Source organism: Cycloclasticus sp. PY97N (assembly GCF_002443175.1).
GTDB classification, from domain to species: Bacteria; Pseudomonadota; Gammaproteobacteria; order Methylococcales; family Cycloclasticaceae; genus Cycloclasticus; species Cycloclasticus pugetii.
In genome coordinates, this window is record NZ_CP023664.1 from 2,304,056 (window position 1) to 2,419,398 (window position 115,343).

The window sequence follows — 115,343 nt, forward strand, 5'->3', positions numbered from 1 at the left end:
CAACAGTATCCCTGGTGGTACCTGCGATTTTGACCTGCCAGCTTACCATTTTTGGCTTAATAAGCCATTAAGCGTTCGTCGCGAGCAGATACAAAACTGGACCGCTCATCTCACACCAATTCGACAATCTATCTCGCTATTACTGCAATTTATTCGCTATAGCGCCATGCCGACTGAAAAAATTGCACGTGCTGGTTATTACCAACAAAGCTTAGATACTAACCATCCGGTTCATTTACTTCGGGTTTCTTTAAACCTTTCCTCTGAGTATTTTGCTGAAATCAGTGGTGGTAAGCACCGCTTTACAGTCCGCTTTATGTTGCCCCTTGAAACAGAAAGACCCAGTCAAATAGATGAAGACATTCGTTTTACATTAAGTATCTGCCAACTCTAAAATGAAAACACAAACCGTTAACTGCCCTACTTGCCGCAAAGCCGTGCCTTGGAATGAAACCTCAACCTTTAAACCTTTTTGCAGTGAGCGCTGTAAATTAATTGATTTAGGGGAATGGGCTTCAGAAAAACATGCAATTGCTGGAGAAAAAGCACATCCAGCTGAGGTCGACCAACTGTTCGAACATTAAGCTTTGCCCACGGGCATTGACTGTTACCTGCCAAATGCTCTTATACCAGCCACACCATAAGCACCATTTGACAGCGCTTTATCTAGCGTTTCTGGCCCTACGCCCCCTAGAGCAAAAACAGGTAGCGGCACGGCCTCACTTAACGACTTAAACTGCGGCCAGCCTAAAGGCTTCATGCCTATATGCGTTTGTGTTGCACATACAGGTGATAACACGGCAAATAATACGCCCAGTTCCTTTGCTGCCTTTAGTTCTTGTTCATTATGGCAAGAGGCGGCCAGCAAAACACCTTTCAGTGAACTGGCTTTATTTTTCATAGCTAGCACCTCGTTAGCACTTAAGTGTATCGCCTCAGCATTCATCTCTAATGCATCAGTCATACTGCTATTAATAAATAAACGAACATTGTTATGTTTACAAAGAGCCATCGCTTGCTCAGCTAAGTGTTTAAAGCCACCCTTATTAAGCGACTTTGCTCGCCATTGAATCATCGTATACCCGCCTGATATTAAGGCCTTTAAATTGCTTAACATCTCTTCTTCTCCGCCTATAGACTCATCAACAATTGGATAATACCGAGGTAAATTCAACGCATCGATGATCGCCTTGTTTGCTGCAGGAAATGAGCTTTTGTCTAACGAATCGATCGCAAGCCATTTAATCGGTTGACCTTCCATTCCACATGCCTTGCCTTGAAAGCTTTCAACCAGGTACACCTCAAGCAACACACCTATATCGTTATAATCGTGCTTCACCTGTATAAAGGGAACTGCCGTTAACACCTCTATATTTAACTCTTCTAGTAGCTCCCTTTTTAACGCGTCTTCAGTCTTTTCGCCTTCTTCGACTTTACCACCCGGAAATTCCCACAAGCCACCTTGATGCGCCTTCTTAGAGCGCTTACTAATAAGCACCTCATTGTATTGATTTTTTATAACCCCGACCGCTACCTTTAACATCTGTATATCAATACTATGTCTAATACTTTATGAGCGGTATTCAGCATTTATTTTGACGTAATCGTAAGATAAATCGCAGGTTAATACACGGGATGAACAGTCTCCTTGAGCCAGACAAATACGAACACAAATTTCATCTTGATTCATAACCTTTTGGCCCTGCTCTTCAGTATAGTCAGCTGAACGCTTACCGGCCTTAACAATACAAATATCATTTAAGTAAATTGAAACCGCATCAACATTTATTGTTGCTATGTTCGCTCTACCTACGGCGGCTAGAATCCTCCCCCAATTAGGGTCTGAGGCAAAAAAGGCGGTTTTTACTAATGGTGAATGCGCAACCGTATAAGCCACTTCCTTTGCATCACTTGCTGTATAAGCTTGTTCAACCTGAACGTTTATTAGTTTTGTAGCGCCCTCTCCATCTCTTACAATTGCTTCGGCCAAATAACTACACAGCTGTTTTAATGCTGCTAAAAACACTGGGTACCGTTTATCACTTTGCGTCTCAATCGGCTCTATATCAGCCGCTGCGGTTGCCATTAATACGACAGCATCGTTTGTTGACGTATCACCATCTACCGAAATACTGTTAAAAGACATATCCACAGCCTCCTTCAGCATAACCTCGAGGATTTTTCTGCCAATCGGCATATCAGTCGCAACATAAGATAGCATCGTCGCCATATCTGGCCTTATCATGCCTGAGCCTTTTGCAATGCCCGTTATGGTGACCTCTGTGCCATCCAACTGTAATGTACAAGAGCAGCCTTTTTCACAGGTATCGGTTGTCATAATGGCTGCAGCCGCTTTTTGCCAATGCTGTTCGCTTAAGGTATCTACTGCCGTTTGCAAACCACCTACAAGCTTGTCTACTGGTAACGGTTCGCCAATCACTCCTGTTGAAAACGGTAATACCTGTGTTTCTTTAGCATTCACTTTGCTTGCAAGTTCTGCACAACATGTTTGCGCTGTCAACAAACCTGCGTCGCCCAAACCAGCATTTGCATTGCCTGAATTAATCAGTAGATAACGTGGAAAGTCTTCGGCTAAATGTTTTTTAGCCACTGTAACGGGCGCTGCACAAAATTTATTTTTTGTAAAAACAGCCGCAACCTGTGTTTGCGCAGTCAGTTCAAATAGCGTTAGGTCGTCACGTACAGTTTGTGAAATACCCACTGATGCGGTGCCAATGCGAACACCTGATATTGCTTTTAATTCTAAAGGGACAGTTCCGCCTACAGGCATGATTAAGCTCCTAATAAACAGTTATAGTTATAAAGTTAAGTAGCCCTTAGACTATAAAAAGCCACCTTACTCAAACGAGCGCTTAACGTAGCCTCACAGCTTGCCGTGGCACTGTTTAAATTTCTTGCCAGAACCGCATGGGCAAGGGTCATTCCGGCCAATTTTTTTATCCGAACGTTTAAAAGGCTGTGCCTTGTCGGCTTGCTCATCGTTCTTCTCTTCACCTAAGGCATTTGCATCATCATGCTTGTATTCCATGGTTTGATGAATACGACGTTGCTCATCAACGGCTTGAACATCTTCTTCTGCACGAACTTGGACCTTTGTTACCAACTGAACAACATCTCTTTTTAATGTATCTAATAACGATGTGAAGAGCTCAAAGGCCTCGCGTCTATATTCCTGTTTCGGATCTTTTTGTGCATAACCACGTAGATGAATACCCTGTCTTAAATGTTCCATCGCACCTAAGTGATCCCTCCACAACGAATCTAATGTTTGCAGCATCACCGATTTTTCAAAGTGCCGAAGCACCTCTGCACCTGCTAATATTTCTTTTTTAGCATAGTCATCGCTGATTGTTTTTAGGATTAGCTCGCGCAGACTGTCTTCATGCAAGCTATCATCTGTATCTAATAGCTCTTGAATATTAAGCTTGCAGGAGAACTCATCCTCAAGAGCAGCCTGTAAGCCTGCAATATCCCATTGCTCTTCGATTGATTGTGCTGGAATATACACATCAATTAATTGGTTAACGACATCTTCACGTATAGAAACAATAGTATCGGCAATATCTGATGCCTCCATAATTTCATTACGTTGATCATAAATCACTCGACGTTGATCATTCGCCACATCATCGTATTGAAGAAGTTGCTTACGAATATCGAAGTTATGCCCTTCTACTTTACGTTGAGCATTTTCAATCGCTTTACTCACCCAAGGGTGCTCAATCGACTCACCTTTTTCTAAACCCAGTTTTTGCATCAAACCAGATACACGTTCTGAGGCAAAAATTCGCATTAAGCTGTCTTCTAACGATAAGTAAAAACGACTTGCACCAGGGTCACCTTGACGCCCTGACCGGCCCCTTAGCTGATTATCTATCCGGCGCGATTCATGCCTTTCTGTACCAATCACACGGAGACCACCGGCATCTAGTACTGCCTGATGCTTTTTTTGCCATACTTCAGATGACTCGTCTTCGCTCTTGCCACCCAAAACAATATCGGTCCCCCGTCCGGCCATATTAGTCGCAATAGTGACCGCCCCTAAAGCACCGGCATTGGCAATAATTTGTGCTTCACGTTCATGCTGTTTAGCATTAAGCACCTCATGAGGCACCTTCTTCTTGGTTAGGCTGGACGATATATATTCAGAAACTTCAATAGAGGTTGTACCCACTAATACTGGCTGCTTTCGTTGGTAGCAATCTTCGATATCCTCAATAACCGCTTCGTATTTTTCTTTCGCTGTTAAATAAATAAGATCCCCGGCGTCTTCACGCGCCATCCCACGGTGTGTTGGAATAACAATAACTTCCAAACCATAAATTTGTTGAAACTCAAATGCTTCGGTGTCTGCAGTACCGGTCATTCCCGATAATTTGTCATACATCCTGAAATAATTTTGGAATGTAATAGACGCCATCGTTTGGTTTTCACTTTGAATTTTAACGCCTTCTTTTGCCTCTACTGCTTGATGAAGCCCCTCGCCCCAGCGCCGGCCCGGCATTGTTCTTCCAGTAAACTCATCAACAATAACCACTTGACCATTTTGAATAATGTAATCGACATCTTTGTGATACAGCGCACTAGCTCGTAATGCAGCATATACATGATGCATCAACCCAATATTAGTGGCATCGTATAGGCTTTCATTTTCACTTAATAGGCCGCTACTGGTCAGTAGTTCTTCAATTTTTTCATGGCCTAACTCTGTCAAAAAGACTTGTTTCGACTTCTCATCAACGGTGTACTCACCACCCTCTTGCGACTCAACCTCTTCTGTAAGGTCTTTTACCAACTCGTTAAGCTTGATATATAAATCACTTTTATCATCTGTTGGGCCTGAAATAATCAATGGTGTTCTTGCTTCATCAATTAAGATTGAATCAACCTCATCAACGATCGCGTAATGCAGCTCACGTTGAACCTTGTCTTCGACACCAAATGCCATATTGTCTCGAAGGTAATCAAAGCCAAACTCATTATTAGTGCCGTATGTAATATCTGCTGCATAGGCTTCGCGTCGCTGTTCAGGGCTCATCGAATTGACGATCACCCCCGTTGTCATGCCTAAGAAGGCGAACAACTGCCCCATCCATTGTGAATCACGTTCAGCCAAGTAATCATTCACTGTCACCATATGAACGCCCTTACCGGGCAATGCATTCAAATAAGCTGATAACGTGGCAACCAGTGTTTTACCTTCACCGGTTTTCATTTCGGCGATGTGTCCATCATGAAGCACCATCCCGCCAATTAGCTGCACATCAAAATGACGCATGCCTAAGGCGCGAACACCAGCTTCTCTAACCACTGCAAACGCTTCAACGATTAATGAGTCGAGTGTTTCATCTTGTTCAAGTCGAGCACGAAATTCATCCGTTTTCGCTTTCAACTCAGTGTCACTTAAGGCACTGATTGATGCTTCAATCTCATTAATTTTTTTAACGGTTTTTTGTTTTGCTTTTACCAACCGATCATTACGACTACCAAAAACTTTCTTTACGATATTTGAAATCATTACAAATAAACTTTAGTGTGAAACGAAAAACCAAATGATACCGCATATGGTTCACTGAAACCTGCTTTTTAGGCCCATTCAAGCCCTATTCATAACGCTTTAAATTAGAATGTAAAAGGACGTAGGAGTAAGTACTGCCTTAGCTTGAAGAATACAGGTATTTACGGGGATTCACTTTCTTACCGTTGCGCATTACTTCAAAGTGAACATGTGGCCCGGTAGAATGACCCGTTGACCCCATTTTAGCGATAACATCATTTTGTTTAACGACATCGCCTAATTTGACCACTATTTCCTTATTATGCCCATAGCGGGTGACGTACCCTGAGCCATGGTCAATTTCAATTAAATAACCATAACCGCCTTTTTTCCCCGCGTAGGTCACCAAGCCAGATGCAGCGGCTAAAACACTGGTCCCTGTCTTGCCTGCAATATCGACACCATGGTGAAATTTTTTCTTGCCAGTAAATGGATCTGCTCGGTAACCGTAATACGATGACAACCATCCTTTTGCGACTGGTAACCCTGCTGGGCGAACCTCTTTAGACAACTCTTTATTTGCCGAAAAAACACCCAATAACGTTAATTGTTTTTCGCGTAAAGATAACTGTTTATCGAGTACTTGAATATCATGCAGCAATTGGTTTTCTGTAAAACTTTCTGCTGAGTCCGGCAAACCTGCACTGCCGATGGCTGGTAATTCGTCAAAATTAAATTCTGACGCCGTTAAATTAGCCTTCTTAACAAGGTGCTCACCAACCGCATTCAGCCTCGTCAATTGTGCTTGCATTTGCCCAACTCGTAAGGCAAGGTTATCCAGCGTATTTTGAGTTTTCTCGCGCACTCTTTCCAGCTCTATTCGCTGGGTTAATAACTCTTGAGATACCTTCCCTGATTGTTCGGTTAACCTAACTTCGGTCACCGATGGCATATACCAATAAACTGCTAGTAATAAAACAAAGCTACCAAGTAACCCATAGGTAACTTTTTGCTGGATCGCAGAAAAGTTGATGGTTTTCTTTTTACCTTTTGTTAACAGTATAATTTGCATATTATTTATTTTTTATCTTAACAACATATGTTTAAACAACCTTTCAAAAACAACAAGTCATCCTTGAATGGTTTACAGCATATTCAGCAAAGCTTGCATCAACAAAAAACACTTCTGCGTCTTGTTCAACGATCAATAACTGAAGATTTGGCAGCTCATTGTTTGCATGTCACCGCCAGTAAAAACACGGTAATCTTATTCACCGACTCTTCTGTCTGGGCTTCAAAACTACTGTATCTACGCCAACCTATTCTAAACGCCTTATCAAATTACTTTGGTGAACGGGTTCGTACTTTAAAGGTTAAAGTGCTATCTAAGCACACAGCAAAAACACCGCTTTTGCCTAAATCGCCATCCAGTCATACATTGAAGTGTCTTACAGAAGCCAACGATTCAGAACAGGCAGACTCGTTAACCCATTCCATGAATAAACTCATCAAGACACTACAAAAAAACAAGCTATCTTAGTTTAAACACCCGCAGGTAGTGGTTCTATATATGAAATAGGGAATTGGTCATCTTCTTCAAACGTTACTTCTTCCCAAGCATCCTCTTGAACCAACAACTCTCTTAATAACTTATTATTAAGCTCGTGCCCCGATTTATGGCCATGAAACTCACCAATCAAGCTATGCCCTAGTAAGTATAGGTCACCAATAGCGTCCAAAATTTTGTGTTTCACAAATTCATCTTCGTAACGCAAGCCATCTTCATTTAAGACTCTAAAATCATCGACGACAATGGCATTATCCATGCTTCCACCCAACGCTAAGTTGCGTTGACGTAACATTTCAATATCCTTCATAAAACCAAAGGTACGTGCACGGCTTATCTCTTTAACGAATGAAGTTGAAGAAAAATCAATAATCGCCTCTTGTGTACGCGATTTAAATACTGGGTGATCAAACTCAATACTAAACCCGACCTTAAAGCCTTCAAAAGGGACAAAGCTCGCCCACTTATCGCCATCCTCTACTCGGACTTCTTTTTTGATACGAATATAGCGTTTCGCTGCGTTTTGTTCTTCTATACCAGCCGATTGTAGTAAAAAGACAAACGGGCCTGCACTGCCATCCATGATCGGCACCTCAGCAGCACTTAAATCAATGTAAATATTATCAATACCCAATCCAGCGATGGCCGACAACAAGTGTTCAACAGTAGAGACTCGTACGTCACCTTGTATCAAGGTGGTTGATAATTGTGTGTCACCTACATTTTCTGCTTTTGCTGGAATAACGACTGCTTCGTCAAAATCTATTCTGCGAAAAACAATACCGGCATTGACGCCTGCAGGGCGCAACGTTAAATAAACCTTTTCGCCACTGTGTAAACCAACACCCGTAGCACGAATCACGTTTTTCAGCGTTCGTTGTTTAATCATTTAAAACTCCCAAGCAGATAAATTCAATTTATTTTTATTGTCATTATTGCGGGATATTAACACATTTTGCAATTTAACAATAAGCCATGCATTGCCACGTACTCAGTTATTTTACCGCCCTCAACACATTTCAATATCCAAGGGCGGTTCACGGTCTCAACTAATCGGCTTGCCTTCTTAAAAACGCAGGTATATCCAAATAAGCAGGGTCTAAGGTATTATCTATACCACTGGTTTTTTGATCCGCCATTTCCGCTTTTCCATCACGCATGATTGTTGGAATATCAAAATCCTCTTCCTTCAGGTCAGCCGTTTTAATGGCTTCTCTTTTCACTTGAACAATCGGCGTTGGTTCTTCAGCCACTTTTGCCTTGCCACCTAAACCAGTTGCAACAACAGTTACTCGCATTTCGTCTGACAAATCAGGATCAATAACCGTACCGACAACGACATTCGCATCATCCGATGCAAAATCTCTAATCGCTTGACCGACCTCTTCAAATTCACCTATAGACATATCTAATCCAGCCGTGATATTCACTAAAATACCGCGAGCGCCTTGTACATTGATATCTTCTAACAAGGGGCTGTGAATGGCCGCTTCTGCAGCTTCGCGTGCTCTAGATTCTCCTTTTGCATTACCTGTTCCCATCATCGCATCACCCATTTCTGACATAACAGTTCTAACGTCAGCAAAGTCGACATTAATCAAGCCAGGGCAGGTTATTAATTCTGCAATCCCTTGTACAGCGCCTAGCAAAACATCATTCGCCGCTTTAAAGGCATTTAGCAGACTCATTTCTTTGCCCAGTACGTGCAATAACTTTTCATTCGGAATAGTAATTAATGAATCAACGTGAAGTGCTAATTCCTCTATCCCTTGTTCTGCCAATAACATTCTTTTTTTGCCTTCAAATGGGAAAGGCTTAGTCACTACAGCTACTGTTAAGATACCCATTTCTTTTGCTATTTCGGCCACTATTGGCGCAGCACCTGTCCCTGTTCCACCACCCATTCCTGCTGTGATAAAGACCATATCAGAACCGACGATTACTTCTTGAATTCGCTCTCTATCTTCAATCGCTGCTTGACGGCCCACTTCAGGGTTCGCGCCTGCACCCAAGCCTTTTGTACTATTATTACCTAACTGCAATACCGTTTTAGCTGGTGTGTCTTTTAGAGCTTGCGCATCTGTGTTGGCGCAAATAAATTCCACACCATCTATTGCACTATTAACCATGTGATTCACGGCATTGCCACCGCCACCGCCAACACCAATGACTTTAATTACTGCATTTTGTGTATGTGCATCCATTAATTCAAACATATCAATTCCCCTATCTTGTTAATCTAAATACTAAAGTCTCTATTTATCGTTAAAAATTACCTTGAAACCAGCTCTTCATCTTTTCCCACATAGCTTCAAAACCATTTTTCACCTCTCCACCACTTGCCACACTATTTTGCTGCCCAAACAACAACAACCCAACACTGGTTGCATATATCGGATTACGAACCACCTCGCTTAAACCAGACACATACTGCGGATAACCCAGGCGAACGGGCATGTGGAATACCTCTTCTGCCAATTCAACCAATCCCTCTACCTTTGCACTGCCGCCCGTTAGCACAATCCCTGCGGCAACAATGTCCTCGTAGCCCGAGCGCCTCAGCTCAGCCTGTACAAGCATCATTAATTCCTCATAGCGAGGCTCAATAATTTCAGCCAAATTTCCACGTGAAATTTTTCGTGCCGGCCGATCGCCTATGCTTGGCACATCAATCATTTCGTCCTCTTGAACTAATTGAGTCAGCGCACATGCATATTTCAACTTAATTTCATCGGCATGCTGGGTAGGCGTCCGTAATGCAACAGCGATATCATTAGTAACTTGGTCTCCGGCAATTGGAATAACCGCGGTGTGGCGAATAAAGCCATCACAAAAAACTGCAATATCCGTCGTGCCACCACCAATATCAACCAAACAAACGCCCAGTTCTTTTTCATCATCCGTGAGCACCGAACTGCTCGATGCCAGCTGCTCTAAAATGATATCGCCTACTTCTAAACCACAACGCCTTACACATTTAATAATATTCTGCGCTGCACTCACTGCGCCGGTCACAATATGTACTTTTGCTTCCAGCCTGATGCCCGCCATTCCAACAGGCTCTTTAATGCCCTCTTGTCCATCGATAATGAATTCTTGTGGCATGATGTGAAGAATCTTTTGATCCGCAGGAATAACCACTGCCCTTGCCGCATCAATCACTCTCTCTATGTCTGATGGAATCACTTCGCTTTCTTTAATACCCACCACGCCACTGGAGTTCAAGCTACTGATGTGACTGCCTGCTATCCCCACAAATACTGAGTGAATTTGACACCCCGCCATCAACTCAGCCTCTTCTACAGCGCGTTGAATTGAATGCACTGTAGACTCGAGGTTAACCACCACGCCTTTTTTCAAACCTCGCGAACTATTGGTTCCGATACCGATGACATCAATCGTTCCATCTGGGGTTATTTCCCCCACAATGGCCGCCACTTTAGATGTACCTATATCTAAACCAACAATTAAATTCTTATCACTGTTTTTCTTCATTGTTCTTAGCCTTTAACTGGCTGATCCTTTTTCAATTTTAATGCGGCTATTTGCTCAACCCGGTCAGCAAATTTATAACCGTCTTTCCACTGTACGGACACCCCATTTGGGTAACGCAAATCCACCTTCGCAAGCTGATCTATCAAACTGCCTTCCAGCGATGCCAATAACCTTAATGATTTACCAATTGCCTGTTCAGGCGACTGATGACCCACACTTACTTTTATGCCATTGCTCATTACTGCCGACCAACTACCGTGCTCTGCTAAACTCAATTTGCTGACTTGAATACCCGTGCTTTTTATTGCGTTATTAACTTTTCTATATTCTTCAAGTATCGCCTGACTACTCGTCTCCACGCCTGATAAACTTGGCAATGTTTCTAAGCTTTTATCAAATACCGGTTTAAATACCTCGCCCTGTGTATTCAGCAAGGCCGTTTTATTCCAAATCGCAGCAGGCTTTTGTTCCACCAAGGTCAACACAATAGTATCTGGCCACACACGCCTAATTGTTGCTTTATTCACCCAGGGTAAGGCCGTCGCGTGTTTAACAATTTCACTGCTATTCATCGCGAAATACCCGGTATCAACTAATGCTGATAACGATGTTGAAATATCCTCAGCTGTCACATAATTTAATTCACCACCGATACGCACCTGTTTAATGGGCATCGTGCTTGGTTGCATTAACCAGCTAACGAACTGCCATACAACAATCGCTACTATTAGAGAAAGAACGCTCTTTTTAACCAACACTTCATTTTGCTGAAGCAAATCAATCATCACACTCTTCATGCCCCCTCCTTCGCAAAGCTGGTTTCCAATATCTGCCAAACTAATGTATTAAAATCAATACCTGCCTGTTTTGCGGCCATTGGGACTAAGCTGTGGTCGGTCATTCCAGGTACCGTATTTATTTCTAATAACTGCGGCTTACCTTGTGCATCTAACATTAAATCAACGCGCCCCCAACCTTCACCAGCCAACAACTTAAAGGCTTTAATCGATAAGTGTTGTAAGGCTTGTTCTTGTTCAGCAGTTAACCCACAGGGGCAATGGTATTGAGTTGTTTCTGCCTGATATTTCGCTTCGTAATCATAAAACTCATTGGGGGTTTCCAATCTAATCACTGGCAACGCTTTATCTGCTAGTACAGCCACGGTGTACTCTGCTCCTTCAACCCACTGCTCTGCCATAACATCACAGGTAAATCTCATTGCTTTTTTATACGCTTCACGAAGCTGCTCTATGGTATTTGCTTTTGCCATCCCCAAACTAGAGCCTTCTAGCGCTGGTTTAACCATGACTGGAAAACCTAGCGCAACTACGCATGCGTCTATATCGGATTCTTTTTCTAGCACCATCCATTTTGGTGTTGGAAGCCCAGCACCCAGCCAACAGTTTTTTGTTCTTAACTTATCCATGCCCAATGCAGACCCCAATACACCACTCCCTGTGTAGGGAATGCCAATTAGTTCTAAAGCACCTTGCAATTGGCCATCTTCTCCACCACGCCCGTGCATAATATTAAAAACACGGTCTATACCTTTTTCTTTTAACTGCATGATGTCAGAGGCTGCCGTATCAAACTTAATCGCATCAACCCCCTGTGCTTTAAGGGCTGACAAAACGGCCTCACCACTTAATAATGAAATGTCACGCTCAGCAGCATGCCCACCCATTGCCACAGCAACCTTGCCAAAAGATTTAGCGGATTGAATAGTGCTCATTGCGCCTTTTCCTCACCGATAATACGAACTTCTGTTTCAAGCAAAACACCCTGATTTTTATGCACCTGACCTTTGACATATTCAATGAGACGTTCAATGTCCTTAGCCGTGGCATGACCTGTATTTAATATAAAGTTCGAATGTTTCTCTGATACTTGCGCACCGCCAATTCGATAACCTTTCAAGCCTGTTATTTCAACTAAATGCGCCGCATGATCTCCTTCAGGGTTTTTGAAAACAGATCCACCGCTAGGAACATTTGTAGGTTGTGTTTGTGAACGTTTAGCCAATAACTGACGTATTTTTTCACGACTTTCTTTATTGCCACCTTGAGGAATATCTAAATAACACGCTACAAACCACTCATCATCAGCCAGTGATACTGAGCGATAGCCCACGTCAAAATCATCCGCATCGCGTACTATTAAATCCCCGTGCCGATTCAACAAAACAACCTTACTAACTAACGCCCATGTTTCACCACCAAATGCACCAGCATTCATAGCTAACGCACCACCCATTGTGCCGGGAATACCGGCTAAAAACTCCGCCCCAGACAAGCCTTTTTCTGCAGCTAGTTTAGCCACCAAAGCACACGGCACACCTGCTTCAACTTTAAGCATTCCGTCAGCCAATTGTTCCATCTGTTTTAAACAACCTCGTGTATAAATGACTGAGCCGCGCACGCCACCATCACGAATTAATACATTACTACCCAAACCCAACCAAAGTACTGGCTCGCCAGCTGGTAGCGACTTCAAATATTGTTGTGCGTCCTCTATACCTGCTGGTTTATATAACCGATCTGCAATACCACCCACACGCCATGATGTATAACGAGCCAAGGGCTCCTTCTCCATCAAGCATCCTGTTAATTGGTGAGTATTTTTCATCATCATATTCATAAGCCCCTAGGTCGTTTGCCCAAGGTCGCTTAAATTATTTAACTGTTTTTCTAACTTTGCAGATGCGGCACCAATATCTCCGGCCCCAGAAGTCACCACAATGTCATTGGCTAATAAAACACCATCTAAAACATCGGGGAGTTGCTGAATATCCTTGACGAATACAGGAATAATTTTTCCTCGTTGCCGAATGGCCTTACTCAAGGCTGCCCCATCAGACCCAGCAATTGGTTTTTCACCAGCAGCAAACACGTCAAGTAATACCAATACATCCACCTCATTTAACACATCGACAAAATCTTCGAACATATCGTGTGTTCTAGAGTAACGGTGTGGTTGAAAAACCAAAACCAAGCGCTTGTCTGACCAGCCTTCACGCACAGCTTTAATGGTGGCGATAACTTCACGAGGGTGATGCCCATAGTCATCAACCAATAAAGCTGAACCACCTTCTCGCTTTATTTCGCCATTCACTTGGAAGCGTCGTCCAACACCCTTAAAGTGATTCAGGCCAGATGCAATCGCCTCATCAGATACGCCCAACTCACTGGCCACTGCAATTGCCGCCAGAGCATTTAAAACATTATGTTTACCCGGCATATTCAAGGTTAACGGTAACTGCCCCTTATTACCCAAACGCTTTAAATTAAAATGTGTTCGAAAGCCTTCTTGTTTTACATTCAACGCCTGAAAATCTGCCGCTTGATCAATGCCATAACTCAAAATAGGTTTGCCAATCGATGGCGCCAATTCGCGTATATTCTCATCATCAACACACATCACCGCTAAACCATAAAATGGCAATTGATGTAAAAACGACTGAAAGGCATCTTTCACTTGCTGAAAATCGCCACCGTATGTACTCATATGGTCTTCATCAATATTGGTGACCACTGCAATCATGGGTTGAAGGTGTAAAAATGACGCATCACTTTCATCTGCTTCTGCAACCAAGTAATGGCTTTCACCCAGTTTTGCATTTGACCCTGCACTGTTTAACAAACCACCAATCACAAAGGTAGGGTCCAGTTGCCCCTCTGTCATCAGCACTGCCAATAGACTAGTTGTTGTGGTTTTTCCATGCGTACCGGCAATTGCAATACCAAACCTAAACCGCATCAATTCCGCAAGCATTTCAGCGCGCGGAATAACCGGCACACGTTGCTCTTTCGCAGCAACAACTTCTGCATTGTCTTTTTGAACCGCTGTTGAGGTTACCACTACATCGCAATCGTCTACATTCTCGGCCATGTGCCCGATGTAAATGGTCGCACCTTGGTTCGCTAATCGCTCAGTTACTTTACTATTACGAATATCTGACCCTGATACCTCATAGCCAAGGTTGATCAACACTTCGGCTATGCCACTCATTCCCGCACCACCAATGCCGATAAAATGAATACGCTTAAGTTTGCCAAAACCTAAGTGCGCTGAATAATGTTTATGCGTATTGGGCATCATAAAGCCACCTCCAAACAAGCATTAGCAACTAATTCTGTTGCCTCTGGTTTTGCTAACGACCGTGCTTTTTTACGCATATCTGATAATTGATTTTCATTAGTAAGCAAGGCCTTTAATGTTTCTGACAGGTTCTGTGATGTCAGTGTCGACTGCGGCATCAACACAGCCGCCTCTGCATCTGCTAAGTAGGCTGCATTTTTAGTTTGATGATCATCTATGGCATGCGGCAGTGGTACAAGAATGGAAGGTAAGCCCATTATTGCTAACTCAGAAATGGTCATTGCTCCTGCCCTACAAATCACAATATCAGCCCATTGATATACTTGCTTCATATCCGCAATAAACTCTCGAATATCTGCTGCAACACCCGCCTCACCATATTTTTCTCTGGCAATCTGTATGGTCGCTTTGCCTGCCTGATGAATAACGTTAACGCTTAAACTAGCCTGTAGGCTTTGTAATGCCTCAGGCACCACCTCATTCAATACCGATGCACCCAAGCTACCACCAACGACTAAAATATTTGTGTTTTTCTTTGGCTCACCCACCGAGCTGCCTAACAACTCTTTTCTAACTGGGTTACCTGTAAAGATAGCGCCTGTCTGTTCATCAAAACTATTTGGAAAGGCTTCTAATACCCGCTTAGCCAACTTTTTTAACAAACGATTTGTTGTACCTGGCACCCGGTTTTGTTCATGTATAACCAGCGGCGTTTTGTGTAACCAAGCCATCAAACCACCAGGGCCTGAGGCAAAACCACCCAGCCCTAATATCACATCGGGTTGACGACGACGAATGATGTTAGAGGCCTGATAGCAGGCTTTTAACAACATTATTGGCGCTAGCAATAAGCTCAGCAGACCTTTGCCTCGCAAACCGGATACGCTTAACCAGTCAATTTCAATACCGGCTTCCGGCACTACTGTTGCTTCAATGCCCTTTTTGGTGCCTAACCAGCTAACCATGTGTCCTGCATTCTGTAAGTAATCTGCCACAGCCAAGGCTGGAAAGACGTGCCCACCTGTGCCACCCGCCATAATCATTATGCGTAATGCCATGCCGCGCCCCCTTTCAATTGAGACATGTACTGTTGTTGTGTTTCATGGTAAATACGGCACAACAAACCCACGACCATGCACATTACAATCATGCTACTGCCACCATAGCTCATTAAAGGCAAGGTTAACCCTTTCGTCGGTAACACACCCATATTTACAGCAATATTTACAAACGATTGCAGGCCAATCCAGACACCTAAACCGTAAGCTAATAATGAATAAAATCTTAGGTTTAATCGCTCTGCGGCCTTACCTATTTGAAAAGCACGCCATAGCAATAAACCAAATAACAAAATCACTACACTAGACCCTATAAAACCCAATTCTTCACTGAGAACCGCAAAAATAAAATCGGTATGCGCTTCTGGTAAATAAAACAACTTTTGGATACTACTACCTAGCCCTACCCCAAACCATTCACCACGGCCCATTGCAATAAGCGATTGAACCAGCTGAAATCCCGAACCTAAGTGATCTGCCCAAGGATCCATGAAAGCTGTCACTCGTTCCATTCTGTAAGTTGAAGAGGCAATCGCCAGTACACCTAATACAACTCCCATCAACACAAGGGTCAAAAACTCTATAAGGCGTGCACCCCCTAAAAACATCATGCACATCACACTAAAGCCAATAACAAACGTTGCACCAAAATCAGGCTCAGCCAACAACAAACCGAACACCACACCTAGCGGTAGCATAGGGCGTATTACCCCTTTGATAGACTCGCGGACAACATGAACATGACGCGTTAAAAAACCTGCCATATAAACAATACAAACAAGCTTTACAATTTCTGAGACTTGAAGTCGAGCTACGCCCAAATTAATCCAGCGGTAACTACCATTTACCTTCACGCCGATACCCGGAATAAACACCAAGACCAGTAGGGCGATCGCTACCAAAATTAGGTTAGGCCCACTTTGCTCCCATGCCGATAATGGAACATTAGCCATGACAAACGCCAAGATCAAACCCACAACAATATGTGCCGCCTGACGTGCAGGATAATGCCACATATTGTCGAACACTCTTTCGCCAATGTGTAATGAAGCCGACACCACCATCACATAACCAATGCAAAGCAAACTTATCGCCGCAAATAACATCCAGCCATCTAAATAGTAACGGCCGCGTCTTGCCACTCGTGAAGAATCTCCTACGCTTAACATCGCAGCACTCATCGTTCTAACGCCTCCACAGCCGCCATAAAATGCTCACCACGTTGCTGATAACTTGCAAATTGGTCCAGCGATGCACAAGCAGGCGACAATAATACTGTGTCTCCAGATACTGCATGCTCAGCGGCTAGTTGAACGGCTTTTTCGATATTAGCAACCAATTCACAAGGTATTGACCCAACCGCTTCTTGCTGAAACCTTTTAGCATCACGCCCAAGCAATATAACCAATGAAACATTTGACTGAATACTCTGCTTTAACAAACTAAAGTCAGCGCCTTTTCCATCACCGCCAGCAATTAGAATAATTGGAGCAGGCAAACCATTTAGCGCCGCTAAACAGGCTCCTGGGTTGGTGGCTTTAGAATCATTTATCCATGTAACACCCTTTAACTCAGTCACCCATTGCGTTCGATGACTAAGGCCTGAAAACTCTCTTAATGCTATTTGTTGAGCCGCTACTGGAATCTTTAACGCATCGGCCATCGCCATCGCAGCTAGAGCATTTTGAATATTATGTGTGCCTTTAATTTTTAACTCAGCAACTTGCAAAATAGGCTCACTACCTTTTGACAACCACTCTCCGCCGTCCACCGATAACAGACCATAATGATCACCATTAGGCTGATCCAAACCAAATGAAACACCTTGACGTTCCGATGGTAATGCCAATGCGTTAACCATCTCGTCTTGACGGTTAAAAACCGCTACGCCCTCACCAAAAAAGATTCGTTGTTTCGCATCACAATAAGCCACCACGCTGCGATAACGATCCATATGGTCATCACTAATGTTCAGCAGCGCCGCCACATCAGCTTTAAGCTGAGAGGTTCTTTCAAGCTGAAAACTAGATAGTTCTAAAACATACAAGTCGGCCGTTTTCTCGGTTAACAAATCTAAAGCCGGTGTCCCTAGGTTTCCACCGACTCGAACATCCCATTGAGCTTTTTCAGCCATCTGTCCCAATAAGGTAGTCACGGTACTTTTTCCATTTGAACCAGTAATACCTACAACAGGCGCATCTACACACACCGCGAAAAGGTCTATATCACCAAACACAGGCACACCACGTTCTGATGCTGCTTGAATTTCTTGCTCCTCCAACGTCACCCCAGGACTCACAATAATATGCGTCGCTGCTTCAAAAAAATCATGATCAAAACCGCCAGTAAACACAGCAATATCTCGAAATGATTCTTCAACCACATCTAAACCAGGCGGAGTTTCACGGCTATCAACCACAGCCACTTCAATATGATTTTGTTGCAGGAATCTAATCACCGATAAACCGGTCACGCCCAGACCCACAACAAGTACACGCACGCCATCTTGATCCAAGCCCAAACGGGCTAAACCTAAACGTTGATAGTGAAAATCATTTTGCATCAGTGCTTCCATTATCTTAGTTTTAACGTAGACAACCCGATTAACACCAAAATAACGGTGATAATCCAAAAACGAACAATAATTCTTGGCTCTGGCCAGCCTTTTAACTCGAAATGATGATGAATAGGCGCCATTCTAAAAATGCGCTTACCGGTTAATTTAAACGAGGCCACTTGCAAGATGACCGAAACCGTTTCCATCACAAACACACCGCCCATGATGATTAACACCAATTCTTGGCGTACTAAGACTGCTAAAACGCCCAAGGCAGCCCCTAACGCCAGCGCACCCACATCTCCCATAAAAACCATTGCGGGGTAAGCGTTAAACCATAGGAAGCCCATACCTGCACCCACTATCGCCCCACAGAACACAACCAGTTCACCCGTTCCTTGTAAGCTAGGAATCGCCAAATATTGAGCAAATTGTGCATTCCCAGATAAATACGCAAAAATACCCAACGCACCTGCGACTAAGACTGTCGGCATGATCGCTAGGCCATCCAAACCATCGGTTAAATTAACCGCATTACTGGTGCCAACGATCACAAAATAAGTCAACGGAACAAAGAACCAGCCTAGTTGAAGGCTTACATCTTTAAAAAATGGTACGAACAGTGTCGTTTCAATGGGTGATACCGCTGTGTAATACAAAAATAACGCCGCCGATAAGGCAATCACTGACTGACCTAAATATTTTTTACCCGCCGACAAGCCTTTGGGGTCTTGCAAGGCTACTTTTTTATAATCATCAATAAAGCCTATTACCCCTGTTAACAGGGTAACCAGCAACACGACCCAAACATATCGATTGGAAAGATCAGCCCACAACAAGGTACTCAAACCAACGGCCACTAAAATTAACGTCCCGCCCATTGTTGGCGTGCCCGCTTTTTTAAAATGTGTTTCCGGACCATCATCACGTACCGCCTGACCTATCTTATGAAACGTCAACCTACGAATCATGGTTGGCCCAACAAGAAAGGCGATAAACAACGCCGTTAACGTGCCTAAAATCGAACGCATCGTCAGATAGTGAAACACTCTAAAACCACTGTGGTATTCAGACAGCCAGTCTGCAATCATTAACAACATACGCTGTCCTCTTTAAGTGTTATTTTTTCAACAATAGTTTCTAAACCCTGTGAACGAGAGCCTTTTAGCAAAATCACTGTATCCGCACTCAGCTCATGCTCTAAGTGCACTGCCAACGCGTCTTTAGTAGAAAAGTGAACCGCCTGCCGATTTGGCGACTTACTGTGCTTATTAAACTCATTCACCGCCACTTTCATCTGCTCGCCGACAGCATAAAAACGCTCTACATGACTGGTTTCAATGTCTGCACCTAACTGCCGATGAATCTGCATACTCTCAGTCCCAAGCTCTGCAAAATCACCCAGCACTAACCACACAGGTTGCTTTATATTTTTTAAACAGGCCATGGCTGCTTCAAATGATTTAGGGTTTGCGTTGTAGCAATCATTAATAACAACACTGTTATTAACGCCTTTTAATGATTGCATCCGACCTTTTACCACCATCAGTCGCTCTAACCCTTCTTTAATATCAGTGAGCGACTCGCCTAAACTGATGGCTGCACTGGCCGCCGCAAGTGCATTTAGAACATTATGCGTACCGATAAGGTTTAGCTGAATTTCGACCTGTTCTTGCTGATAATGCAGAACAAAAGTCGTTTTAAATTGACCGTTAAAAATACCCGTTTGTACCGATTCAATATCTGCCCACACATCAGCATTATCAGACCAGCCGAAACGAATAACACGTCTATTCCCAAGTAACGCCAGCCATTGGTCTAACCAAGGCTCTTCTTGATTAAGAATCGCCGTCCCTGTTTCACTAACTCCTGAAACAATTTCACCTTTCGCGTTGGCAACACCCTGAATACTGCCAAACCCCTCTAAGTGCGCTGAGCCAACATTATTTAAAATCGCCACGGTTGGTGCTGCAATATCACATAAATGCGCAATATCACCTGAATGACTTGCGCCCATTTCAATCACTGCAACATCATGTTCGTCGGTTAGCCTTAGTAAAGTGAGCGGCACGCCTATTTGATTATTCAGATTACCTTCTGTTGCTAGCACTTTATTCGAACCGCTTAAAATGCTTGCTAACATTTCTTTTACACTGGTTTTGCCATTACTGCCCGTAATAGCGACCAAGGGGATATCCAGCGCCTTACGTTGTTCTTTTGCGATCTGCGTTAAAGCTAATAAAGTGTCGTCTACTCTCACATATGGCATATCAACACTTATCTCAGCACTAACAATCGCCGCCACTGCACCGTTCTTATTGGCCTGTTCTACAAAATCATTTGCGTCAAAATTTTCACCTTGTAAGGCAACAAAAAGATCACCCTGTTGGATCTTTCTTGTGTCTGTACTAATGGCATTAAAGCTCACGTTTTCACCCACAAGGTGCCCTTTAGTGATAACCGCTGCTTGCTGAAGGCTCATGGTTTGCATCCGTGACCTCCTTCTTCGCTCAACACGCTTACATTTAATGCATCTTTTACCTGTGCAACATCGCTAAAAGCTATTTTTTCATTCTGTATCTGCTGGTATTCTTCGTGCCCTTTACCGGCCACTAAAATAATGTCGTTTTTAGCGGCACTTGCAATGGTTTGCTGTATTGCCTGCCCACGATCAAGCGTAACGGTCAGCTTAGCCACATGACTAATGCCTGCTTTAATCTGCTCAGCGATCGCTTCAGCCGATTCAAAACGTGGGTTGTCATTTGTAATAACAATACTATCGGCTAACTCATCCGCTATGGCCCCCATTAGTGGACGCTTTGCTTCATCCCGATTACCGCCACAGCCAAAAACCAATCTTAAGGTGCCTTTGCAGTGCTGACGCAAGCTTTGCAAAGCAAGCCTTAAGGCATCTGGTGTGTGCGCATAATCAACCACCACTTCGGGCTCAGCCCCTTCAACTAAAACCCGTTGCATACGCCCTTCAACGGCCTTCACCTTTTCAACCTTAGCAACGGCCACACTCAATTCATCACCCATTGCTATTAACACAGCAGCGCTTGCAACAAGGTTATCAATATTGAAAGCACCAAACAGTTCAGAGTGAACTTGAACAGTACACCCATTAAAAGACAACTCGAATGATAAACCCGTTGCTAGCAATCGTTCATTAGAGATAAACAAACAATTTTCAATTGTTGAACAGCAGCTCGACCTTGAGAATGAATACACTTTAACGCTTGATGACAGTGCGTTTTTAATCCGCTCACTAAAGGCATCATCCCGATTTAGAACAACAAAGCTTAATGAAGGACATTTGAATAAGGTTAATTTAGCATCACCATAAGCCTCAAGGGTTTGATGATAATCCAAATGGTCATGTGTTAAATTTGTGAACACAGCGCCCTTAAACGCAACCGCCTTAACCCGCCCTTGATCTAAACCATGCGAAGAAACCTCCATCGCAACGGTTGCAATGCCTTCGTCGCGTAAAGTCGCCAGTTGCCGCTGAACACTCACTGCATCTGGAGTGGTATTGATCGTTTTCTTTAAATCATCAACCTGTCCCCAGCCTAAGGTACCGATGATAGCGGATGAATTTGTCTGTACATTTAATGCCTGAGCAATAAAGTGGCTCACCGAGGTTTTACCATTGGTGCCAGTAATCCCAACCACAGATAAATCCTTCGATGGAAATTGATATAAACGCGCAGCCATGATGCTGATATGCTCACCAAGGTTGGCAAGCTTAAAGAGGGAAATGCTATGTGCTTTTTTTACTTTCTCGGCTAAAAATTCACCCCCTGCTTCAGGGTCATAAATAATCGCAACTGCGCCAGCTTGTATCGCTTGTTCTGCGTACATAAGGCCATGCTGTTGTGAACCAGCGACTGCTATAAATACGTCATCTTTTTGAATATTGCGCGCATCTACACTCAAATTTGCAATACGTATGTCTGAGTCAACCTCCAACAAGCCGTCCAACACGGTTTGCAAAGGCAGCAACGAAGAATTTTGCTTAGCTGGCATCATTGAATACCTCTTTCAAGTGATGCAAACACGGTTGCCTTATCGAGGTTGTCCGGTGCAATATTCATTAAGCGTAACGCCCCAGACATCACTCTGGAAAATACTGGTGCGGCCACTAAACCACCATAGTAATCGCCTGCTTTTGGCTCATCTATCACCACAACCATTACTAATTTTGGGTCGCTAGCTGGCGCCATGCCTGCAAACACACCTAAGTATTTATCTTCTGCGTAGCCACCGGCGATCGCTTTTTTTACAGTGCCTGTTTTACCGGCAACCGAGTAACCGTACACCTTTGCTCTGGGCGCTGTACCCGCTTTAGTAACCACACCGCGCATCATATTCCGCACACTGTTAGCAACTGTTGGACTCATCACCCGTACACTTTCAGCAGCCGCTTCATCAACCACTAACGAAATCGGCTCTAAAACACCTTCATTCGCAATAACCGAATAAGCACGTGCTAATTGCAATGCCGAGGTAGACAAACCATAACCAAATGACAAGGTCGCCGTTTCAATCGGCCGCCACTGCTCATAGCCAACTAGTTTGCCACGAGCTTCTCCCGGAAACCCAAGGCCTGCTGACTGACCAAACCCTAAACTATTCAACATACCCCATAACTTTTCGCCAGGGATGCCCAAGGCAATTTTTGCTGACGCCACATTACTTGACTTAAGTAGTAGCGTTGCTAAATCTATTTCACCGTAATTACGGTGATCCCGCACTTGACTACGTCCCACTCGCATATAACCGGGGTTGGTATCAATCACGGTAGAAGCATCAAAGACACCCGATTCCATGCCTGCCGCAACGGTAAAGGGCTTCATTGTTGAACCGGGTTCGAACAAATCAACAAAGGCTCTGTTACGAACATGACTCGCTTTAATCTTAGAACGATCGTTTGGATTAAAGGCAGGCTGGTTTGCCACTGCTAACAACTGGCCAGTTTCAGCATTCAGCAACACTAATGAACCAGACGTGGCCTTTTGCTGCGCGACGGCCGCCTTTAACTCTCGGTATGCTAAATATTGCAAACGCCGGTCTATCGTTAGCCGAATATCTTGACCGGGAATAGGCGCACGTATGTTATCAACATGCTTTACCATTCTGCGTTTGCCATCACGAAGCACACGCTCGGCACCTGCTGACCCTTTTAATGATTCATCCCAGGCTAATTCAAGGCCCTCTTGCCCTTCATCATCAATATTTGTAAAGCCAACAAGATGTGCTGCCACCTCGCCATCAGGGTAATAGCGCCTATATTCCTTTTGTAAATACACCCCTGGTAATTGCAACTGATCAATCATTGCCGTCACCTGTGGATCCATATGGCGACGCAAATACACAAACCGCCTCGAGGCTACTTTTTTAAGCTTCTTATCAAGTGCGCTAACCTTCAAACCAAGCAGCTTTGCAAACTCTTTCTTTTTAGTGCCCAGCTCCAACTCTTGCGGGTTCACCCAAACAGAACTCACTGGTGCACTAATGGCCAACGCGTGCCCACCTACATCTGTAATTTTTCCACGATAAGCAGGTAATTTGATGTCACGCAAATGAACCGCTTCTCCGCGCTTTTGCAAATAACTATTATTTAATACTTGTAAATCAATTGCCCGATAAATCAGCACGCACATCATCAACATAAAACACGCCAGAATAAATCGGCGACGCCCCGCCAACTCAGGCACAATAACCTTCTGCACAGTGTTATTAGATTGTTGATGTGAATACTTCATTTAACTTTTACGTAAACAATTTGTGCCGACGTAGGCGCCTGTAAATTTAACTTTGTACGAGCTAGTTTTTCTATTCGGTTATTTGATGACCAGGTGTTTTGCTCTAACTGCAAACGATTCCATTCAACGCCCAACCTATCCTGTTCTCGTAATTCTTTTTGTAGCTGATTAAACATTAAACGCGCATCATATTTCACGTACACAACGGCCAATGCCGACACCATCACCAACACCAATAAAATAACTGTAATACCTGCTAGACTTTGATCTGCCATTACAATTTCTCTGCAATACGTAATACAGCGCTGCGACTTCGAACATTACCCGCTACTTCATTCGCAGACGCTTTAATTGCCTTACCCACCACTTTTAACACCGGCTTTTTAGCATCTAACGGCATTGGAAGATGGCGAGGAACGATCTCTCCACGCGACTGCTCACGTATAAACCGTTTCACAATTCTGTCTTCTAACGAATGAAAGCTAATAACGGCTAAGCGGCCGCCTTGTTTCAACATACTCAATGAGCTTGCCAAGGCCTGCTCAAGGTCATCGAGTTCTTTGTTAATTTTAATTCGAATGGCTTGAAAGCTTCTTGTTGCAGGATGTTTGCCGGGTTCTCGCCTTTTCACAACATTTGCAATTAATGCCGCTAATTGAGCCGTTGTTTCAATCGCCGTTTCCTTGCGCTGAAGAACAATTTCTGCTGCAATTTTACGAGCAAACTTTTCCTCGCCATAAACCCTTAGCACTTTGACCAGCTCGCCTTCTTCAACATGAGAAAGCCATTGCGCTGCTGACTCGCCCTGCGTTGAATCCATTCTCATATCTAAAGGCCCATCTTTCATAAAGCTAAAGCCACGTTCTGCAACATCTAACTGAGGGGACGACACACCAAGGTCTAGCAAAATACCATCAACCGCGCCATCCCAATGCCGTTCTTGTGCCAATTGCTCCATCTGTGCAAAACTACTGTGCGCTAATTCAAATCGTTCGTCTTTTAATAAGGCTTGTGCTTGGGGGGAGTTCACAGCATCCATGTCCTTATCAATGGCCAATAAGCGCCCCTGAGGCGACAAGACCTGCAATATTGACCCGCTATGACCACCACGACCAAAGGTTCCATCGATATAAACCCCATCAGTTTGTCGTATCAGCCCCTCTATCGCTTCATCCAATAAGACCGGCTTATGTAATTCACCAGTAGACATCAAAGCGACAAGGTTCCCAGTTCAGGTGAAAGCTCACCGTCTTCTGCACTCTCCTCTTCAAACCATATGTCACGCTTAGTGACCCATGTCTGCTCATTCCAAATTTCGAACTTGTTTCCCTGTCCTATCATGACTGTTTTCTTATCCAGTCCAGCAAATTCTCGTAGGGGTGGCGACACAAGCACTCGGCCCTGCCCATCCAATTCGCATTCGGTTGCGTGCCCAATTAATAAACGCTGCAAACGTCTGGCTTGCTTATTTAGGGTAGGCAATTTAATCAATTTTCGTTCTATATCCTCCCAAACCGGCAAGGGATATAATAAGAGACTATGTTCACGATCAACCGTCATCATCATTTGCCCATCACAAGAGGTTTTCAACTGCGCACGATAACGCGTAGGGATAGACAATCGCCCCTTTGCATCCAACGTCACGTTATTAACCCCTCTAAACAAAACCGGCCCCTTATTTGATTTATTCCCTTTTCTACCACTTTACCCCACTTTTTTGCACTATAAGGATGAAAATACCACTCTGTCAAGTTTCCCATTCCATAAATACTTTCTTTACGAACAAACACTTAGCTAGGGTTTATAGAGGCCATTGGAAAACACATTTAAATAAACAATAAAGACAATAAAAATCATTGGCTTGCATCGCTTTATTAAAGAAAATACTAGAAATTCTTTTGTTAAACCCTTCTGATAAAGAAATATTGCGGAACAAGCAGATGATCGGCAAGCAGTGCCATAAAAACGTAACCTATTGAATAATAATGACATTATTGTTTGGTTTTAATTTCAAAAACGCATGTTCTCATTCACAAAAAAAGCCCCTTCATTTTAAAACCCATTGATACCATCACGTTGCAAGCACATCGCTCTTAAAAACAGCCAGCAAACACACAAATTTGCTAAACCATCTGAAGGGGTTTCTTTTTAGCTATGCACTGGCACTCACCGGTTCTGATATATTAACTATCAACCTATTAAGATTCCCAATACACATTTAATCGCTGCACAACGCTTTACTCAGGAGACCAGATGGAAATTCGCGCCCTTACCTTTTTCACTGAACTGCCAATCAATACCGACAAACAACAGATGGAGCAACAAATTGCACCTCTCGGCAAACAAGCCTTGCAGGTTAAAAAGTTATTTACTGACGCAGGTTTTGCCGTGCAAAGTTTACGCCTAGCCAGCCAACCACTCGAAAAAATTTTCCCCGAAGGCGCCAGCGCTGAGCATTTAGCCTTGTTTGCCAGCCAGTACGAACAAGTTGCCAATCAAGCAGGCTTTAAACATGTAGCCCTAGGGACACTTGGAGCAAGCTTAAGCACTGACGAGGCAAGCACTGAAAACAGCTTAATCAAACAACTTATGGCTGGAATCCCTGCCATCATTGAGGCAACTGATTGGGTATTTACCTCCGTACAATTGGCCGATCAGGCAAATGGACTCAAAACAGACTGCCTGCCACCTGCAGCGCAAGTCGTGGTGGATAACTCAACCATCAAAGAAGACGGTTTTGGTAATTTACGCTATTGCATGGTCGCCAATATGCCAGCATTTAGCCCGTTTTTTCCTGCCGCTTGGCACGATGGAAACAGCTCAACCGCCTTTTCAATGGCTATCGAATCCGCAGATATCCTTGTCGACTTATTAGAAACCTTTGATAATACTGAACAGCGCTGGTTAGCAGAGCCGTCCTTAACAGCCACGTTTAACCACCTCGGAGCAACGCTTGATCAGTTGGGAACCGAAGCTGCCGCGCTCACTAATATAACCTACCGCGGCATTGATATGACGCCATCACCCTATCCAAGCATTCCTCGTTCTTTTGGTCGTATTGTGGAACTGCTCACAAACGAACCTTTTGGTGGCCCCGGCACAATGGCAGCCATTGGTTTAATCAAACAAAGCTTGGATGCCGCTAACTTTAATCGCGCCGGCTACTGTGCGGTCATGCTTTTGCCACTAGAAGATGCAGTGCTCGCACAAAACGCTATCAGTGAGAATTTTAATATCGCAACGCTATTGGCTTGCGCAGCTGTTGGCGGTACCGGCTTGGATGTCATCCCTGTTAGTGGCAATACACCTCAGAAAAAAATTGAGGGGTTAATGCGAGACACAGCGATGTTGTCTCTGTCCTTAAATAAACCTTTAACCGTCCGTTTATTACCCGTGCCTGGGCAACAAGCAGGTGAATTGACTCAGTTCAACTTTGATTACTTTTCTTCAACACGTATTTTTGACCTATAAACATGTTGAAGTTATGAAATAACACTAAATGTTCATAATAAATTTGATCACCGCGCCCATACTCATGACACAGAACAAACCAAAGCACCAAAGAATCACAAACCATGCCCATTGTTTTTGTTTAGGCGATAAATATTTACTTAATAATTTGTCCATTAGCTAACTCTATATATTTTTGCAAGCTAAATGCTCCGCGAATCTCACCTATTTTAAAGCCCATCGCGGTATCGCGAGGGTAGAGCTCCTTGATATGATTTTTAAGTGAGGTCTCTACCGTTATGCCATGGCAACTTAAACACAAGCCCTGCATTGGAATTGCCTTCATATACATTATGCTTGTGCCCTGCTGTTGCCACCATTCCATTTCGGCAAGGTCTTCACCCGCACTTTTCCTGCTTACAAACTCGTCTAAAACCGCCTTTTCTTGTGCTGTGGGCTTGTTGTTTTGATGACGTGTTTTTATCGAGGTACGCCCTATTGCCCAGCCTGTTTCGTCTGCCATTTTTTCTGCAATTTCAGGTGCGCGAAGACTACACACATCGACGGCTTTTTTTAAACCACCTGTTTTAATCGCCGCCTGTAATTCCTGCTTTAATGTTTGTTGAAATTGCTGGGTAATGCCTCTTGCTTCCTCAACATAAGAAAAGACAGGCTCTTGTGCAAAACTGACTGCATAACACAATAAACACGCAACAATTAGCCCGCTTTTAATACATGGCTTTATCATCAGCTTTACCCCTAAATATGTAATAACTATATCCCGTATACACTAGAATAATGGGCAAAAACACCGCGGTTCCAACTAATAAGAATGATTGCGATGTTGAGGCAGCGGCCGCATCCCAAAGGGTAAAACTAAACGGAACAATCCATGGAAACAAGCTGATACCTAGCCCCACATAACCGAGTAAAAATATGAAGATGGTGAGCAAAAACGGACGAATCTCGCGCTCGCTATGTAAGTCTTTCCAAAGTAAAACAAAAGCGCAAAACGTAATAATAGGAACCGGTGCCAGAAAAAACATATTGGGCATAGAAAACCACAACGTCAGAATGCGTTCGTCAATAAATGGCATACACAAACTCACTAAGCCCATTGCCAATGCTACAAAGCCGATAACATATCGCGCCACAGCACGTGCCCAGCGCTGGGTATCATCCTCACATTTCCATATGAGCCATGTTGCGCCAATCAGCGCATAGCCAAACACTAGCGAAATACCTGTTATTACTGCAAACCCATTAGCCCAGTCAAGCGGACCGCCGGCAAAACCTCGCTCAACAACCTCAAAGCCTTGTACAAAATTACCCAAAATTACGCCCTGCATAAACGCAGCCAATAACGAGCCAACGTGGAAAGACACATCCCATAGTTTGCGGTCTCTTCCCTCCGTTTTAAAACGAAATTCAAAGGCGACACCACGAAAAATGAGCCCTATCAGCATTAAAATAACGGGTAAATAAAGTGCCGGCATCACTATCGCATACGCAACTGGAAAAGCCGCAAAAAGACCGCCCCCACCAAGAACAAGCCACGTTTCGTTACCATCCCAAAACGGCGCGATCGAATTCATTATTTTGCTACGGCATTTATCGCTAGGCGCAAATGGAAATAATATGCCACAGCCCAAATCAAAGCCATCCAACAAGACATATATAAAAACAGCTGTTGCGATTAAAGCGCCCCATATTAAAGGTAGGTCTAGCCATGGTGATAAATCAAACATTTTTACCCTCCTTTCCAATGTTGCTGGCTAGATTAGGTGCAACCGCCTCTTGCCCGTGTTCATAATAGCCATTACCCGACTTATCTTGGTTGGGCCCCTTGCCAATTAATTTCAAAATATAATAACTACCCGTGCCAAAAATCAGCGTATAAGCCACAACAAAAATACCTAAGCTCAAGGCCAGTTGTTCTGCGATAACTGGAGAAATACTCTCCGCCGTTCTAACAATGCCATAAACCGTAAAGGGTTGGCGTCCTACCTCCGTTACAAACCAACCAGCTAACAATGCTATAAACCCGCTTGGCATCATTGCCATGCACCATAATTGAAAGGACTTAACATCAAACAAGCGTTTTCTGAAATATAAAATGGCAGCCAAAATACCCGTTAGTATCATTGCCACACCCAAGCCAACCATAACGCGGAAAGACCAAAACACAATAGCCACCGGAGGGCGATCTTCTTTTGCGACCTCTTTCAACCCAGGCACAACCCCCTCTGCAGAACCTGTTAAGATCAAACTAGCGCCGTTAGGAATAGTAATACCATAATCTGTACTTTCGGTTTCTTCATTCGGTATGCCAAAAAGGTACAGCGGTTTATTGCCACCACGCTCCCAGTTTCCCTCCATCGCAGCCACCTTGATAGGCTGATATTCCATTGTGTTTTCACCATGTGCATGGCCTATAAGCAACTGGGTTGGTGCAACAAACACCGCCATCAGCATCGCCATAGAAAACATCACTTTAGCGTGTTCAACATGGATTTTTCGCCATAAATAATAGGCCCCAACCCCGCCTACAACAAAAGCGGTTGTCAGATAGGCTGCTGTTACCATATGAAGAAAACGCACAGGGAAAGATGGGTTAAAAATAACTTCCATCCAATTTGTGGCATACAGCAAACCATCGGCCCTTACTTCAAAACCCTGAGGGGTTTGCATCCAACTATTGGCTGACAAAATCCAAAACGCGGAAACAAGCGTGCCAAAAGCTACAATTAAGGTGGAAACAAAATGCATTTTCTTGCTCACACGGCCCCAACCAAAAAGCATAATGCCAAGAAAAGATGCTTCCAAAAAGAACGCTGTTAGCACTTCGTAGCCTAGAAGCGGCCCAATAACATTGCCAACTTTATCGGAAAAAACAGACCAGTTAGTACCAAACTGATAGGACATCACAACACCCGAGACAACACCCATCCCAAAGCACACCGCAAAAATCTTAATCCACATTTTGTAGATTTCTCTATAAACATTTTTGCCTGTTTTCAGATACAGCCCCTCAACAACAGCAAGCCAACTTGCCAAGCCAATCGTGAATGCCGGAAAAACAATGTGAAAACTAATCGTGAAGGCGAATTGAATACGCGCCAGTAATACAGGGTCAAGCTCAAGTGCTAACATAATATTTATCCTCTATTTTTCCACGGTCACCAGTTGCAATAAACGCTGAACAACATTTATAGAATACCCCCAAGCTTTTCAACGTCGTTCCCATTCTACTGCCATTAAAAACTTTATGCGGCTACCTCATTGTTATGAGCGTTTACGTTTGCGGCCTTATCGTATCACCTTTCATATAGCAACAAGGCTGCTATAGATCAGCTCGTTCAAATTTAAGCACTTAGTTGTCAGACTTATTGACAATAACTAATGAGAATGATTATCATTAACATTCTCATTAGTTAAATTCATTATGGTTAAGGTGTTTTCATGTCTCATTTATTAATAACAAGCGGTCCCGTTGTTTGGTTACTTATTGTCTTTTCTGTTGTCTCGCTAACGGTCACCCTGTTAAAAATTTGGCAGTTTTGGCAATTGAGGGATACTTCAAAATCTTCTATTGGAGAAGCGTTTTCAAACTTTAAGCAAAATAAAGTTGCCCAAGCGATTGTGCTGGTTAATGGCCAGCGTCATTTAAGGTCAACACTGATCGCCCAAGCACTTCAATTATTAGATAGCGGCGTCCTGTCTACAGAAGAAGCAAAAAACGAAATTTTAAGAAAGGCTCGCTTTGCACTAGCCGACCTTGCTAAGTACCTCCGCGTTCTAGAAGTTATTGCCTCACTGGCTCCCTTATTAGGGCTGCTAGGCACTGTTTTAGGCATGGTTGAAGCATTTAAAGCAATGGAAGCGGCGGGAAGCCAAGTTAACCCAGCCATCCTTTCTGGCGGCATCTGGATGGCTCTAATGACCACCGCAATGGGTGTTGCCGTTGCTATTCCGACTTCAATTATTCATAGCTGGTTTGAGCGCAAAATCGAAGTTCAGGCGATACTCATTCAGGATGATTTGGATAGGGTTTTTACAATCCAAGCCGAAAGAAAATCGGTTAAACCGTTACGTGAAGTGGCCCAAGCTTAATGAACCCCTTATTAATTAACCCGCGGCCAAAGAAACAGGTCAGTTTGACAGCGCTAGTCGATGTGGTTTTCATTTTATTGTTTTTCTTTATGTTGACTTCATCCTTTAGCAAAAATAATGGTTTTGATTTGCAATCACCCGTTGCAAGTCACGAGACTACGTTGGAAAAGCCTCAATTAATTGAGCTGCATGAAGATGGTTCACTAACATTGCTTGGTAAAGAATCAACGTTCAAGCTAACAGATTCTACCCTCTTAGAATCACTCAATATTCACAAACCAACGGTCATCTTACCTAACGCCAAAACACAGGTTCAATCAATAGTTTCGGCAATGGAGCGACTCAATAGACTGGGCTTCCAGACATTATCCCTCGGTCAGTCACTTAAGCAAACGGCAAATAAAAATGGTTAACCAGCGCCTAATATCAGCTAAAAGTAGCCAACAGGGTGATAGCAATATGATCCCTATGATCAATATTGTTTTTCTACTGCTCGTGTTTTTTATGATTGCAGGGCATATGCGGGATATCCAAGACCAAGGTATTGAATTGCCTGTTTCAGAAAACGGTGCTCAAGCTGTCGAGAAAACGGTGACTCTACAACTCACTGATAAAAATGAGCTTTACCTTAATGGCGTTAAAACCTCTCTTGAAAAGCTAGACCTACATTTAGACTCTCTCATAGAGGCCAATACGCTGTTAGCGCTTGAAGCTGATAGACGTGTTCAAGCCGTTGACCTTGATAAAACACTTAGCATTTTACGCAAAAAAGGTATTTTTAAAATAACCCTTTATGCGCAAGCTTCGTCGGCCAAATAAATGCGTATTTCAGAATGGTCTTTAGCCTTTTTTGTTTCCATTGCCCTGCATCTAGCGGCGGCAGCTGGCTATATGTTAAGCCCTGTCCCAGAACCAAGTGGAGCTAGCGACTTAGGCGAAAACGGCATTCAAATTGGCTTGGGCATGCAAGGCTCTTATATAGATCAAATTGAAAAGGAAAAAAAGCAAAAACTCGAGAAAAAAACTAAGCCAGAAAAAAAAGTTATAAGCAAACCGGTCACTAAAGCACCAAAAAAAACCAATAAGCCGGTTAAAAAACCGGCGCCTACTGTGGCTGCCGTAACCACAAAAAAACCAACAAAGGATGCCGTATTAGTACAGCACTCTGAACAAAAAAAGCCAGCCCAGCTGAAACAGACAGCAGAACCAGAAGACCCTGAAGTAACAGAAAAACCAGAAGTACCAGAAGAACAAACCAGCAATAGCAAGGAGCAATCAAAGTCTGAAGCACTGGTTCGCGCAAGCGGAAAAGGGGCAGAAGCAAACTCAGGGAACCGCTTAGGTAAAAAGGATTATTTCTCAAGCTTAATCGCTTGGCTAAACCAATATAAAAATTACCCTGCCGCCTTAAAAAAGAAAAAACAAGAAGGCGTCGTCACGCTGAAATTCACTATAAATAAAAAAGGTCAGCTGTTATCCGCTAGTGTTCACAAAAGCTCTGGTTACCCCTTACTGGATAAAGCAGCCCTAGACATCCTAGACAAGGCAAGCCCAATGCCCGCCATCCCAAATTCAATACCACGTGATCAATTAACCCTGATCATTCCCCTTGAATATTCACTTATTACCAACTCAACTTATTAAGGAGCAAATAATGACAGCCCCCGCAAGCAGTAGATCGGCCAAACTCAAGGTGCGAAATAAAACGGCATTTCCATTTCGCAAAACAGCGCTAGCAATTTGTGTACAAACGGTACTACTAGGTGCCACAGCAAACAACGCCATTGCACAAGAAAGCGATGCTATTGTTTTAGATGCATTACAAATTGAAGAGCGAACAATTGATACCAACCCTTACACAGAAAAATCTGCACCGTATAAAGCAAAAATTTCAGCCGATAGTCGGCATGTAAAAGAGTTGGCCGATACGCCTCAAACAATCAGCGTGATTACACAAACAGCCATTCAAGACTCGGGAAAAACAGGCTTACGGGATATTTTAGCTGCCCAGCCCGGTATTACCCTAGGAACTGGTGAAAATGGCAATGCCTTTGGTGACCGTTATATTATTAGAGGACATGAAGCGCGTAGTGATGTTTTTGTGGATGGTTTACGTGACCCAGGAATGACAACTCGTGAAAGCTTTGCCTTAGAACAAGTTGAAATTACCAAAGGACCCAGCTCCACCTTTGCAGGCCGAGGCTCAACAGGCGGCGCCATTAATGGGGTAACCAAACAGGCCAGCACAGAGTACGACTTCAATAAAATATCAGCTGGTTTAGGGACAGACAATTTTGGAGAGCTGACCTTAGATAGCAACCATAAAATTAATGATGATACGGCAGTAAGGCTTAACCTATTGTATAGCGAAAAAGATGTTCCAGATCGCGACCCTGCAGACCAAGAGCGCACAGGTCTTGCCTTATCCGGTAGCCACCAGGCCACTGATAAATTAAAACTGACGGCTGATTATTACTACTTAAATGCAGAAGACTCACCCGACCTAGGTAGTTACCACATTACCGACTCTAAAGTGGCCAATAACATTCCATCGTATGTACAAGACGAAGACTTTCTAGAATCAACCGTTAATGTGGGAACCTTCCGTCTTAATTATGAAATTAACGATGCCTTAAGAATAGAAAACTCAACCCGTTACGGCACGACCGAAAATGGTTATGTAACAACAGGCGCTTTTGGCGCAACAAGGGATATTAGTGACCCCGTTGCCCCGGGCGCAGCCACCATTACTATTGAAAGCAGAGCGCACCAAGGTTGGCAAGATGTCACCTATTTTGCAAACCAATTTAACCTGTTTGTGGATAGGGAACTGGCGGGCAATAAGCATCAATTTGTTTTTGGTGCGGAATACTCTGATATTGGCGTCATTAATGGAACCTATAACGTTACTAATAATGGCGCAACCAATTGTATCGTCGCAAGCCAAGGAGGCGGTTCTCCAAATTATTGCATCTTGGACGGTAATGGCAAAGAGATCAATAACCTTAATGGCTTACTGGAGCGTGACATCACCAAAGCAGCTAAAGACTCCGATTACTCCATAAAAACCATATCATTATCGGCAATGGATACCATTACTTTTAATGATCATTGGTCGCTGTTTTTAGGTATACGAGCCGACCGCTTTGATTACGATAACTCGGTACTGAGCTATGGCGCGACTGTTCCAACTAAATTCTCTTATTCCGACACCCTGTGGAATGGACATATTGGCACTGTTTACAATATCAATAAGCAAGGCAATGTTTACCTAACCTATAGTACCTCTAGCAATATTAACGGTGGAGAATCTGATCTAGGCGGTAATTGTGGTTATGGCGGGCTTTGTGGAAGTGACAACCTGCAAGTTGAAAACAGCAAACCAGAAAAAACAAAAAGTGTTGAACTGGGCACAAAATGGAACGTTTTAAATAACAAGCTCTTGTTAACTGCCGCTATTTTCCGAACTGTAAAAGATGATGTAATGGAAAGTGTTGGCGACGCATACTCTTCTATAGGCACCTTAAACACAGGTAAAAACCAAGTAGAAGGCATTGAGGTTTCCGCCGTAGGTAATATTACCAAGGCATTAAGTGTGCAGTTTGGCGCAACCATGATGGAGTCTGAAATTTTAAAATCTTCTGCCATAGGCCGAGGTGGCGACCTTGTCGATTATAAGAACAAGCCCTTGAGTAACTTTGCAGATGATAGCGTTTACTTGCAGTTGCGTTACCAAGCAACACCTAAGTTTGCCTTTGGTAGTATTGCAACGTATTCCAGTAATATGTTTGTTGGGCAACCCGATAGTCCAGCTGATGATTATGAAATACCGAGCTATACTGTGTATGACATTTTTGCCAGTTATGACATTAACAAAAAACTTAAAGCAAGCTTGAACATAAGCAATATTACAGACGAAGACTACTATTTAGCCGGTTATCGAAATGGTGGCTTCACCTATATTGGCGATGCTCGTAATGCCCAACTCACCTTAGCGTATGAGTTTTAGACATAACAATTAAAGCGTAATAATTTGGTTGCTGGGGCCTAAGGCAACTTAGGCCCCAAGTATTATATTTTGACCACCAACGGCTAGGCGCCCCATGAAAGAAAAACCAACCCGACAAGAAAAACTGACACAAATACCGCCTGATATTGCAGCCGTTAATGATTATGAAAAGCTAGCAAAGCACTTTATATCTCACCCACATTTTGAATATATTGCCGGTGGGTCGGCTAACGAAATTACCTTAAAAAACAATCAAAAAGCATTTGACGATATCGGCCTTTATAACCGAGTTTTACAAGATGTATCTCAAGGTTCAACCGAATTAACGCTATTTGGCGAGCAGTATCGCCACCCTATTTTCTTAGCGCCGGTGGCACATCAACAATTAGCTCACCCAGATGGAGAACTTGCCAGCGCAGCAGCTGCCGAGGCAATGGAAGCCGGTTTTATAGCCAGCACGCTTTCATCTACCACACTAGAGCAAATTGCCAACACAACGCATTATAGAAAGTGGTTTCAACTGTATTTTCAAGACACTAAAGAGTTCACCCTCTCGCTAATTAAGCGCGCAGAAAAAGCCGGCTATAGTGCCCTTGTTGTTACCCTTGATGTACCGATCAATGGCTTAAGAAACCGCGCACAACGGGCAAATTTCACGTTGCCGCAAGATGTCCGCGAAGCAAACCTTGAGGGCAAACCCTCCCCTACACAACGACAATTAAACCGCACACAAAGTATTATTTTCCAAGGCATAATGAAAGATGCACCCACTTGGCAAGACTTACAGTGGTTACAACAACAAACCGACCTACCCATTATTATCAAAGGTATTTTGCACCCGGCTGATGCAGCGTGTGTAAAAGAAATGGGATTTGCAGGGCTTGTTGTTTCTAATCATGGCGGCAGAGCGCTTGATGGTGTCCCCGCTAGCATCACCGCCCTACCCTCTATTCGCCATCGTGTTGGCGCAGAGTTTCCTGTTTTGCTAGACAGTGGTGTGCGCCGTGGAGCAGATATTTTTAAAGCCATTGCATACGGCGCAAATGCCGTACTGATTGGTCGCCCACAAATGTATGCCTTAGCAGTTGCTGGGGCCTTAGGGGTTGCCCATATGTTACGCTTGTTAAGAGAAGAACTAGAAGTAACAATGGCCTTAACTGGCTGTTCAACTCTGCAAGAAATTAATACAGAGTGCACCTTTACCCAGCCTTAATAACGTTTACAACATACAGTTTTATGCTACTTCCTATCAATAATGTACTAGATAAAAAAACCGTTGAACAGTTTCGCACAGCCCTAGATAAAACAACCTGGGAAGATGGCAAAATAACCGCCGGAGGCCAAGCAAAACAAGTTAAGGTTAACCAGCAAATTCAAGATCAGTCAGACCTTGCTATTGAATTAGGCAATCATATTTTAAAAGTCTTAGGGCGACACCCGCAGTTTTTATCCGCCGCGTTACCCAAAAAAATATTCCCACCCAAATTTAATCGTTATAACAACGCCGACCATTATGGGCCCCATGTTGATAACGCCATTATGCACCTGCCCGACCACCAAATAATGCGCACAGACCTTTCTTGCACCTTATTCCTATCTGACCCCAAAGAGTATGACGGTGGTGAACTGGTTATTGAAACAACTTATGGTGCTCAACAAGTAAAACTAGCCGCTGGAGATTTAATTTTATACCCATCAACTAGCTTACATCAGGTTCTAAAGGTTACTAAAGGAGCGAGAGTTTGTTCCTTTTTCTGGTTAGAGAGCATGATACGCGACAACCAGCAACGAGAAATGTTGTACACCCTCGACCAAAGCATTCAAACACTAACCATAGAAAGAGGAGCCGACGACAACGAAGTACGCCACTTAACCGGCATCTATCACAACCTTATCCGCCTATGGGCAAGCAGCTAGCCTTCATTAGCGACAAAACGATCACCTGTACTTGTTATACATACCCATTTCTTCTACTCAATTCAATGCTTAGCTACGCAGGCTAACTAAACCCCCAACTGATCTTCATTCAACGGCCTAAAAACTGCGTAACCTTAGGCGATAAAAATAGTTGTGTTATATTCAGCTATAACAACTCACTATATTACTAGACAACAACCTATTTACGTTTAGCTGCCAATATAAAAATACATGGAAGTATTAGCCACTTATCTCTACTTGATAAGTGGAACTTTGCTTCCGCTTATTAACAGTGTTAAGTAACAAGGAAGAGGTATGAGTAAGAATGTAACAGACAGAGTTATTCTCAAAGAGGTGTACAAAATATACTATTCAGATTTTTGTAACTTTGACAAAGAGAAACCATCTCGTGATACAAAAATATATGTGCCGATTGACTGCGAGTTGATTGCGAGAAATTTAAATTTAGACCCAGAAATTGTCTTTGGTCGTCTTTACTATCACCTAAACCAAAAACATGGGTACAAACAAGAGGATGGGACTCTGATTGCTTTATTTGCGAAACAAATAGGTTCTGATCGCCATGTCGTACAATTCCCTCTACTATCAGCAGTATTGGCAGAGCATGAACAATCTTATTTACGCTTTACCATTCCCCTTTTTTTGTCAATTATTGCGTTAATTTTTTCAATTGCTGCATATTTTAATACTTAACAAAAATATCAAGCACGACGCGCAAAATGTGCGCGCGTCTTATATAAAACGCTAGCCAAATTAAAGCAAAAACATGAAATTTCAAGGTAAAGTTTTAAACTGGAATGATGAGAAGGGTTTTGGTTTTGTCGAGCCAAATGGTGGAGGAAAACGCGCTTTCGTGCATATTAAAGCCTTTAAACCTCGCTCACGTCGGCCCGTTAATGGCGAAGTGATTGTGTACGAATTAGTTCAGGACAATAATAACCGTTATAAAGCTGAAAACATTCAATTTGCTCGTGATGCTAGACACGTAAAGAAAAGAAGCCAAGCAAAAAAAGGCAGTCATTTTGGTGAGATCTTTATAGCGTTTTTTTGCGCTGTGCTATTAACCTCAACTTATTTTGGCAAGCTACCCCTAATTATCACCAGCATTTATATTGTGATGAGCCTTATTACTTTTGCCACATACGCAATTGATAAATCTGCAGCTCAAAAAAACCATTGGAGAATAAAAGAAAGCACGCTGCATCTACTTTCACTAATTGGAGGCTGGCCGGGTGCTTTTTTTGCTCAAAAGAAATTGCGCCACAAGTCGAACAAAAAAGAGTTTAAACGTGTTTATTGGGTCACTATTATTTTGAATTTAAGTGGTTTTTTTTGGATCCATACGGAGAAAGGAATAAACTTCATCAACAATGTGATTCATCCACTATTTAATGGCTAATAAGGGACTCAATAGGACAACAAGGCGCAACATAATTAGGGGATAAAAAGCTTGGGTTTCAATATGTTGGAAGTATTGTCTGCTGCTGCTTTTTAACAGGGAAAAATAGGCTGCCGTTCCCCAATAACCAAAACCGATTGATAACTTAAGAGGCGTAATGATTACCATGAAAAAACTAATCTCATTAACGGAAGCCGAATCTCGTTTGAAAAATGGCGAAATAAAAGACTGGGGTTTAAAAGAAGGCAAGCTTTACCGAGAGTGTACGTTTCCTAATTTTGCACTGGCTTTTGGTTTTATGGCCTCTGCCGCAATAACAGCTGAAGCAATGAACCACCACCCTGAATGGTTTAACGTTTATAACAAAGTTAATATCAGCCTAACGACCCATGATGTTGGCGGTTTAAGCGAACTGGATTTTGAGCTAGCGGGAAAGATGAATAAACTACTCACTAATCTATAAAAACACTCCAAACTGTTGCTGAAGCAGGCGGTAAACAAAAACCTAAATAAATAGGGAAAATACACGGTGAAAGAAATTACCCGAATTAATCATATTGGGTTACGAGTTAAAAACCTGAACGCCTCTAGACAGTTCTACCAGCAACTAGGGTTTGAATTTATCGCTGGCCCTATCGGGCCGGAACCTGTTGCCATTATGGAGCACCCATCTGGTATTAATATAAACTTTATTCTCAACGCAGATTCTGATTGCACAGAAAATGTACTGATGGATATTGCCGCAAAAAATACGGGTTATACTCATGTTGCATTAGAGGTAACGAATATCGAATCTGCACGAAAGACTATAAAAGCACTGGGCATTACCATTACTGAAGAAGTTGAGTTTGAAGACGCACAGTTCTTTTTTATTAGAGACCCTGATAAAAATGTTATTGAGTTTCATCAACCGTCAAACCGTTAACAAATCGCTATTTTGAACAGTTATCAGCTGGGCTAAAATCAAGCTAAAAATGCGACAGAACAATACAGTAGCCACTACCAAAAGGCACCAACAAAGGAACAAATACCATGCAAGATATACATTGCCCTGAATGTAAAAAAGCATTCAAAATTGATGAAGCTGGGTACGCGGATATCGTGAAGCAGGTTCGTGATAGCGAATTTACACAGCAGCTAAATGAGCGCTTAGACATTGCTGAAAAAGAAAAAATTAATGCCGTCGAGCTGGCTAAACAACAAGCAACGAACGATGCGCAAAAAAATTCAGCTGCCAAAGATGCAGAAATACAAGACCTGAAAGCAAGGTTAGAGGCAGGTGATACGTCAAAGCAGCTGGCTGTTTCTGAGGCGGTTAAAGCAGTAGAAAAGGAACGCGATGATTTAGCCAATAGATTAAGGCAAGCCGAGCTAGAAAAAAAAGCCGCGTCTGAGCTGGCAGAGGCAAATCACTCCAATCAGCTACAAAAAACATCTGCGGAGAAAGACAAAGAGATTCAACACCTTAAAGCCGTACTTAGCGCGAAAGAAAGTGAAAAAACAATGTCAGAAATATCCTTAAAGGATAAATACGAAACACGTATTAATGACCTTGAAGACACGATTGAACGCCTTAAAGACATGAAAGCGCGCCTGTCTACCAAAATGGTTGGCGAAACGCTTGAACAACATTGTGAAACAGAGTTTAACCGTATCCGGCCGACTGCTTTCCCAAAATCTTATTTTGAAAAAGACAATGATGCTCGCACTGGCAGCAAAGGCGACTACATTTTCCGCGATAAAGATGAAAATGACATTGAAACTGTCTCCATCATGTTTGAGATGAAGAATGAAAGTGACGAAACGGCAACTAAGAAAAAGAACGAAGATTTTCTCAAAGAACTCGATAAAGACAGACATGAAAAAAATTGTGAGTACGCTGTTCTTGTGTCGCTTTTAGAACCCGATAGTGAACTGTATAACTCGGGCATTGTTGATGTCTCACATCGCTACAAAAAAATGTACGTAATTAGGCCGCAGTTCTTTATTCCGATAATAACGTTGCTACGCAATGCGGCTCAAAATTCACTTAAATACAAACAAGAACTGGCCATTGTAAAAGCCCAAAATGTTGATATTACTCATTTTGAAGAAGAACTTGATGCATTTAAAACAGGCTTTGCGCGAAATTACGATTTAGCATCTAAAAAGTTTAAAACCGCCATTACCGAAATTGATAAAACAATCGACCACCTTCAGAAAACTAAGGATGCCCTTCTTGGCTCAGAAAACAACCTGCGCTTAGCCAACAACAAAGCAGACGACCTAACCGTTAAAAAGTTAACAAAAAAGAATCCCACAATGGCCGCTAAGTTTGAAGCGCTTAGGAAGGATTAGCCAACATGGCCCGCATTATATCGTTTCGTTTAGATGCACGCTGTAGTATGGTCAACTCAGTTCAAACGTGATCAGTCACACACTAAAAATTGGAGAGTTAATATGTTCAGGAAAATTGTCGCCGTAGCCCTTTTTGTTTCGTTTATCGCCATGTCCACCTCGGGGCTTTTGATGTTTGTTATTGAGAAGCCATCTTTTACAATTCAAATGCATCCGGTGCATAAACTGTTTGGCCTAATCATGATACTAGCGGTTCTAGCGCACCTAAGTTTCAATTTTAAATCGATCCTCCATTACATCAAAAATAAATCAGTAGCCGTGTTTGGCGGCCTAATGATTATTTTATTAATCGGGTTATATGGCGTAGTTATTTATAACGAAGTGCCACCAGAAATCGCAATACCTATGGACGAGTTGGCCGCCGAAGCCGAGTCACACGAGTGATTAAGTAGCCTCACAGGTCGCTGCGCTAACACAGTAATGAAAAAGACCCTGCAAAAACCTAAAAGCGTGAACTGAACAACTCACAGCTCGCGCCTTTTATTTACTCTAGGAGAAACGCAATGCAACAAAAACTACCCACATTATTAGTTTTATTCCTTTTTTTGCCCAGTATTGCCTTCGCTCATACGGGCATTGATCAAACAGCGGGGTTTCTACACGGATTAGCGCACCCCATCGGCGGGGCAGATCATCTATTGGCTATGCTAGCAGTGGGAATTTGGGCTACCCAAATAGGCGGCCAAGCCTTATGGCGTGTTACTGGCACCTTTGTCGCTGTTATGCTTTTAGGCGGCTTGCTGGGGCTTACAAATATTCCACTACCATTTGTTGAAGAAGGCATTTTGCTTTCTATTTTGGTTTTAGGCATCTTAATTACGGGCGCCTTTAAACTCCCACTGATGTATAGCTGCTTAGTGGTTGGCGTATTTGCTATTTTTCATGGCTATGCCCATGGTTCAGAAATGCCCACCTCAATGAGCGCTGTATCGTATGCGCTTGGTTTTGCGTTGGCTACCGCCGTACTGCATTCAAGCGGCATAGCCTTAGCCGTACTGATGAAAAAAACAAAGGCACAATTCTTTAGCCGGTTTGCTGGCGGCACAATAGCGCTTTGCGGGGTGTATTTAGCCAGCCAAGCAACTTTCTATTGAAACCACGCTTATAAGCTCTGCCGAATGATGGTGGGAGTTCAGTCTCAGCTGTTAAGTTTAGAATCAAAATAAGGATGTAAAGGAATGGATCCAATATCAGTAATTTTCGCATCGTACCTTGAACTAGTTTCATTTAATGTTACCAATAAAATGACCGACTTATTAGGTACAGAAATCCAAAGCGTTGTTGTAGAACACCAAAATATTCAAGTCCCTTATTCATATCAATTATGGCGTATTGTGCCTAAATCCGTATGTAACACATACAACCTGAACATCGAGGAATTTTCTAGATGCACATTGGCAGCTAAATCACTATTTAATGAAACTTGCTTACATTTACAAAAAGGCAAAAAAGAACATTGGAAATATACAAAAATGAAGAATATGTATTGCAATGCTTCCATGACATTTAAACCAACAATAGCTAATATACGAGAGGCCACTGTAAAAACCCCTCTCCAACTAGCTAGAACTGAATGCAATATTGCTACTGCAGAGTTAATGGGAAATCATAATTCTAAAACCCAAAAGAAAAAAGAAAGCTCCTGCGCTAAGTACCATCATCTTAAACAACAATCAAAAAATCACTAAATGGGCAAGGCTGGTTTCTTTATCGCGTAATCTTATATAAAAAATCTTTGAATGGCTTCTATTACAAAGGTATGAGCGCCGATCATAGGTATTATGAAAGCCCATTTTTTAATTTAAACTAAATACTTACTTGAGCCACCTCACCAAGCATAACAAACCATTACTAAACGCGTAAAACTGCGTAACGTCAGCCTTAAAAAGTTATGCTATATTCAACTGTGATAAAAAAATATATTACTAGCCAACAAGCTGCCCATTTTTGGCTCTTAATATGAATGTACTTGGAAGTACTATCCACCTATCTCCATTTTAATACGTGGAACAATACTTCCGCTTATTAACACTGTTATACGGGCAATCATGGGCGATAAAAAGTTCTGTATCTACTATCATCATCACCAGTGCAAGAAGTAAGGTTGAAGGGAAAAACGGACAAATAATGACCAAGAAGCAGGAATACATAACAACTATCATCACTCTACTTACACGCATTCCACCTTTGGTTGAAGCAAGTAACAAGTTGAATCTAACAGATGTGAATAATTTTTCTGAGGATTTCTATGAACAAATATTAAATCTTGTTTATGGCTACAACTTAAAGAACGCAAACCAGTTTGACCCAAATGCCGCAGCCATAGACCTTAGAGACTTAAACAACAAAATATCTGTTCAGGTAACGTCAACCTCATCGTTAAAGAAAACAAAAACGACGGTGGATAAATTTATTGAACATAAGCTGTTCGAAAAATACGACCGCTTGATTATTTTAAACATTGCCAAAAAGAGCAAACACAAAGACAAGAATATAGGCAATGATCAGTTTTCAATCAACACCGAAAACGATATTTGGGATGTAAATGATATCCTAAAGGATATTAAATATCTCACTGATATTGAAAAAATAAAAGCTATCCGTGACTTTTTGATAAAGGAGTTACAGGATCAGCCTGACTCAACCTTGCCAAACGAAGTTAATACCATTTTGGCAATGATTGAAATGCTAAGTAACGAAAAGCATCCAGACGCAGGAAATGGCTTCATTGAAGACCCCGACCCTGACAACAAAATTCATAGACGTTTCGCTGACCACGCCACATATTTAACCAACCGATACTACGATCTATATATTGAATACGGAAAGGTACTTGACGCCATAAACGAAGAAAGTGACATAGGATCACAAGCACTACGCCGTGCGGGAACATATTTAAAAGGCTATAGCGACGATATTTTAACGAAATCTGATGGTAACCCAAAAGCTGCTTTAGATGAATTAGTGGAATCGTTTAAAAACCACCTATCGAATCTAGGATTCTCATTTGATGCATGCGCAGCTGAATTCTACATTGTGGACCAACTTATAAAATGCAATGTCTTTCCTAACAGGAAGGTGAACAATGGCTAACTTAGTTTCAAAAAATGAAAATTTAGAAAAGTCGGCTCCTGTCATTGGTGCAGAAATTTTGAAACTGCTTAATGCCTCTGAAAGTCGAACGATCAGCATTTTTGATGCCGCACGTTCTCTTAGAAAAAGCAACAAAATTGGAGCCAAAAGCCTTTATTACGGAATATTATTTCTGTATACATTAGACATTATTGAATTTGACGAACCGTATATAATCTCAAATGCTAACGATTAGAAGACTATACAGCGAACCAAGCCTTTTTGAACCGATTGATTTTTTCAATGGGGTCAATCTTATACTTGGCGAGACAACTGACAAATCCGTTAAAACTAACGGAGTTGGAAAGTCTCTGTGCGTTGAATTTATCAACTATGCACTTCTTAAAGATCACGGTAAAAGCCGGGTATCGAAGATACCAAAAAATGATTTACCTGAAGATTTCGAGATTTGCTTAGACTTCGAGATTGACGATAAGAAAATTACTATTCGAAGGAATGTATTCAAAGAAGACTTTCCGCAACTTTACGTCAACGGCAAGCTCAAGCCAGTAGCAACTAAAAGTCAGGTTTTAGAGTATTTAACATCTTTAACTTTCGGATCAATTAGCACAAATGAATCTCCATCATTTCGATCTATTCTTGGCCCCCTAATTAGAGATGAAAAATCAGAATTCAAATCTATCATCAAGTGCTTTGATACAGATAAACGCATACCGCCAGACTATGAGCCGCACCTTTACTTACTAGGGATTAATCCAGCTTCCTATAATCAAGCAAAACAACTAAACAGAGATTTAGAAAAGATAAGAGCAGCCAAATCCAAAGTAAAGGAAAACGTTGAGGCATTAACCGGTAAAAATATTTCAGAGGCAAAAGCAGACCTAAATGATTTGAAAAATCAAGTTGAAAAGACTCAAAAGGATATTGATAGACTTGAAAATACAGAAGGCTACGACATAGTAAAATCTGAAATTATCGCGCTTGAAGATGAAATTGAAGATAAACGTGCGCGTCAAGAAGTTCTAAAATCCGAAATTTCAAAAATACAGTTATTCAAAGGCGATAACTACATAGATGAAGATGAAGTTGCGGATCTATACAATCAATTTAAGGATGGGCTAGGTGACCTAATCAAAAAAGAGTTGTCAGAAGTTAGCGCATTCAAAAAGAAAATTGATGATTTTCAACGCTCACTTATAAATGAAAGAAAAGAAAACGTCACCAAAGAAATCGGCGCACTAGACCAAGAACTGAAGGCACTAGATAATCGCTACAAAGAAAAAGTGACACTATTAGACCAAGAAGGGCTTCTAAAAAGTCTAAAGAAAACAATTGCTATACACCAAAGAAAAATGGAAGACTATTCATCTTTGAACTCTTTCCTTGAAGCATTCAGCAATCACGAACAGGAAAGAAAAGACAAAGATATTGAGAGAAAAAACCAAATTCATTTACTAGATACATATGTTATTGAAGCCAAAGATTCAGTGGAATCTATAGAGTCTTTAATTTTAGAAATGCATGAATATGTCTATGGAAATCAACAATGCTCGTTTGATATAGGGGTCAAAGATAATAAAGAGATCGTAAAATTTGACTTAAGAATTTATGATGATGGAAGCCACAGTATCGATAGAGAAAAGGTGTTTTTTTATGACTATGCACTTTTGACATCACAGAGTACTGAAGACCGACATCCCGGTTTACTAATTCATGACAACATATTCGAAGTTGATCGAGACACCCTCATAAAGAACCTTGATTACATCAACTCTACACTAGGAAGTCTAGCCAATAAGCAATATATATTAACCTTAAACAAGGACATGTTGTCGCCGGAGGATTTGCTAATATTGAAGCTCAAGATAAGCAATCACGTTCGTGCAACTTTTACAAAGAACAAGAGATTCCTAAATATTCATTATCAAGAATCATCATGACTTTTTTGGGAGTTCTGTGACAGGTCACGTATAACAAGCGCAAGCAGTCGGAAAAATTACTCGCTCCGCTTCAAATTTTCCGCTGTTCCGAGCGTTAGGTGTTCAAATGCTCGCAACTAACCCCCCTTAAATTCACTTGGCATGGAGAAATGAAATGGAAAAAATATTTTTAACTGGAGTTTTGTCTATTTTTATCTTTAGTTTTTCTTCTAGCATTTACGCTGATAAATATGTCAAAGGTTATACGAAATCAAATGGCACATATGTTCAAGGGTATTATCGTAGCAGTCCAGATGCCGTAAGATCTAACAATATAAACTCTCAAAGTAATGGTGGAAGCCAAAGAGACGAATACAGCTCTGGGTTAGGTGCAACAAACAAGAAAAATTCGTCGTATAACTATCGTGATAACGACAATGACGGCATTTCAAATCGCTATGATAAAACACCAAATGCTAAATGTTCAGGGTATTACTGCAATTAAAATCACCTAACAAAGTGTCAAGTCGACGCGCGAAAAAATGCGCGAGTCTTATATAAACGTTAAATGTCACAACTTGAATTAGAAATCAGCTGAATATCAGCTATGTAAAGACTTAGGAGTTTGGATTACGGCAAGTGTAGAAGTTGATGTGTCGCTCGGAATAGAACTATCGACTGCTCCATTGGTAACTTTGGTACAGGAGGAAGCAGAAATGAAGAGAAATAGTAATAACAATATTATGAAAAACGTAAAAGGTGGAATCGTGGCGTTACTGGGGTACCTGGTTGGTAGATTCTATTTCGAGCGGGGCACAGGCTTAGATACAAACTGTAGTTCACCTAGGAGCGCGCCATGGGGGTTCGATTCCCCCGCGCCCCACCATTTAACAAGACCATTAAATTCGCTCCCTGCGGTCGCCGGACGCTCACAAGTTCGTGCCGTTTATGGCAGCGTTCTGTGCAATAGAGAGTGCGAATGAAGATTGAAATTTCAGGCCCTTTTTTTAAATGTGAAGAAGATGAAAATATCTTTTTTTCACGCCTATACTCTTTGCCTGGTTATGATATCGTTGTTGGTAAAGGATCATATTTATACTTAACGCTAAAACATGATTCTAAAAATCAAGCTCTTAATCAGGTTCAAGAAATTTGTGATTTCTGGAACACCACATACAAAGTGTTAGATTAGCAGAGCCATAATTCACATTACTGCCAGCCTGTGTACTTGGTCTCAAACACTCACGCAGATTAAGTCTACAATAATTAGTAGAAAGTAATTAAAAATTCATCATGATAGCTCGTTTAGGGTATTTTGGTTTCAACTAAGTTCGGTGGGAAATCAAACTTTAAGGGCAATAATCACATAACAAGGCCAGCCAGCCTCGCCTATGCAAAGATACGCATGGGTTGGACTTCGTTTCATCCGGCCACTGCTGGCGGCATTATGTAACAAATCAAAGGTAGGAAAATGGACTTCACACCAATCATTAATCAAGCGCTCAGTATGCTCTGGTACTTAATCCCCATCGCAATATTTACATCGGTAATAAAAACACCTTGGTTTAAAGGCGTTGCTGGTGAGTTTATAGTCAATGTTGGGGCCAAAATTTTTCTTAATAAAGAGGAATATCATCTTATTAAGAATGTCACTTTGCCAACCGAAGATGGCAGTACGCAAATTGACCATATAATCGTGTCAAAATTTGGTGTCTTCGTTGTTGAAACTAAAAACATGAAAGGTTGGATTTTTGGCAGCCCTAATCAAAAAACATGGACTCAAAAAATCTATAAGCATTCAAACAAATTTCAAAACCCCCTACACCAAAACTACAAACACAGCAAAACCCTGCAATCCTTATTAGGGTTAACTGACACCCAGTTATTCTCAGTTATTGTTTTCGTTGGCGACAGTACATTTAAAACAGATATGCCAGAAAGTGTAACCTATGGCCAAGGTTATATACGCTTCATAAAATCAAAAAAGATACCTGTTTTATCCGATAGCGAAGTGAAAGATGTAACTGAAAAAATAAAAGCAGGTCGGCTAACACCTTCATTTAAAACAAACAGAGAACATGTGAAGCATGTTCAATCAATTGTAGCTGAAAAAGAAAAAGCTCAACATTGCCCCAAATGTGGTGGTGATATGATTTTACGAGAAGTAAAAAAAGGGCAAAAAATGGGTAATAAATTTTGGGGTTGTTCTAAGTTTCCAAAATGTAGGGGCGTTATAAATGTTACCTAACAGGAACGACTTGGAAGACTGCTAGAAAGAAAGCCAACCTATTTCAATGCCGAGCACACGATTCACCTCATACGTTTGGTAGAAGACATAGAGCGGCAGGTATTAGTTTGCAAGACCGCGAGGATTTATTAGGTTATAAATCACATCGTATTACGGCACATTACTTAAAGGCTGAAATTGATAACTTAATAGCAGCGGTTGAGAAGATTGTTCCAGATCGTAAACAAAACCGTATTTTACGTGTGGCATAAGTCGCGTAAAAGTCGCGTAATTTGAAATGAGAGGGCTTGAAATGGTGGTCATGGGTGGACTTGAACCACCGACCCCGGCATTATGAATGCCGTGCTCTAACCAGCTGAGCTACATGACCATACTTTGAAGGCTGTGAATTTTCGTAGTTTCGGCTTATTTTGTCAAGCCAAACAGGCAGATACCTGCGAAGTTTTACACATTAAACCTAAAGTGCGTTACATCTCCGTCTTGCATAATGTAATCTTTACCTTGAACACCCAATTTACCCGCCTCTTTTGCGCCCTGCTCGCCATTGTATTGAACAAAATCTTCGTAGGCGGTAATTTCTGCACGGATAAAGCCTTTTTCAAAATCGGTATGAATAACACCCGCAGCTTGTGGCGCAGTTGCACCTTGTTTAATGGTCCATGCTCTTACTTCTTTCACTCCGGCAGTGAAGTATGTTTGCAAGCCCAACAAGTGATAACCCGCTCTGATTACTCGGTTTAGTCCTGGCTCTTCTAGGCCCATCTCTTCTAAAAATTCTGCACGCTCATCTTCATCTAACTGAATAATTTCAGCTTCCATGGCTGCACAAACGGCAACAATTTCGGCGCCTTGTTTTTGCGCTAATGCTGTCACAGCATCCAAATGCGGATTATTCACAAACCCATCTTCTTGAACGTTGGCTATATATAGCATGGGTTTTAATGTCAGCAATTGCAGGTCTGAAAATGACTTTAACTCGTCTTCACTTAAACCTAATGTTCTTAAAGTAATATCTGAATCCAAATGCGCCAGCGCTTGCTCAATTAAGGCCTTACGTTTTAATTCATCTTTGTTGCCAGACTTCGATGCCTTGGTTGCTTTGGTCAACGCTTTGTCTAACGATGCCATATCTGCTAAGGCTAATTCAGTTTGTATCACTTCAATATCGGCTAAAGGATCAATTTTTCCTGCCACATGAATCACGTCATCGTCTTCAAAACAACGCACTACATGTGCTATAGCATCTGATTCACGAATATTGGCTAAAAACTGATTCCCCAAACCTTCCCCTTTAGAGGCACCTGCAACGAGGCCAGCAATATCCACAAACTCGAATGTTGTCGGTATTACCCGCTCTGGCTTGACGATTTGTGCCAGTTTATCCAAGCGCAAATCAGGCACAGGCACGATACCCGTGTTTGGCTCAATCGTACAAAATGGATAGTTTTCTGCTGCAATGGTTGCTTTCGTCAACGCATTAAAAAGTGTTGATTTACCAACATTTGGTAAGCCAACAATTCCACAATTTAAAGCCATAAGGTCATCTCTTTGAAGTTCTATACAGGCCGCTATTATACGTTAAGCGCCTACAGACTGAAAAACAATCTAAGTGATAATGGCACACACGCCTCTAGTCGCGTAAAATCCCTCTCTTATATTTATTAAATCGACAGGTAAACTCATGAAAAATTACAAAATTGCCATTATGGCGGGTGACGGTATTGGCCCAGAAATTATGCAAGAAGCCGTTAAGGTTTTAAAACTCGTTGAAGAACGCAATGATGTAACATTTGAATTAATGCCCGCTTTATTTGGTGCTTGTGGATATTTTGAAAAAGGTGATGCTTTCCCACAAGAAACCAAAGACATTTGCGATCAAGCCGATGCCATTATTAAAGGCCCTATCGGTTTAAGCCACGAAGAATCAAAAAAAATTCCTATCGACAAACAGCCTGAACGTGGTGCATTGTTACCTATGCGTCGTCGCTACAAAACTTACGCCAATTACCGCCCCGTTTCTCTTCCACAAAGTTTGGCTCACTTTTCTCCGCTAAAACCTGAAATTATTGGTGATGGCATTGACCTCATCATGGTTCGCGAACTGGTCGGCGGCTTATATTTTGGTAACAAGGAAGTTGGCGTTAATGATGACGGTTTACGTTATGTTAAAGAAACGTTGGAGTACGACGAAAACCAAATTCGCCAAATTATGCACCACGCATTCAAATTAGCCAGTGGTCGTAAAAAAGTACTTCACAATATACATAAAAGTAATGTTCTTAAATCATCCGTTTTATGGAATGAGGTGATGGAAGAAGTTGCTACAGAGTACCCAGATGTTAAGGTCATCAATATTTTAGTTGATGCTGCCGCAACTTTGCTTTGCTTAAACCCAACGCAGTTTGATGTGATGGTAATGGAAAACATGTTTGGCGACATTTTAAGTGATCAAGGTGGTGGTATTCTTGGTTCATTAGGCCTAATGCCTTCTGCTTGCCTAGGAGACGAGAAAGCTTACTACGAACCTTCTCATGGTTCTGCGCCGGATATTGCTGGTAAAAACATTGCCAACCCGTATTCTATGATTGGCTCTGTTGCTATGATGCTTGAATATAGTTTTGGCATGGTAGAAGAAGCGAAAAATGTTTGGGCTGCTATGCAAGGCGTTTTTGCTGATGGTTTCTCAACGGCAGACTTATCTAAGCCAGGTAGTGGCGTTAAGATGATTAGCACAGATGCATTCGGTGACAAAGTGGTTGAAAAACTCAAGGCTATGCCAACGGTTTAAATCTTATTTAACACCCAATAAAAAAGGCTTACAGATGTAAGCCTTTTTTATTGCTCGATTATTAATCGTTTACGATTTTTCGTGCAACTGAATATTAATCATTCGAAGCGCCGCAAGAATCGAGGCAAACACTTGGTTAGAATGTACACCCCTTGTTTTACGCATTTTTCGTTCATTCGCCCACGTAATAACACACTCTGTTAGTGCGTTAGTATGCCCGCCCTTAGGTATCCTTACTTCGTAATCTTCTAGCTCTGGCAATACCGCATCGTATTCAACCAATAGCTTATTAATGGCATCAATAAAAGCATCAAAACCACCATTGCCTGTGCCACTTGATTGATATTCAGCACCTTTTATATTCACAGCGATATCGGCAATAGACGATTGATCTAAACGACTGGTAATAGAACAGTCGAGCAAACGGATATGCTTGTAGCTTTCACTCTCTAATACATCGGCAATAATAAAAGGAAGGTCTTCAGTGGTGATCGTCTGTTTTGAATCCCCCAAACGAACAATACGTTCAAGCACTTTCTTTTGGTTTTCTTCCGACAGCTCAATACCCAAACGCTCAAGGTTCTTACTGAGTGATGCTTTACCGCTCATTTTACCTAAGGCATAGCTGCGTATTCTAGAAAAGCGCTCAGGGCTTAGCTTGCTTTCATACAAACCGCCTTTCTTATCGCCATCAGCATGAATACCGGCGGTTTGTGTAAACACATCATCACCAATAATAGGCGCATTAGCCGCTACCCACTTGCCTGAAAAGTTTTCAACCATATTGCTTAAACGCACGATGTTACTTTCATCAATGGACAACTCCATGCCCATTTTATCGCGCAAAACAACGGAAACTTCTGACACAGATGCATTGCCTGCACGTTCACCCAAGCAATTTACTGTGCAATGTATGGCGCTTACACCTGCTTCTACGGCGGCCATAATATTAGCTGTGCCTAGGCCGTAATCATTGTGCGGGTGGAAATCGAATTGTACGTCAGGAAATCGTGTACACATATCTGTTAACGCTGTTCGCACCTCATCAGGTGACATAACACCTAGCGTGTCAGGCAACATAAAATGATCAATACCTGCATCTTTTATGGCCTCCATAAATGCAAACACATACTCCGGACTGTCTGCATAGCCGTTTGACCAGTCTTCTAGGTACACATTAACTTTTAAGCCTTGCTGCAAGGCATAATTAACCGTATTAAGCACTTGTTCAACGTGCTCGTCTAAGGTTTTACCTAACTGCTCTCGGCAATGCTTTTCGCTACCCTTCGTAAGAAGGTTGATCACCTTACCATTGGCATTAACAATCCAATCGACACTACGCTTATGGTCGGCAAAACCCAAGACTTCTACTTTTCCATCAAAGCCTTCAGCTTGCGCCCACTCATTAATATTACGAACTGCTTCTTGCTCGCCCTCGGACACACCAGCAGACGCAACTTCGATGCGGTCTACCCGCAGCGACTCTAATAACGCCTTCGCAATGCTTACTTTTTCAGCAGGCGAAAAGGACACCCCCTGCGTTTGCTCACCATCACGCAAGGTGGTGTCCATAATTTGAATATACCGAGAGCTCATTTTTCCGCTTAACTTAACCGCTTATTAGCTTTTACGCCCAAAGCCAAGGAAGACGCTGCTTATGCTGTTCTTCAAAGGCGCTGATTTTATCTACATGCTTAAGTGTTAGCCCAATATCATCCAAGCCACTTAACATGTTTTCTTTACGAAACGGATCAATCTCAAACGAGAACCCATTGCCACCCGGTGTTGTAACGGTTTGATTTTCTAAATCTACAGTAAAGCTAATCCCTTCGTTTGCGCTAATTTCTGCCATTAACGCATCTAATTGATCAGGCTGTACAACAATCGCTAAGATGCCGTTTTTGAAACAGTTATTGTAAAAAATATCAGCATAGCTTGTTGAGATAATGGTATTAAAACCATAATCTGCAATCGCCCATGGCGCATGTTCACGTGACGAACCACAACCAAAGTTATCGCCTGTTACTAGTATCTTTGCCCCTTCAAACTCAGGCTTATTGAGCTCAAATTCTGGGTTAGGTGTTACACCATCATTCAAATAACGCCAATCATGAAATAGATGTACGCCAAATCCGCTACGCTCTACTTTTTTTAGAAACTGCTTTGGAATAATTTGATCGGTATCAACATTATTACGGTTCATTAATGCCGCAACGCTTTCGTGTTTTGTATATTTTTCCATAGCCTTAACCTAATTTACTGATATCGACAAAGTGACCGGCGGCCGCTGCGGCCGCTGCCATTGCGGGTGACACAAGGTGAGTACGTCCACCTTTGCCTTGGCGCCCTTCAAAGTTACGATTTGATGTTGACGCACAACGTTGGCCGTCTTTAAGCTCATCGCCATTCATCGCCAAACACATTGAACAGCCTGGTTCGCGCCATTCCCAACCAGCCTCTTTAAATATTTTATCAATGCCTTCTTTTTCAGCTTGTACTTTCACGTGGAAAGACCCTGGCACCGCTATCGCTGTTACGCCCTCTGCCACGGTTGTGCCTTTTGCCATTTCAGCGGCATCACGAAAATCTTCGATACGGCCATTAGTACATGAACCAATAAACACATAATCAATGTTGATATCGGTCATTTTGGTTTCTGCTGCCAATCCCATATATTTAAGTGCACTTTCGCAGGCTAAACGCTTGCCCTTATCATCAAAGCTTTCAGGCGTCGGTACTGCACCGTTTACGCCAATAACTTGTTCAGGCGATGTACCCCAAGTGACTTGAGGAGAGATATCTGATGCATTAAGGGTGATAACTTTGTCATATTCTGCACCTTCATCAGTCACCAGTGATTTCCAATACGTTAATGCTTGCTCCCACTGCTCACCCTTAGGTGCAAACTCTTTACCTTCTAAGAAATCAAATGTTTTTTGATCCGGCGCCACCATGCCTGCACGGGCGCCTGCTTCAATAGCCATATTACAAACAGTCATACGGCCTTCCATCGTTAGCGCTTCAATCGCTTCACCGGCATATTCTATGACGTAACCGGTACCACCGGCTGTGCCTGTTACGCCAATAATCGCTAAGGCAATATCTTTTGCAGTACAGTGTTTAGACAACTTACCGTCCACTTTAACCAACATGGTTTTAGATTTTTGCTGTGGCAAGGTTTGCGTTGCCATCACATGTTCTACTTCTGATGTGCCAATACCAAACGCTAATGCGCCAAACGCACCGTGTGTAGCTGTATGACTATCACCACACACTACGACCATTCCAGGATGAACAAAACCATGCTCTGGCACAACAACATGAATCACACCATTATCTGGGCTTTCCATATCGTATAAATTTAGGCCATTCTCTTCGCAGTTCTCTGCCATCGTTTCAATTTGCTTTTTAGCAATTGGGTCAGCAATAGGAAGATCACGATCTTTAGTCGGCACACAATGATCCATTGTCGCCAAAATGCTATGTGGGTTACGCACTGGCCTATTTGCCATGCGAAGGCCTTCAAATGCTTGAGGGCTAGTAACCTCGTGCATTAAGTGCCTGTCTACATATAACAAAGGAGCCTGACCTGGTTCTTGGTGAACAAAGTGGCTTTCCCAAATTTTTTCATACATCGTTTTTTTCATAATTCTTTCCAAGGCTAGTTCTTCAAGCATCTATTCGACAACGAGAAGAAAATGAGAGGCAGCACGCCAAATGAACCGTGTATTTTCGCTAATTTAGTGGTTTTTTGCAATTGGATTAAGCAGATAGCACAAACTTTTACCTAAATACCTTGTTTTCAAGCCCCACTTAATGCACTTAGATACTCTTCGGGCCGCTTTTTTATTACCATAAAACTAAATAGGCAGCCAAACCTATCAACTTTTTCTAGTCACCACTTACTTACATCAGTAAAATCTAATTGAATGTAACAACAAGAATTGCATTGAGTTAACTCTTTACACGTTAAGACCTTCTTTAATCAAACATAATAAAAACTATAGGCAAATACATGACGACTCTTACAGAACAAAACACCAGCAAAAACATCCACATTAAAAATCTCGACATGAACCTACACTATAACGAAGCAGGCAATGGAGACGAAACCGTCATCATGCTTCACGGTGGTGGACCTGGTGCAGCAGGCTGGAGTAACTTTTCTCGAAATATTGATGCTTTTGCAGAAAAGTATCGCACTATTTTATTAGATTGCCCTGGTTTTAATAAATCTGACGCTGTTATTACAGACCTAGCACGCGATGTACTAAACGCACGTGCTATTAAAGGCCTGATGGATGAGTTAGGTATTGAAAAAGCACACTTAATTGGCAACTCAATGGGCGGTGCCAGCGCACTTAGCTTTTCTCTTGAGTTTCCAGAGCGCCTAGACAAAATGGTATTGATGGGTGCTGGTGGTGGTGGCCAAAGCATGTTCTCACCAATGCCATTAGAGGGTATTAAATTATTGGTCGCTTTATACCAAAACCCATCCCTTGAAGCGTTAAAGCGAATGATTGAAGTTTTTGTTTACGATCCTTCATTAATGAGCGACGAACTAATTGAAGGCCGCTTTGAGAATATGATGAGAAAGCCTGAACACCTTGAAAACTTTATGAAAAGCTTTGCCAGTTCTAATATTATTGTCAGCGACTTCACACCCAACCTCGGCAAAATAGCAGCTGAAACATTTATCATTTGGGGTCGTGATGACCGATTCTGCCCTCTTGATCATGGACTTAAATTTTTATGGGGTATTCCTAATGCAGACTTGCACATCCTTAGCAAGTGCGGCCATTGGGCGCAGTGGGAACATGCAGAAAAATTCAACTCATTAACATTAGATTTTTTAGCTCGCTAAAGCAGAAATATTGAACCGCTAGTCATAATGCAGGCGATCAACCGCCAGCTTGAAACCTGCATTAGGCTAGTGCTGTTCAATGCTATACGCTAGAAGAAAACCGATCGGATAAAGCAGGACTATTCCCCACTCGACAGGTTAGACAACACAACAAACCGATCTGCCTTTTGCTAGTAGCGATGAGCGTTTTCGCAACTCAAGTACAGTTGGGCAATAGACAGACGCTGATAATTGCCCCGCAGAACTAGGGATAAACCTTGTTACTCTTAGTAGATAAAAAACGTACCTAGCTTTTTAATATAAAGCGCTAAGGCGTACCACACTCACTTTGGCATTACAGCGTTAGGCAAAACTCTTTTACCTCATTAACGACGGTTTCTTTAGCATCTAAGTGAACATAATGCCCTGCATCGGGCACAACCTTGACTGATAGCTGGCTGGGTATATGTTTTTTTGACAGATCAAGGTTTGGCAAATACCCAAAACCATCCTCTTTGCCAAAAATCTGTAAGACTGGACAGCTTATTTGTTGCAAATACTGCGTGCAATCCTCAGCTTGGTAAGCCTCACTATTCACTCTATTTATCCAATCATAGAACAAAATATCGAGCCCTTCGCCATGGAATTTAAAGAGCTTTTTTCGAAGGTCGCCATTTTCAAACGCTTCCTTAGCTTCTTGTGCACCGGCTAAACATTGATCATGAATAAGCATTTGCGGAACAATCGATACGACAGCACATACAACCTCTGTGTGCAGGCTTGCCGCAACAAGAGATATAACACCGCCATAGCTATGCCCCACTAGAATGACGTTAGTTAAGCCAAAATGCTTAAAAAGATCAAGCAACGGCTCACCCGCCTCCTCTGCACGCGTGTCATACTCTCGAAACTCAGTTAGCGGCTCAGACTGCCCGTGCCCCCAGCGTTCATAAACAATAACGCATAAACCAGTAGCTTGATGCACTTGTTCGGGGAAATCACGCCACATTTCAATAGAGTCTATACCGCCATGCAAAAAAACTAATGTAGGTGCGTTAGCCTGTATATGACCTATTTGTTGCACACGAAGGCGTCGGTTAGCTGCTTGAATAAAGTGTTCTTGTTTCATAGGCTACACGTTTTATTGAATTAGAAGGAAAGCTGTAATTGACTAATAAACGATGGATAATTAAATTTACCGTCTGTGGGGTCATAGTACGCCAGCTCATTAATAAGCCTTAAGTTTTCATCAAACTGCCAAGTGAATATAGCTTGGTAAACACTACCTTGGTTCATACCGCGAGCTAGTTCATCAGTCGATTTCCCTGTTAACGGTCTAAAGAAAGCTGTTCTAGAGGGGTGCTCATTATCGACATGCTGATACTGTAATGCCCATGCCCAGCCCATGTCTTCAGAGTTCAGCAAATAGGCACGGCTAAGGCCTAAAGTTAAAGCACTAGAACTCAGCGCATTTGTATTATCACCTTGTGTATTAACTGCTAAACCACCTGTGGCATCAGATTTAAATTCTGCCCATGACGCCCATAGCCACCAATGGTGCGCTTGAACATCTGCAAATACGCTAAGCCACTCATTATCTAACTCAACCCCGTTAGGCTGAAATTTTGTATCCAACGTGACAGAATCTAATGATGTACTGTAGGCAGCACCAACGCTGTACGCTAACGGCCTGTCTTTAAATTGATATTCATCATCACTGGGGGAAATACCATTTGGGCGGAGCGCAAAGGCGGCTGAAAACAACAAATCGTTATTATCATTATTTAGCGATAAGTCAGGGCTATTAAATAAGCCAAGCGCATAATGTACACGGTTACCAAAATACCCCTTTGAGTTAGTTTCAGGCAGCCCCATATTGCCTTTTCTAATTGTTAACCCACGCGCTCGACCGACAGCCCCGGGTGATAACACCTCGGTAAATTTGCGTTCAACGCTAGCCGATTTATGTGGTCGCCTTGTATAACCGAGTGCAAATTGCTGCCCCACTGTGATACTACCAAGACTGTCATCAAAGTGCTTCAAACTCACCCAAGCATCCAGTAGTTTTTGCGCGTTTGATAAGCCTACCACTTCGTTAGATGCATCATACTGGAAGCGAAAAGCCACATTGTCACTTGCAAAACCCGTAAAACCTAGACGCGCTCGTCTTAATGTAAAACTATTTGTTCCTTGACGGCCATTTTTAGAGGGGACAAAGGTATAGCGTGGCTGCGCTAACCCCCAAAATTTAATATTAGGACTCGCCTTGTTAACATTTTTTTTAGTCGCTACGACTAAATTATTAACAGCCGACTTAACACTGGTTTTTTTAGCCACGGAGGGTTTACTCGCTTGCAATTCGGCTTGTTGAGCATGTTGCTTAATGTCCGCCACATCATGTTCGCTTAGTAAGCCTTTTTTTTGAAGGGCTTCAAGAACCGCATTTGCATAGGCATGAGAAGAATCAGCTAAAGCAGGAAGGCTAACGAACGCCAGCAAAAGGATTGATAATTTTTTTAACATAATCGTTTATAGTTTTTCTTATTATGAGTGATCGGTTTATCCAAACCGAGGTAGTATGTTACACGACTTTTAGTAGCTGTAACTGTAGCTAATATCTAAGGTCGTCTCAGCAATGCCAAACTTAACATCCGTCCCTAAAAATGCTGTGTTCTCAGCGGTTAATTCATTACGAAAGGCGTGCATAACAGCCAATGAGCATTCTGAATGCTCACTGTTTTTATAGCTAAACCCAGCCGTTAAATGTTTAGCTGGCATGGCGGGGGTAATGGGGTTTAGTAACCCAGATCGTCTAGGAATCTGTTCTTCACCCACGTTTGCACCAGCCCGAAGCGTTATTTTGTCATCAAAAATGTAACGAACACCTAATGAATACGCCGTAATACTTTTCCAACCAAACCCAACGCTGTTTTTTGCACCGAGTAGCCTATCTGCGGAGAAACCGATCATAGGGTTCAGCTCCGAAGCCGTGGGCACAGGGTTTGACAACGCCTCAATGTCTTTGTAGTTAATGCGTGTCACATCAAAAGCAATAGACAGTTGTTTTGAAAAATTAATGGCCAAGCCCACACCGTAATTTGAAGGAATATCAAACTCACCATTGTTAGCAAGCAGACCAGAATATTTTTTCATCTTAGTCATTTACATTTTTGGTGCATAGTAGGCGCCAAACTGGTAAGTATCGTTAGATTTATAAAACCACCCTAATTTAATACCCAGTCCGTAGGACACCTCGTCCCCTCTGTTCGTTAGACTGCCTGCGTCTGACGATACGCCTTGAAAGAAGTCTAAACCTTGCGCACTAAATTTCTGAATACCAAATAAAGGAGATACCCCAATATAGTTATTTGGAGACATTTCATACGTGTAGGTGGTGGCGATAATAAGTTGCGCAAAATCCACCCCTAGATGCCCGTCTGTCGTTATGCTTGGAGCCCCTAAAACACGTTCGGCTGTTTCTGTAAACAAGCGTTTTCTATACGCTGTATTAATGCCACCATTACCGTAAACAGTAACACCCAGTGTGCTTTTATCATTTAATCGTTTATTCCAGCCAAAGTTCGGAACAATCCAATAATCGCGCTGACTATCATCCCGTACTAGCTCATCACAAGCCCCGATACCCCGGCAATCAAATTCGGCGTCACGGGGTAAATAGAGAAAACGAGCGCCAATATCTAAACCTTCTACTTGAGACATGCCGGCAGGGTTAACAGCACCTGTTAAAGTGTCTTCAGGAAAGGCAATCGCGGCTCCGGCCATGCCCGTCATTTTGGCACCGTAAGCAATCGCGAAATAGCCATTGATTGCAGATGCAAAATGGCTAAAGGAGAGCAAAAGAACCCCTACTGAAATCTTAGCTTTGTATGTCATAACATTCCCCTAGGAGTGCTGGGTTAATTGAATTGTTACCACACCATTAATTTCATATAATGAAATAATGCAGGCGATAATATACTAGACTATTCTCTTTTTAAGAACAATTATCTTATGGAAAACCTCAATCGAATGATGATTTTCTACCATGTCGTTGACTTGGGCAGTTTTACTGAGGCCGCTAAAGTGTTGAAAATGGCAAAATCGGCGGTTAGTCGACACGTCACCCTCTTGGAAAAACAAGTTGGTGCAAGGTTGTTAAATCGAACAACTCGTCAACTAAACCTAACTGAGGTTGGGCGAATCTACTTTCAAAGCTGCAAGAAAATCGTAGAAGAGACGCAGTACATGCAAAATGAAATCAGTGTGCTGCAAAACCAGCCCGTTGGCTCATTAAAAATTGCCACAACTAATAGCTTAGGGATTCAATATATTACGCCGTTAATTGTCGAGTTTATGCGTTTATACCCCAAATTAAACATTGAACTAATGCTACAAGACCAAGTGATCGACATGGTTGAAGAAAATATAGACGTGTGTGTTCGCGTGGGCTGGTTACAAAACTCTGACCTTGTCGCAACAAAAGTGGCTGATTCACGCTTGGTATTAGCAGCAAGTCCTAGCTATTTGAAGCAATACGGGCCAATAGTTACACCCAAAGACCTTGAAAAACATGCCTGCGTCATTTTTTCCTTATTGCCTAACCCGACTAAATGGACATTTACCCAAAAAAAGCAACAAGAAACCGTGTCGGTCAGTGCCATTATAAAAACTAACAATGCAGGCGCTGTTAAAGCTTTACTGTTACAAGGTGCGGGCGCATCTGTCTTGTCTCACTTTATAGTGGCTGAAGATTTACGAGAAGGACGCTTGGTTGAGTTGCTGCCTAATTATGACTTAGGGTCTGCAGGCGTTTATTTAGTGTATCAAGAGAAGCAATATAAGCAGCTAAAAATACAGTTATTTAATGACTTTATTAAGAAAAATTTAAAATTGGACTGACAATAAAAATGAAATGCATGGTTAGCAATATCTCACACCAAGGATACGATATTGAATTGATTTATAAAGTGGTATAAACACGCCTGAGCGACTGGATATTTAGGCCACTTTACAAGTCTAGAATCACTTTTCCCATGATAGGTGATACTAGGCGATTTTAATTTTTGGTTATTAAAACCAAAAAATAATGAAAACTAAAAGAGGAAATAATGATGTCTATAAATGTAATATTGAATTTACAAGTTAGTACAGAAAACCGTGAAACACTATTAAATACATTCGAAGCTATATTACCGGATACACGCGCTTTTAAAGGTTGCCAAGAGATTGTCGTTACAAGCAATGATGATGACCCTTTAAATATTGTGGTGTTAGAAAAATGGGACTCGCGCGAAGACCACAAAAGTTATATGGCTTGGCGCTCAGAGCGCGGAGATTTAGAAAAACTAGGTACGTTATTAACCGCACCACCAACGACTAAATACCTTACACCGACAACAATATAAGTCCTTATTAATACACCGTATGGGGCTGCTTAGTAGCCCCATACTTTTTGCAAGAAAGACGCATCGAAGTAGTAGCAATCTTTCCTTAGTCGAAAAATACGCTATTTAATTTTCCGACACCCTAGAAGCTATCTTTTATAGACTTATTATTTTCAACAAGCGCAAAGAACTTAGGGTAGCTTGATTTTAATGACGTGATGATGCGTTCATGTGGTAAGTCAGCAAAAAAACCATAATCGGTAAGATATTCCATATGCTTTTTATCTTGTTCATTAAATTCGTGCATAAATGAATCATCTACGCCATTGAACCCCAATGGCTTAACACCAAACCGTGTACACATTTCGATATTAAAAGCAGGCGTTGCTTTAACCCACTTCCCCTCAAGGTAAAGCACACTATATCCGTGCCACATAAAAACATCAGTTTCCAATAAATCCAATAATTTTTGTGTGCTTAAATGGTTTCTTACATCGGAGAAACCAAGCTGAGCTGGAATGCCAACACTTCGAGCGCATGCTGTTAGAAGTACGGCTTTTGGTGAATTTGAAGCCGTTATGATAGAAAACTGCGGGCATGTTCCACATGTTGAACAGCCTGATATAGTTCTCAAGCGAAGCACAGACTTCCTTAAACGTTTAGCTGTATAAATAAACCGCTGACCTGTCGGATTACCTCGACCAAGTTTTAACTATTAGACAGGCTTAATGCACCGTCATGTTACGATTATTTGCATGGGTTAACTGCAACAAAACACCTAGTCAATATGACTTAATCTAATCAACGATATTAAGACTCATGAAAAAAATTATTTATGTTATACCGGGTGTTGCTCTTTGCTGCGGAATGGGTTTCTTAGCAATATTGTTAGCCGCCTATGTTCCGGTAGGTGCTGTTACCTTAGCCATTATACTTGGCCTTATTGTCGGCAACAGTTTACGTATTAATGATCAATTCAAAGCTGGTATTAACTATAGCGAGAAATATTTACTCTCCATTGCTATTGCGCTTTTAGGTGTTCAGCTAAATTTTTCAATTCTAAGTGAATTAGGCTATGCGACCATTTTAATGATCGTGTTTACGATGGGCGTTACTATTTTTTCATCGCTGATATTTGCAAAATGGTTTGGGTTTGATAAACGCTGTGCGTTATTGCTTGGTTTAGGGAATGGCATTTGTGGCAGTTCTGCAGTTGCAGCGACCAAGGATATAGTCGGTGCGAATGAAGAGCAAGTTGGCCTCTCCATTGCCATTGTGAATTTTTTAGGCACCCTTGGCATTTTTCTCCTACCCTTTATTAGCCACTACCTATTAAATTTATCTGAGCTTAACGCAGGTGTATTGATCGGCAACACATTACAAGCTGTAGGGCAAGTTTTAGCTGCCGGGTTTTCAGTAAGTCAAGCAACGGGGGAAGCGGCAACCATCGTTAAAATGGTCAGAATTTTGTTACTTGCCCCAGTAATCCTGATTCTGATCTTCATGTTTTCTCGAGTAAACTTGAAAACGAATGAAGACCTCAAAGTCGCCTATAGAATCCCTCTCTTTGTCGTTGGTTTTTTTGGTTTCTCAGTTATCCAAACCTTTGGCTTACTGAAACAAGAACAAGTTGAGCTAGTCAGCACAATGAGCCACTACGCCCTTATTGTCGCCATGTCAGGCATTGGGTTAAAAATTGCCTTTGATGGAATTATTAAAAATGGCAAAAAAACATTGCTTATAGCAAGTGTTATTTTTGGGTTTCAGATAATAATGAGCTCTAGTTTAATCCTTATTTTCTTTAAATAATGAAGCCCTATATTAGCCTTTAAAATTCAATTAATTCAGCCCTTTAAGGTCGAAAAAGATGGCCTGCTAATTACTATCGTTCAGATCTTAGGTGCCTTTGAACCGCTAAGAAAGTATTTTTTTAACGACTCTACCGAGTGGGTAGCTTAGGCTTATCTGACGGCATTTCTCAACATGCTCATCAGTAACTTAAGTATTTACGAATACCATCTGATTATTCAAACAAGGCAGCTGATACCCCAATGCAATCGCTTGATAGTATTGCCCGCCCGGTCTTGGCAGCGGCATAAAGTCGGTAGAATCGTCGAGCAATAAAAAAGCCCCTTAAATATAAGGGGCTTTAATACCTAAAATGGAGCTGGTGAGAGGATTCGAACCACCGACCGGCTGATTACAAATCAGCTGCTCTACCGACTGAGCTACACCAGCGTTAGGGGCGGTATTCTAATCCAAATAAAAACGTCGGGCAATGATTAACATGCAATTTTACGAATACTAATGTTTTCGCCTACTTTAAAGCCATCTAAATTGTCCAGTATCGGTGATAGACCATCACTTGTTATAAACTTTACGCCATAACGATACTTTTTGCGCCTAATAAGTTCGGCTTCAATCGATTTTTCCGACAAGGCCTTCAGTCTCTTTTCAGCACTGTCTGCCGTTGCAAACAAGCCTAATGAAATAATGCCTTTATTTGGACCGCTGGGCACTAACCACAAATCATCGACTCCGATAGCTTTTAATGTCTCAACATTATGCAATGGACGCTCCCCATCACTACGAGAAGGATAGACAACCCAAAACTCCTCGAGCACTTTTGAGGGCATAACCGACACAGTACTTAAGTGATTACTTAATGTTTGTGATAATTTCTTCGCTTCGCCCTCATCAGCAAAATCACCGGCCACATAACATTCACTGATAGGCTGTTTCGCTTTGCTCTCCAACAAAACTTGTTTTTCAAGCATCGCAGCCACTTCTTCGTCTCCAACCAACACCAGCGTTTCAAGCTCACTTTCTTTATACAAGGGTGCTTGCTGTTGCTCCAGCCGTTTGGTTTCCACCACGGTGGTTCCCCAGAAAAAGTAAACTACATTTAAAAAAACCAACAATAATAATAAACGTTTCACTGGTATGATTTAGTCACTAGCTGTAAACCCTGTAACACAAGGTCTTTTTCCAATCGAACGTCCGGCCATAAGCCTTCCGCTAAAACAGTTGCATGGCCACCCGTTAAAATAGTTGTTATCGGTTGCTGGTGCTTTTCCCCTACATCAACAACTTTTTCTCGTACGAACAGCACCAACATCTGTTCAACACCATACGTAACCGCTTCACTTGTATTTGTTCCAAGCTGACTAGAATTCGGCGTATCACCTATGTTGATTTTATGTGTGTTGCTTAACAGGCTTTTTCTCATTAATTCAGCGCCTGGAACTATAAAACCACCCAAATGTTGGCCGCTCTCTAATAGAAAGTCCATGGTCAGTGCGGTCCCTGTATCTACAACACATAGCATACCGGTATATTTATGGTGTGCCGCAATCATTGCTAACCAACGGTCCACACCTAATTGCGCGGCATCTTGATAGGCATTAACAACCCCACAAGCTTTACGGGTACTTTCTACAAACGTAGGCGTAGGGTAGAGACGTTCTTTAGCCCAAACCTGCAAGTCACGACAAAATGCTTCAGCTGCCACACTAGACACATAAATATTTGCGAGGCGACTCTCTTTTAACGTTGAAAAACCTTCCCTCAACGTAATTTCGTTACTAAACACGCCTTGATTTAACAAACGCCCTCTTTCAACCAACTGCCATTTGAGCGCTGTATTACCACGGTCTATATAAAGTTCAGACATTAATTACTCGCTTAACCTCAGGCTAACCTCACCTGACATGATTTTTTTCGTTCGGCCATCGGGGGTTAACAATAAGAGCTCTCCTGTCTTTGAGATACCACTCGCAACGCCTTCCTCGTATTGCTCACCAGATAAAATTCGAACCGTTTTATCTCGATAACAATCGTAGTTATTCCATTGCTCAACATGTGGCAGTAAACCGGCCTCTTCGTAGCCATGCAGTATACTTAAAACCTCAGCCAGCACATGGGCGGCCAATTTATTTCGCCCCATTTTCTCGCCATACGCATGACACACATCAACCCAAGGCTGGCCAATTTCGCCAGACGACAATTCATTCATTTGATAATTGAGCCCGATGCCGATAATGGCAGTATAACCACCTTGGCTTTCCCCTTGAATTTCTACTAAAATTCCACCCAATTTTTTACCTTCCCATAGAATATCATTTGGCCATTTCAGGCCATGACCACTTAAACCGAGGCTTTTGAGCGCACGACAAACAGCAACCCCGCACGCCAAACTCAGCCCCGATAAGGCCGATATCCCGCCCTTAAAGTTCCACAAAAAAGAAATGTATAGGTTTTGCCCATATGGAGACACCCATGTTCTGCCTAATCGTCCTCGGCCCATTGTCTGCATTTCAGCCATACAAACTGACCCATTGGGTAAAGGCGTTAATTGGTGTTTCTCAACGATGGCTTGGTTAGTCGATGCGCACACATCTAATACATCGAGCTGCTTCAACAAGGCTCTGTGTTCACTAGATAAGCAGGTAAGAATACGTTGTTTATCCAACAACTCTATTGCTAATTTTAAGCGCGTGCCTTTTCCTTTTACAGCATGGAAGTCAAAGCCTGCTGTTTCGAGTGTTTTGAGGTAATTCCAAATGGAAGCACGACTAACATTTAACTCATCGGCTAGCTGCTGCCCAGAAAAAAACTGACCATCTGCCATGCGTTTTATTATCGCTTTATGAATTTCAAGTAGTTCCATTAAAAAGGATTACAGCTTCGTGCAATTTACTGAAGATAGATTTAAAAAATATAGTCTACGTTAGTCGCTTTGCTCACGTATATCATTCATCTGCTTTTTAACGATATGACGAATTAACAAATCCCTATCTTCATCGCCCAGCTGGCTATACTCAACAGCAACCTTGAACTGATCGCTATCTTGCTCACAAGAAACGACCTTTGAGAAAGTTTTTATGCTGGCTAAAGAGGGCGTTAAAATAAACTTTATCTCAACAATATCCCCTATATTCAGCGCATTACTTACCGCAAATGAAACACCCGAGGCACTGATATTAACCGGTTGAATCGTTTTTACAAACAGCTCATCGGTACCCATGATTATATGATGCGCTAATAAATTAATTTTAGCTTCTATAAAAGAAAAGTAACGCGCCACTTCAGGCGACTCTTTTTCTACATGGCGAAAATGTATCCGAGACACTTCATTCATTTTCTCCAACTCATTGGCTAAAGAGGCTGGCTCAACCTCATTCCTTTTAAGACCATCGGCTTTAGTCATTTCGTCGTTAGAAATAACGCGATAACTTATCGCCACTTCATCGTCTATTCTAAAAAAACGTCTACGCTCTTGTCCGGCATCTTGGCTCATTATTGTTTCACCACGTCTAGTATGGGATTACTTAAATCTTGGGGCATTTCACCTTGAATTAAAATAATTTCGACACGCCTATTTAGCGCTCTACCCTCAGGGGTCTCGTTATCAGATAGCGGCACTGTATCTGCATGACCTTCAATGATCAGTCTTTTTTCATCCACCGTTCCATCGGTTAGTAGTGTTTGCGCGACAGTTACGGCACGTGCCGCAGACAGTTCCCAATTAGACCGATACAAGCCCGCCTTAATGGGAATATTATCCGTATGGCCTGCAACAGTCACTGTACCAACACTACCATTAACAACCGCTGTAATTTTATCCATTATGGGTAAAAACTCTGGGTTAAATTCCGCACTACCTGAGGAGAACGAACCATTTTCATGAATTCTAATAACTACCCGGTCAAGGTCGGTTTCCACACTCACCATATTTTGGTCAATTTCTTCGACCATAAACTCTCTAATTTCTTCGGCTAATTTTTCAGCATCCTTAATTTTTTGCTCAGTGGCTTCAACATACTCCGTCACGATTTTCGCTTTTGCCTCAACCTCTTCTTGTTTTTTAGCATCCTCTTTTTTCGTTGTGTCTGAGTCAGACTCTGAGTCTTTGCCTAAAAACTCTCTTTCCGAGTCGGTAGTTTGCTGCCGCACCTCATCTAAAATGGTTGGGTCACCCGCCGCCGGGCTAAAGTGCTGTGCAACCACACTGGTCCCTTTAACTATTTCATAAGCAACCACCTGTCTTTGCACCCCAAACGCATCATTTAAAGAGTCTGCCATTTTCTTAAAGCGGTTTGCATCCATGGTTGCCATTGATAATAACAATACGAAAAAGCACATCAATAATGACATTAAGTCGGCAAAGGTCCCCATCCATGCTGGAAGCCCTTCTTCACATTTTGGACAATTATCATCACTCATGTTGAATCACTGTCTGCATTATTATTCGACCTCTTCAGGCTCACCCACTGACGATCGTTGACTTTCAGGTAAATACGTTTTGAGCAACGTTTCTAAAACACGTGGGTTCATACCTTCTTGAATACTTTGAATGGTTTCTAAAATTAATACTTTATTGAGTCGCTCATTATGGCTAATACCCGCCAATTTAGCCGACATCGGCAATGCAAACGCATTAGCGATAACCGCACCATACAAAGTGGTTAGTAAGGCCACGGCCATTGCCGGACCAATTGCCGCTGGATCAGACATGTTTGCGAGCATTTGCACCAAGCCAACCAAGGTTCCAATCATCCCCATCGCTGGCGCCATATCACCGACCGCCTTCCACATATTCTGACCAACTTCATGGCGACCAATCGCTAAGTCCATATCTCGACCTAATAACTTTTGCACCATCGCTGCGTCATGACCATCTACACAAAGACTCAAGCCTCGTTTGAGGAATTCGTTATCCACCTCTTGATCTTCTAACGCCAACAGTCCATTTTTACGGGCCACATCAGACAGCTCCACTGCCTGCTTGATGAGATCAACAGGGTTATCATTTTTATTCATAAAGGCTTTAATAGCCACTTTAAACGAACTCAAAAATTCCGAGATCGACAACTGCATCAAAGTCACCATGAAGGTGCCAACTACTACGATCAAAACAGACGGCACATCAACAAACATCATGATATCTCCGCCTGTTGCAATGGCGGCAATAATAATGCCCAAACCACCCACAAAACCTATTAACGTCGCTAAATCCAAAACTCTTCCCTTATTTAATTCTCATTTATACCGTCAATAATCGGCAAGGTAACAATGAAACTTTAGCAGATAAAATACGTTTATGGCGAAGCTCTCCCATAAAACAAGCGTGCTCTACGCAAAAACACGCTTATTATCTATTCATCCGTGCCTGTTTGCCCTATCTGCTAAAACTTTTCTCCTTCATAAAGAAAGCAAGCTCCTAAGCAAAAATCCCTTTGAGCATGAAGAAGAAAACAATTGCCAGCACGCCGCCAACCGGCAAGGTAATAATCCAAGACATAAAAATACCACGAACGACACTCATATTAAGTGACGAAATACCGCGCGCCATACCAACACCTAAAACCGCCCCCACCATTGTGTGTGTTGTTGAGATAGGCAAACCCATACCTGAGGCTAACACAACTGTTGAAGCCGCTGAGATAGTACAACAAAACCCACGGCTTGGTGTTAATTCGGTAATCTTCGAGCCAACTGTTTCAATAACCTTACGGCCATACATTGCCAGACCCAATACAATACCAACACCTCCGACTAAGAGTATCCACATTGGTAAGGCCGATTTCTGTGATAACTCACCGGTATCAATAATACTATTAATTGCCGCTAATGGGCCGATAGCATTTGCCACATCATTTGAGCCATGTGCAAAGGCCATTGCACAAGCGGTAATAACCATCAAGGAGCCGAATATTTTTTCGACGTTTGCATAATGGAAATCACGGTCCGCGCTCGCATCAAACTTTACACGACTCACTAAATACTTACCTAATATCGTTGTTAGCACACCAAAACCCAGTGCTACCGCAATCGAGTCTGTCATGGATAAATCTAGTCCCACATGTTTTAAGCCTTTCATAATGGTGACCAATGTGAGCATAAAGCCAACCAAAAAGACATAATAAGGAACATAACGCTTAGCGTTTTCGAACGGTTTTTCTGTATCTAGAATAATCGTTTGAACTGACCTAAATAACATATATGAAATAGCCCCCGCCAATAATGGAGAGGTGACCCAGCTCATCACGATTGTACCGAGCTTGCCCCAGTACACCGCATCCATACTCATACCTACAATCGCAAAGCCGACAATAGAGCCAACAATCGAATGCGTTGTTGAAACTGGCCAGCCTTTAAATGAAGCAACCAGTAACCAAGTTCCCGCTGCCAGTAGCGCTGCGAGCATACCAAAAATCAAAATCTCGGGGGTTGCACCCAAATCGCTAACATCGACAATTCCTTTTCGAATCGTAGAGGTAACCTGCCCACCCGCTAAAATAGCCCCTGAAAATTCAAAAATGGCTGCAATAATAACAGCCTGTTTAATAGTAATCGCTTTAGAGCCAACCGATGTTGCCATCGCATTCGCCACATCATTCGCACCAATGCCCCACGCCATAAATAGGCCGAAAACAATCGCTAATACCAAATAAGTAGTTCCGTAATCCATTGTCCCTTCCCCTTATTTAGCCAACATCAATTGAAAGCGACGACCGACACGCTCAGCATCATCGGCAATATCGGCAATAGATTCTATAATCCGATACATAAACATCACATCTACCGCATATAACTCTTTTTCGACCGCAAACAAATCAGCACGCAAATCAACCTGAATCCGATCCGTAGCCGACTCCAAATTATCTAACTCGGTCAACATATCCTCAACCACATGCACCGCGTGGCCTCTAAAACCCGTTTCTACCAACTCATCTAGCTCATTGACCACTTTCAATGCTTGATGACACGTTTCGACTGTCGCTCTCACCAGCTCAATAGCGCGTTTACTTGCTTGCTCTGGAAACTTAAGTTGGCGACCAACAACAATACCGGCTATATCTCTGGCACGGTTTGCTAATAAGTCTTGCACACGCAATGCATCCAACAAGTCTTGACGTGCAATAGGCATAAATAAGCCCGTCGGCAAATGCTCACGAAGAAAGTGCTTCTTATCATCGGCGTCTTGCTCTAACTCAGCAATTTGGTGATACACTTTTTCTACCGATTCTGTATCCCCTTTGCTCATGAATTCAAACAAATCGACTAATTTAGAAACACATTCGTCAACAAGTGCCATATGTTCCTGTATTGGCGCCACTGGAGAAGTACCAAACAGGCCGGTAATATAGTTTTTAGAAGCCATATTTTTATTAATATTTAATTTAGAAAGAATGTCGGCATTTTGCATCAATCTGACCAGTATTGCCAAAACTATTGTTTCCACATCACAAAAAAAAGCCCAGACATGAATGCCTGGGCTTATAAAACTATTGCGCAAATGCCATTAAGGCACTGCTGATCAAAGCATAACGCTAGAATTTAGCTTTTAGGTCAATTTGCCATATATCTGAATCTAAATCACCGTTTAATTGGCCAACTTCAGAGTCTATATAGGTTGTTCCAACACTGAAATTTTTATCAATCTTGTACGATAACTTCCAGCGATTACCTTCAGAGTCGGTACGTCCACCCGCGAAGTCAGAATCATTAAAAGCGCCGTTTACAGCGTTTAACTCTGTTTCACGATAATCATAACTGGCTTTCCAGCGACCCATTTTAGTTTCAACACCTAACAACCATGCGGTGTCTTCACCATCGTTTAAGCCATCTGCATCACCATTTACAACATACTGGCCATAAACTGTTAGAGGCAAACCGGCATTAATATTAAGTGAACCAAATATTTCTTGCAGACTATATTTTGTTGAATCATTACCGCCGCCACTTGTAAAGGCACCTGCTTTGTTTGCATCGTAATCATAAATACTTCCACCTAACATCGCTTTAGCACCTGCCACATTAAATTTAGCAGTCAATTGTCCATAGCGCATCGTTTGATCTTCGTCAAAGCTATAGCCATCAATATCATCTAAGACAAAGTGACCAACTGACCCTATAATTTCTGCACCCGCCAATTTAGCTGTGTAACGAGCTGCACCACCTTCTGGGTTTACATCACCATCCCATACAAGGCCACCAGATACCTGCTCCCATGGTTGTTTGATCTTACCACCCATCAAATCTAAGCCACTAAGAGGCGTCCAATTAATATACGCCCTATCAAAGTAAACCGTATCATTTTCAAAGCCATCACCTAATGTCTCATTCGTGGAGGTTGCGCCACCATTAGAGGCCATTCTGACACCTGCGGTTACTGTATCAGTCACTTGACCTTCTACGGCTATACGCGCGCGATAGCGCTGACGGTCTTCACGCTTTGAAGAACCATTTGTATCATTACGAAACTCTTGGCGTAATCGTAAATCACCCTTCACTTTAAGCTTACCTGCCCATGCCATTTTCTTAAGCATTTCGTCTGAAGGTTTGTTTTGCTTATTCATCATGTTTGACATAGACAGCTCTGTATACTGATCTTCTGTAATAGCACCATTAGCTTTTAAGATGTCTAATAATTCCTTATCCACCGCAAATGAAGCCGGTGCCAATACAATTGAAGCGCCCAATAATGTCGCTTTAATCGCCACAGATAATTTAGTTTGTTTCATTTTTAATCCCTTGTTATTTAATAAATATCTTTAACTCGGGCGCATATTAAAGGGGCTAAATGACAATGGTGTGACAGCCAGATGACAATTGTTGTTTTTTGCCTTTTCACAACAAAAAGCCCGCCATAAGGCGGGCTTTTAAAACGTAGACAATCATTTAGTTTACAAGTGTTTTTCTAACTCTTTTACTTCAACGTGCCTAACATCTTTGCCTTTAACAAGGTAAATAACGTATTCACAAATATTACAAGCACGATCACCAATGCGCTCTAAAGCTCGTGATGACCATAATAGATCAATTGCTACCGGAATTTTTCTCGGATCTTCCATCATATAAGTGATTTGTTGGCGGACCAAATTTTCATAATCCTTATCCACTTTTTTATCGACTTGAATGACATTAAACGACTCATCAACATCTCGACGTGCGAACGCGTCTAATGCCTTGTTCAGCATGCCTATCACACGGGTCGACATCTGCTCGATGCTATCAAACTGTTCAGGGAAGGCGCCCCGTTTAGAAATATCAATCGCTTGCCTAGCAATACGCTTTGCCTCATCGCCCATTCTTTCTAGATCACTGGTTGTTTTGATAATAGCCATTATCAAACGCAAGTCCGTTGCCGTAGGCTGCCTCATTACGATAATACTGTTGCACATTTCATCAATGTCAACATCAAACGTGTTCACCTTCAAGTCATCCTCGATGACCTCTTCCGCCATTTCTTTATCGCCCGCCAATAGCGCCTTAACCGACTTTTCAATTTGCTGAACCACTAAACCACCCATGTTCAGCACACTGGTCGTCACCTCTTCAACGTCTTCATCGAACTTGTGTGAAATATGTTCCCCTGTAGTCATATTGCCCCCTTAGCCAAATCGACCACTAATGTAGTCTTCAGTTTGCTTTTGTGATGGTTTCATAAAAATGGTTTTTGTTTCATCGTACTCAATCATTTCACCCAAATACATAAACCCTGTGTAATCTGAAATGCGCGCCGCCTGCTGCATATTATGTGTCACGATGCAGATACTATATTGCTCACGAAGAACAGAAATCATTTCCTCAATCGCTAAGGTTGAAATAGGGTCTAACGCACTGGTGGGCTCATCAAACAAAATAACCTCTGGTTTTAATGCAATCGCCCGTGCAATACATAAGCGTTGCTGCTGACCACCACTCAGACCACGTGCATCATGGCCCAATCGGTTTTTCGCCTCATCCCATAAGGCCGCATCACGTAAAGACTGCTCCACCACCTCTTGAAGCTCGGCGCGTTTTTTAACGCCAGAAAGTCTTAAACCATAAGCAATATTCTCAAAAATCGTCATTGGAAACGGTGTTGGTTTTTGAAAAATCATACCGACTCGTTGGCGTAACCGAATCAATTCTGCTTCTTTTTTCAGGTCTAAAATATTTGTGTACGTTTTGCTATCTCCATTCAAAAGGTTAATAACACCGTCATAGCGATGACCAGGGTATAAATCATGAATACGGTTCATACCACGTAGCAAAGTCGATTTGCCACAGCCGCTAGGGCCGATTAACGCGGTTACTTTATTCTTTTCAATTGGCAACGAAATAGCTTTTAGCGATGGTTCACTTGCACCACTATAAGTAAACGTTAAGTCTTTAACTTCCATCATATTCTTCATTAGTTTGCTCTCTTTTTATTGCTAGCATAACGGCCAAGCAAATTAATTATTAATACCATTGCCGTTAACAAAAAGGCCCCTGTCCAGCCTAACTGAATCATTTTATCGTCTGGCATTGTTGCAAGGTTATAGATAGACACTGTTAACGACGGGAATGTGCTCGTTAAGTCTGTTGACCAAAATTCGCTCGAACCACTGGTATAAATCAAAGGTGCCGTTTCCCCCACTACCCGAGCAAAAGCTAACAAAATACCCGTTAAAATACCGGCCTTGGCATAACGCACGACAATGTTCATCGTCACATGGTACTTAGATGCGCCAATGGCGATACCTGCTTCGCGAAGTTCTGTCGGCACAAGGTTTAACATATCGTCTGTTGTCCTAACAATAATAGGTACCATTAAGATAAACAGCGCTAAAACACCGGCCCAACCACTGGTATGCCCCGTAGGCACAACAACAATTGCATAAACAAATGTACCCACAACAATCGAAGGCGCCGACATCATGACATCGCTGAGGTCACGTAAAAACTCTGTACTTTTTGAATTGCCACCATACTCTTGCAAGTAAATACCCGCGAGAATACCCACTGGAATACCGATCAGTGTCGCTATACCAGACATCATTATTTGGCCGACGATTACATTACGTAACCCTCCCTCAATCAGGTCTTTTGTAAACACATCCCAGCTGAGTCCTTGCAAACCTTTTGAGCACAAGGTGAACAAAATCCAGCCTAAAAAAAGTAACCCCACTACTGCGGCCAAGCTGGAGAAGACAATAAACACGCGATTCATCATTAAACGCATTATTTTTTCCTCAAGAAGTAAAATTTAGCGCTCGCTATCACAATAAAGCTTAGGACAAATAATATAAGCGCCAAATAAAATAAGACAGATAAGCTCAACCCACTTGATTCTGCAAAGCTATTTGCCAATACCACTGGGATTGAGTTAGTCGGGTCGGTTACTTTTTTGGCAAATTGATACACGCCCCCAATAACAAAGGCTACTGCCATCGTTTCGCCCAACGCTCGGCCAAATGACAATATTATGGAGCCTATAATGCCCGACCGCGCATAAGGAAAAACAACATCTTTTATAACCTCTAATTTAGTCGCCCCCATCGCATACGCTGACTCTTTCAGCATATCAGGCACGGTCGTTATCGCATCTCGACTTAAAGCCGCCATAAAAGGTATAACCATAATTCCAAGTACCAGCCCCGCAACCAACAATGACACTGTATTTCCACCAAACAGAGCCGCGATGAATGGGCCAAAGTAAAACAGCCCCCACATGCCATAAATGATACTGGGGATAGAAGCCAACAACTCAATCGCTATGCCAACAGGCTTGGCGATTGCAGCAGGCGCGATTTCAGATAGAAAAACAGCAATGCCCATTGCTATAGGCACTGAAAACAACATTGCGATAAGCGTTGAGAAAACCGTACCAACAATAGGGACTAATGCACCATAAACCTCTCTCGAGGTCTTGTCTTCAGAGTCCATATCGTCATCGGTAATAAAATCTTCATCGTCGAAGATAAAATCCTCTTCATCTTCAATAAAGTCATCTTCTAAAGGTTGCTCTTTGTCCGCCTTTAATGACTCTAACTCGGCTAATTGGGCAGGCGACAACTCAAGCTTTTCTTCTTCGCCCCAACGAGATTCAAACAAAAACTTAACCCCAAACTCTTCTATCGCCGGTTTCGCTGACAAATAAAGAACCAGCGTTGTAGCCGCTAAGATAACAAAAACTAAGCTAGCGCTTAATTGAGCAATTTTTCTAAAAAATAATTCCATTACGCCCTCTGGGACAAACAAAAACCTTCTCAACAACCTCTTGAGAAGGCTTTTAAGTTAACTTGTGTTAAAGATTGCGCTTATTTTAAGCCTTTTTCCACCCAGTAGCCTTGGATTTTTTTAATCACTGCATCTGGAAGGGAAACGTAACCGACCGACTCAATGAGCTTGTTCTTTTTGGTTAATGCATAATCAAAGAACTTGATCACTTCTTTTGCATTTTCACCATTTTGAGGAACTAATGCAAACGTTGCTGTCACGACTGGATAGCCTTTTGGTGGGTATGCAATATTGGCATAAAAGTCCTTTTTAGGATCTAAGTCTGCATACACTGCCGCAGCTTCGAATGTTGCTGGCTCTGGCTTAACAAATATACCTTCGCGATTTTCAATAATAGCCATATCTAAACCATTCTTTTTAGCATCCGCGTAATCCACATAACCGATAGAAAACCCGTTATTTTTAATCGCCGTTGCAACTCCAAAGTTACCTTTGCCAGCAATCCGGTTTTTAGTCGGCCATGACACTACTTTCTTAGCACCCATTGTTTCGCGCCATTCTTGGTTCATTTTGCTCAAGTAGTAGGTAAAGGCAAAGGTTGTACCTGATTTATCACTACGGTGAACAAACAAAATATCTTCATTTGGTAAAGCAATACCTGAATTATCAGCCGCTATGATAGGATCATTCCACTTTGTAATTTTGCCTAACATAATGCCAGAAATAGCGGCTTCGCTTAGTTTCATACCGCTGACGCCCTCAACATTATATGCAAAAGTCACCGCACCAATAGCTGTTGGGAATTGAATCAAACTTGCTTTTGCTAAAGAACTTGATTTTAAAGGCTTGTCTGAGCCACCAAAATCAACGTGACGAGCACTCACTTCTTTAATACCCGAACCACTGCCTGTTGGTGTGTAATTGACTTGGTTTTTTGTTTCACCGTAATAAACTTTACTCCACGTTGTATACGCAGGGTAAGCAAAACTTGAGCCCGTGCCTTCAATTTTAGCTGCGTGAGCCGCTGTCCCAATCGTTAGGCTAAGCAGTCCTAGTGCCACTATCTTTTTCATTTTCATATTTTTTCCAATTTAGTTGAATATTTGGCAAAGCGTTTGCTCTACTCTGTGCATCATTTTAGGTTTGGTATGTGGCATTATAATGAACGCAATGTGACAGTTTGATGACAGCCTTATGGGTCTATTCTTTCAGCGGGAAATACACACTGAAAACAACTGCCTTCCCCTTCTTGACTATCGATAACCAGATGCGCCTCATGCCTTTCTAACTCATGTTTTACAATGGCTAACCCTAGGCCTGTCCCAGTTTTATTTTTTATATTATTTTCAGCTACCCGGTAGAAACGCTCTGTTAATCGAGATAAGTGTCTGGCGCCTATTCCTTGACCTGTATCTTTAACAAAAAGCTGCCCCTGACCTTGCTCATTGATTGCCCAGCCGACACGAATCTCACCATTTTCATCAGAGTAATTGATGGCATTACCAACCAAGTTTCTCAACACGGTTAATAAGGAACCTTTACTGCCCTTTAAATTAAGACTCGATGGAACATCAAACACCAATGATTGCTGATGCTCATTTGCCGCTGACTGAAATTCGGACTTAATTTGTTCACATACACTGCGCACATTAACCAAGCTATTGGCTGCCTCGACTTTACCCTCTTCTAGCCGACTTAGCGCTAATAGCTCTTCGATCATGGTTTGCATTTTAATCACTTGCTGATCAACTTTACGTAGCGAAGCACCCACTTGCACATTATCCTCAGCGGTTGAAGCCAACAACATTTCCACATAGCCCTTCATGACCGTTAGCGGCGTTCTTAACTCATGCGATGCATTCGACACAAAGTCTTTTCGCACTTGATTCGTGCGCTCAACCTTAGTGACATCTCGTATCAACAATAAACGTTCATCGTCACCATATGGCAATACCCTTATTTCAATCTTTTCTGCCGACCAGCTGGTGTCTATTACAGGCGCCTCGATCACAATGGCGTCATCGCTCTTGAGATTTTTAAGAAAGTGCGTAAACCGAGGATGCCTTACTAAATGATTAATCAGTTGCCCGGTATCTTCTTTTTTTAAAATAAGTAGCCGGGAGGCTTGCTTATTGAACCACTTAATCTCATTAGACAATGAAAGAATAACCACACCATCTGGAAAAACAGAAATTAACTTTTTAAACCGTTCCAGTTGGTATTTAACACTGTCTTTTTGTGCCAGCCCCTGCATCTTAGATTGATAGATGTCTTCCGAAATTTGACCAAACAAGCCATCTTCAAACGGCAGGTCATGATCACCAGACTTCTTAGACCACCTATATAAACGTTGTAACCGACGATATTGAAAGACAATGTAAGCCAATAAAAAAAGTGCCAACACCTCGACGGGGTAACCGACTAACACACCCAAAACACCAACTGTTAAAAACCACAATAGAAAGGTGTTTCGCTCATAGTTATGATTTATATTCACGCGCTTAAGTTCACCAATTTATAACCAAACCCTCTTACCGTTTGAACCAAGTCTGCACAACCCTGAGCATCTAATATCCGTCTTAAACGCCTAATGTGTACATCAACGGTACGATCTTCTACGTAGACATTATCGCCCCATACATTATCAAGCAGCTGATTGCGAGAGAACACTTTATTGGGGTTTGTAGCAAAGAAAGACAGCAATTTATACTCTGTCGGGCTCATCATCAGGTCCACCTTATTGATAGTGACTCGATGACTCGATGGGTCAATAAACAACGGACCAATTGATATCACCCCTGTTTCATTTTCTGTACTGGTTCGTCGTAAGACCGCTTTCATTCTGGCAATGAGCTCTTGCACAGAAAAAGGCTTGGTTACATAATCGTCTGCGCCTGTTTCCAAGCCCGATACTTTATCTTCTTCCGCGCTGCGTGCCGTCAACAGGATAATCGGGATACGTTTGTTTTCTTCTTGATTCTTTAAAAACTTGATCCAATCTGGCCCACTAATTCCGGGTAACATCCAATCTAACAAGATAATATCGGGCGTCGTATCTCGCAAAGACTCTTGCGCTCTCATTACATCTTTACACCACGTTACTTCAATATTATTCGTTTGAAGAGAAAGTTGTAGCATTTCGCCAATATCCTCATCGTCTTCAACCATCAATACATTCATTGTTTCCATAAAAAAGCCATTTAAGTAAGTGTTTACAGAATACCTAATATTTATGACAACACGGTGACAATTTACAAACTACTTCTAACTTGCTTCGGAGAAAACCCTGTCTCTAATTATTAAAAATAACAGTAACGCACTGAACCACCTTAAGGCGCCTGCGGTTTCTCGACCAGTAAACTTTTTATAATGCCCCGTTATATGAACGTCATACAACTGTCATATTATTGATTGATACTCCCCACCTATGACACATGATGAAAAACTACACTATCAATCGCTTTTAGATATATTAGCAACAGACTCACTGACTCCGCTCTTTCAGCCAATCATTTCGATGAAAGACAATAAAATTTATGGTTACGAAGGCTTAATTCGTGGCCCCTCTGATGGTCCGTTACACTCCCCCATCAACCTTTTTAACGCTGCGGCTAAATATGATCGGCTTGCCGAATTAGATTTACTTTGTCGAAAAGTAAGCATTCAACGGTTTGGCGAACTTAATTTAAATGCCCGGTTATTTATTAACACCATTCCTGAAATTCTCTTACAAAAAGATTATCAGCATGGCCACACATTAAAGTATATAAAAGACTCTAATTTAGATGCTAGCCAAGTGGTTATTGAACTGACTGAGCAATACCCTATTGAAGATTATGACCTGATGGCAAGTGCAACCAAATACTATCAAGATATGGGGTTTTCCATCGCCATCGACGATTTAGGTGCAGGCTATTCAGGCTTAAGAACCTGGTCTGAAATTAAACCCGACTTCGTAAAAATTGACCGTCACTTTTTAAATGACATTCATAACGATATCAACAAGCAAAAATTTGTACAGTCTATTGTAGATATTGCAAAAGGTGTTGACTGTAAAGTAATAGGTGAAGGTATCGAGCTACGCGGTGAGTACCTACAGGCTAATACGATGAATATTGATTATGCACAAGGTTTTTACTTTGCCCGCCCCAATTCCAAACCAACTGAGTTATTGGATTGCTCGTTATTTTCAAGCAGAAAAAATAACTTCAAACCTAAATTTAATATAGAGCGTTCAGATAATACCGCTGCAAAGCTACTTTTTTATGTCAAACCTATTTATACCCATACTAAGTTTTACGACATTGGTGAGCGCTTTCAATCATCACCTGAGCTAACAGCGCTTCCAGTCCTAAATGACGACGCTACTGTTGCAGGCGTTATCTGGCGTACTGAGTTTTTAACTATTTATGCTAGCCGCTATGGAAAAGAATTAAACAGTAAAAAAAATGCTTTATCTTTTTTAGACATTAAGGCGCTAAAGGTAGATATTACTTTATCACTCAATAAAATTAGTCAGCACATCACCAGTCAAAACAACCTCGCACAACATGATGATTTTCTTATTACCTCATCTAACCGCTACAAAGGCATGGGCAAACTTCTTCATTTATTGAAAGAAATAACCGAGATGCAAATCACCTTTGCCCGCCACATGAACCCTCTTAGCAACCTACCTGGCAATGTTCCTATCAGCCAACGAATTAATCACTCCATTGAAACTCAACAAGATATCGTTATTTGTTATTTTGACCTAGATAATTTTAAGCCGTATAACGATACCTATGGGTTTGGCGAGGGCGATAAAGTGCTCCGAAAAACTGCTAAGCTGCTGACAGATTCTGCAGATACAGACATTGACTTTGTAGGGCATGTTGGCGGCGATGACTTCATCATTATTTTTCAAAGCAGCGACTGGCAGCATCGATGCAACTCCACTTTAAATAACTTTAGCGCCCTAACGTCAGAGTTCTACTCTCAAGAACACCTTCTTAACGGAGGAATCTCTGCGTTAGATAGAAATTCTGAGCCGGTGTTTTATCCACTTTTATCAATCTCTATTGGAGCATTAAGGCCGCATGATTTCGGCTTTTTTAGGTCAGAAAATGATCTCGTCTCTATTGCTAGCAACGCAAAATCTGCAGCTAAAAAGATACCCGGCAATAGCCTTTATCAAATCAAGCCTTCAAAACAATTAAGCAACATGTCCGCCTAAATCATGAAAATGTTCTATGACAGGTAGCCACATTATGCTTGCCGACAAAAACACCCAATCTTGAAACTGTTGCCCAACTGGCGAACACCGATCAAACAGGTGCCGCCAGTTAGACTATGATTTAGTGGCCTTTTTAACCACCACTAAACAACATCTCAAAACCTCTTAGCGTTTCTTAAACACCAAAGCATCGTCTTGCACATCTATATCAACCACATCACCAGGCACAAACTTACCCGCCAATAAATCTTGTGCCAGTTCATTTTCTAAGCGTTGTTGTATCGCACGTTTTAAGGGTCTAGCACCATAAACAGGGTCAAAACCGGCTTCACCTAATTTATCCAACGCAGCTTCTGAAACAACCAACTCTATGTCCCTATCTTGTAAACGCTGACGTAAAATATCTACTTGAAGAGTGGTAATAGCACGAATTTGTGTGCGACCCAAGGGGTGAAACACCACAGACTCATCAATACGGTTAATAAATTCCGGTCTAAAGTGTTGCCCGACCACTTCCATCACCGCACTTTTCATCTCATTATAATTAGCCTCACCCGCTAGCTCCTGGATACGATCTGAACCTAAGTTCGAGGTCATCACGATGACTGTATTTCGAAAATCAACCGTGCGGCCTTGCCCGTCTGTTAAACGGCCATCATCCAAGACTTGTAACAAAATATTAAAGACATCCGCATGTGCTTTTTCAACTTCGTCCATCAAGATAACACTGTAGGGTTTACGTCGAACCGCTTCGGTTAAATAGCCCCCTTCTTCATAACCTACATACCCTGGAGGCGCACCAATTAATCTTGCAACCGAATGTTTTTCCATAAATTCAGACATATCAATTCGTACGATTGCTTCTTCAGTATCAAATAAAAACTCAGCTAATGCCTTGCATAACTCTGTTTTACCAACCCCTGTTGGGCCTAAAAATAAAAACGAACCATTAGGGCGATTAGGGTCTGACAGGCCTGCTCGTGAACGACGAATTGCATCGCTGACTGCTTTAACTGCTTCTTCTTGACCAATAACGCGATCACTTAAACCAGCTTCCATTTGCAATAGTTTTTCACGCTCGCCTTCAAGCATTTTGGAAACGGGAATACCCGTCCACTTAGACACAACCTCAGCAATTTCTTCTTCGGTGACTTTGTTTCTCAATAAGGTAAAGTCCTGTTCACCACTGCCTTCCTCAGCCTCTTGAATTGCTTTTTCTAATCGTGGAATTTCGCCATATTGCAACTCTGACATACGTGTTAAATCACCGGCACGCCGAGCCGTTTCCATTTCAAGCTTTACCTTTTCGAGCTCTTCTTTATGCTGGGCACTGCCTTGCATAGCAGCCTTCTCAGACTTCCAGACTTCTTCCAAATCAGCATACTCTTTATCCAACTGGTCAATTTCAGTTTCAAGTAACTGTAATCGTTTTATAGATGCATCATCGGTTTCTTTTTTTAACGCTTCGCGTTCAATTTTCAACTGAATTAAACGCCGCTCTAACCGGTCCATTGATTCAGGCTTGGAGTCCATTTCCATACGAATACGACTCGCTGACTCATCAATTAGGTCAATCGCCTTATCAGGTAATTGTCGATCAGTTATATAACGGTGAGACAATACCGCCGCTGAAACAATAGCTGGGTCGGTTATATCTACGCTATGGTGTACTTCGTATCGTTCTTTTAAACCTCGCAAAATAGCGATGGTATCTTCTACACTGGGCTCATCAACCAATACTTTTTGAAACCGTCGCTCTAATGCGGCATCTTTTTCAATATATTGACGGTATTCATCTAAGGTTGTCGCTCCTACACAATGTAAATCACCGCGTGCTAACGCTGGTTTAAGCATATTTCCGGCATCCATCGCACCGTCACCTTTCCCGGCACCAACCATCGTATGCAACTCATCGATAAACAAGATCACTTGCCCTTCTTGTTTTGACACATCGTTAAGCACTGCTTTTAGGCGCTCTTCAAATTCACCACGGAATTTTGCACCCGCGATAAGGGCGGCCATATCTAGCGACAACAAACGCTTAGATTTCAAATTTTCAGGCACCTCGCCATTAACAATACGTTGCGCTAGCCCTTCTACAATAGCGGTTTTACCTACTCCTGGCTCACCTATCAGCACAGGGTTATTTTTTGTCCGACGTTGCAACACTTGAATAGTGCGTCGAATTTCTTCGTCACGGCCAATCACAGGATCCAATTTTCCTTGCTCTGCACGTTCCGTCAGGTCAATACTGTATTTTTCCAGCGCCTGGCGGTTCTCTTCTGCATTTTGATCATTCACCGCTTCACCACCGCGTATATCATCTATCGCTTTTTCTAAAACACTTTTAGTCGCTCCCGCTTGTTGTAGCGCTTTGCCTGCTGACCCTTTGTCTTCAAGTGCCGCTAAAACAAATAACTCACTTGAAATGTAGGCATCCTGACGCTTTTGTGCCAACTGATCGGTAATATTAAGCAAACGCCCTAAATCATTAGACATTTGCACGTCACCGGCTGCACCTTCAACCGTTGCTATCCGATCAATTGTTTCGCCTAAAGATGAGCGTAGTTGATTTACATTGACGCCTGCCAGTTGTAGTAAATGACGCACGCTAGCACCTTGCTGGTCAAGCATAGCGACCAAGACGTGTGCCGGTTCTATAAACTGATGATCCTTACCCAGTGCTAAACTTTGTGCGTCAGAAAGCGCAACTTGAAACTGACTGGTGAGTTTATCCATTCGCATATTTTAACCCTCATTAATTTAATAACTAATTAATGGGGGATGAAATGAGTGTTTTCAAGCTAGCCCAATAGTGCCAACTTTAGCTTTAGTGAATAAAGCTGTGTAACCAACCAATTAAACCAATACCAAACAGCATCAGTAAAATTTGCTCTACGCCTGCTGCTAGGTTAATTCGTTTATGCAGCGTTGGAATCAAATCTGCCACTGCGATATAGATAAAGCTAGCCGCAGCAAACGCTAAAACATATGGTAAAAGGTGTTCAAAATCTGCTAGCCAGAAATAGGCCAGCAAGCCACCTATTAGCGTTGCGAAGCTAGAAATAACATTGTACAAAATAGCTTTTTTACGGGTAAAGCCACTTTGTAGCAAAATAGCAAAATCACCTATTTCTTGTGGAATCTCATGAGTCGTTACCGCTAATGCCGTCACAACACCTAAATGAATATCTGTCAAAAAGGCCGCTGCAATCAACACCCCATCAACAAAATTGTGAACACTATCACCTACAAGAATCAAACTGCCGGCTGACTGATGACCGTGCGCATGAACATCCACGTGCGTTTCACAATCATCATGGTGACAATGCCGCCACAACACCATTTTTTCCAACGCGAAAAAAAACATCAGGCCGCCCAAAATGGTAATCGATAGGGTGTGAAAATTTTCATGCCCCACTTCTTCTAAGGCGTGTGGAATTAAGCCGACAAAAGAAACACTCAACAATGCACCCGTTGCAAAACTCACACTAAATGGCAACATTCTAGTGATTATCTTTTTAGGTAAAAAAAGAACCAGCGACGCACCTAACACACTTAGCATTCCGCCAAGAATGGTAAACAAAATAATCCAAGTAAATACAGTCATGGGTAATAAGTTAATATTGAAGCCAAATTAACGAAGCCATTCGGCCCGTTGTCGGCTCACGCCGGTATGAAAAAAATTTATCGGGCTGATTATACGTACAATATTCACCACCATAAATTCTTTTTACACCACATTGCAATAAGCTCATTCTTGCCAAAGCATATAAGTCAGCAAGATGATGATCAGCATTCAGCTGCCTAAACCCCTGCTGCATCACCAAGCTTTTGTTAACGAAAGCGTTTTTAACCTCGCTACCCACTTCAAAACAAGCCGGCCCAATGGCTGGACCTAACCAAGCCATTATTTTTTCTGCTGGTGCAAGTTGCTCAACTGCCTGCTCTATGATGCCGGCCAATAAGCCTCGCCACCCAGCATGTACTGCTGCAACGGCTAAGCCGTCTTCCGTACACAATAAGACTGGCAGGCAATCCGCTGTCATCACCGTGCAAACAAACGCATCACTCCTACAAATTGAACCATCTGCTTCTATACAAGGTCCCTTTTGGAGTTGATCCAACTCGACGATAGTTGTGCCATGCACTTGTGATAACCAGACAGGCTTAGCTTGCAAGTTAAGCTCGTCACTTAACAAGGCTCGATTATCAATCACCGCTTGCGCATCATCACCCACATGAGTGGCTAGATTAAATGTTGAACAAGGTCTTTGGCTAACGCCGCCAGAACGACACGTTGTTAACGCTCTGACATTTTTTGGCGCTGGCCAACTCGGTTCAATAAAGCGCATGTGTACTGCCTATTTAACCGGGGTTTCTTTCGCCAATACTTCAACCAAATGGGCCATATCCGCAGGCATCTCGCATTCCCAAGAAATCGGCTCACCAGTGACCGGATGAACCACCCCTAACCTGGCAGCATGTAATGCTTGGCGCTTAAACCCACGTAAAGTATCACTCAATAGTTCACTTGCATTAGCCAAGGGTTTAAAACGTCCACCATATACTTGGTCACCAACGATAGCGTGGTTTATATGACTCATATGAACTCGAATTTGGTGAGTACGCCCTGTTTCAAGGTTCACTTTTAATAAGGTATGTTTTGCAAAGCGTTGCGCAACTCGATAGTGAGTGATGGCCTCTTTGCCCCCCTCTCTAACCGCATACTTTTTACGATCAGTCGGGTGTCGCGCTAAAGGTGCGTCCACTGTGCCACCGGCCGTCATATACCCCCTCACCACAGTTAAGTATTCACGCTCAAAAGCACGTGCCTGCAACTGGTCGACCAATAGCTTATGTGCTGTTAAGGTGCGCGCTACCATTAGCAACCCGCTGGTTTCTTTATCAATTCGATGCACCAAGCCCGCTCGTGGCAAGCCCTCTAGCGCAGGGTCATGATGTAATAGAGCATTTTGTAATGTGCCATCCCAATTACCCGCTGCAGGATGCACGACTAAACCGGCCGGTTTATTTACCACCAGCATTGATTCATCCTCATAAACAATATTAAGCGCGATCGGTTCCGCTTTGATATTTAATGACGTATCGGCAATGGGCGTAATAATAACCGCCTCCCCACCATTAACCTTGTCTCGAGGGCGCAGTGTTTTATTATCGATCAGTATATTGCCGCTGTTCACCCAGCTTTTCAAGCGACTGCGAGAATACTCTGGGCATAACTCAGCTAATGCCTGATCGAGCCGAAGCCCTGCCATTTCAGGTGGGACGATTAATTCTATTTGTTGTTCAGTTTTCAAGCCAATAGGATTGTAATAATTGATGTGCTCCGGCATTATAACCGTTTAGCTCCTTATAACTTGTTATTTCACTCATGACTCTAATGAATCGTCTATCGATTAAAAAAGCTTTCCTTATTCTTATGCTGGCCTCCTTGTCCGCATGCTCCACTATGGATCTTGTTACCCCTATAGATACTCCCGATAAGACGGCCAATTGGTCCGCAGCGGACTTTTATGACGAAGCCAAAAAATCTTTGGATGATGAAAACTACATTAACGCCATTGAGCTATATGAAGGGCTTGAGTCTCGCTACCCCTTTGGCCAATATGCCCAACAAGCACAAATTGACTTAGCCTTCGCTTATTACAAAAATGACGAACCAGAGTCGGCGATTGCAACAGCTAACCGTTTCATTCGCATTCACCCTCGCCATAAAAACGTGGATTACCTGTACTACCTTAAAGGCCTAATTAATTTTAATCGAGGTATCGGTTTTCTAGAGCGCTACTTACCCACTGATAAATCTCAACGTGACCCTGGCGCAGCCATTGAGTCGCTAGATGATTTTGCAACATTGATTAGGCGCTTCCCCAATAGCCAATATGTTGCAGATTCAAAGCAACGTATCATTGCACTTAAATCAAACCTAGCGTTACATGAATTAAATGTCGCCAATTATTATATGAAGCGCAAAGCCTATGTTGCCGCCATTAATCGCGCTAAAAATATCATTGAACAATACCAAAACACCACAGCCGTACCTCGTGCTTTATTATTAATGGTCGACGCCTACCAGCACATTAATATGAACGACCTAGCCGCTGATGCCCAACGTGTTTACGACCTGAACTATCCAAACGGCACTCCACCTTTAGAAAACCCTAAGTACGCGCACGAAAAAACAACCTCTGAAAAAATCTGGGAGTTTTTAGAGTTAGACAAATAAGCTGGCTACTGAACCGAAGGTGCGTTAATCGTCAGAAAAAAGCACCTTATTAAAGCCCGAGGTCATTGGGAATCGGCGCTCGCGACCAAATGCACGTGAGGTGATTTTAACGCCCGGCGGCGCTTGGCGCCGCTTATATTCGTTTTGCTCTACCAGCCGAAGTACTCTATCAACAATTGCTGGTTCATAACCTGCATCCAATATCTCTCGCCTCGACTGGTCACGTTCAACATAACGTTCAAGAATATCATCCAACACGGGGTAAGGTGGCAGGCTATCTTCATCTTTTTGATCCGGCGCCAACTCAGCTGAGGGTGGCCGCTCAATCACTCTGTCAGGAATTACTGGCGATTGTTCATTTCGATATTTAGCCAAGGCATATACCATCATTTTGGGCACATCCTTTATCGGCGCAAAACCACCGGCCATATCACCGTAAAGCGTTGCATAACCAACACTCATCTCGCTTTTATTGCCTGTTGTAAGCAGAATTTTTCGCTTCTTGTTTGAAATCGCCATTAACACGACACCACGGCTACGTGCCTGAATATTTTCTTCAGTCACGTCAGCATTTAGGCCTTCAAACGCAGGTTCTAACATTGCTGAAAAAGCGTTGACCGCAGGTTCAATAGAAATAGTTTGATGCTTAACGCCCAAGGCTTCTGCTTGTTTAATCGCATCTTCATTGCTCATATCGGCCGTATATTTTGATGGCATGAGGACCACTTCGACACTATCACCACCTAATGCATCAGCCGCAACAGCCAATACTAAAGCAGAATCTATACCGCCAGACAGACCCAATACCGCTCCTTTAAAGCCATTTTTTGTTACGTAATCACGCACACCCAAAACCAGCGCTTGATAAATGGATTCCAGTTCAGGCAATTGCGCATCTTGCTTCGCCTCCAAAGTTGAGTTGCGTAATGAGTCCAAATCAATATAGTTTATTGACTCAACAAAAGCTGCTGAGCGCTGCACAACCTTGCCTGCTGCATTCATTACAAAAGACGAACCGTCAAACACCAACTCATCCTGCCCACCCACTTGGTTCAGATAAATAATAGGCAAACCGGTTTCCTTCACTCGTGAACATACTGTACGTTCACGTTTTTCAGCTTTATTAATCTCAAAAGGCGACGCATTCAAATTAAGAATAAGCGTTGCATCAGACTGGCGTAACTGATCACAGACGCTTGATGACCAGATGTCCTCGCACACACTAAGCCCAATTACCTCTGAGCCTAACTTAAATGTACATGCTTGTGCCCCTGCCTGAAAATAACGTTTTTCGTCAAACACACCATAATTCGGCAATTGCTGCTTTCGGTAATTGGCCACTAACTCACCGGCTTGCAAAACAGCAACACTATTAAATAATACGCCTTCGCCTTTTTCTGGGTAGCCAATAACAATGGTTAATAAAGGACACTCTGACGATATCCGTTCAAGCTGTTTTTCAACACCGTTAAGAAAGTCATTTCGAAGCAGCAAGTCTTCTGGTGGATAACCGGTTATCGCTAACTCAGGAAAAACGATTGCAAGGGCCTGCTCGCTCACCGCTTGCTGGCAAAATTCAAGGATACGATTGGCATTGCCTACTAAATCGCCAACAATAGGGTTAAATTGTACTAAGGCTAATTTCATAACAGCTTATTCCTAATTTCTTACTAGCATAAAAAAGGGCTGTATAGTTTACAGCCCTTTTTGCACTACTTTAAATTTTAACGCTCAGTTAGCCTAAAATTTCCTTCATTTTTGCGCCCATCTCAGTGGGTGATTTCACAATGTGAACACCCGCTTCTTCTAAAGCCGCAAACTTCGCTTCAGCGGTACCTTGACCACCAGAAACAATCGCACCAGCATGGCCCATGCGTTTACCCGGAGGCGCTGTAACACCAGCAATATAACCAACAACTGGCTTCGTTACATTGTTTTTGATGTATTCTGCAGCTTCTTCTTCCGCCGTTCCGCCAATTTCACCCACCATGATAATACCCTTGGTATTCTCATCGGCTTCGAAGCGTGAAATAACGTCAATAAAGTTCATCCCATGAATCGGGTCACCACCAATACCTACACAAGTACTTTGACCTAAGCCAGCAGAGGTTGTTTGATGAACAGCTTCATAAGTAAGCGTACCTGAACGTGACACCACACCGATACTACCGGCTTGATGAATAAAGCCAGGCATAATGCCAATCTTACACTCACCTGGAGTAATAACACCTGGGCAGTTAGGGCCAATTAGCACTACGTTTTCATATTGCTCAAGCGATGCCTTCACTTTCAACATATCCAATACAGGAATACCTTCCGTGATACACACGATCACTTCAATACCTGCAGCTGCAGCTTCTAAAATAGCATCCGCAGCGAACGGAGGCGGCACGTAAATCATGGTTGCAGTTGCACTGGTTTCCTTTACCGCATCAGCAACAGTGTTAAAAACAGGTAAATCTAAATGTTTTTCGCCACCACGACCTGGCGTAACCCCACCGACAACTTTTGTTCCGTAGGCAATTGCTTGCTCGGAGTGGAATGTCCCCTGTTTACCTGTAAAACCTTGGCAAATTACTTTTGTGTCTTTATTAATTAAAATACTCATCGTATACCCCTAAATTAAGATGCTGCTTTAACAGCGGCTTTAGCAGCCAAGGTTAAATCATCAGCGGCAATAATATCTAAACCAGAATCTTTCAATAGCTGACGCCCTTGATCGGCATTAGTGCCTTCTAAACGAACCACTACCGGTACGCTAACACCTACCTCTTTAACCGCTTCAATAATACCTTCAGCAATTAAGTTACAACGAACGATGCCGCCAAAAATATTCACTAACACTACTTTTACTTTGTCATCAGACAAAATAAGTTTAAACGCTTCAGCCACACGTTCAGCTGTTGCACCACCACCTACATCTAAGAAGTTAGCGGGGAAACCACCTTCCAATTTAACTAAGTCCATAGTCGCCATCGCTAAACCTGCACCATTCACCATGCAACCAATGCTGCCGTTCAACGTAATATAGTTCAACTCATGTTGTTGTGCTGCATGCTCTTTTTCATCTTCTTGCGACGGATCACGCATGGCAACCATATCGGCGTTACGATAAGCGGCGTTATCATCTAAATTAACTTTTGCATCTAGTGCGACTAAGTCACCATCACCATTAACAATTAGTGGGTTGATTTCAACTTGGCTCGCATCTTTTGCCCAAAAAACGGCTAAAATGCCAGACATGACTTTAAACAGCTGCCCAACTTGTTTACCTTTAAGCCCCATTTTAAAAGCTATATCGCGCGCTTGATACGGCTGTAAGCCAGCAACAGGATCAACGGCGGCTAATAAAATCTTCTCTGGTGTTTCTTCCGCCACTTCTTCAATATCCATACCGCCTGCTTCAGACGCCATAAACATAATTCGTTTAGTGCCACGATCAACCACAGCGCTAATATAAAGCTCGCGATCGATAGGCTTAACTTCCTCGACAATAAGCATTTCGATAGGCAAACCTTCTTCATCGGTTTGTGGCGTCACCAAGCGAGAGCCCAATAGCTTTTTGCTAAACGCTTCTACCTCATCTATCCCTTTACACAATTTAACGCCACCCGCTTTACCACGACCACCTGCGTGAACTTGGGCTTTAACTACCCAACACTCACCGCCTAACTCTTTTGCAACATTGACAGCTTCTTTAACTGAACGTGCTGGCTTACCAACTGGTACGGGTACACCAAACTCAGCAAACACCTGTTTTGCTTGGTATTCATGTAAATTCATTCAAATTCCTCTATGATTAATTTTTGTTAGTCACTTAACCAGTCCATTCTAATAGATTTCACAATTTAATTCAGCCAGACACTTAAATTTACGCCATGCATTCTGCACCGAAACAAAGCGAATTCGTCAAAACATGTCCATTTGGGAGCGGTTTTTACCTGCCTGCTGAACAAGCCTGGCGAACGCTTAAAGTGTTCCATGCCTACCAATTAGTATTGTCTAGTGCATTTTTTACTTTATTTGCCAGTCACACTGGGCCTTCGATTTTTGGCCAAAGCAACCCGGGGCTCTTTCAAGCAGTTAGCCTGACTTATTTTGCACTCACCCTATTTAGCACTGTCTTTATTCGCAAACCGTATATTGCATACACGCGACAAGTACAGTTTAAAATTATTGCCGACATTATCTTCTTAACCTTTCTGATGCATGCTAGTGGCGGCATTACCAGTGGCTTAGGGGTTCTGCTCGCCGTCAGCGTTGCCGCTGGCGGTTTATTGGCTGGCGGGCAATGCACCTTAGTTTTTGCTGCGATCGCCACTTTCGCTGTGCTTGGCGAGCAATTGTATGCTGACCTCACCGGTATTTTTGCAAAAACCGCTTATACCTATGGCGGCGTGCTAAGCGCCTCTTTTTTCACTATTTCAATCCTTGCGTTAGTACTTGCAAAGCGCGTTGAAAAATCGGAGCAAATAGCCCAGCTACAAAGCCGAGAAATTGATGAACTTATTCATTTAAATGATTACATTATTAAACACCTTCAATCTGGCATCATCGTTGTTGACCACCACAATAAAGTACGCCTTGCTAATGATGCTGCCAAGACTCTCATTGAACACCCCATTACTATTGGCGCAGCCTTGTCAGACATATCGCCTGAGTGTTGGCAATTATTTACGCGCTGGTTAAGAGACCCTAACCAAAGCAGTGCCGATATTGCCGCAAGCGCCCACTCACCTCGAACTAAGCTGCGCTTCAGCCAATTACACAACCTTGCTGACAACGCCTACATCATTTTTTTGGATGACCTTTCAACCATTGAGCTACAGGTGCAACAAGAAAAACTCGCTTCGCTGGGTCGACTCACCGCGAGCATTGCACACGAAATTAGAAACCCTCTCGGTGCTATTAGCCATGCCGGCGAGTTATTATCCGAATCCACCTCTATTAAAAAAGAAGACCTACGACTACTCGATATTATCCATAACCATACCAATAGGGTGAACAGTATTGTAAAAAGCATACTCCAACTTTCACGACAAGAAGATAGCCGCATTGAAACTATCAAACTCGACAAGTGGATTGCCGATTTTGATAAAGAGTTTATGGAACAGTTCGGTTTGCAAACCTCCCCTATACAAATCAACATTGCCCAGAACGTTAAAACTATTCAATTTGACAATAACCATTTAAAACAAATTATCGACAACCTTTGTAGCAACGCTCTAAAATATGGCCAACTTGTCGACAAACAACAAATAATTTATATGCAGATAGGCATAAGTCCTATCAATCAACAGGTTTACATCTCAATCACTGATGCAGGTAAAGGCATGGACGAAACCACAGCAGAACAAATTTTTGAGCCCTTTTTTACAACATCCCCTTCAGGAACAGGGCTTGGGCTTTACATCTCCAGTCAACTAGCTGAGCTTAACCATGCTAAATTAAGTTACCAAGCCAACCCCAATGGTGGTAGTTGCTTCACCCTTTTATTTAAACATTCTTAACAGATAATGCCGCAAACACTCGCCCTTATTGTCGACGATGAACCAGACATTTTAGAGTTACTGGAAATCACCCTGTCTCGCATGGGCATCGCCAGTAAACCAGCACACGACCTTAGCGAAGCTAAGCTGCTTTTAAAGACCCACTCTTTTGATATTTGCCTAACCGACCTGCAATTACCAGACGGTAACGGCTTAGAGCTGGTTACGCACGTACAAACACACTACCCCAGCACACCCACCGCTGTTATTACCGCTTTTGGCAGTATGGAAGTTGCTATCAAAGCCCTCAAGCTGGGTGCCTTTGATTTTGTTTCCAAACCGGTTGACTTAAAAAGCTTAAAAAACCTTGTTAGCTCCGCCATAAAAATTAACGATACTGTTGAACCTGTTGATCGAAGAAGTCGCGATCAATTATTGGGAGACTCTGTAATGATGGCTAACGTACGAGCCAAAATTGCAAAGCTTGCTCGCAGCCAAGCACCCATCTATATCAGTGGTGAATCAGGTACCGGTAAAGAATTAGTTGCCAAGCTAATTCATGAAAAAGGCCCTCGGGCTAATCAAGCTTTTGTCCCCATTAACTGCGGCGCCATCCCCCATGAACTGATGGAAAGTGAGTTTTTTGGCCATAAAAAAGGCAGCTTTACCGGCGCTATCGCTGATAAAAAGGGGCTATTCCAACTTGCTCATGGTGGCACTTTATTTTTAGATGAGATCGCCGACCTCCCTCTACACATGCAAGTTAAATTATTACGGGCCATACAAGAAAAGTCCATCCGCCCCATAGGCAGTGATACTGAAACCGTGATCGACACCAGAATTTTGTGTGCCACCCATAAAAACTTAAGCGAACTCGTTGAAAAAGGGAGCTTTCGACAGGATTTATATTACCGGATTAATGTCATCGAACTCCCTTTGCCAGCTTTGCGCGAACGCAAGGAAGACATCCAGCAACTCGCCACTCATATTTTACAAAAATTAAATACCGAACATGGAAATACTACTATAAGCCTTAGTGAAAATGCGCTAAAAGCCCTAACAAAGTACCCCTTCCCTGGCAATGTACGCGAACTAGAAAATATACTCGAACGCGCATTTACCCTATGTGAAAATGGGCTTATTCACCAGGCAGATTTACAGCTGCCCGAAAACCCTCATAACATACCTAACTCAATCAATACCCCAGCGTCATCGCCCAATGCAAGTGACGAATCATCAGACGCACCATTGGAAGATTACCTTGGCACATTGGAAAAAGAAGCCATCGTCAATGCATTAGAAAAAACACGCTGGAACAAAACAGCCGCAGCAAAAGACCTAGGTATTACCTTTCGTGCCTTACGATACCGACTAAAAAAACTAGGCTTAGACACTTAAGCACAAAATGACCTTCAGCGTCACATTGTGACGTAAAACACTTTAGAAAGATGTAGACGAAAAATTAATAAACTATTTTAAACAAACAAAATCAATAGGTTATTAGTATAATTTAATAAATACAGATAAGCGGCACACAAAATGCTTTATACTTTTTGCAATATAAATTTATGACATATTAATAAGGATATCAACATGAAAAACCTACAAACAATAAAACATAACGCTCAAAAGGGCTTCACCCTGATCGAGCTCATGATCGTGGTTGCCATTATCGGTATTTTAGCTGCCTTGGCTATCCCTGCTTACCAAGACTACACTATTAAGTCTCGTGTAGGTGAGGGTGCTTCTCTTTCTGGCGCATTTAAAACAGCGATTGAAATCTATTGGAGTGAAAATGGAACTTTATCAGACACTGGAACCGGTTTAGGTGGAGACACATTGGGGCTCTCTTCTGTTTCCGCACAATATGTCTCGGATATCTCCGTTGAAGCAGGCCCAGTTCTTGAGGTAACATTAAGGGACTCAAGCAAACTAGGCACTGCTGCAGATACTTGTTTCCAATACGTGCCAACACACCCTGATGCAGGACGCAACCTAACATGGAGCGTTGAAGCCAACGCGTGCTCAGGCGGAGCTAGCGGTCCTGTTGCTTCCAAGTACTTACCACGAGACTAACGTTTAAATTTAAAAGCTAAAAAAGGCGGCGTTTATGCCGCCTTTTTTATATTTGCATGCCAAAACAACAAAAACTAAACATCCTTTTTATTTTTACGCTTTTTTGCCTGTTATTTTTTATTTATAAAAATGGCTTAAATGGCCCCTTCATATTTGACGACACATCAAACATCATTTCCAACTCTTTACTTAGGATAGACAATCTATCCTTTTATAGTCTATATAACAGTAGCTTATCAGGCTCTGCTGGCCCGCTAAAACGACCAGTTGCCGTTCTAAGTTTTGCTCTTAATTATTATTTTGCCGGCGGGTACGTTGCATCCATATTTAAGCTAACTAATATCATCATCCACTGCCTTAATGCGCTATTGGTTTATCTTCTGTGCTTTCAGTTATTTAAGCGAATCAACACCACACCTAACACAAACATAGCCTTTTTGTTTGCCAGTGGCGTTAGCCTATTATGGGCGCTGCACCCCATAAACTTAACCAGCGTGCTCTATGTCGTACAACGCATGACATCACTGAGCACCTTATTTAGTCTAGGCTGTATTATTCTCTACCTTTGTGCTCGTAACCGTTGGTTATCTCAAGGCTATACTTGGCGCGTAGGATGCTTATTTTTTGCTAGCTTGACGAGCTTGCTTCTCGCACTATTTAGCAAAGAGAATGCTGTTTTAACCCCCTTGATAATTATATTAATTGAACTGCTTCTCTACTTAAAAGAGAAACCTTGGTCAGTTATTAATCGACTAACTAAACAACAACAAAATTTGGGTTTAGTCGTTATTGGCAGCTTATTTATCGCCACTGTTTGGTGGGCTATTGATTATGCTTCTGGCGGCTTTAACAACCGCCCTTTTACTATGTTAGAGCGCGTTTTAACTGAGTCACGTGTTCTGTGTTTTTATCTTTCACTGATACTCATTCCTCGCATTAATGGCTTTGGTTTATTTCATGATGACATTGCATTGTCAACCTCGTTATTCACTCCGTGGACAACCATCACATCTATCATTTTTATCCTTGGCTTACTGGTCACAGCTTTTTATTATCGAAAAAAGAACCCGTTATTTGCCTTAGGCATTGGATGGTTTTTCATTGGGCATTTATTAGAGTCCACATTTTTTCCTTTAGAAATCGCTCATGAACACCGCAACAATTTACCGTCTATAGGCATCATCATTGCTGTTTTTTCCCTCATTCCTTTGGCCAAACTAGAAACCAAGAAAGTTATTATAAGCATTGTTTTTGTTGCCCTTATCTTAGGCAGCACCACCTGGCTTCGTTCAAAACAATGGGGGAACTATCAGTCATTGGCGTATTATGAAGCAAAACATCATCCAAACTCACCAGCTATACAGGCTTTGCTCAGTAATGCGGCGCACCAGGCTGGCGACATAGAAATTGCCACTGAAGCCATAAAAAAAGCAATGACTCTCGAGCCTAATGAAACCGCTTACGCACTGCATTATCAAAATATTTTAGCCATTCACGATCAGAAAATACCAAACGCCTTACAAGTTGAAACATTAAGACGGCTTGAACACAACAGGCTCACCCCGTCCACACAATTAGCCTTAGACCAAATAGCTGGGTGTTTAAAAAAGGAGGTTTGCGCACCTTTGCGTAAAAATTATCTCGAATGGATAAACGTCGTGATAAAAAAAGCACCCACGCACGCTGTTTACTATTACATGAAAGGTAAGGCCCAACGCGCTAGCGGAGATATATTAGGTGCTCTCAACACCTTTCAGCAAGCCTACGATATTAGCCCTAACTTTCTACACCCTTTATTTGAAATGGCAGATATTTTAATTCGCCTAAACCAACTCGAACATGCGGAGCAAGTTATTGGCTGGATTGACATTGCTAACGAAAAAACTCACCTTCGCAGAGATACTGAGTTAAAACAAATTAAGGATATACTCAATAAGATAAAGAAAGCAAAATCAAGAGAGCAGCCAACTTGATTTTTCGTCCACCTCACAAGACTGACGCTTCTTTTTAATAGCTAGAAAACTATACTAGGTTTATGTTTTAGTAGGCAGCCCTCTCTCGCAGGCCATAAATACTAAAGATAGTGACCCTCTAAAAAAGCGATAACATATTCTCTAGTGCTTTTTTAGCCATTTGCTTGTCATCATCATTGACTTGTATTTGATTAACTACAGTCCCTTCAGCTAAATTTTCCAACACCCATGCTAAGTGCTGAGGGTCTGTTCTAAACATGGTTGAACACATCGCAACGGTTGGAGACATAAAATGAACTTGCTTGCCTTGGTCTTTCACTTCTTCCTTAAGACGATTGACTAGGTTCAGCTCTGTTGCAATCAGCCATTGCGTATTCGCTTTACCTTCACGAACTGTTTTTAAAATAGCTTCGGTTGAGCCAACATAATCGGCTTTCTCACACACTTCAAAATTAGCTTCTGGGTGCGCCACAACAATTGCATTCGGGTTTTTCTTTTTAAAGTCATCAATCTGGTTGTCTTGAAACATTTGATGCACAGAACAAAACCCTTTCCAAAGAATCATCTTTGCATTTTCAATTTGTTCTTTTGTTAAGCCACCCATCGGTTGATTAAAATCCCAGACAACCATTTCTTCAAGTGGGATCCCCATGCGATAACCGGTATTTCTACCCAAGTGCTCATCGGGGAAAAATAATATTTTTTCACGCTTTTCGAAACACCACTCTAATACTTGCTGCGCGTTGGATGATGTACAAACAATGCCCTCATGCTGCCCACAAAAGGCCTTTAAGTCCGCGGCTGAATTAATGTAAGTAACGGGCGTTACTTGCTCATCTGCATTGATCAGAGTATTTAATTCTTTCCAACTACGCTCTACATTGGCACGGTTTGCCATATCTGCCATAGAGCAGCCAGCTGCTAGATCTGGTAACACTGTTATTTGTTCTGGGCGTGACAGTATATCTGACACCTCCGCCATAAAATGTACGCCACAAAACACAATATATTCTGCTTTAGACTCTGCTGCATACTTAGACAGCTTAAGTGAGTCACCACTTACATCGGCGTGTTTAAACACCTCATTACGCTGATAATGGTGGCCTAAAATGACACATCGCTCACCCAGTTTTTCTTTAGCTGCTTGAATGCGTTGATCACATTCTTCGTCGCTCAATAATGAATAATTTTGTATAGCAAGTGCCATCACAGATCCTTATTTTTCTTCAACCACAGGGGGTTTTCTTAAACGAATACCAAGCTCCTTTAACTGAGCATCACTAACCGTCGCCGGTGCAGATGTCAACGGGCACGCAGCTGTTTGTGTTTTAGGGAACGCCATTACGTCACGAATAGTCGATGCACCTGACATCAGCATCACCAAGCGATCTAAACCAAACGCCATACCGCCATGTGGAGGGCACCCATACTTTAAGGCATCCAACAGGAAGCCAAACTTTTCTTGTGATTCCACTGCGTCCATTCCTAGCAAATCAAATACCACTTGCTGCATTTCGGTTTTATGAATACGGATGGAACCACCACCTACTTCTGTGCCGTTCAACACGAGGTCATATGCTCTTGATAACGCTTTTCCCGTGTTTTCTTTCAACTCATCCGCACTGCATGATGGCGCTGTAAACGGGTGGTGTATGGCATTCCAGCGGTTTGATTTTTCATCCCAATCAAACATCGGGAAATCGACAACCCAAACGGGTTTCCAATCGCCTTCCAGTAACCCTTGGTCTTGACCGATTTTATCGCGTAACGCACCCAACGATTCATTAACAACTTTAGTTTTGTCCGCTCCAAAGAAAACAATGTCCCCTGTTTGCGCTTCTGTTCTTTGCATAATGCTTTCAACCACATCATCCGGCAAGAACTTCAAGATGGGAGACTGCAAGCCGTCAATGCCTGCCGCGCGGTCATTCACTTTTATATAGGCCAAACCTTTTGCACCATAAATGCTTACAAACTTGGTATAGCCATCAATATCTTTACGGCTTAACGAACTGCCTCCTGGTACTCGCAACGCGGCAACACGGCCATCTTCGCTATTAGCTGGACCTGAGAATACCTTAAATTCAACAGACGCCATTAAATCACCCACGTCTTTTAGCACTAATGGATTACGTAGGTCTGGACGATCTGTTCCGTAAACATCCATCGCGTCTGCATAAGTGATTTGAGGGAACTGCTGGGGCAATTCAACTTCGATCACTTCATTGAATAAACGGCGGATCATGCCCTCCATTAAACCCATGATTTCAGTTTCATCTAAAAACGAGGTTTCAATGTCCAACTGAGTAAACTCTGGCTGACGATCGGCACGTAAATCTTCATCACGGAAACAACGCACGACTTGATAGTAACGATCCATACCTGCAATCATTAACAGTTGCTTAAATAACTGTGGCGACTGCGGCAATGCAAAGAAGCTATTTTCATGCGTGCGGCTTGGCACTAAATAATCTCGCGCGCCTTCCGGTGTCGCTTTGGTTAAGAACGGTGTTTCAATTTCGTAGAAATTTTCATCTTCCAAGAAACGACGCAAATTTAGCGTCACATCGCGGCGCAAGCGAATTTTTTCCAACATTTCTGGGCGACGTAAATCGATATAACGGTAGCGTAACCTCGTTTCTTCGTTCACATCAATATCGCCATCCACTTGAATAGGCGTTGTTTCTGAACGATTTAGAATTTCTAAATCCAAACCAAGCAATTCGACTTTGCCCGTTCTCATTTTTTCGTTAACCGTGCCTTCTGGGCGAGGACGCACACGGCCTTTTAGCTTCAATACGTATTCACCACGGACACTTTCAGCAATAGCAAATGACTCGGCACGATCCGGGTCAAAGACCACTTGGACTATGCCTTCACGATCACGTAAGTCGATAAAAATAACCCCTCCATGATCTCGGCGACGATGGACCCACCCACAAATATCAACTTCTTGGTCTAAGTGGCTTTCATTAATATCGCCACAATAATGACTACGCATCATCTTTATTTCCTTACCGTTATGTTTTTTTGAGTAGCCTGACAGTTATCACGCTAGATATACCTTTTTCAGAAAAGGCCTGTAATTATTTAGTCTCGCTCGACTTTTTTGATGAGCCTTCTGCTAAATTCTTCTTTTTTCCACTTTTAAAGTCTGTTTCATACCAGCCGTCGCCTTTTAAACGAAAGCCTGAGGCTGACATAAGCTTGCTCAATGCATCTTCCCCACATTCAGGGCACTTTGTTAATGGCGCATCACTTATTTTACGCAATGCTTCACAACGATGCTTACATGCATCGCATTGGTATTCATATATAGGCATATTTCTTTCACTCCAAATACTGATCGGTTGTTCTTGTTATACGCTTGCACTAAACACAACTGGGTATTTTCAATGATTTACGAGGTCTATAGCAAGCAATGTATGTAAAATAAACGCACTTTTATAGCTTCATCGTGCGATTGATACAAATATGACGACTCAACTGACCATTACTAAACCAGACGATTGGCATTTACATTTACGCGACGGCCCCGCCCTCAACACAACGGTTGCTTTTAGTGCCCGGCAATTTCAACGAGCCATTGTGATGCCTAATTTGGCACAACCTATTGTTAGTGCTGAACGAGCCAGTGCTTATCGACAACGAATTTTAGACGCTTTACCAGAAAAAAGCAGCTTTCAACCATTGATGACGATCTACCTCACCAACGACACCTCGATCGAAGACATCAAACAGGCCAGCCAAAGTGACTATATTTTTGCAGCAAAACTATACCCCGCAGGCGCCACCACTAACTCATCTAACGGTGTCGCAGATGTATCTGCACTCTTTCCTGTGTTAGAAGAAATGCAAAAACATGATCTCCCGTTATTGGTCCATGCAGAGGTCACCGATACAGATATTGATATTTTTGACCGGGAAAAAGCCTTTATCGATAAATACCTTACCTCTATCAGAAATACATTTCCTGAGCTACGCATTGTTTTAGAACATGCCACAACGCAGCAGTCCGTTGATTTTGTACTTGAAAACAACTACACCGCCGCCACGTTGACACCACAACACCTCCTTTTCAACCGTAACGACTTATTAGCGGGCGGCATCCGTCCACACAATTACTGCCTACCCATCTTAAAACGTGAAACACATAGGCAAGCATTGATTAAAGCGGCCACCAGTGGCAACCCGAAATTCTTTTTAGGCACCGACAGCGCCCCCCACGCAACAACGGCTAAAGAAAACCAGTGCGGCTGCGCAGGTTGCTTTACTGCTTATGCCGCTATTGAGCTTTATGCAGAGGCCTTTGAGAAAGAAGGCGCTCTAAATAAGCTGGAGGGGTTCAGTAGTTTTTATGGGCCCGATTTTTATCGCTTACCAAGAAACAAACAGACGTTAACACTCAGCAAAGAAAGCTGGCAAGCACCGCCTAGCTATTCTTTTGGCACACAATCGTTAACGCCTTTTCGTCAGGAAACCCCTTTACAGTGGAAAATGAAATAACCTTTAGACTGTAGCTAAAGCAATAAAAAAAGCCCCGTTTAAACGGGGCTTTTTTGTGTACTCTAATTATTCGTCATCGAAAATATCTTCATCATCCAACGGAGGGTTTCCATCGTAAATTAAATAATTACGACGCTGGAAGTGCGCACTCCTTTCAAACTCATATGGGTCTAACGCAGCTTGGTCTGCAATTTTCTTTGCTCTAATCAAATCAGCGCGGGTATCTACACCTTTGAGCACCATCGTCGCCCACCTTGCATCAGAATCATCAATTTGCTGAATAGGGTCAACAAACGTATCTGCATAAATACCTAGCGTGTCACGCAACGTACTTGACCCTAAAATAGGCAGCACAACATATGGCCCTGTGCCTACGCCATAAGCCCCTAATGTTTGCCCAAAATCTTCATTGTTTTTTGGCATCCCCATGTCTGTAGCCATATCAACAAAACCAAGCACACCCACCGTTGTGTTAACGAGCACACGACCACCATCCGACAAGGCTTGATTAAACTTAAGCTGTAGAATGTCATTAACAAATACCACCACGTCATCTAAATTACTAAAGAAGTTCGTAATGCTTTGGTCGACAATATCAGGTGTTACATACTGGTAACCTTTTGCAACAGGCTCAAGAACATATTCATCTGCTTTTTGATTAAACTTGTACACCCCCCTATTCACAAACTCTAAAGGGTCATTTTCTTCTTGTGAGGTTAGCGATGCACAGCCGGACAATAAAGCCGCCATGGCAACAAACATACACACAATTCCTTTTCTAAACCACACCGATAATCTCATGAGAACTCTCTCTTAGTAATTTTTAATGCAACTTTATAAAGCCGCCAAAGGCTGCTTGACTTATTATAGCGAAATATTCCTAAATTGTTAGTCTAGAGAAAATGCTAAATTCTGATGTAAACACAATGGCCAATCGTTTTCGTAGTTATCTACCCGTCATCGTTGACCTTGAAACCGCCGGGTTTAATGCCACAACAGATGCTTTGCTTGAAATGGCAGTTGTCATTCCCGCTATGGACGAATCGGGGCAGCTTATTATTGAATCATCTCATCGTGAGCACATCATCCCCTTTGAAGGCGCTAACCTTGACCCTGCTGCATTAAAGTTCAACGGTATTGACCCGTATCACCCTTTCCGCCTAGCAATTGATGAAAAAGAAGCTCTTAGGAAGTTATTTGCCCCCGTAAGGGCAGCTGTAAAAGCACAACAATGCACCCGTGCTATTTTGGTTGGGCACAACCCTGCTTTTGATATTGGTTTTATGAATGCCGCGGTAGAACGCACACAAATCAAACGAAATCCTTTTCACCCTTTTAGCACATTTGATACGGCTACTTTAGGTGGGCTCGCATACGGCCAAACGGTATTAGCTAAGGCCGCCAAAGCCGCTGGCATGGACTGGGATAGTGAGCAAGCCCACTCGGCGCTATATGACGCCGAGCAAACCGCTATTTTATTTTGTAAGATCGTTAATCAATGGGATGCCTTTGCTAAGCAGCCTTAATTTTATCCAGCATAGTTTTCAGCTCTCCGCTTTCAAACATTTCAATCATAATATCAGCACCTCCGACTAATTCGCCGTTCGCATAAAGCTGAGGGAATGTTGGCCAGCTTGAATATTCTTTCAGGCCTTCGCGTATTTCGTCATCATCAAAAATATTAACGTAAGCAAATTCGACTTCACATGCTTGTAAAATTTGCACCGCCTTACTCGAAAAGCCACACTGTGGGAAATACGGCGTGCCTTTCATATACAATAAAACGGCGTGATTTTTTAGTTGATCTTCTATTCGTTCATTTACAGACATATCGACACCTTTTAAAAACAATTTCTTGAATTATACCCTGAATATTTAGAATAAGTCTAAACTCCATAGCCTCCACCGCCCGGTGTTTTAATTGCCAAGCAGTCACCCACATTAACATCCACGCTAACTTTTGCGGCTAAACGCGTTTCATTTAGCCAGTTTTCACCACACTTTCCTGCCTGCCCACCTAATACCCCCCATGGTTTATGCCTCCTTCGTTCTGTTAACAAAGTAATATGCGCCGGTTTCAAGAACTCTATTTCTCTAATCAACCCATCGCCACCTTTAGTTTTTCCTTCTCCACCCGAACCACTGCGGACCTGATAACGCTTAACCCTCAGAGGGTAATGCATCTCTAAAGACTCAATAGGCGTGTTTAGGGTATTGGTCATGTGTGTTTGCACCGCTGACAAACCATCAAACAGGGCGCCCCCGCCCATTCCACCACCAATCGTTTCATAGTAATTCCAACTAACACCCTCAGCTTTAGCGCCCATTGCCACATTATTCATGCTGCCGTGGCTAGCGGCCGGAAGCTCTTCTGGAACAGCCTGCGCTAACGCGCCGATCACCACATCCACCAATCGCGTGCTGGTTTCCACATTCCCAGCTGCCACGGCAGCAGGCTTTATCGCATTAATGAACGAACCGTGTTCCGCTATTATTTTAATTCGACGATAAACACCAAAGCACGCCGGAGTATTAACTGGCATTAAGCATCTGAAGACGTAGTAAACAGCCGCCGCCACTACTGATAAAGGACAATTGATATTACCTGTCACCTGGCTGGCTGTACCCGCAAAGTTAGCAATAACTTCGCTATTATTAATTGTTAAACTGAGTTTGATCTTGATATCTTTAGCACCTAGACCATCATCATCCATGACATCCTCAAAATGATAAACTCCGACTGGAATACGCTGTAATAATTGCAACATCAAACGATCACCATACTCATTAAGGTGTGTTAATGCCCGCTCATATTTCTCAGCACCCATGTCCTCCACAACAGACAATAATCTTTGCGCCCCTCGCTGGTTTGCACTGATTTGCGCATTAAAGTCTCCAGTGGATTCAATCGTATGACGTAATGCCTGCTTTATTTGTTCAAACTCCGCAGATACTTGGTAACCTCGCATAATCTTTGTCGGTGAAATAACCAACCCCTCTTCATCTAAATGCGTTGCCAATGGCATAGAACCTGGCGTCTCGGCACCTATATCGGCATGATGTGCACGATTAGCAACAAAACCAACTCGCCTCCCATTCATATATACAGGGCATACCAGCGTCACGTCAGGCAAATGCGTTCCACCTAAGTAAGGGTCATTAAGTGCCAGCATATCGCCAGGCTGCCAATCTACCTGCTCAACAATATCTTGCATTGCGTACGCCATACTGCCTAAATGAACGGGAATATGGGCAGCTTGCGCACACAATTGACCTTGCGCATCAAAAATAGCGCATGAAAAATCCAAACGATCTTTTATATTTGGCGAAAAGGCTGCCCTCTGTAAAACGGCCCCCATTTCATCGCAAATAGACTCAATTCGACTTGAAAAGATACTTAACTCAATGGCATCCATAGTTGATTAGTTGCTGATTTTCATATAGAGAATTATAATGATAGATCAACAAAATAGGCAGCCAGATTTGGCTGCCTTTGTTTTTGTACCATAATACAACTTGATAAGGTTCGTTATGCACCACCATATTATGCCAACTTACGCTTCAATGCCGGTTCGCTTTCTCAAAGGCGAAGGAGCTTGGCTGTGGGACGAAAACGGCAATAAATACCTTGATGCTCTATCAGGCATTGCTGTTTGTGGTTTAGGTCATGCTCACCCAGAAGTCGCTAGTGCCATCAGTGATCAAGCCCATACGCTAATGCACACCTCGAACCTTTATTATATTGATAAACAAGAAAAACTGGCTGACAAGCTTTGCGAGCTCACTGGCATGAATGATGTTTTTTTTGCTAATTCAGGTGCAGAAGCTAATGAAGCCGCTATTAAAATAGCCCGTCGCTTTGCTCACAGCAAAAATATCCAAAACCCTATTATCGTTACTATGGATAAAAGCTTTCACGGCCGTACATTAGCGACCCTAACAGCAACTGGTAATTTGGCAATAAAAGAGGGCTTCTCACCGCTTCCTGAGGGCTTTTATCATGCCCCATACAACGACATCAACGCTCTCGACACGCTTTCAAAACAGTTGCCCAATATCGTCGCTGTGCTTGTTGAACCCATCCAAGGTGAAAGTGGGGTTAACATTCCTAGCGCAGACTACCTTAATAAATTAAGTGACTTGTGCGAAAAGAATGACTGGCTACTTATGCTGGATGAAGTGCAAACTGGTGTTGGCCGCACCGGCAGCTTCTTAGCCAGCCAACAAAATGGCATCCAAGCCGACGTTGTTACAATGGCCAAGGCCTTAGGAAATGGCGTACCTATTGGTGCGTGCCTGACGTCTAAAAAAGCCACCGGCTTGCTCACTGCTGGCAGCCATGGCTCAACATTTGGTGGCAACCCACTCGCCTGCGCTGCTGCTTTAAAAGTTATTGAAATTGTAGAACGTGATCAACTCGCCAGCCGCGCCACCCAGCTAGGCACTCAAATGGCTGAAGCATTTAAGTTAAACCTAAAACACTGCGAGCACGTTGTAGAGATTAGGCAAAAAGGGCTAATGATTGGCATTGAGCTATCAACCCCGTGTTTGGACTTGGTCAATAAAGCGCTTGAAAAGAAGTTACTCATTAATGTAGCCGCCGGCAATACAGTGCGATTACTGCCGCCGCTCACTATTAGCGATGATGAAGCCGCACAAATAACCACATTGGTTAGCGACTTGATTATTGCCCACTAACCCATTCTTTCTGTAAAGTATCTATTATGGTGAAACCACGTCATTTTATTACCCTGAACGATTTAAGCGCCGACGAGTTACGCTCAATCATCCAGCGCGCTATCGAATTAAAAAAAATGCGTGTTGATGGCATTATTCATGAGCCCTTAAAGAATAAAGTTCTCGCGATGATTTTTGAAAAATCATCAACCCGCACTCGCATCTCATTTGAAACCGGCATGACGCAGTTCGGTGGTAGCGCATTATTTTTGTCCCCTCGCGACACACAACTAGGACGAGGCGAGCCCATTGCAGATTCTGCGCGTGTAATTTCCCGCATGGTAGACGGTATCATGTTACGTACCAACAACCACGAAACCGTGACTACATTTGCAAGCAACTCCAAAGTGCCTGTGATCAATGGCTTAACCGATCGTTTCCACCCTTGTCAGTTATTGGCCGATTTACAAACCTGGTTTGAATTACGTGGCGATATCAAAGGGAAACGTGTGTGCTGGGTTGGTGATGGAAACAATATGTGCCAATCATATATGAATGCGGCAAAATTACTCGACTTCCAACTCACTATTGCCTGCCCGGTCGGTTACGAACCAGAGCAAGCCTTACTTTCCGCCACGGCTAGTCATGTAGAACTTTTTCAAGATGCTAAACTAGCCGCCCGTGACGCTGACCTTGTTGTCACCGATGTTTGGGCCAGCATGGGGCAAGAAGAAGAGCAAAAAGTACGCGAGCAAGCCTTCAAAGAGTATCAAGTTAATTCAGCACTGATGTCTGTTGCCAAGCCTGATGCTTTATTTATGCATTGTTTACCTGCTCACCGTGGCGAAGAGGTTAGCCCAGAAGTGCTTGACGGAAAACAAAGTGTTGTTTGGGACGAAGCTGAAAATCGCTTGCATGCTCAAAAAGCACTACTAGAATTTTTAATGGAATAATGAATCCAATCCTTACATATAAAGGTCGTTTTGTGAAAAAAATACTATTGATACTCACTCTTTTAACAAGTACTGCCATCATGGCGCAACCCGCTTATGTCTCAGATGAGCTCGAAATCATGGTTCGCTCTGGCAAAAGCTCTAAGCACCGTATTATCGCCACACTAAAAAGCGGCAAAATGGTCAACGTGATCGAGACTGACCGACCATCCGGTTATTCAAAAATCAAACTAGGTAACTCGCGCGAAGGCTGGGTTTTATCACGGTTATTAAACAAAACCCCTTCAGCCAAATCTCGTTTAGCCAAGGCTGAAGCCGAGCTGGCAGCGCTTAAAACCAAGTTCAGCGATACCAGCCAACAATTGACTCAGCTGAGCTCAGAAAAAGGCAGCCTAGATACCGAAACCTCTGAGTTAAAAGAAATCAACACTGCATTATCACGTGAATTAGCACAATTAAAGGAAACCTCCAGTAATGCCGTGCAAATTCTTGAAGAACGTAACCAGCTTCAACAACGCGTCGTAACAATTGAACGCGAACTAGAAAGCCTGAAAAGAGAAAATGATATGCTGATAAATAGTGACGCGTTAGATTGGTTCCTAGTCGGCTCCGGCGTCTTACTACTTGGTATTATCCTTGGTTTTATACTTCCAAAAGTTAGTTGGCGTAAAAAATCATCTTGGCAATCTTCATTCTAATTAACCCAACTTATACGAGCACAATATGTCAGACAAAAAGAACGATAGCAGAAAATTTTCCTCCCAAGTAGTGGATGGTATGGAACGCGCACCGAGTCGTGCAATGCTTCATGCGGTTGGCTTTAATGATGAAGATTTCAAAAAACCACAAGTCGGCGTCGCCTCCACATGGGCAATGGTGACCCCGTGTAATATGCACATTAATGGCCTAGCCGATGACGCAGCCAAAGGCGTTAATGCAGCCGGTGGCAAAGGGGTTATTTTTAACACCATTACCATTTCTGATGGTATTTCAATGGGCACCGAAGGCATGAAGTACTCGCTGACGTCTCGTGAAGTGATCGCCGATTCGATTGAAACTGTAGTTGGCTGTCAAGGTTTTGATGGTGTTGTTGCTATTGGTGGTTGTGATAAAAACATGCCCGGTTGCATGATTGCATTAGCGCGTCTAAATCGCCCAGCTATTTTTGTTTACGGCGGTACTATTTTATCGGGCTGCCATAAACAACGTAAATTAGATGTCATCTCAGTTTTTGAGGCCGTAGGCGCTCGTGCAAATAACCAGATTGATGACGACGAATTGCACGCCATCGAATCAAAAGCGATTCCTGGTGCTGGCTCATGCGGAGGCATGTACACCGCAAACACCATGGCCTCTGCTATTGAAGCGATGGGCATGAGCTTGCCGAACAGTTCTGCTCAAGCAGCTATTTCAACGGATAAGAAAAAAGATTGTGAAGATGCCGGTAAAGCTGTTTTAAAATTACTAGAGCTCGACATCAAGCCTCGCGATATCATGACCCGTAAAGCCTTTGAAAACGCTATTACCGTTGTGATTGCCCTAGGCGGATCAACCAATGCTGTTCTTCACCTATTAGCAATGGCACATAGCGCCAACGTTGACCTTAAATTAAACGACTTTACCGAAATCGGTAAACGCGTGCCAATGGTCGCCGACTTAAAACCCAGTGGAAAATATTCCATGGGTGAACTAATTGAAATTGGTGGCATTCAACCATTAATGAAAATTCTCTTAGATGCTGGTTTATTGCATGGTGATTGTTTAACCGTTACCGGTAAAACGCTAGCTGAAAACTTAGCTGATGTTGCGCCTTACCCAGATGATCAAGATGTTATTCATTCGCTAGACAATGCCATCAAGAAAGACAGTCACCTCGTTGTCCTTCACGGTAACCTTGCCTCCGAAGGCGCTGTCGCTAAAATTACCGGCAAAGAAGGTCTTGGTTTTACAGGAACCGCTCGCGTCTTCGACTCTGAAGAAGATTCGATGGCCAGCATCCTTAGTGGATCCATCAAGGAAGGCGATGTTTTGGTTATTCGCTACGAAGGGCCTAAAGGCGGCCCCGGCATGAGAGAAATGTTAGCGCCAACATCAGCCATTATGGGCAGAGGACTGGGTGATAAAGTTGCCTTTATCACTGATGGCCGTTTTTCTGGTGGAACACATGGTTTTGTGGTGGGCCATATCACTCCCGAGGCGTTTCAAGGTGGGGCTATCGCTATTGTTGAAGATGGCGACACGATTACGATTGATAGCGTAAAAAATGAGTTACGTCTGCACCTAGACGATGAGGTCATTCAACAACGTCTTGCAAATTGGAAACAACCTAAACCGCGTTACACACGTGGCGTTCTTTCCAAATATGCAAAATTGGTCAGTTCAGCTTCAGAAGGCGCTGTGACTGATAAAACCAGCTAATTAGGATGATCCCACTCCTTTTTGGCTTGTACTCATAAGCCTTGATCACACCACTTAATATGCTTGACATGATGCGTGCCTTAATTGGCACGCCATCAGTCAGCAGCACTAATCAGTCGCTCGACCAGAGCAACCTTCCAGTTATTCACTTACTGGCCGATTGGTTAGAAAATCTTGGCTTCACTGTCTCAGTTGAACCGCTTTCAAACCACCCGGGAAAAGCCAATCTCATCGCCACCATCGGCCCTAACCACAAAGGTGCAGATGGCTTGGTCCTTTCCGGGCATACCGATACAGTGCCTTATGATGAACATCACTGGCAACAAGACCCCTTTAAACTTACCGAAAAAAACAACCATTTCTATGGCTTAGGCAGTACTGACATGAAGTCTTTTTTCGCGCTGGCCATCGATGTTGCTTCGCGCTTTAATCCTAAGGATTTCAAACGACCACTTACAATACTGGCCACTGCAGACGAAGAAAGTGCAATGACTGGGGCTCAAGCACTCACCAAAAAACAGTTCCATCATGCTAAGTATGCCATTATTGGCGAACCCACTGGGTTAACACCCATTCGCATGCATAAAGGTGTGATGATGGAGTCTCTTGTTGTTACCGGGCAAGCTGGCCACTCTAGCAACCCTAATTTAGGCGCTAGCGCCACCGAAGGGATGCATAAAGTCATCAACGAGTTATTAAAATGGCGTGATGACTTACAACGCAAACACCAAAACCCAAGTTTTGCTATAACCTCACCAACGATGAATATCGGATCTATACATGGTGGCGACAACCCCAACAGAATTTGCTCGCACTGCGAAACTCAAATAGATATCAGACCACTACCTGGCATGGATATCGACACGTTAAGGGCCGACCTGCAAAAACGTCTCAACAACATACTTTCTATCGACAGTAAACTGACGCTAGCTCATCGCCCTATTTTTGCTGGCGTACCGGCCTTTGAAACAGCCGCTAATGCAAAACTGACTCAAATGGTCGAGTCTCTGACTGGCAAAAAAGCCGAAGCAGTTGCCTTTGGCACAGAAGCACCTTTTCTTAATAGACTTGGCCTTGAGACCCTCGTCGTCGGACCAGGGAACATTGACCAGGCTCACCAAGCTAATGAATACATTCCTGCGGATCAAATAACGCCTTATTGCAACTTTATGCAAAAAATAATCTCTAATATTTGCATAAAATAGGCTTTTAATTGCAAAAAATTAATATTTTTTGCAATTAATGCAATAAAAATATAATATTCCCGCATGGAAGATGATGCAAATTTTATTATTCGGCAGTTTGGAGGCGTAAAGCAGCTAGCTAAGGCCATTAATAAAGACCCCGCCACTATTTACCGTTGGACTTACCCAAAAAGCAAGCATGGTACCGATGGGCGAGTGCCCTCTTCTGCCATGAAGAGCATTATCGACGCAGCCAACGAACTGAATATATCCCTCGAGCAAGGTAAACATAATCCCCTCCCTCGGTTTGGCAAAGGTGAGCCGATAGCCCCTCATCAATTTATTAATTGGTTTAGGAATACGGCCCCTTATATTCATGCCCATCGGGGGAAAACATTTGTCATAAACTTTAGCGGTGATGCTATCGATGACACATTATTCTCAACATTAATGGAGGATATTGCGTTACTTCATAGCTTAGGTATTCGTCTTATCCTAGTTCACGGTATCCGCACCCAGCTAGAGAAGAAACTACATGAACACCAGCACCCTAGCCGTGTTTTTCAACACCTTAGAGTCACAGATAAGCTAACCCTTGAATTAGCAAAAGAGGCCGCAGGAACAACACATACTAATATTGAAGCTAAGCTATCAACTCGTCTAGCCAATCTCGCCTCTTCTGGCTCGACCATTAATATTGCTTCTGGGAATTTTATCGTTGCAAAACCACTCGGTATTATTAATGGGGTTGACTACCAGTTTACAGGGGCTGTGCGCCGCGTTAATAACGAAACCATTTCTAAAACGCTGGATGCAGGCCAAATTGTTCTTATTTCACCCTTGGCGTATTCACCCGCCGGTGAGGTCTTTAATTTACGTAGTGAAGAAATAGCAACCGAAATAGCGACCGAAATAAAAGCTGATAAACTCATCATAATGACCGAGCGAGCGGAGATTCTCACCAAGAAAAACAAACTCATTCGCCAATTAACTACCGAGCAAGCACAAGCCCTATTAACGTCCTCTGACAATCAACAAGACGATGCTTACTTGCACTTGCAAGAAGCCATTCGCGCCAGCCAGTTAGGTGTAAAGCGAATTCACCTAATTGACCGAAATATTAATGGTGGGCTGCAATTAGAACTGTTTACTCGGCAAGGCTCAGGCACACTGATCAGCATTCAGCCCTTTGAAGACGCACGCCCCGCTACCATTAATGACCTCCATGGTATTATCGAACTTATTCGGCCCTTAGAAGAAAAAGGCCTTCTTGCCTACCGCCCTAGTGAAGCCATTGAAATGGATATTAATAAATTTCATGTGATTGAACAAGATGGCTTAATAACAACTTGCGCAGCCCTGTACGAATACCCCGATGAGCTGATGGGCGAGTTAGCTTGCGTAGCTGTTCACCCCGATTACCGCACTGGGGAACGGGGCGAATATTTATTGAGCATGATAGAGAATAAAGCTCGCAGCCATGGGTTAACCCACTTGTTTGTTCTCACAACACAAAGCAGCCATTGGTTCGCAGAAAAAGGGTTTTCTCCCGCCACCCTGAATGATTTACCGGCTGAGAAACGCCTCCGTTACAACCAAACTCGCCGCTCAATGGTGATGATTAAAAAAATCGCTTAAGGATCTATTCTTTCTCAGCGCAATTTTAAAATCAGCGGCTATACTTAGAGAAACTTTAAATTGTTCCAAAAGATTCTTGAAAAAAGCTAACGTTTTCTCATCTGCTCATTGCGAACCTTCGAGCATAAAAGTTCTCCAACTGACTGATATGCACCTGATGGCGTCTGTTGATGATCAATTGGTAGGAGTTAACACTGAAGAGAGCTTTCTGTCCATTTTAAGCCTAGCACAACAACAAAGCTGGCCACCCGACCTTATTTTTCTCACTGGTGACCTAAGCCAAGACGGCTCCATTCAGTCTTACCAACGCCTGATTGAGCATTTAAAAAAGCTCGGCATCCCGTGTTACGTGCTTCCTGGCAATCATGACACCTCCAGCACCTTAACCAGCCTGTTTTCAACACCACCCGTGATGTACCAGCCTTTTTTACATCATAAACAATGGCTCTTTGCATTTCTCAACTCTGAAACACCCGGTGAAGAAGGCGGGACTCTAAACGAGCAGGAGGTAGCCAACCTCCAGCAAGAAATCGATGCTCATCCCGATAAGCATGTGCTCATCTGTTTGCATCATCAATTAAAGCCTGTCGGCAGCCAATGGCTAGATAGTATGTGCGTTGCAAACCCAGCGCCTCTTCTTTATTTAATCGAGAACAACCCAAGCGTGCAAGGCATTATTCATGGGCACGTCCACCAATCGTTCAGCAGTACCATTGCGGGTAGTCCCGTCTACTCAACACCATCGACCTGCTTCCAATTTAAGCCTTTTAGCCAAGAGTTTGCTATAGACAATATAGCACCTGGTTATCGTTGGCTGAGCTTAACAACCAGTGGCGGGATACACACGGATGTTATCAGACTAGCAACCACCCCCAATAACCTCGATCAAAACTCTGCTGGGTATTAGTTATTTTTTAAAAATATTAGGCGTAATCCCCGGGAATAAAAAAGACCACATTTCGGTTAATGCACTTAAATACACATTACGCTTGAAATACACAACATCGAAAGCCGGCTCCCAATAATCAGCCCAGCGCCAGCTATCAAATTCTGGTGTCTCCGTTTTATCAAATGTAATATGTTTTTCTTCACCCACCAGCCTTAACATAAACCAAATCTGCTTTTGACCTCTACACACTGGTGAACGATCCCTACGAACATAACGTTTAGGTAAGTCGTAATAAACCCACTCTCTTGTTTTTCCAACAACTTCAACATGCTCGGGTTTTAAACCAATCTCCTCATACAACTCACGATACATCGCCTCTTCATGAGTTTCACCCTCATTCATGCCGCCTTGAGGAAATTGCCAACCACTTTGATTCGCACGCCGTGCCCAAAACAATTTATTGTGTTGGCTACATAAAATGATGCCAACATTATGTCGGTAGCCATCGTCATCAATCATGATTCATTTGTTAAACTAAAATTTAATATTGATTATTATAGCCACGTTTAGACACAGTGCGACCATCCATAACAAAATGATTGGGAATCACCAATATTTATGTCAGACTTACAGTTAAATCACATTAATGGGGGCTAGCGCCTCTAGCAACATTGATGTAGCCCTCATAACCTACTTGTAACCATAATACGCCCATGAGCCTTGCCATCTTTGACCTCGACAATACCTTAATTAGTGACGACAGTGACCACCTTTGGGGCGAGTTTCTTGTTGAGAAAAAACTCGTCGATGGCGATGATTACGCAAAAGCAAACACCCAGTTCTACAACGATTACTGTCAAGGTAAGCTGGATATCGGTGAGTACCTGAGTTTTGCATTATCATTTCTTGCCGAGCACCCCGTTGAAAAGCTGCATCAGTGGCGCGAGCAGTTTATTGATGAAAAAATTCGCCCTTTGATACTAACCGCAGCGCAGGACCTAGTTGAAGAACACCGTAATAAAGGCGATACCTTAATGGTAATTACCGCCACCAATCGTTTTGTTACCGAACCTATTGTGAAGCTTTTCGGCATCCCAACAGTATTGGCAACAGAGCCCGAGTTCGTTGATGGTCGATATACTGGAGAATATGTTGACACTCCTTGCTATCAAGATGGGAAAGTATCCCGGTTAACACAGTGGCTTGCTGATAATCAGGCCGACCTCAGTAATAGCACTTTTTACAGTGATTCACATAATGACATTCCCCTATTGGAAAAAGTCACCCACCCCGTGGCTGTTGACCCAGATGAACAACTGAAGCATCACGCCATTAAAAACGATTGGCCAATTATTACCTTGCGATAACCCATGGGTGATAAGACACGTTGCCCTTGGGCCCAAAAACCACTCGATATTCTGTATCACGACCAAGAATGGGGCGTACCCTTAACAGACGAACACAAATTATTTGAATACCTGATTCTTGAAGGCGCTCAAGCAGGCCTTAGTTGGTCAACAGTGCTACAACGACGTGAAGCTTACCGTGAGCTGTATGATCATTTTGACCCAGCTATCGTCGCGAAGTATAGCGACAAAAAAGTAAATCACCTATTACAAGACGAACGACTCATACGTAATAAACTTAAAATAAAAGCCAGCGTCAAAAATGCTATTGCTTTTATAAAGACACAAAAAGAGTTTGGTAGCTTTTCTAATTACTTATGGCAGTATGTAAACCATCAGCCACTTATCAACCAATGGGAGCGACCCGAACAAGTGCCGAACGAAACAGACATGTCCAGTCGACTAAGTCGTGATTTAAAAAAAAGGGGCTTTAGTTTTGTTGGCCCAACCATTTGTTACTCGCTCATGCAGGCTACTGGCCTTGTTAATGATCACCTAACTACCTGTTTTCGACATTCAGAGTTAAAATAGACCATGGATTACCTTCCGCTTTTTCATAAACTTGATAAACAAAACTGTCTACTAGTTGGCGGGGGCTCAGTGGCTACTCGAAAAGCTCGCCTGTTATTAGAGGCTCGCGCTAATGTCACTGTTATTGCTCCAACGCTATCAGACGAATTATCTCAGTTGGCTACTGATCAGCAAATACACCATATTAACCGAGCTTTTAAACCAACTGACACCCTCGACTTTCATCTAGTTATCTGCGCCGTCAATGACGAACAAACAAATGCTCAAGTCTCCTCTGAAGCATGGGCAAACAACATTCCCGTTAACGTTGTAGATCAACCTCAATTATGTAGCTTCATTTTTCCTGCCATTGTTGACCGCTCTCCGATGACCATCGCCATCTCAAGTGGCGGTGTTGCGCCTGTCTTGTCTCGCTTAATGCGTGCAAAGCTTGAAACGCTGCTCCCACAATCTTTAGGGAAATTAGCAAGCCTTGCTGCCGAATGCCGTCAGGCTGTGAAA

General features: G+C 42.6%; 112 protein-coding genes and 2 tRNA genes (2 of these 114 running past the window's edge). 49 read left to right on the forward strand and 65 right to left on the reverse strand.

Annotation, left to right across the window (positions count from 1 at the left end):
- Together zapD and yacG are read left to right on the forward strand one after the other, a co-directional pair.
- Nucleotides 1–394 carry the 3' portion of a cell division protein ZapD gene (gene zapD / locus CPC19_RS11185; RefSeq protein WP_020933068.1) on the forward strand. 374 nt of this gene lie to the left of the window's left edge, so the window shows 394 of its 768 coding nt (coding positions 375–768); the start codon falls outside the window, past its left edge; the stop codon is at nt 392–394.
- Nucleotide 395: 1 nt separating this feature from the next.
- Nucleotides 396–584: a DNA gyrase inhibitor YacG gene (gene yacG, locus CPC19_RS11190; protein WP_016390933.1), complete on the forward strand. Its 189-nt coding sequence runs from the start codon at nt 396–398 to the stop codon at nt 582–584.
- 23 nt (nt 585–607) lie between these two features.
- On the opposite strand, the gene CPC19_RS11195 is transcribed toward yacG, so the two are convergent.
- The 4 genes from CPC19_RS11195 to CPC19_RS11210 form a co-directional block, all read right to left on the reverse strand.
- On the reverse strand, nt 608–1,543 hold the full coding sequence (locus CPC19_RS11195) for a Nudix family hydrolase (protein WP_016390934.1): 936 nt from the start codon (nt 1,541–1,543) through the stop codon (nt 608–610).
- Between the two features lie 27 nt (nt 1,544–1,570).
- Complete coding sequence (gene argJ, locus CPC19_RS11200) at nt 1,571–2,791, reverse strand: bifunctional glutamate N-acetyltransferase/amino-acid acetyltransferase ArgJ (protein WP_016390935.1); 1,221 nt, start codon at nt 2,789–2,791, stop codon at nt 1,571–1,573.
- 93 nt (nt 2,792–2,884) lie between these two features.
- The gene (secA, locus tag CPC19_RS11205; protein WP_016390936.1) at nt 2,885–5,539 is read right to left on the reverse strand and encodes a preprotein translocase subunit SecA; all 2,655 of its coding nucleotides are present in this window, start codon (nt 5,537–5,539) and stop codon (nt 2,885–2,887) included.
- A gap of 139 nt (nt 5,540–5,678) precedes the next feature.
- Nucleotides 5,679–6,590, reverse strand: a complete 912-nt coding sequence (locus CPC19_RS11210; RefSeq protein WP_016390937.1) for a M23 family metallopeptidase — start codon at nt 6,588–6,590, stop codon at nt 5,679–5,681.
- Between the two features lie 27 nt (nt 6,591–6,617).
- Here CPC19_RS11210 and CPC19_RS11215 point away from each other — a divergent pair, with 27 nt between their 5' ends.
- Nucleotides 6,618–7,058, forward strand: a complete 441-nt coding sequence (locus CPC19_RS11215) for a DciA family protein (RefSeq protein WP_016390938.1) — start codon at nt 6,618–6,620, stop codon at nt 7,056–7,058.
- 1 nt (nt 7,059) lies between these two features.
- Here CPC19_RS11215 and lpxC read toward each other — a convergent pair whose 3' ends face one another.
- From lpxC to mraZ, 17 genes are all read right to left on the reverse strand, one after another.
- A complete protein-coding gene (gene lpxC, locus CPC19_RS11220; RefSeq protein WP_016390939.1) occupies nt 7,060–7,974 on the reverse strand; it encodes a UDP-3-O-acyl-N-acetylglucosamine deacetylase in 915 nt (304 codons plus the stop codon).
- A gap of 160 nt (nt 7,975–8,134) precedes the next feature.
- Nucleotides 8,135–9,301 carry a cell division protein FtsZ gene (gene ftsZ, locus CPC19_RS11225; protein WP_015005183.1) on the reverse strand — a complete coding sequence of 389 codons (1,167 nt, stop codon included), beginning with the start codon at nt 9,299–9,301 and terminating at the stop codon, nt 8,135–8,137.
- A gap of 49 nt (nt 9,302–9,350) precedes the next feature.
- Nucleotides 9,351–10,580 (reverse strand): cell division protein FtsA, encoded by a 1,230-nt coding sequence (ftsA, locus tag CPC19_RS11230; protein WP_015005182.1) that lies wholly within the window; start codon nt 10,578–10,580, stop codon nt 9,351–9,353.
- A 5-nt stretch (nt 10,581–10,585) separates the two neighbouring features.
- On the reverse strand, nt 10,586–11,377 hold the full coding sequence (locus CPC19_RS11235) for a cell division protein FtsQ/DivIB (RefSeq protein WP_016390940.1): 792 nt from the start codon (nt 11,375–11,377) through the stop codon (nt 10,586–10,588).
- Nucleotides 11,374–12,312, reverse strand: coding sequence for a D-alanine--D-alanine ligase (locus CPC19_RS11240; protein ID WP_016390941.1), 939 nt, complete (start codon nt 12,310–12,312; stop codon nt 11,374–11,376). The genes CPC19_RS11235 and CPC19_RS11240 overlap by 4 nt, the downstream gene beginning before the upstream one ends.
- Entirely contained in the window at nt 12,309–13,211 is a 903-nt protein-coding gene (murB, locus tag CPC19_RS11245) for a UDP-N-acetylmuramate dehydrogenase (RefSeq protein WP_015005179.1), read from the reverse strand. The genes CPC19_RS11240 and murB overlap by 4 nt, the downstream gene beginning before the upstream one ends.
- Nucleotides 13,212–13,223: 12 nt before the next feature.
- Nucleotides 13,224–14,678, reverse strand: a complete 1,455-nt coding sequence (murC, locus tag CPC19_RS11250; protein WP_016390942.1) for a UDP-N-acetylmuramate--L-alanine ligase — start codon at nt 14,676–14,678, stop codon at nt 13,224–13,226.
- A complete protein-coding gene (gene murG, locus CPC19_RS11255; RefSeq protein ID WP_016390943.1) occupies nt 14,675–15,736 on the reverse strand; it encodes an undecaprenyldiphospho-muramoylpentapeptide beta-N-acetylglucosaminyltransferase in 1,062 nt (353 codons plus the stop codon). Before murG ends, murC begins: the two co-directional genes overlap by 4 nt.
- Nucleotides 15,721–16,917 (reverse strand): putative lipid II flippase FtsW, encoded by a 1,197-nt coding sequence (gene ftsW, locus CPC19_RS11260; protein WP_016390944.1) that lies wholly within the window; start codon nt 16,915–16,917, stop codon nt 15,721–15,723. The genes murG and ftsW overlap by 16 nt, the downstream gene beginning before the upstream one ends.
- Nucleotides 16,914–18,299: a UDP-N-acetylmuramoyl-L-alanine--D-glutamate ligase gene (gene murD, locus CPC19_RS11265; RefSeq protein ID WP_236610545.1), complete on the reverse strand. Its 1,386-nt coding sequence runs from the start codon at nt 18,297–18,299 to the stop codon at nt 16,914–16,916. The genes ftsW and murD overlap by 4 nt, the downstream gene beginning before the upstream one ends.
- Before the next feature lie 11 nt (nt 18,300–18,310).
- On the reverse strand, nt 18,311–19,393 hold the full coding sequence (mraY, locus tag CPC19_RS11270; RefSeq protein ID WP_015005174.1) for a phospho-N-acetylmuramoyl-pentapeptide-transferase: 1,083 nt from the start codon (nt 19,391–19,393) through the stop codon (nt 18,311–18,313).
- On the reverse strand, nt 19,384–20,784 hold the full coding sequence (gene murF, locus CPC19_RS11275; RefSeq protein ID WP_016390946.1) for a UDP-N-acetylmuramoyl-tripeptide--D-alanyl-D-alanine ligase: 1,401 nt from the start codon (nt 20,782–20,784) through the stop codon (nt 19,384–19,386). The genes mraY and murF overlap by 10 nt, the downstream gene beginning before the upstream one ends.
- Entirely contained in the window at nt 20,772–22,325 is a 1,554-nt protein-coding gene (locus CPC19_RS11280) for a UDP-N-acetylmuramoyl-L-alanyl-D-glutamate--2,6-diaminopimelate ligase (protein ID WP_016390947.1), read from the reverse strand. Before CPC19_RS11280 ends, murF begins: the two co-directional genes overlap by 13 nt.
- Nucleotides 22,322–24,061, reverse strand: a complete 1,740-nt coding sequence (locus tag CPC19_RS11285) for a penicillin-binding protein 2 (RefSeq protein ID WP_015005171.1) — start codon at nt 24,059–24,061, stop codon at nt 22,322–22,324. Before CPC19_RS11285 ends, CPC19_RS11280 begins: the two co-directional genes overlap by 4 nt.
- Nucleotides 24,058–24,336: a cell division protein FtsL gene (ftsL, locus tag CPC19_RS11290; protein ID WP_015005170.1), complete on the reverse strand. Its 279-nt coding sequence runs from the start codon at nt 24,334–24,336 to the stop codon at nt 24,058–24,060. The genes CPC19_RS11285 and ftsL overlap by 4 nt, the downstream gene beginning before the upstream one ends.
- On the reverse strand, nt 24,336–25,271 hold the full coding sequence (gene rsmH, locus CPC19_RS11295) for a 16S rRNA (cytosine(1402)-N(4))-methyltransferase RsmH (protein ID WP_015005169.1): 936 nt from the start codon (nt 25,269–25,271) through the stop codon (nt 24,336–24,338). The genes ftsL and rsmH overlap by 1 nt, the downstream gene beginning before the upstream one ends.
- Nucleotides 25,271–25,726 (reverse strand): division/cell wall cluster transcriptional repressor MraZ, encoded by a 456-nt coding sequence (gene mraZ / locus CPC19_RS11300; protein ID WP_015005168.1) that lies wholly within the window; start codon nt 25,724–25,726, stop codon nt 25,271–25,273. The genes rsmH and mraZ overlap by 1 nt, the downstream gene beginning before the upstream one ends.
- A 588-nt stretch (nt 25,727–26,314) precedes the next feature.
- Between mraZ and CPC19_RS11305 the strand changes: the two genes are divergently transcribed.
- On the forward strand, nt 26,315–27,532 hold the full coding sequence (locus CPC19_RS11305) for a DUF711 family protein (RefSeq protein ID WP_016390948.1): 1,218 nt from the start codon (nt 26,315–26,317) through the stop codon (nt 27,530–27,532).
- 136 nt (nt 27,533–27,668) lie between these two features.
- Here the strand turns inward: CPC19_RS11305 and CPC19_RS11310 are convergent, their stop codons facing one another.
- From CPC19_RS11310 to CPC19_RS11320, 3 genes are read right to left on the reverse strand one after another with little or no spacing between them, the layout of a single operon-like run.
- A complete protein-coding gene (locus tag CPC19_RS11310) occupies nt 27,669–28,259 on the reverse strand; it encodes a DUF3365 domain-containing protein (protein WP_016390950.1) in 591 nt (196 codons plus the stop codon).
- Nucleotides 28,240–29,259 (reverse strand): cytochrome d ubiquinol oxidase subunit II, encoded by a 1,020-nt coding sequence (cydB, locus tag CPC19_RS11315; protein ID WP_016390951.1) that lies wholly within the window; start codon nt 29,257–29,259, stop codon nt 28,240–28,242. Before cydB ends, CPC19_RS11310 begins: the two co-directional genes overlap by 20 nt.
- Nucleotides 29,252–30,664, reverse strand: a complete 1,413-nt coding sequence (locus CPC19_RS11320) for a cytochrome ubiquinol oxidase subunit I (RefSeq protein ID WP_016390952.1) — start codon at nt 30,662–30,664, stop codon at nt 29,252–29,254. The genes cydB and CPC19_RS11320 overlap by 8 nt, the downstream gene beginning before the upstream one ends.
- 309 nt (nt 30,665–30,973) lie before the next feature.
- On the opposite strand from CPC19_RS11320, the gene CPC19_RS11325 reads away from it, so the two are divergent.
- From CPC19_RS11325 to CPC19_RS11860, 22 genes are all read left to right on the forward strand, one after another.
- Nucleotides 30,974–31,624 carry a MotA/TolQ/ExbB proton channel family protein gene (locus tag CPC19_RS11325; RefSeq protein ID WP_016390953.1) on the forward strand — a complete coding sequence of 217 codons (651 nt, stop codon included), beginning with the start codon at nt 30,974–30,976 and terminating at the stop codon, nt 31,622–31,624.
- Complete coding sequence (locus tag CPC19_RS11330) at nt 31,624–32,037, forward strand: biopolymer transporter ExbD (protein ID WP_016390954.1); 414 nt, start codon at nt 31,624–31,626, stop codon at nt 32,035–32,037. The genes CPC19_RS11325 and CPC19_RS11330 overlap by 1 nt, the downstream gene beginning before the upstream one ends.
- A 46-nt stretch (nt 32,038–32,083) precedes the next feature.
- A complete protein-coding gene (locus CPC19_RS11335; RefSeq protein WP_236610546.1) occupies nt 32,084–32,443 on the forward strand; it encodes a biopolymer transporter ExbD in 360 nt (119 codons plus the stop codon).
- A complete protein-coding gene (locus CPC19_RS11340; protein ID WP_016390955.1) occupies nt 32,444–33,268 on the forward strand; it encodes an energy transducer TonB in 825 nt (274 codons plus the stop codon). It abuts the gene before it with no gap.
- A gap of 10 nt (nt 33,269–33,278) precedes the next feature.
- Nucleotides 33,279–35,633, forward strand: a complete 2,355-nt coding sequence (locus CPC19_RS11345; RefSeq protein WP_016390956.1) for a TonB-dependent siderophore receptor — start codon at nt 33,279–33,281, stop codon at nt 35,631–35,633.
- Nucleotides 35,634–35,727: 94 nt separating this feature from the next.
- On the forward strand, nt 35,728–36,846 hold the full coding sequence (locus CPC19_RS11350; RefSeq protein ID WP_016390957.1) for an alpha-hydroxy acid oxidase: 1,119 nt from the start codon (nt 35,728–35,730) through the stop codon (nt 36,844–36,846).
- Between the two features lie 23 nt (nt 36,847–36,869).
- Nucleotides 36,870–37,550, forward strand: a complete 681-nt coding sequence (locus CPC19_RS11355) for a Fe2+-dependent dioxygenase (protein WP_035851092.1) — start codon at nt 36,870–36,872, stop codon at nt 37,548–37,550.
- Between the two features lie 315 nt (nt 37,551–37,865).
- Nucleotides 37,866–38,264: a hypothetical protein gene (locus CPC19_RS11360; RefSeq protein WP_016390959.1), complete on the forward strand. Its 399-nt coding sequence runs from the start codon at nt 37,866–37,868 to the stop codon at nt 38,262–38,264.
- A gap of 73 nt (nt 38,265–38,337) precedes the next feature.
- Complete coding sequence (locus CPC19_RS11365; RefSeq protein WP_016390960.1) at nt 38,338–38,970, forward strand: cold shock and DUF1294 domain-containing protein; 633 nt, start codon at nt 38,338–38,340, stop codon at nt 38,968–38,970.
- A 166-nt stretch (nt 38,971–39,136) separates the two neighbouring features.
- Nucleotides 39,137–39,433 (forward strand): 4a-hydroxytetrahydrobiopterin dehydratase, encoded by a 297-nt coding sequence (locus CPC19_RS11370; RefSeq protein ID WP_035851124.1) that lies wholly within the window; start codon nt 39,137–39,139, stop codon nt 39,431–39,433.
- Between the two features lie 66 nt (nt 39,434–39,499).
- Nucleotides 39,500–39,895 (forward strand): VOC family protein, encoded by a 396-nt coding sequence (locus CPC19_RS11375; protein ID WP_016390962.1) that lies wholly within the window; start codon nt 39,500–39,502, stop codon nt 39,893–39,895.
- A gap of 107 nt (nt 39,896–40,002) precedes the next feature.
- A complete protein-coding gene (locus CPC19_RS11380) occupies nt 40,003–41,307 on the forward strand; it encodes a DUF2130 domain-containing protein (RefSeq protein ID WP_016390963.1) in 1,305 nt (434 codons plus the stop codon).
- 102 nt (nt 41,308–41,409) lie between these two features.
- On the forward strand, nt 41,410–41,751 hold the full coding sequence (locus tag CPC19_RS11385; protein WP_015005149.1) for a DUF4405 domain-containing protein: 342 nt from the start codon (nt 41,410–41,412) through the stop codon (nt 41,749–41,751).
- A gap of 119 nt (nt 41,752–41,870) precedes the next feature.
- Nucleotides 41,871–42,461 carry a HupE/UreJ family protein gene (locus CPC19_RS11390; protein ID WP_016390964.1) on the forward strand — a complete coding sequence of 197 codons (591 nt, stop codon included), beginning with the start codon at nt 41,871–41,873 and terminating at the stop codon, nt 42,459–42,461.
- An 84-nt stretch (nt 42,462–42,545) separates the two neighbouring features.
- Entirely contained in the window at nt 42,546–43,055 is a 510-nt protein-coding gene (locus CPC19_RS11395) for a hypothetical protein (protein ID WP_016390965.1), read from the forward strand.
- Nucleotides 43,056–43,371: 316 nt separating this feature from the next.
- A complete protein-coding gene (locus CPC19_RS11400) occupies nt 43,372–44,460 on the forward strand; it encodes an SMEK domain-containing protein (protein WP_201765932.1) in 1,089 nt (362 codons plus the stop codon).
- The gene (locus CPC19_RS11405) at nt 44,453–44,695 is read left to right on the forward strand and encodes a hypothetical protein (protein WP_016390967.1); all 243 of its coding nucleotides are present in this window, start codon (nt 44,453–44,455) and stop codon (nt 44,693–44,695) included. Before CPC19_RS11400 ends, CPC19_RS11405 begins: the two co-directional genes overlap by 8 nt.
- On the forward strand, nt 44,682–46,400 hold the full coding sequence (locus CPC19_RS11410; protein ID WP_016390968.1) for a DUF2326 domain-containing protein: 1,719 nt from the start codon (nt 44,682–44,684) through the stop codon (nt 46,398–46,400). Before CPC19_RS11405 ends, CPC19_RS11410 begins: the two co-directional genes overlap by 14 nt.
- Nucleotides 46,401–46,554: 154 nt before the next feature.
- Complete coding sequence (locus tag CPC19_RS11415) at nt 46,555–46,884, forward strand: hypothetical protein (protein WP_016390969.1); 330 nt, start codon at nt 46,555–46,557, stop codon at nt 46,882–46,884.
- A gap of 474 nt (nt 46,885–47,358) precedes the next feature.
- Complete coding sequence (locus CPC19_RS11425) at nt 47,359–47,571, forward strand: hypothetical protein (RefSeq protein ID WP_016390971.1); 213 nt, start codon at nt 47,359–47,361, stop codon at nt 47,569–47,571.
- A 279-nt stretch (nt 47,572–47,850) separates the two neighbouring features.
- Entirely contained in the window at nt 47,851–48,627 is a 777-nt protein-coding gene (locus tag CPC19_RS11430) for an NERD domain-containing protein (protein WP_016390972.1), read from the forward strand.
- Between the two features lie 107 nt (nt 48,628–48,734).
- On the forward strand, nt 48,735–48,878 hold the full coding sequence (locus tag CPC19_RS11860) for a hypothetical protein (RefSeq protein ID WP_016390973.1): 144 nt from the start codon (nt 48,735–48,737) through the stop codon (nt 48,876–48,878).
- Between the two features lie 42 nt (nt 48,879–48,920).
- On the opposite strand, the gene CPC19_RS11435 is transcribed toward CPC19_RS11860, so the two are convergent.
- Nucleotides 48,921–48,997: transfer RNA gene (locus tag CPC19_RS11435), tRNA-Met, on the reverse strand.
- A gap of 74 nt (nt 48,998–49,071) precedes the next feature.
- The gene (gene ychF / locus CPC19_RS11440; RefSeq protein WP_016390974.1) at nt 49,072–50,163 is read right to left on the reverse strand and encodes a redox-regulated ATPase YchF; all 1,092 of its coding nucleotides are present in this window, start codon (nt 50,161–50,163) and stop codon (nt 49,072–49,074) included.
- Between the two features lie 145 nt (nt 50,164–50,308).
- On the opposite strand from ychF, the gene leuB reads away from it, so the two are divergent.
- Entirely contained in the window at nt 50,309–51,415 is a 1,107-nt protein-coding gene (gene leuB, locus CPC19_RS11445) for a 3-isopropylmalate dehydrogenase (RefSeq protein WP_016390975.1), read from the forward strand.
- Nucleotides 51,416–51,484: 69 nt separating this feature from the next.
- On the opposite strand, the gene CPC19_RS11450 is transcribed toward leuB, so the two are convergent.
- From CPC19_RS11450 to leuC, 3 genes are read right to left on the reverse strand one after another with little or no spacing between them, the layout of a single operon-like run.
- Nucleotides 51,485–53,011 (reverse strand): alpha-isopropylmalate synthase regulatory domain-containing protein, encoded by a 1,527-nt coding sequence (locus CPC19_RS11450; RefSeq protein WP_016390976.1) that lies wholly within the window; start codon nt 53,009–53,011, stop codon nt 51,485–51,487.
- Between the two features lie 31 nt (nt 53,012–53,042).
- The gene (gene leuD / locus CPC19_RS11455; RefSeq protein ID WP_016390977.1) at nt 53,043–53,657 is read right to left on the reverse strand and encodes a 3-isopropylmalate dehydratase small subunit; all 615 of its coding nucleotides are present in this window, start codon (nt 53,655–53,657) and stop codon (nt 53,043–53,045) included.
- 4 nt (nt 53,658–53,661) lie between these two features.
- On the reverse strand, nt 53,662–55,092 hold the full coding sequence (gene leuC, locus CPC19_RS11460) for a 3-isopropylmalate dehydratase large subunit (protein ID WP_096910804.1): 1,431 nt from the start codon (nt 55,090–55,092) through the stop codon (nt 53,662–53,664).
- 338 nt (nt 55,093–55,430) lie between these two features.
- Between leuC and CPC19_RS11465 the strand changes: the two genes are divergently transcribed.
- Complete coding sequence (locus CPC19_RS11465) at nt 55,431–56,279, forward strand: alpha/beta fold hydrolase (RefSeq protein WP_016390979.1); 849 nt, start codon at nt 55,431–55,433, stop codon at nt 56,277–56,279.
- 334 nt (nt 56,280–56,613) lie between these two features.
- On the opposite strand, the gene CPC19_RS11470 is transcribed toward CPC19_RS11465, so the two are convergent.
- From CPC19_RS11470 to CPC19_RS11485, 4 genes are all read right to left on the reverse strand, one after another.
- Nucleotides 56,614–57,387, reverse strand: coding sequence for an alpha/beta fold hydrolase (locus CPC19_RS11470; RefSeq protein ID WP_016390980.1), 774 nt, complete (start codon nt 57,385–57,387; stop codon nt 56,614–56,616).
- Nucleotides 57,388–57,407: 20 nt separating this feature from the next.
- Nucleotides 57,408–58,781: a porin gene (locus tag CPC19_RS11475; protein ID WP_016390981.1), complete on the reverse strand. Its 1,374-nt coding sequence runs from the start codon at nt 58,779–58,781 to the stop codon at nt 57,408–57,410.
- 69 nt (nt 58,782–58,850) lie between these two features.
- A complete protein-coding gene (locus CPC19_RS11480; protein ID WP_035851103.1) occupies nt 58,851–59,420 on the reverse strand; it encodes an OmpP1/FadL family transporter in 570 nt (189 codons plus the stop codon).
- A complete protein-coding gene (locus CPC19_RS11485; RefSeq protein WP_020161741.1) occupies nt 59,421–60,152 on the reverse strand; it encodes an OmpP1/FadL family transporter in 732 nt (243 codons plus the stop codon). It abuts the gene before it with no gap.
- 117 nt (nt 60,153–60,269) lie between these two features.
- Between CPC19_RS11485 and CPC19_RS11490 the strand changes: the two genes are divergently transcribed.
- Both CPC19_RS11490 and CPC19_RS11495 read left to right on the forward strand, forming a co-directional pair.
- Nucleotides 60,270–61,157, forward strand: a complete 888-nt coding sequence (locus tag CPC19_RS11490) for a LysR family transcriptional regulator (RefSeq protein WP_016390982.1) — start codon at nt 60,270–60,272, stop codon at nt 61,155–61,157.
- Between the two features lie 209 nt (nt 61,158–61,366).
- On the forward strand, nt 61,367–61,663 hold the full coding sequence (locus tag CPC19_RS11495) for a putative quinol monooxygenase (RefSeq protein ID WP_232228526.1): 297 nt from the start codon (nt 61,367–61,369) through the stop codon (nt 61,661–61,663).
- A gap of 121 nt (nt 61,664–61,784) precedes the next feature.
- On the opposite strand, the gene CPC19_RS11975 is transcribed toward CPC19_RS11495, so the two are convergent.
- A complete protein-coding gene (locus CPC19_RS11975) occupies nt 61,785–62,276 on the reverse strand; it encodes a transglutaminase family protein (RefSeq protein ID WP_236610547.1) in 492 nt (163 codons plus the stop codon).
- Between the two features lie 185 nt (nt 62,277–62,461).
- Between CPC19_RS11975 and CPC19_RS11510 the strand changes: the two genes are divergently transcribed.
- Nucleotides 62,462–63,451, forward strand: coding sequence for a YeiH family protein (locus CPC19_RS11510; protein ID WP_016390986.1), 990 nt, complete (start codon nt 62,462–62,464; stop codon nt 63,449–63,451).
- Nucleotides 63,452–63,804: 353 nt separating this feature from the next.
- Here the strand turns inward: CPC19_RS11510 and CPC19_RS11515 are convergent.
- From CPC19_RS11515 to phoB, 17 genes are all read right to left on the reverse strand, one after another.
- Nucleotides 63,805–63,880 (reverse strand) — tRNA-Thr (locus CPC19_RS11515).
- Between the two features lie 44 nt (nt 63,881–63,924).
- Nucleotides 63,925–64,518 (reverse strand): hypothetical protein, encoded by a 594-nt coding sequence (locus tag CPC19_RS11520; RefSeq protein ID WP_240183340.1) that lies wholly within the window; start codon nt 64,516–64,518, stop codon nt 63,925–63,927.
- A gap of 59 nt (nt 64,519–64,577) precedes the next feature.
- Nucleotides 64,578–65,315 (reverse strand): type III pantothenate kinase, encoded by a 738-nt coding sequence (locus CPC19_RS11525; protein WP_016390988.1) that lies wholly within the window; start codon nt 65,313–65,315, stop codon nt 64,578–64,580.
- A gap of 3 nt (nt 65,316–65,318) precedes the next feature.
- The gene (gene birA, locus CPC19_RS11530; protein WP_016390989.1) at nt 65,319–66,311 is read right to left on the reverse strand and encodes a bifunctional biotin--[acetyl-CoA-carboxylase] ligase/biotin operon repressor BirA; all 993 of its coding nucleotides are present in this window, start codon (nt 66,309–66,311) and stop codon (nt 65,319–65,321) included.
- 60 nt (nt 66,312–66,371) lie between these two features.
- Entirely contained in the window at nt 66,372–66,941 is a 570-nt protein-coding gene (locus CPC19_RS11535) for a PilZ domain-containing protein (protein WP_016390990.1), read from the reverse strand.
- Nucleotides 66,941–67,867, reverse strand: coding sequence for a MotB family protein (locus CPC19_RS11540; RefSeq protein WP_015005128.1), 927 nt, complete (start codon nt 67,865–67,867; stop codon nt 66,941–66,943). Before CPC19_RS11540 ends, CPC19_RS11535 begins: the two co-directional genes overlap by 1 nt.
- Nucleotides 67,868–67,888: 21 nt before the next feature.
- Nucleotides 67,889–68,662 carry a flagellar motor protein PomA gene (pomA, locus tag CPC19_RS11545; protein ID WP_015005127.1) on the reverse strand — a complete coding sequence of 258 codons (774 nt, stop codon included), beginning with the start codon at nt 68,660–68,662 and terminating at the stop codon, nt 67,889–67,891.
- Between the two features lie 202 nt (nt 68,663–68,864).
- The gene (locus CPC19_RS11550) at nt 68,865–70,115 is read right to left on the reverse strand and encodes an inorganic phosphate transporter (protein ID WP_016390991.1); all 1,251 of its coding nucleotides are present in this window, start codon (nt 70,113–70,115) and stop codon (nt 68,865–68,867) included.
- A 12-nt stretch (nt 70,116–70,127) separates the two neighbouring features.
- Nucleotides 70,128–70,853, reverse strand: a complete 726-nt coding sequence (locus tag CPC19_RS11555) for a TIGR00153 family protein (RefSeq protein ID WP_015005125.1) — start codon at nt 70,851–70,853, stop codon at nt 70,128–70,130.
- 124 nt (nt 70,854–70,977) lie between these two features.
- A complete protein-coding gene (locus tag CPC19_RS11560) occupies nt 70,978–72,171 on the reverse strand; it encodes a putative porin (RefSeq protein WP_016390993.1) in 1,194 nt (397 codons plus the stop codon).
- Nucleotides 72,172–72,333: 162 nt separating this feature from the next.
- Nucleotides 72,334–73,032 (reverse strand): phosphate signaling complex protein PhoU, encoded by a 699-nt coding sequence (gene phoU / locus CPC19_RS11565; RefSeq protein WP_016390994.1) that lies wholly within the window; start codon nt 73,030–73,032, stop codon nt 72,334–72,336.
- Between the two features lie 9 nt (nt 73,033–73,041).
- Nucleotides 73,042–73,827, reverse strand: coding sequence for a phosphate ABC transporter ATP-binding protein PstB (gene pstB, locus CPC19_RS11570; RefSeq protein WP_015005122.1), 786 nt, complete (start codon nt 73,825–73,827; stop codon nt 73,042–73,044).
- Nucleotides 73,827–74,639, reverse strand: a complete 813-nt coding sequence (gene pstA, locus CPC19_RS11575; protein WP_015005121.1) for a phosphate ABC transporter permease PstA — start codon at nt 74,637–74,639, stop codon at nt 73,827–73,829. The genes pstB and pstA overlap by 1 nt, the downstream gene beginning before the upstream one ends.
- Nucleotides 74,639–75,637 carry a phosphate ABC transporter permease subunit PstC gene (gene pstC / locus CPC19_RS11580; RefSeq protein WP_016390995.1) on the reverse strand — a complete coding sequence of 333 codons (999 nt, stop codon included), beginning with the start codon at nt 75,635–75,637 and terminating at the stop codon, nt 74,639–74,641. Before pstC ends, pstA begins: the two co-directional genes overlap by 1 nt.
- An 80-nt stretch (nt 75,638–75,717) precedes the next feature.
- On the reverse strand, nt 75,718–76,716 hold the full coding sequence (gene pstS, locus CPC19_RS11585) for a phosphate ABC transporter substrate-binding protein PstS (RefSeq protein WP_015005119.1): 999 nt from the start codon (nt 76,714–76,716) through the stop codon (nt 75,718–75,720).
- A 113-nt stretch (nt 76,717–76,829) separates the two neighbouring features.
- Nucleotides 76,830–78,134 carry a phosphate regulon sensor histidine kinase PhoR gene (gene phoR / locus CPC19_RS11590; RefSeq protein ID WP_016390996.1) on the reverse strand — a complete coding sequence of 435 codons (1,305 nt, stop codon included), beginning with the start codon at nt 78,132–78,134 and terminating at the stop codon, nt 76,830–76,832.
- Entirely contained in the window at nt 78,131–78,826 is a 696-nt protein-coding gene (phoB, locus tag CPC19_RS11595) for a phosphate regulon transcriptional regulator PhoB (RefSeq protein ID WP_035851106.1), read from the reverse strand. Before phoB ends, phoR begins: the two co-directional genes overlap by 4 nt.
- A 238-nt stretch (nt 78,827–79,064) precedes the next feature.
- Between phoB and CPC19_RS11600 the strand changes: the two genes are divergently transcribed.
- Nucleotides 79,065–80,852, forward strand: a complete 1,788-nt coding sequence (locus CPC19_RS11600) for a GGDEF domain-containing protein (protein ID WP_016390998.1) — start codon at nt 79,065–79,067, stop codon at nt 80,850–80,852.
- A 165-nt stretch (nt 80,853–81,017) separates the two neighbouring features.
- Here the strand turns inward: CPC19_RS11600 and clpB are convergent, their stop codons facing one another.
- The 4 genes from clpB to rluD all read right to left on the reverse strand — a co-directional run bounded on the left by clpB (nt 81,018) and on the right by rluD (nt 86,209).
- Nucleotides 81,018–83,597 (reverse strand): ATP-dependent chaperone ClpB, encoded by a 2,580-nt coding sequence (clpB, locus tag CPC19_RS11605; RefSeq protein WP_016390999.1) that lies wholly within the window; start codon nt 83,595–83,597, stop codon nt 81,018–81,020.
- Between the two features lie 85 nt (nt 83,598–83,682).
- Nucleotides 83,683–84,462 (reverse strand): ZIP family metal transporter, encoded by a 780-nt coding sequence (locus CPC19_RS11610; RefSeq protein ID WP_015005114.1) that lies wholly within the window; start codon nt 84,460–84,462, stop codon nt 83,683–83,685.
- Between the two features lie 10 nt (nt 84,463–84,472).
- Nucleotides 84,473–85,207 (reverse strand): peptidoglycan editing factor PgeF, encoded by a 735-nt coding sequence (pgeF, locus tag CPC19_RS11615; protein ID WP_016391000.1) that lies wholly within the window; start codon nt 85,205–85,207, stop codon nt 84,473–84,475.
- A gap of 9 nt (nt 85,208–85,216) precedes the next feature.
- Nucleotides 85,217–86,209, reverse strand: coding sequence for a 23S rRNA pseudouridine(1911/1915/1917) synthase RluD (gene rluD, locus CPC19_RS11620; RefSeq protein ID WP_015005112.1), 993 nt, complete (start codon nt 86,207–86,209; stop codon nt 85,217–85,219).
- A 116-nt stretch (nt 86,210–86,325) separates the two neighbouring features.
- On the opposite strand from rluD, the gene CPC19_RS11625 reads away from it, so the two are divergent.
- Nucleotides 86,326–87,102, forward strand: coding sequence for an outer membrane protein assembly factor BamD (locus CPC19_RS11625; RefSeq protein WP_015005111.1), 777 nt, complete (start codon nt 86,326–86,328; stop codon nt 87,100–87,102).
- A 24-nt stretch (nt 87,103–87,126) separates the two neighbouring features.
- Here CPC19_RS11625 and CPC19_RS11630 read toward each other — a convergent pair whose 3' ends face one another.
- The 3 genes from CPC19_RS11630 to sucC all read right to left on the reverse strand — a co-directional run bounded on the left by CPC19_RS11630 (nt 87,127) and on the right by sucC (nt 90,885).
- Nucleotides 87,127–88,749 carry an NAD+ synthase gene (locus CPC19_RS11630; protein WP_015005110.1) on the reverse strand — a complete coding sequence of 541 codons (1,623 nt, stop codon included), beginning with the start codon at nt 88,747–88,749 and terminating at the stop codon, nt 87,127–87,129.
- A gap of 88 nt (nt 88,750–88,837) precedes the next feature.
- Entirely contained in the window at nt 88,838–89,710 is an 873-nt protein-coding gene (gene sucD / locus CPC19_RS11635; protein ID WP_016391001.1) for a succinate--CoA ligase subunit alpha, read from the reverse strand.
- Between the two features lie 14 nt (nt 89,711–89,724).
- Nucleotides 89,725–90,885, reverse strand: coding sequence for an ADP-forming succinate--CoA ligase subunit beta (gene sucC, locus CPC19_RS11640; RefSeq protein ID WP_015005108.1), 1,161 nt, complete (start codon nt 90,883–90,885; stop codon nt 89,725–89,727).
- 95 nt (nt 90,886–90,980) lie between these two features.
- On the opposite strand from sucC, the gene CPC19_RS11645 reads away from it, so the two are divergent.
- The 4 genes from CPC19_RS11645 to CPC19_RS11660 all read left to right on the forward strand — a co-directional run bounded on the left by CPC19_RS11645 (nt 90,981) and on the right by CPC19_RS11660 (nt 96,640).
- The gene (locus CPC19_RS11645) at nt 90,981–92,612 is read left to right on the forward strand and encodes a PAS domain-containing sensor histidine kinase (RefSeq protein ID WP_016391002.1); all 1,632 of its coding nucleotides are present in this window, start codon (nt 90,981–90,983) and stop codon (nt 92,610–92,612) included.
- Between the two features lie 6 nt (nt 92,613–92,618).
- Nucleotides 92,619–93,989: a sigma-54 dependent transcriptional regulator gene (locus CPC19_RS11650; protein ID WP_016391003.1), complete on the forward strand. Its 1,371-nt coding sequence runs from the start codon at nt 92,619–92,621 to the stop codon at nt 93,987–93,989.
- Nucleotides 93,990–94,184: 195 nt separating this feature from the next.
- The gene (locus tag CPC19_RS11655) at nt 94,185–94,667 is read left to right on the forward strand and encodes a prepilin-type N-terminal cleavage/methylation domain-containing protein (RefSeq protein ID WP_016391004.1); all 483 of its coding nucleotides are present in this window, start codon (nt 94,185–94,187) and stop codon (nt 94,665–94,667) included.
- Nucleotides 94,668–95,353: 686 nt separating this feature from the next.
- Nucleotides 95,354–96,640: a lipopolysaccharide assembly protein LapB gene (locus CPC19_RS11660; RefSeq protein WP_236610549.1), complete on the forward strand. Its 1,287-nt coding sequence runs from the start codon at nt 95,354–95,356 to the stop codon at nt 96,638–96,640.
- Nucleotides 96,641–96,758: 118 nt separating this feature from the next.
- Here CPC19_RS11660 and nadA read toward each other — a convergent pair whose 3' ends face one another.
- From nadA to CPC19_RS11675, 3 genes are all read right to left on the reverse strand, one after another.
- A complete protein-coding gene (nadA, locus tag CPC19_RS11665) occupies nt 96,759–97,847 on the reverse strand; it encodes a quinolinate synthase NadA (RefSeq protein ID WP_015005103.1) in 1,089 nt (362 codons plus the stop codon).
- Nucleotides 97,848–97,856: 9 nt separating this feature from the next.
- Entirely contained in the window at nt 97,857–99,644 is a 1,788-nt protein-coding gene (gene aspS / locus CPC19_RS11670; RefSeq protein WP_084709607.1) for an aspartate--tRNA ligase, read from the reverse strand.
- Nucleotides 99,645–99,726: 82 nt separating this feature from the next.
- Complete coding sequence (locus tag CPC19_RS11675) at nt 99,727–99,963, reverse strand: FmdB family zinc ribbon protein (RefSeq protein ID WP_015005101.1); 237 nt, start codon at nt 99,961–99,963, stop codon at nt 99,727–99,729.
- A 151-nt stretch (nt 99,964–100,114) separates the two neighbouring features.
- On the opposite strand from CPC19_RS11675, the gene pyrC reads away from it, so the two are divergent.
- Nucleotides 100,115–101,146: a dihydroorotase gene (pyrC, locus tag CPC19_RS11680; RefSeq protein WP_016391007.1), complete on the forward strand. Its 1,032-nt coding sequence runs from the start codon at nt 100,115–100,117 to the stop codon at nt 101,144–101,146.
- A 66-nt stretch (nt 101,147–101,212) separates the two neighbouring features.
- Here the strand turns inward: pyrC and CPC19_RS11685 are convergent, their stop codons facing one another.
- Nucleotides 101,213–101,947 carry a VacJ family lipoprotein gene (locus tag CPC19_RS11685; RefSeq protein ID WP_236610550.1) on the reverse strand — a complete coding sequence of 245 codons (735 nt, stop codon included), beginning with the start codon at nt 101,945–101,947 and terminating at the stop codon, nt 101,213–101,215.
- 101 nt (nt 101,948–102,048) lie between these two features.
- Between CPC19_RS11685 and rnt the strand changes: the two genes are divergently transcribed.
- The gene (rnt, locus tag CPC19_RS11690) at nt 102,049–102,672 is read left to right on the forward strand and encodes a ribonuclease T (protein WP_015005098.1); all 624 of its coding nucleotides are present in this window, start codon (nt 102,049–102,051) and stop codon (nt 102,670–102,672) included.
- Here the strand turns inward: rnt and grxD are convergent.
- Entirely contained in the window at nt 102,659–102,976 is a 318-nt protein-coding gene (gene grxD, locus CPC19_RS11695; protein WP_016391008.1) for a Grx4 family monothiol glutaredoxin, read from the reverse strand. The two genes, rnt and grxD, sit on opposite strands and share 14 nt — an antisense overlap.
- A gap of 56 nt (nt 102,977–103,032) precedes the next feature.
- Entirely contained in the window at nt 103,033–104,562 is a 1,530-nt protein-coding gene (locus tag CPC19_RS11700) for a hydantoinase B/oxoprolinase family protein (protein ID WP_016391009.1), read from the reverse strand.
- A gap of 115 nt (nt 104,563–104,677) precedes the next feature.
- On the opposite strand from CPC19_RS11700, the gene CPC19_RS11705 reads away from it, so the two are divergent.
- The 7 genes from CPC19_RS11705 (at nt 104,678) to CPC19_RS11735 (ending at nt 112,923) form a co-directional block, all read left to right on the forward strand.
- Nucleotides 104,678–105,844, forward strand: a complete 1,167-nt coding sequence (locus tag CPC19_RS11705; protein ID WP_015005095.1) for an aspartate aminotransferase family protein — start codon at nt 104,678–104,680, stop codon at nt 105,842–105,844.
- 26 nt (nt 105,845–105,870) lie between these two features.
- Nucleotides 105,871–106,776, forward strand: a complete 906-nt coding sequence (argF, locus tag CPC19_RS11710; protein ID WP_015005094.1) for an ornithine carbamoyltransferase — start codon at nt 105,871–105,873, stop codon at nt 106,774–106,776.
- Nucleotides 106,777–106,808: 32 nt separating this feature from the next.
- A complete protein-coding gene (locus CPC19_RS11715; protein WP_223253196.1) occupies nt 106,809–107,474 on the forward strand; it encodes a TIGR04211 family SH3 domain-containing protein in 666 nt (221 codons plus the stop codon).
- 25 nt (nt 107,475–107,499) lie between these two features.
- Complete coding sequence (gene ilvD, locus CPC19_RS11720; protein ID WP_035851111.1) at nt 107,500–109,194, forward strand: dihydroxy-acid dehydratase; 1,695 nt, start codon at nt 107,500–107,502, stop codon at nt 109,192–109,194.
- Nucleotides 109,195–109,253: 59 nt separating this feature from the next.
- Nucleotides 109,254–110,399 (forward strand): acetylornithine deacetylase, encoded by a 1,146-nt coding sequence (gene argE / locus CPC19_RS11725; protein ID WP_016391012.1) that lies wholly within the window; start codon nt 109,254–109,256, stop codon nt 110,397–110,399.
- A 63-nt stretch (nt 110,400–110,462) separates the two neighbouring features.
- Nucleotides 110,463–112,016, forward strand: coding sequence for an amino-acid N-acetyltransferase (gene argA / locus CPC19_RS11730; protein ID WP_016391013.1), 1,554 nt, complete (start codon nt 110,463–110,465; stop codon nt 112,014–112,016).
- Nucleotides 112,017–112,164: 148 nt separating this feature from the next.
- Nucleotides 112,165–112,923 (forward strand): metallophosphoesterase, encoded by a 759-nt coding sequence (locus CPC19_RS11735; RefSeq protein ID WP_016391014.1) that lies wholly within the window; start codon nt 112,165–112,167, stop codon nt 112,921–112,923.
- Here CPC19_RS11735 and CPC19_RS11740 read toward each other — a convergent pair whose 3' ends face one another.
- Nucleotides 112,924–113,424, reverse strand: a complete 501-nt coding sequence (locus CPC19_RS11740) for an RNA pyrophosphohydrolase (RefSeq protein WP_015005088.1) — start codon at nt 113,422–113,424, stop codon at nt 112,924–112,926.
- Between the two features lie 194 nt (nt 113,425–113,618).
- On the opposite strand from CPC19_RS11740, the gene CPC19_RS11745 reads away from it, so the two are divergent.
- The 3 genes in view from CPC19_RS11745 to cysG are tightly spaced (at most 3 nt apart) and all read left to right on the forward strand, a layout consistent with a single transcriptional unit that may run on beyond the window.
- Nucleotides 113,619–114,272, forward strand: a complete 654-nt coding sequence (locus tag CPC19_RS11745; protein WP_016391015.1) for an HAD family phosphatase — start codon at nt 113,619–113,621, stop codon at nt 114,270–114,272.
- A 3-nt stretch (nt 114,273–114,275) separates the two neighbouring features.
- On the forward strand, nt 114,276–114,842 hold the full coding sequence (locus CPC19_RS11750) for a DNA-3-methyladenine glycosylase I (protein ID WP_015005086.1): 567 nt from the start codon (nt 114,276–114,278) through the stop codon (nt 114,840–114,842).
- A gap of 3 nt (nt 114,843–114,845) precedes the next feature.
- A protein-coding gene (gene cysG / locus CPC19_RS11755; protein ID WP_015005085.1) for a siroheme synthase CysG crosses the window boundary here: on the forward strand, nt 114,846–115,343 show its 5' end (the start). 882 nt of this gene lie beyond the right edge of the window; 498 of the gene's 1,380 nt are visible here — the first part of the coding sequence; it begins with the start codon at nt 114,846–114,848; its stop codon lies beyond the right edge, outside the window.

What these genes read in the sequence shown, in the direction of transcription:
- yacG (WP_016390933.1), top strand. Translation starts at nt 396, where the DNA reads ATGAAAACACAAACCGTTAACTGCCCTACTTGCCGCAAAGCCGTGCCT.
- CPC19_RS11195 (WP_016390934.1), bottom strand. Translation starts at nt 1,543, where the DNA reads ATGTTAAAGGTAGCGGTCGGGGTTATAAAAAATCAATACAATGAGGTG.
- argJ (WP_016390935.1), bottom strand. Translation starts at nt 2,791, where the DNA reads ATGCCTGTAGGCGGAACTGTCCCTTTAGAATTAAAAGCAATATCAGGT.
- secA (WP_016390936.1), bottom strand. Translation starts at nt 5,539, where the DNA reads ATGATTTCAAATATCGTAAAGAAAGTTTTTGGTAGTCGTAATGATCGG.
- CPC19_RS11210 (WP_016390937.1), bottom strand. Translation starts at nt 6,590, where the DNA reads ATGCAAATTATACTGTTAACAAAAGGTAAAAAGAAAACCATCAACTTT.
- CPC19_RS11215 (WP_016390938.1), top strand. Translation starts at nt 6,618, where the DNA reads ATGTTTAAACAACCTTTCAAAAACAACAAGTCATCCTTGAATGGTTTA.
- lpxC (WP_016390939.1), bottom strand. Translation starts at nt 7,974, where the DNA reads ATGATTAAACAACGAACGCTGAAAAACGTGATTCGTGCTACGGGTGTT.
- ftsZ (WP_015005183.1), bottom strand. Translation starts at nt 9,301, where the DNA reads ATGTTTGAATTAATGGATGCACATACACAAAATGCAGTAATTAAAGTC.
- ftsA (WP_015005182.1), bottom strand. Translation starts at nt 10,580, where the DNA reads ATGAAGAAAAACAGTGATAAGAATTTAATTGTTGGTTTAGATATAGGT.
- CPC19_RS11235 (WP_016390940.1), bottom strand. Translation starts at nt 11,377, where the DNA reads ATGAAGAGTGTGATGATTGATTTGCTTCAGCAAAATGAAGTGTTGGTT.
- CPC19_RS11240 (WP_016390941.1), bottom strand. Translation starts at nt 12,312, where the DNA reads ATGAGCACTATTCAATCCGCTAAATCTTTTGGCAAGGTTGCTGTGGCA.
- murB (WP_015005179.1), bottom strand. Translation starts at nt 13,211, where the DNA reads ATGATGATGAAAAATACTCACCAATTAACAGGATGCTTGATGGAGAAG.
- murC (WP_016390942.1), bottom strand. Translation starts at nt 14,678, where the DNA reads ATGATGCCCAATACGCATAAACATTATTCAGCGCACTTAGGTTTTGGC.
- murG (WP_016390943.1), bottom strand. Translation starts at nt 15,736, where the DNA reads ATGGCATTACGCATAATGATTATGGCGGGTGGCACAGGTGGGCACGTC.
- ftsW (WP_016390944.1), bottom strand. Translation starts at nt 16,917, where the DNA reads ATGAGTGCTGCGATGTTAAGCGTAGGAGATTCTTCACGAGTGGCAAGA.
- murD (WP_236610545.1), bottom strand. Translation starts at nt 18,299, where the DNA reads ATGCAAAATGATTTTCACTATCAACGTTTAGGTTTAGCCCGTTTGGGC.
- mraY (WP_015005174.1), bottom strand. Translation starts at nt 19,393, where the DNA reads ATGTTGTTAATGATTGCAGACTGGCTGTCTGAATACCACAGTGGTTTT.
- murF (WP_016390946.1), bottom strand. Translation starts at nt 20,784, where the DNA reads ATGCAAACCATGAGCCTTCAGCAAGCAGCGGTTATCACTAAAGGGCAC.
- CPC19_RS11280 (WP_016390947.1), bottom strand. Translation starts at nt 22,325, where the DNA reads ATGATGCCAGCTAAGCAAAATTCTTCGTTGCTGCCTTTGCAAACCGTG.
- CPC19_RS11285 (WP_015005171.1), bottom strand. Translation starts at nt 24,061, where the DNA reads ATGAAGTATTCACATCAACAATCTAATAACACTGTGCAGAAGGTTATT.
- ftsL (WP_015005170.1), bottom strand. Translation starts at nt 24,336, where the DNA reads ATGGCAGATCAAAGTCTAGCAGGTATTACAGTTATTTTATTGGTGTTG.
- rsmH (WP_015005169.1), bottom strand. Translation starts at nt 25,271, where the DNA reads ATGTCTACTGGTGAATTACATAAGCCGGTCTTATTGGATGAAGCGATA.
- CPC19_RS11305 (WP_016390948.1), top strand. Translation starts at nt 26,315, where the DNA reads ATGGAAATTCGCGCCCTTACCTTTTTCACTGAACTGCCAATCAATACC.
- CPC19_RS11310 (WP_016390950.1), bottom strand. Translation starts at nt 28,259, where the DNA reads ATGATAAAGCCATGTATTAAAAGCGGGCTAATTGTTGCGTGTTTATTG.
- cydB (WP_016390951.1), bottom strand. Translation starts at nt 29,259, where the DNA reads ATGTTTGATTTATCACCATGGCTAGACCTACCTTTAATATGGGGCGCT.
- CPC19_RS11320 (WP_016390952.1), bottom strand. Translation starts at nt 30,664, where the DNA reads ATGTTAGCACTTGAGCTTGACCCTGTATTACTGGCGCGTATTCAATTC.
- CPC19_RS11325 (WP_016390953.1), top strand. Translation starts at nt 30,974, where the DNA reads ATGTCTCATTTATTAATAACAAGCGGTCCCGTTGTTTGGTTACTTATT.
- CPC19_RS11330 (WP_016390954.1), top strand. Translation starts at nt 31,624, where the DNA reads ATGAACCCCTTATTAATTAACCCGCGGCCAAAGAAACAGGTCAGTTTG.
- CPC19_RS11335 (WP_236610546.1), top strand. Translation starts at nt 32,084, where the DNA reads ATGATCCCTATGATCAATATTGTTTTTCTACTGCTCGTGTTTTTTATG.
- CPC19_RS11340 (WP_016390955.1), top strand. Translation starts at nt 32,444, where the DNA reads ATGCGTATTTCAGAATGGTCTTTAGCCTTTTTTGTTTCCATTGCCCTG.
- CPC19_RS11345 (WP_016390956.1), top strand. Translation starts at nt 33,279, where the DNA reads ATGACAGCCCCCGCAAGCAGTAGATCGGCCAAACTCAAGGTGCGAAAT.
- CPC19_RS11350 (WP_016390957.1), top strand. Translation starts at nt 35,728, where the DNA reads ATGAAAGAAAAACCAACCCGACAAGAAAAACTGACACAAATACCGCCT.
- CPC19_RS11355 (WP_035851092.1), top strand. Translation starts at nt 36,870, where the DNA reads ATGCTACTTCCTATCAATAATGTACTAGATAAAAAAACCGTTGAACAG.
- CPC19_RS11360 (WP_016390959.1), top strand. Translation starts at nt 37,866, where the DNA reads ATGAGTAAGAATGTAACAGACAGAGTTATTCTCAAAGAGGTGTACAAA.
- CPC19_RS11365 (WP_016390960.1), top strand. Translation starts at nt 38,338, where the DNA reads ATGAAATTTCAAGGTAAAGTTTTAAACTGGAATGATGAGAAGGGTTTT.
- CPC19_RS11370 (WP_035851124.1), top strand. Translation starts at nt 39,137, where the DNA reads ATGAAAAAACTAATCTCATTAACGGAAGCCGAATCTCGTTTGAAAAAT.
- CPC19_RS11380 (WP_016390963.1), top strand. Translation starts at nt 40,003, where the DNA reads ATGCAAGATATACATTGCCCTGAATGTAAAAAAGCATTCAAAATTGAT.
- CPC19_RS11385 (WP_015005149.1), top strand. Translation starts at nt 41,410, where the DNA reads ATGTTCAGGAAAATTGTCGCCGTAGCCCTTTTTGTTTCGTTTATCGCC.
- CPC19_RS11390 (WP_016390964.1), top strand. Translation starts at nt 41,871, where the DNA reads ATGCAACAAAAACTACCCACATTATTAGTTTTATTCCTTTTTTTGCCC.
- CPC19_RS11395 (WP_016390965.1), top strand. Translation starts at nt 42,546, where the DNA reads ATGGATCCAATATCAGTAATTTTCGCATCGTACCTTGAACTAGTTTCA.
- CPC19_RS11405 (WP_016390967.1), top strand. Translation starts at nt 44,453, where the DNA reads ATGGCTAACTTAGTTTCAAAAAATGAAAATTTAGAAAAGTCGGCTCCT.
- CPC19_RS11410 (WP_016390968.1), top strand. Translation starts at nt 44,682, where the DNA reads ATGCTAACGATTAGAAGACTATACAGCGAACCAAGCCTTTTTGAACCG.
- CPC19_RS11415 (WP_016390969.1), top strand. Translation starts at nt 46,555, where the DNA reads ATGGAAAAAATATTTTTAACTGGAGTTTTGTCTATTTTTATCTTTAGT.
- CPC19_RS11425 (WP_016390971.1), top strand. Translation starts at nt 47,359, where the DNA reads ATGAAGATTGAAATTTCAGGCCCTTTTTTTAAATGTGAAGAAGATGAA.
- CPC19_RS11430 (WP_016390972.1), top strand. Translation starts at nt 47,851, where the DNA reads ATGGACTTCACACCAATCATTAATCAAGCGCTCAGTATGCTCTGGTAC.
- ychF (WP_016390974.1), bottom strand. Translation starts at nt 50,163, where the DNA reads ATGGCTTTAAATTGTGGAATTGTTGGCTTACCAAATGTTGGTAAATCA.
- leuB (WP_016390975.1), top strand. Translation starts at nt 50,309, where the DNA reads ATGAAAAATTACAAAATTGCCATTATGGCGGGTGACGGTATTGGCCCA.
- CPC19_RS11450 (WP_016390976.1), bottom strand. Translation starts at nt 53,011, where the DNA reads ATGAGCTCTCGGTATATTCAAATTATGGACACCACCTTGCGTGATGGT.
- leuD (WP_016390977.1), bottom strand. Translation starts at nt 53,657, where the DNA reads ATGGAAAAATATACAAAACACGAAAGCGTTGCGGCATTAATGAACCGT.
- leuC (WP_096910804.1), bottom strand. Translation starts at nt 55,092, where the DNA reads ATGCTTGAAGAACTAGCCTTGGAAAGAATTATGAAAAAAACGATGTAT.
- CPC19_RS11465 (WP_016390979.1), top strand. Translation starts at nt 55,431, where the DNA reads ATGACGACTCTTACAGAACAAAACACCAGCAAAAACATCCACATTAAA.
- CPC19_RS11470 (WP_016390980.1), bottom strand. Translation starts at nt 57,387, where the DNA reads ATGAAACAAGAACACTTTATTCAAGCAGCTAACCGACGCCTTCGTGTG.
- CPC19_RS11475 (WP_016390981.1), bottom strand. Translation starts at nt 58,781, where the DNA reads ATGTTAAAAAAATTATCAATCCTTTTGCTGGCGTTCGTTAGCCTTCCT.
- CPC19_RS11480 (WP_035851103.1), bottom strand. Translation starts at nt 59,420, where the DNA reads ATGACTAAGATGAAAAAATATTCTGGTCTGCTTGCTAACAATGGTGAG.
- CPC19_RS11485 (WP_020161741.1), bottom strand. Translation starts at nt 60,152, where the DNA reads ATGACATACAAAGCTAAGATTTCAGTAGGGGTTCTTTTGCTCTCCTTT.
- CPC19_RS11490 (WP_016390982.1), top strand. Translation starts at nt 60,270, where the DNA reads ATGGAAAACCTCAATCGAATGATGATTTTCTACCATGTCGTTGACTTG.
- CPC19_RS11495 (WP_232228526.1), top strand. Translation starts at nt 61,367, where the DNA reads ATGATGTCTATAAATGTAATATTGAATTTACAAGTTAGTACAGAAAAC.
- CPC19_RS11510 (WP_016390986.1), top strand. Translation starts at nt 62,462, where the DNA reads ATGAAAAAAATTATTTATGTTATACCGGGTGTTGCTCTTTGCTGCGGA.
- CPC19_RS11525 (WP_016390988.1), bottom strand. Translation starts at nt 65,315, where the DNA reads ATGTCTGAACTTTATATAGACCGTGGTAATACAGCGCTCAAATGGCAG.
- birA (WP_016390989.1), bottom strand. Translation starts at nt 66,311, where the DNA reads ATGGAACTACTTGAAATTCATAAAGCGATAATAAAACGCATGGCAGAT.
- CPC19_RS11535 (WP_016390990.1), bottom strand. Translation starts at nt 66,941, where the DNA reads ATGAGCCAAGATGCCGGACAAGAGCGTAGACGTTTTTTTAGAATAGAC.
- CPC19_RS11540 (WP_015005128.1), bottom strand. Translation starts at nt 67,867, where the DNA reads ATGAGTGATGATAATTGTCCAAAATGTGAAGAAGGGCTTCCAGCATGG.
- CPC19_RS11550 (WP_016390991.1), bottom strand. Translation starts at nt 70,115, where the DNA reads ATGGATTACGGAACTACTTATTTGGTATTAGCGATTGTTTTCGGCCTA.
- CPC19_RS11555 (WP_015005125.1), bottom strand. Translation starts at nt 70,853, where the DNA reads ATGCAAAATGCCGACATTCTTTCTAAATTAAATATTAATAAAAATATG.
- CPC19_RS11560 (WP_016390993.1), bottom strand. Translation starts at nt 72,171, where the DNA reads ATGAAACAAACTAAATTATCTGTGGCGATTAAAGCGACATTATTGGGC.
- phoU (WP_016390994.1), bottom strand. Translation starts at nt 73,032, where the DNA reads ATGACTACAGGGGAACATATTTCACACAAGTTCGATGAAGACGTTGAA.
- pstB (WP_015005122.1), bottom strand. Translation starts at nt 73,827, where the DNA reads ATGAAGAATATGATGGAAGTTAAAGACTTAACGTTTACTTATAGTGGT.
- pstA (WP_015005121.1), bottom strand. Translation starts at nt 74,639, where the DNA reads ATGCGTTTAATGATGAATCGCGTGTTTATTGTCTTCTCCAGCTTGGCC.
- pstC (WP_016390995.1), bottom strand. Translation starts at nt 75,637, where the DNA reads ATGGAATTATTTTTTAGAAAAATTGCTCAATTAAGCGCTAGCTTAGTT.
- pstS (WP_015005119.1), bottom strand. Translation starts at nt 76,716, where the DNA reads ATGAAAATGAAAAAGATAGTGGCACTAGGACTGCTTAGCCTAACGATT.
- phoB (WP_035851106.1), bottom strand. Translation starts at nt 78,826, where the DNA reads ATGGAAACAATGAATGTATTGATGGTTGAAGACGATGAGGATATTGGC.
- CPC19_RS11600 (WP_016390998.1), top strand. Translation starts at nt 79,065, where the DNA reads ATGACACATGATGAAAAACTACACTATCAATCGCTTTTAGATATATTA.
- clpB (WP_016390999.1), bottom strand. Translation starts at nt 83,597, where the DNA reads ATGCGAATGGATAAACTCACCAGTCAGTTTCAAGTTGCGCTTTCTGAC.
- CPC19_RS11610 (WP_015005114.1), bottom strand. Translation starts at nt 84,462, where the DNA reads ATGACTGTATTTACTTGGATTATTTTGTTTACCATTCTTGGCGGAATG.
- pgeF (WP_016391000.1), bottom strand. Translation starts at nt 85,207, where the DNA reads ATGCGCTTTATTGAACCGAGTTGGCCAGCGCCAAAAAATGTCAGAGCG.
- rluD (WP_015005112.1), bottom strand. Translation starts at nt 86,209, where the DNA reads ATGCCGGAGCACATCAATTATTACAATCCTATTGGCTTGAAAACTGAA.
- CPC19_RS11625 (WP_015005111.1), top strand. Translation starts at nt 86,326, where the DNA reads ATGGATCTTGTTACCCCTATAGATACTCCCGATAAGACGGCCAATTGG.
- CPC19_RS11630 (WP_015005110.1), bottom strand. Translation starts at nt 88,749, where the DNA reads ATGAAATTAGCCTTAGTACAATTTAACCCTATTGTTGGCGATTTAGTA.
- sucD (WP_016391001.1), bottom strand. Translation starts at nt 89,710, where the DNA reads ATGAGTATTTTAATTAATAAAGACACAAAAGTAATTTGCCAAGGTTTT.
- sucC (WP_015005108.1), bottom strand. Translation starts at nt 90,885, where the DNA reads ATGAATTTACATGAATACCAAGCAAAACAGGTGTTTGCTGAGTTTGGT.
- CPC19_RS11645 (WP_016391002.1), top strand. Translation starts at nt 90,981, where the DNA reads ATGCATTCTGCACCGAAACAAAGCGAATTCGTCAAAACATGTCCATTT.
- CPC19_RS11650 (WP_016391003.1), top strand. Translation starts at nt 92,619, where the DNA reads ATGCCGCAAACACTCGCCCTTATTGTCGACGATGAACCAGACATTTTA.
- CPC19_RS11655 (WP_016391004.1), top strand. Translation starts at nt 94,185, where the DNA reads ATGAAAAACCTACAAACAATAAAACATAACGCTCAAAAGGGCTTCACC.
- nadA (WP_015005103.1), bottom strand. Translation starts at nt 97,847, where the DNA reads ATGGCACTTGCTATACAAAATTATTCATTATTGAGCGACGAAGAATGT.
- aspS (WP_084709607.1), bottom strand. Translation starts at nt 99,644, where the DNA reads ATGATGCGTAGTCATTATTGTGGCGATATTAATGAAAGCCACTTAGAC.
- CPC19_RS11675 (WP_015005101.1), bottom strand. Translation starts at nt 99,963, where the DNA reads ATGCCTATATATGAATACCAATGCGATGCATGTAAGCATCGTTGTGAA.
- pyrC (WP_016391007.1), top strand. Translation starts at nt 100,115, where the DNA reads ATGACGACTCAACTGACCATTACTAAACCAGACGATTGGCATTTACAT.
- CPC19_RS11685 (WP_236610550.1), bottom strand. Translation starts at nt 101,947, where the DNA reads ATGAGATTATCGGTGTGGTTTAGAAAAGGAATTGTGTGTATGTTTGTT.
- rnt (WP_015005098.1), top strand. Translation starts at nt 102,049, where the DNA reads ATGCTAAATTCTGATGTAAACACAATGGCCAATCGTTTTCGTAGTTAT.
- grxD (WP_016391008.1), bottom strand. Translation starts at nt 102,976, where the DNA reads ATGTCTGTAAATGAACGAATAGAAGATCAACTAAAAAATCACGCCGTT.
- CPC19_RS11700 (WP_016391009.1), bottom strand. Translation starts at nt 104,562, where the DNA reads ATGGATGCCATTGAGTTAAGTATCTTTTCAAGTCGAATTGAGTCTATT.
- CPC19_RS11705 (WP_015005095.1), top strand. Translation starts at nt 104,678, where the DNA reads ATGCACCACCATATTATGCCAACTTACGCTTCAATGCCGGTTCGCTTT.
- argF (WP_015005094.1), top strand. Translation starts at nt 105,871, where the DNA reads ATGGTGAAACCACGTCATTTTATTACCCTGAACGATTTAAGCGCCGAC.
- ilvD (WP_035851111.1), top strand. Translation starts at nt 107,500, where the DNA reads ATGTCAGACAAAAAGAACGATAGCAGAAAATTTTCCTCCCAAGTAGTG.
- argE (WP_016391012.1), top strand. Translation starts at nt 109,254, where the DNA reads ATGCTTGACATGATGCGTGCCTTAATTGGCACGCCATCAGTCAGCAGC.
- argA (WP_016391013.1), top strand. Translation starts at nt 110,463, where the DNA reads ATGGAAGATGATGCAAATTTTATTATTCGGCAGTTTGGAGGCGTAAAG.
- CPC19_RS11735 (WP_016391014.1), top strand. Translation starts at nt 112,165, where the DNA reads ATGCACCTGATGGCGTCTGTTGATGATCAATTGGTAGGAGTTAACACT.
- CPC19_RS11740 (WP_015005088.1), bottom strand. Translation starts at nt 113,424, where the DNA reads ATGATTGATGACGATGGCTACCGACATAATGTTGGCATCATTTTATGT.
- CPC19_RS11745 (WP_016391015.1), top strand. Translation starts at nt 113,619, where the DNA reads ATGAGCCTTGCCATCTTTGACCTCGACAATACCTTAATTAGTGACGAC.
- CPC19_RS11750 (WP_015005086.1), top strand. Translation starts at nt 114,276, where the DNA reads ATGGGTGATAAGACACGTTGCCCTTGGGCCCAAAAACCACTCGATATT.